Origin of the sequence: Streptomyces sp. NBC_00083, assembly GCF_026343295.1 — a bacterium.
GTDB lineage: Bacteria > Actinomycetota > Actinomycetes > Streptomycetales > Streptomycetaceae > Streptomyces.
The window spans coordinates 790686-904096 of record NZ_JAPELY010000002.1 but is presented as its reverse complement, the minus strand read 5'-3'; the positions used below and the strand labels follow the sequence as shown (position 1 = coordinate 904096).

At 72.2% G+C, this 113411-nt stretch carries 103 protein-coding genes and 1 pseudogene (2 of these 104 cut by a window edge); 63 read left to right on the top strand and 41 right to left on the bottom strand.

Annotated elements, in window-relative coordinates; all coding sequences use genetic code 11:
* The 7 genes in view from OOJ98_RS20520 to OOJ98_RS20490 are tightly spaced (at most 58 nt apart) and all read left to right on the top strand, a layout consistent with a single transcriptional unit that may run on beyond the window.
* Positions 1–1401, top strand: the end of a protein-coding gene (locus OOJ98_RS20520; protein ID WP_267056388.1) for a hypothetical protein. 1515 nt of this gene lie to the left of the window's left edge; 1401 of the gene's 2916 nt are visible here — the last part of the coding sequence; its start codon lies beyond the left edge, outside the window; it ends in the stop codon at positions 1399–1401.
* Complete coding sequence (locus OOJ98_RS20515; RefSeq protein ID WP_267056387.1) at positions 1385–2278, top strand: pentapeptide repeat-containing protein; 894 nt, start codon at positions 1385–1387, stop codon at positions 2276–2278. Before OOJ98_RS20520 ends, OOJ98_RS20515 begins: the two co-directional genes overlap by 17 nt.
* 58 nt (positions 2279–2336) lie before the next feature.
* Positions 2337–2666, top strand: coding sequence for a hypothetical protein (locus tag OOJ98_RS20510; protein ID WP_267056386.1), 330 nt, complete (start codon positions 2337–2339; stop codon positions 2664–2666).
* A gap of 13 nt (positions 2667–2679) precedes the next feature.
* Complete coding sequence (gene eccD, locus OOJ98_RS20505; protein WP_267056385.1) at positions 2680–4044, top strand: type VII secretion integral membrane protein EccD; 1365 nt, start codon at positions 2680–2682, stop codon at positions 4042–4044.
* A gap of 20 nt (positions 4045–4064) precedes the next feature.
* Complete coding sequence (locus tag OOJ98_RS20500) at positions 4065–5501, top strand: hypothetical protein (protein ID WP_267056384.1); 1437 nt, start codon at positions 4065–4067, stop codon at positions 5499–5501.
* Complete coding sequence (gene eccCa, locus OOJ98_RS20495) at positions 5498–9505, top strand: type VII secretion protein EccCa (protein ID WP_267056383.1); 4008 nt, start codon at positions 5498–5500, stop codon at positions 9503–9505. The genes OOJ98_RS20500 and eccCa overlap by 4 nt, the downstream gene beginning before the upstream one ends.
* Positions 9502–10986, top strand: coding sequence for a DUF6177 family protein (locus OOJ98_RS20490; RefSeq protein WP_267056382.1), 1485 nt, complete (start codon positions 9502–9504; stop codon positions 10984–10986). The genes eccCa and OOJ98_RS20490 overlap by 4 nt, the downstream gene beginning before the upstream one ends.
* Positions 10987–11100: 114 nt before the next feature.
* On the opposite strand, the gene OOJ98_RS20485 is transcribed toward OOJ98_RS20490, so the two are convergent.
* From OOJ98_RS20485 to OOJ98_RS20475, 3 genes are all read right to left on the bottom strand, one after another.
* Complete coding sequence (locus tag OOJ98_RS20485; protein ID WP_267056381.1) at positions 11101–12426, bottom strand: hypothetical protein; 1326 nt, start codon at positions 12424–12426, stop codon at positions 11101–11103.
* A gap of 573 nt (positions 12427–12999) precedes the next feature.
* Entirely contained in the window at positions 13000–13998 is a 999-nt protein-coding gene (locus OOJ98_RS20480) for a PP2C family protein-serine/threonine phosphatase (RefSeq protein WP_267057042.1), read from the bottom strand.
* A gap of 190 nt (positions 13999–14188) precedes the next feature.
* Positions 14189–15283 (bottom strand): Ku protein, encoded by a 1095-nt coding sequence (locus OOJ98_RS20475; protein ID WP_267056380.1) that lies wholly within the window; start codon positions 15281–15283, stop codon positions 14189–14191.
* 59 nt (positions 15284–15342) lie between these two features.
* On the opposite strand from OOJ98_RS20475, the gene ligD reads away from it, so the two are divergent.
* Positions 15343–16227, top strand: coding sequence for a non-homologous end-joining DNA ligase (gene ligD, locus OOJ98_RS20470; protein WP_267056379.1), 885 nt, complete (start codon positions 15343–15345; stop codon positions 16225–16227).
* Entirely contained in the window at positions 16224–17123 is a 900-nt protein-coding gene (locus OOJ98_RS20465; protein WP_267056378.1) for an ATP-dependent DNA ligase, read from the top strand. Before ligD ends, OOJ98_RS20465 begins: the two co-directional genes overlap by 4 nt.
* A gap of 23 nt (positions 17124–17146) precedes the next feature.
* Here the strand turns inward: OOJ98_RS20465 and OOJ98_RS20460 are convergent, their stop codons facing one another.
* Complete coding sequence (locus OOJ98_RS20460; protein WP_267056377.1) at positions 17147–17944, bottom strand: nuclease-related domain-containing protein; 798 nt, start codon at positions 17942–17944, stop codon at positions 17147–17149.
* 148 nt (positions 17945–18092) lie between these two features.
* On the opposite strand from OOJ98_RS20460, the gene OOJ98_RS20455 reads away from it, so the two are divergent.
* From OOJ98_RS20455 to OOJ98_RS20425, 7 genes and pseudogenes are all read left to right on the top strand, one after another.
* Entirely contained in the window at positions 18093–18392 is a 300-nt protein-coding gene (locus tag OOJ98_RS20455) for a zinc-ribbon domain-containing protein (protein WP_267056376.1), read from the top strand.
* Between the two features lie 146 nt (positions 18393–18538).
* Positions 18539–19189, top strand: a complete 651-nt coding sequence (locus tag OOJ98_RS20450) for a class F sortase (RefSeq protein ID WP_267056375.1) — start codon at positions 18539–18541, stop codon at positions 19187–19189.
* A gap of 90 nt (positions 19190–19279) precedes the next feature.
* Positions 19280–20065 (top strand): hypothetical protein, encoded by a 786-nt coding sequence (locus tag OOJ98_RS20445; RefSeq protein ID WP_267056374.1) that lies wholly within the window; start codon positions 19280–19282, stop codon positions 20063–20065.
* Positions 20066–20094: 29 nt separating this feature from the next.
* Positions 20095–21384 (top strand): HAMP domain-containing sensor histidine kinase, encoded by a 1290-nt coding sequence (locus tag OOJ98_RS20440; RefSeq protein ID WP_267056373.1) that lies wholly within the window; start codon positions 20095–20097, stop codon positions 21382–21384.
* Positions 21385–21649: 265 nt separating this feature from the next.
* Positions 21650–21880 (top strand): annotated as a pseudogene (locus tag OOJ98_RS20435) (SH3 domain-containing protein); the annotation flags it as partial.
* 247 nt (positions 21881–22127) lie between these two features.
* A complete protein-coding gene (locus OOJ98_RS20430; protein ID WP_267056371.1) occupies positions 22128–23519 on the top strand; it encodes an FtsW/RodA/SpoVE family cell cycle protein in 1392 nt (463 codons plus the stop codon).
* Positions 23516–24973, top strand: coding sequence for a penicillin-binding transpeptidase domain-containing protein (locus OOJ98_RS20425; protein WP_267056370.1), 1458 nt, complete (start codon positions 23516–23518; stop codon positions 24971–24973). The genes OOJ98_RS20430 and OOJ98_RS20425 overlap by 4 nt, the downstream gene beginning before the upstream one ends.
* A 63-nt stretch (positions 24974–25036) precedes the next feature.
* Here OOJ98_RS20425 and OOJ98_RS20420 read toward each other — a convergent pair whose 3' ends face one another.
* Entirely contained in the window at positions 25037–26143 is a 1107-nt protein-coding gene (locus tag OOJ98_RS20420; RefSeq protein WP_267056369.1) for a ferritin-like domain-containing protein, read from the bottom strand.
* Between the two features lie 189 nt (positions 26144–26332).
* Here OOJ98_RS20420 and OOJ98_RS20415 point away from each other — a divergent pair, with 189 nt between their 5' ends.
* The 4 genes from OOJ98_RS20415 to OOJ98_RS20400 all read left to right on the top strand — a co-directional run bounded on the left by OOJ98_RS20415 (position 26333) and on the right by OOJ98_RS20400 (position 29634).
* The gene (locus tag OOJ98_RS20415; protein WP_267056368.1) at positions 26333–27262 is read left to right on the top strand and encodes a diiron oxygenase; all 930 of its coding nucleotides are present in this window, start codon (positions 26333–26335) and stop codon (positions 27260–27262) included.
* Between the two features lie 61 nt (positions 27263–27323).
* Positions 27324–28046, top strand: coding sequence for a TetR/AcrR family transcriptional regulator (locus tag OOJ98_RS20410; protein WP_267056367.1), 723 nt, complete (start codon positions 27324–27326; stop codon positions 28044–28046).
* 10 nt (positions 28047–28056) lie between these two features.
* The gene (locus OOJ98_RS20405) at positions 28057–28356 is read left to right on the top strand and encodes a hypothetical protein (RefSeq protein ID WP_267056366.1); all 300 of its coding nucleotides are present in this window, start codon (positions 28057–28059) and stop codon (positions 28354–28356) included.
* 105 nt (positions 28357–28461) lie between these two features.
* Positions 28462–29634 (top strand): C40 family peptidase, encoded by a 1173-nt coding sequence (locus OOJ98_RS20400; protein ID WP_267056365.1) that lies wholly within the window; start codon positions 28462–28464, stop codon positions 29632–29634.
* 26 nt (positions 29635–29660) lie between these two features.
* Here OOJ98_RS20400 and OOJ98_RS20395 read toward each other — a convergent pair whose 3' ends face one another.
* From OOJ98_RS20395 to OOJ98_RS20375, 5 genes are all read right to left on the bottom strand, one after another.
* The gene (locus tag OOJ98_RS20395) at positions 29661–30920 is read right to left on the bottom strand and encodes a styrene monooxygenase/indole monooxygenase family protein (protein WP_267056364.1); all 1260 of its coding nucleotides are present in this window, start codon (positions 30918–30920) and stop codon (positions 29661–29663) included.
* Positions 30921–31000: 80 nt separating this feature from the next.
* Positions 31001–31621 (bottom strand): ATP/GTP-binding protein, encoded by a 621-nt coding sequence (locus tag OOJ98_RS20390; protein ID WP_267056363.1) that lies wholly within the window; start codon positions 31619–31621, stop codon positions 31001–31003.
* Positions 31599–32009 carry a DUF742 domain-containing protein gene (locus OOJ98_RS20385; RefSeq protein ID WP_267056362.1) on the bottom strand — a complete coding sequence of 137 codons (411 nt, stop codon included), beginning with the start codon at positions 32007–32009 and terminating at the stop codon, positions 31599–31601. The genes OOJ98_RS20390 and OOJ98_RS20385 overlap by 23 nt, the downstream gene beginning before the upstream one ends.
* Positions 32006–32521, bottom strand: coding sequence for a roadblock/LC7 domain-containing protein (locus tag OOJ98_RS20380; RefSeq protein WP_267056361.1), 516 nt, complete (start codon positions 32519–32521; stop codon positions 32006–32008). Before OOJ98_RS20380 ends, OOJ98_RS20385 begins: the two co-directional genes overlap by 4 nt.
* On the bottom strand, positions 32518–35142 hold the full coding sequence (locus OOJ98_RS20375) for a nitrate- and nitrite sensing domain-containing protein (protein ID WP_323177916.1): 2625 nt from the start codon (positions 35140–35142) through the stop codon (positions 32518–32520). The genes OOJ98_RS20380 and OOJ98_RS20375 overlap by 4 nt, the downstream gene beginning before the upstream one ends.
* Before the next feature lie 393 nt (positions 35143–35535).
* Here OOJ98_RS20375 and OOJ98_RS20370 point away from each other — a divergent pair, with 393 nt between their 5' ends.
* Positions 35536–36321: a hypothetical protein gene (locus OOJ98_RS20370; protein ID WP_267056359.1), complete on the top strand. Its 786-nt coding sequence runs from the start codon at positions 35536–35538 to the stop codon at positions 36319–36321.
* 517 nt (positions 36322–36838) lie between these two features.
* Here OOJ98_RS20370 and OOJ98_RS20365 read toward each other — a convergent pair.
* On the bottom strand, positions 36839–37294 hold the full coding sequence (locus OOJ98_RS20365; RefSeq protein WP_267056358.1) for a MarR family winged helix-turn-helix transcriptional regulator: 456 nt from the start codon (positions 37292–37294) through the stop codon (positions 36839–36841).
* Positions 37295–37577: 283 nt separating this feature from the next.
* Between OOJ98_RS20365 and OOJ98_RS20360 the strand changes: the two genes are divergently transcribed.
* Both OOJ98_RS20360 and OOJ98_RS20355 read left to right on the top strand, forming a co-directional pair.
* Positions 37578–38417 carry a lysozyme gene (locus OOJ98_RS20360; RefSeq protein WP_267056357.1) on the top strand — a complete coding sequence of 280 codons (840 nt, stop codon included), beginning with the start codon at positions 37578–37580 and terminating at the stop codon, positions 38415–38417.
* A 157-nt stretch (positions 38418–38574) separates the two neighbouring features.
* The gene (locus OOJ98_RS20355; RefSeq protein WP_267056356.1) at positions 38575–39375 is read left to right on the top strand and encodes a serine protease; all 801 of its coding nucleotides are present in this window, start codon (positions 38575–38577) and stop codon (positions 39373–39375) included.
* 22 nt (positions 39376–39397) lie between these two features.
* Here OOJ98_RS20355 and lon read toward each other — a convergent pair whose 3' ends face one another.
* The gene (gene lon, locus OOJ98_RS20350; protein ID WP_267056355.1) at positions 39398–41812 is read right to left on the bottom strand and encodes an endopeptidase La; all 2415 of its coding nucleotides are present in this window, start codon (positions 41810–41812) and stop codon (positions 39398–39400) included.
* A gap of 225 nt (positions 41813–42037) precedes the next feature.
* Here lon and OOJ98_RS20345 point away from each other — a divergent pair, with 225 nt between their 5' ends.
* Positions 42038–42709, top strand: a complete 672-nt coding sequence (locus tag OOJ98_RS20345; protein WP_267056354.1) for a GNAT family N-acetyltransferase — start codon at positions 42038–42040, stop codon at positions 42707–42709.
* Positions 42710–42785: 76 nt separating this feature from the next.
* Complete coding sequence (locus tag OOJ98_RS20340; RefSeq protein ID WP_267056353.1) at positions 42786–43832, top strand: DUF3626 domain-containing protein; 1047 nt, start codon at positions 42786–42788, stop codon at positions 43830–43832.
* A 3-nt stretch (positions 43833–43835) separates the two neighbouring features.
* Here OOJ98_RS20340 and OOJ98_RS20335 read toward each other — a convergent pair whose 3' ends face one another.
* Positions 43836–44672 carry a rhomboid-like protein gene (locus tag OOJ98_RS20335; RefSeq protein ID WP_267056352.1) on the bottom strand — a complete coding sequence of 279 codons (837 nt, stop codon included), beginning with the start codon at positions 44670–44672 and terminating at the stop codon, positions 43836–43838.
* A 417-nt stretch (positions 44673–45089) separates the two neighbouring features.
* On the opposite strand from OOJ98_RS20335, the gene OOJ98_RS20330 reads away from it, so the two are divergent.
* The 4 genes from OOJ98_RS20330 to OOJ98_RS20315 all read left to right on the top strand — a co-directional run bounded on the left by OOJ98_RS20330 (position 45090) and on the right by OOJ98_RS20315 (position 51860).
* Positions 45090–45758 (top strand): spermidine synthase, encoded by a 669-nt coding sequence (locus OOJ98_RS20330; protein WP_267056351.1) that lies wholly within the window; start codon positions 45090–45092, stop codon positions 45756–45758.
* A gap of 90 nt (positions 45759–45848) precedes the next feature.
* A complete protein-coding gene (locus OOJ98_RS20325; protein ID WP_267056350.1) occupies positions 45849–46586 on the top strand; it encodes a response regulator transcription factor in 738 nt (245 codons plus the stop codon).
* Positions 46583–47773 carry a HAMP domain-containing sensor histidine kinase gene (locus OOJ98_RS20320; RefSeq protein ID WP_267056349.1) on the top strand — a complete coding sequence of 397 codons (1191 nt, stop codon included), beginning with the start codon at positions 46583–46585 and terminating at the stop codon, positions 47771–47773. The genes OOJ98_RS20325 and OOJ98_RS20320 overlap by 4 nt, the downstream gene beginning before the upstream one ends.
* Before the next feature lie 280 nt (positions 47774–48053).
* Positions 48054–51860 (top strand): multifunctional oxoglutarate decarboxylase/oxoglutarate dehydrogenase thiamine pyrophosphate-binding subunit/dihydrolipoyllysine-residue succinyltransferase subunit, encoded by a 3807-nt coding sequence (locus OOJ98_RS20315; protein WP_267056348.1) that lies wholly within the window; start codon positions 48054–48056, stop codon positions 51858–51860.
* A 128-nt stretch (positions 51861–51988) separates the two neighbouring features.
* Here the strand turns inward: OOJ98_RS20315 and OOJ98_RS20310 are convergent, their stop codons facing one another.
* The 3 genes from OOJ98_RS20310 to OOJ98_RS20300 form a co-directional block, all read right to left on the bottom strand.
* Complete coding sequence (locus OOJ98_RS20310; RefSeq protein ID WP_267056347.1) at positions 51989–52312, bottom strand: DUF6191 domain-containing protein; 324 nt, start codon at positions 52310–52312, stop codon at positions 51989–51991.
* Between the two features lie 176 nt (positions 52313–52488).
* Entirely contained in the window at positions 52489–52992 is a 504-nt protein-coding gene (locus OOJ98_RS20305) for a hypothetical protein (protein WP_267056346.1), read from the bottom strand.
* 58 nt (positions 52993–53050) lie between these two features.
* A complete protein-coding gene (locus tag OOJ98_RS20300) occupies positions 53051–53551 on the bottom strand; it encodes a hypothetical protein (RefSeq protein WP_267056345.1) in 501 nt (166 codons plus the stop codon).
* A gap of 200 nt (positions 53552–53751) precedes the next feature.
* Here OOJ98_RS20300 and OOJ98_RS20295 point away from each other — a divergent pair, with 200 nt between their 5' ends.
* A complete protein-coding gene (locus OOJ98_RS20295; protein ID WP_030190019.1) occupies positions 53752–53937 on the top strand; it encodes a DUF6104 family protein in 186 nt (61 codons plus the stop codon).
* A gap of 69 nt (positions 53938–54006) precedes the next feature.
* Here the strand turns inward: OOJ98_RS20295 and OOJ98_RS20290 are convergent, their stop codons facing one another.
* Positions 54007–54840: a hypothetical protein gene (locus tag OOJ98_RS20290; RefSeq protein ID WP_267056344.1), complete on the bottom strand. Its 834-nt coding sequence runs from the start codon at positions 54838–54840 to the stop codon at positions 54007–54009.
* 188 nt (positions 54841–55028) lie between these two features.
* On the opposite strand from OOJ98_RS20290, the gene OOJ98_RS20285 reads away from it, so the two are divergent.
* Both OOJ98_RS20285 and OOJ98_RS20280 read left to right on the top strand, forming a co-directional pair.
* Complete coding sequence (locus tag OOJ98_RS20285; protein WP_267056343.1) at positions 55029–55976, top strand: DUF4097 family beta strand repeat-containing protein; 948 nt, start codon at positions 55029–55031, stop codon at positions 55974–55976.
* Position 55977: 1 nt separating this feature from the next.
* On the top strand, positions 55978–56922 hold the full coding sequence (locus OOJ98_RS20280; RefSeq protein ID WP_267056342.1) for a helix-turn-helix transcriptional regulator: 945 nt from the start codon (positions 55978–55980) through the stop codon (positions 56920–56922).
* 625 nt (positions 56923–57547) lie between these two features.
* On the opposite strand, the gene OOJ98_RS20275 is transcribed toward OOJ98_RS20280, so the two are convergent.
* The 4 genes from OOJ98_RS20275 to OOJ98_RS20260 all read right to left on the bottom strand — a co-directional run bounded on the left by OOJ98_RS20275 (position 57548) and on the right by OOJ98_RS20260 (position 60774).
* Positions 57548–58090 carry a Clp protease N-terminal domain-containing protein gene (locus OOJ98_RS20275; protein WP_267056341.1) on the bottom strand — a complete coding sequence of 181 codons (543 nt, stop codon included), beginning with the start codon at positions 58088–58090 and terminating at the stop codon, positions 57548–57550.
* On the bottom strand, positions 58090–58299 hold the full coding sequence (locus OOJ98_RS20270) for an HTH domain-containing protein (RefSeq protein ID WP_100579604.1): 210 nt from the start codon (positions 58297–58299) through the stop codon (positions 58090–58092). Before OOJ98_RS20270 ends, OOJ98_RS20275 begins: the two co-directional genes overlap by 1 nt.
* Positions 58300–58442: 143 nt before the next feature.
* Positions 58443–59408, bottom strand: coding sequence for a zinc-binding dehydrogenase (locus OOJ98_RS20265; RefSeq protein WP_267056340.1), 966 nt, complete (start codon positions 59406–59408; stop codon positions 58443–58445).
* A 148-nt stretch (positions 59409–59556) separates the two neighbouring features.
* Entirely contained in the window at positions 59557–60774 is a 1218-nt protein-coding gene (locus OOJ98_RS20260) for an NADP-dependent malic enzyme (protein ID WP_267056339.1), read from the bottom strand.
* A gap of 615 nt (positions 60775–61389) precedes the next feature.
* On the opposite strand from OOJ98_RS20260, the gene OOJ98_RS20255 reads away from it, so the two are divergent.
* From OOJ98_RS20255 to OOJ98_RS20245, 3 genes are read left to right on the top strand one after another with little or no spacing between them, the layout of a single operon-like run.
* Positions 61390–62346, top strand: a complete 957-nt coding sequence (locus OOJ98_RS20255; RefSeq protein WP_267056338.1) for an ABC transporter substrate-binding protein — start codon at positions 61390–61392, stop codon at positions 62344–62346.
* Between the two features lie 27 nt (positions 62347–62373).
* Positions 62374–63309, top strand: a complete 936-nt coding sequence (locus tag OOJ98_RS20250) for an amino acid ABC transporter permease (protein ID WP_267056337.1) — start codon at positions 62374–62376, stop codon at positions 63307–63309.
* 4 nt (positions 63310–63313) lie between these two features.
* Complete coding sequence (locus tag OOJ98_RS20245) at positions 63314–64081, top strand: amino acid ABC transporter ATP-binding protein (RefSeq protein WP_323177915.1); 768 nt, start codon at positions 63314–63316, stop codon at positions 64079–64081.
* A 58-nt stretch (positions 64082–64139) separates the two neighbouring features.
* Here the strand turns inward: OOJ98_RS20245 and OOJ98_RS20240 are convergent, their stop codons facing one another.
* Positions 64140–64829, bottom strand: coding sequence for a trans-aconitate 2-methyltransferase (locus OOJ98_RS20240; RefSeq protein ID WP_267057040.1), 690 nt, complete (start codon positions 64827–64829; stop codon positions 64140–64142).
* Between the two features lie 277 nt (positions 64830–65106).
* Here OOJ98_RS20240 and OOJ98_RS20235 point away from each other — a divergent pair, with 277 nt between their 5' ends.
* Positions 65107–65721 carry a CGNR zinc finger domain-containing protein gene (locus OOJ98_RS20235; RefSeq protein ID WP_267056336.1) on the top strand — a complete coding sequence of 205 codons (615 nt, stop codon included), beginning with the start codon at positions 65107–65109 and terminating at the stop codon, positions 65719–65721.
* Here the strand turns inward: OOJ98_RS20235 and sodX are convergent.
* On the bottom strand, positions 65640–66065 hold the full coding sequence (gene sodX, locus OOJ98_RS20230; RefSeq protein ID WP_267056335.1) for a nickel-type superoxide dismutase maturation protease: 426 nt from the start codon (positions 66063–66065) through the stop codon (positions 65640–65642). The genes OOJ98_RS20235 and sodX overlap by 82 nt on opposite strands.
* A 175-nt stretch (positions 66066–66240) precedes the next feature.
* On the opposite strand from sodX, the gene sodN reads away from it, so the two are divergent.
* The 3 genes from sodN (at position 66241) to OOJ98_RS20215 (ending at position 67764) form a co-directional block, all read left to right on the top strand.
* Positions 66241–66636 carry a superoxide dismutase, Ni gene (gene sodN / locus OOJ98_RS20225; protein WP_267056334.1) on the top strand — a complete coding sequence of 132 codons (396 nt, stop codon included), beginning with the start codon at positions 66241–66243 and terminating at the stop codon, positions 66634–66636.
* 217 nt (positions 66637–66853) lie between these two features.
* Positions 66854–67306, top strand: coding sequence for an NUDIX domain-containing protein (locus OOJ98_RS20220; protein WP_267057039.1), 453 nt, complete (start codon positions 66854–66856; stop codon positions 67304–67306).
* A 47-nt stretch (positions 67307–67353) separates the two neighbouring features.
* Positions 67354–67764: a VOC family protein gene (locus OOJ98_RS20215; protein WP_267056333.1), complete on the top strand. Its 411-nt coding sequence runs from the start codon at positions 67354–67356 to the stop codon at positions 67762–67764.
* Positions 67765–67935: 171 nt separating this feature from the next.
* On the opposite strand, the gene OOJ98_RS20210 is transcribed toward OOJ98_RS20215, so the two are convergent.
* From OOJ98_RS20210 to OOJ98_RS20190, 5 genes are all read right to left on the bottom strand, one after another.
* Positions 67936–68382: a DUF6304 family protein gene (locus tag OOJ98_RS20210; RefSeq protein WP_267056332.1), complete on the bottom strand. Its 447-nt coding sequence runs from the start codon at positions 68380–68382 to the stop codon at positions 67936–67938.
* A gap of 220 nt (positions 68383–68602) precedes the next feature.
* On the bottom strand, positions 68603–69202 hold the full coding sequence (locus tag OOJ98_RS20205) for a GNAT family N-acetyltransferase (protein WP_267056331.1): 600 nt from the start codon (positions 69200–69202) through the stop codon (positions 68603–68605).
* Between the two features lie 26 nt (positions 69203–69228).
* A complete protein-coding gene (locus OOJ98_RS20200) occupies positions 69229–70452 on the bottom strand; it encodes an MFS transporter (RefSeq protein ID WP_267056330.1) in 1224 nt (407 codons plus the stop codon).
* Positions 70453–70618: 166 nt separating this feature from the next.
* Positions 70619–71650 (bottom strand): polyprenyl synthetase family protein, encoded by a 1032-nt coding sequence (locus OOJ98_RS20195; RefSeq protein WP_267056329.1) that lies wholly within the window; start codon positions 71648–71650, stop codon positions 70619–70621.
* A gap of 78 nt (positions 71651–71728) precedes the next feature.
* Positions 71729–73126, bottom strand: coding sequence for a family 2B encapsulin nanocompartment shell protein (locus OOJ98_RS20190; RefSeq protein WP_267056328.1), 1398 nt, complete (start codon positions 73124–73126; stop codon positions 71729–71731).
* A gap of 246 nt (positions 73127–73372) precedes the next feature.
* Between OOJ98_RS20190 and OOJ98_RS20185 the strand changes: the two genes are divergently transcribed.
* From OOJ98_RS20185 to OOJ98_RS20170, 4 genes are all read left to right on the top strand, one after another.
* Positions 73373–73816, top strand: a complete 444-nt coding sequence (locus OOJ98_RS20185; RefSeq protein WP_267056327.1) for an Rrf2 family transcriptional regulator — start codon at positions 73373–73375, stop codon at positions 73814–73816.
* 102 nt (positions 73817–73918) lie between these two features.
* The gene (locus tag OOJ98_RS20180; RefSeq protein WP_267056326.1) at positions 73919–75148 is read left to right on the top strand and encodes a globin domain-containing protein; all 1230 of its coding nucleotides are present in this window, start codon (positions 73919–73921) and stop codon (positions 75146–75148) included.
* A gap of 131 nt (positions 75149–75279) precedes the next feature.
* A complete protein-coding gene (locus OOJ98_RS20175) occupies positions 75280–75870 on the top strand; it encodes an N-acetylmuramoyl-L-alanine amidase (protein WP_267056325.1) in 591 nt (196 codons plus the stop codon).
* A 22-nt stretch (positions 75871–75892) separates the two neighbouring features.
* Positions 75893–76780, top strand: coding sequence for a 1-aminocyclopropane-1-carboxylate deaminase/D-cysteine desulfhydrase (locus OOJ98_RS20170; RefSeq protein ID WP_267056324.1), 888 nt, complete (start codon positions 75893–75895; stop codon positions 76778–76780).
* A gap of 540 nt (positions 76781–77320) precedes the next feature.
* Here the strand turns inward: OOJ98_RS20170 and OOJ98_RS20165 are convergent.
* Entirely contained in the window at positions 77321–78961 is a 1641-nt protein-coding gene (locus tag OOJ98_RS20165; RefSeq protein WP_267056323.1) for a Na+/H+ antiporter, read from the bottom strand.
* A gap of 55 nt (positions 78962–79016) precedes the next feature.
* Here OOJ98_RS20165 and OOJ98_RS20160 point away from each other — a divergent pair, with 55 nt between their 5' ends.
* From OOJ98_RS20160 to OOJ98_RS20150, 3 genes are all read left to right on the top strand, one after another.
* Entirely contained in the window at positions 79017–79277 is a 261-nt protein-coding gene (locus OOJ98_RS20160; protein WP_267056322.1) for a UBP-type zinc finger domain-containing protein, read from the top strand.
* Positions 79278–79533: 256 nt separating this feature from the next.
* Positions 79534–79947: an anti-sigma regulatory factor gene (locus tag OOJ98_RS20155; RefSeq protein ID WP_067163834.1), complete on the top strand. Its 414-nt coding sequence runs from the start codon at positions 79534–79536 to the stop codon at positions 79945–79947.
* Between the two features lie 14 nt (positions 79948–79961).
* Positions 79962–80894, top strand: a complete 933-nt coding sequence (locus OOJ98_RS20150; protein WP_267056321.1) for an RNA polymerase sigma factor SigF — start codon at positions 79962–79964, stop codon at positions 80892–80894.
* Between the two features lie 24 nt (positions 80895–80918).
* On the opposite strand, the gene OOJ98_RS20145 is transcribed toward OOJ98_RS20150, so the two are convergent.
* Entirely contained in the window at positions 80919–81353 is a 435-nt protein-coding gene (locus OOJ98_RS20145; protein WP_267056320.1) for a hypothetical protein, read from the bottom strand.
* Positions 81354–81448: 95 nt separating this feature from the next.
* On the opposite strand from OOJ98_RS20145, the gene OOJ98_RS20140 reads away from it, so the two are divergent.
* Positions 81449–82414 (top strand): diacylglycerol kinase family protein, encoded by a 966-nt coding sequence (locus OOJ98_RS20140; protein ID WP_267056319.1) that lies wholly within the window; start codon positions 81449–81451, stop codon positions 82412–82414.
* Positions 82415–82735: 321 nt separating this feature from the next.
* Positions 82736–82993 carry a WhiB family transcriptional regulator gene (locus OOJ98_RS20135; protein ID WP_004937597.1) on the top strand — a complete coding sequence of 86 codons (258 nt, stop codon included), beginning with the start codon at positions 82736–82738 and terminating at the stop codon, positions 82991–82993.
* A gap of 218 nt (positions 82994–83211) precedes the next feature.
* On the opposite strand, the gene OOJ98_RS20130 is transcribed toward OOJ98_RS20135, so the two are convergent.
* Both OOJ98_RS20130 and OOJ98_RS20125 read right to left on the bottom strand, forming a co-directional pair.
* On the bottom strand, positions 83212–84678 hold the full coding sequence (locus tag OOJ98_RS20130; RefSeq protein WP_267057038.1) for a sensor histidine kinase: 1467 nt from the start codon (positions 84676–84678) through the stop codon (positions 83212–83214).
* Positions 84679–84981: 303 nt separating this feature from the next.
* The gene (locus tag OOJ98_RS20125; protein ID WP_267056318.1) at positions 84982–85593 is read right to left on the bottom strand and encodes a TetR/AcrR family transcriptional regulator; all 612 of its coding nucleotides are present in this window, start codon (positions 85591–85593) and stop codon (positions 84982–84984) included.
* Between the two features lie 103 nt (positions 85594–85696).
* On the opposite strand from OOJ98_RS20125, the gene OOJ98_RS20120 reads away from it, so the two are divergent.
* Both OOJ98_RS20120 and nagB read left to right on the top strand, forming a co-directional pair.
* Positions 85697–86449 (top strand): SDR family oxidoreductase, encoded by a 753-nt coding sequence (locus OOJ98_RS20120; RefSeq protein ID WP_267056317.1) that lies wholly within the window; start codon positions 85697–85699, stop codon positions 86447–86449.
* An 805-nt stretch (positions 86450–87254) separates the two neighbouring features.
* Positions 87255–88040 carry a glucosamine-6-phosphate deaminase gene (nagB, locus tag OOJ98_RS20115; RefSeq protein WP_267056316.1) on the top strand — a complete coding sequence of 262 codons (786 nt, stop codon included), beginning with the start codon at positions 87255–87257 and terminating at the stop codon, positions 88038–88040.
* 624 nt (positions 88041–88664) lie between these two features.
* Here nagB and OOJ98_RS20110 read toward each other — a convergent pair.
* From OOJ98_RS20110 to OOJ98_RS20070, 9 genes are all read right to left on the bottom strand, one after another.
* Positions 88665–89834, bottom strand: coding sequence for an MFS transporter (locus tag OOJ98_RS20110; RefSeq protein WP_267056315.1), 1170 nt, complete (start codon positions 89832–89834; stop codon positions 88665–88667).
* Between the two features lie 6 nt (positions 89835–89840).
* A complete protein-coding gene (locus tag OOJ98_RS20105) occupies positions 89841–90380 on the bottom strand; it encodes a GNAT family N-acetyltransferase (RefSeq protein WP_267056314.1) in 540 nt (179 codons plus the stop codon).
* On the bottom strand, positions 90377–91546 hold the full coding sequence (locus OOJ98_RS20100; RefSeq protein ID WP_267056313.1) for a type III PLP-dependent enzyme: 1170 nt from the start codon (positions 91544–91546) through the stop codon (positions 90377–90379). Before OOJ98_RS20100 ends, OOJ98_RS20105 begins: the two co-directional genes overlap by 4 nt.
* Positions 91539–92858 carry a DUF6271 family protein gene (locus tag OOJ98_RS20095; RefSeq protein WP_267056312.1) on the bottom strand — a complete coding sequence of 440 codons (1320 nt, stop codon included), beginning with the start codon at positions 92856–92858 and terminating at the stop codon, positions 91539–91541. The genes OOJ98_RS20100 and OOJ98_RS20095 overlap by 8 nt, the downstream gene beginning before the upstream one ends.
* Complete coding sequence (locus tag OOJ98_RS20090) at positions 92840–93910, bottom strand: phytanoyl-CoA dioxygenase family protein (protein ID WP_267056311.1); 1071 nt, start codon at positions 93908–93910, stop codon at positions 92840–92842. The genes OOJ98_RS20095 and OOJ98_RS20090 overlap by 19 nt, the downstream gene beginning before the upstream one ends.
* Before the next feature lie 751 nt (positions 93911–94661).
* Entirely contained in the window at positions 94662–96179 is a 1518-nt protein-coding gene (locus OOJ98_RS20085; protein ID WP_267056310.1) for a glycoside hydrolase family 3 protein, read from the bottom strand.
* An 8-nt stretch (positions 96180–96187) separates the two neighbouring features.
* Complete coding sequence (locus tag OOJ98_RS20080) at positions 96188–97057, bottom strand: carbohydrate ABC transporter permease (RefSeq protein WP_267056309.1); 870 nt, start codon at positions 97055–97057, stop codon at positions 96188–96190.
* Between the two features lie 29 nt (positions 97058–97086).
* A complete protein-coding gene (locus OOJ98_RS20075) occupies positions 97087–98085 on the bottom strand; it encodes a carbohydrate ABC transporter permease (RefSeq protein ID WP_267056308.1) in 999 nt (332 codons plus the stop codon).
* Positions 98086–98160: 75 nt separating this feature from the next.
* Positions 98161–99441 carry an extracellular solute-binding protein gene (locus OOJ98_RS20070; RefSeq protein WP_267056307.1) on the bottom strand — a complete coding sequence of 427 codons (1281 nt, stop codon included), beginning with the start codon at positions 99439–99441 and terminating at the stop codon, positions 98161–98163.
* Between the two features lie 463 nt (positions 99442–99904).
* Between OOJ98_RS20070 and OOJ98_RS20065 the strand changes: the two genes are divergently transcribed.
* The 13 genes from OOJ98_RS20065 to OOJ98_RS20005 all read left to right on the top strand — a co-directional run.
* Positions 99905–100666, top strand: a complete 762-nt coding sequence (locus OOJ98_RS20065) for a GntR family transcriptional regulator (RefSeq protein ID WP_267057037.1) — start codon at positions 99905–99907, stop codon at positions 100664–100666.
* A 315-nt stretch (positions 100667–100981) separates the two neighbouring features.
* Entirely contained in the window at positions 100982–101164 is a 183-nt protein-coding gene (locus OOJ98_RS20060; RefSeq protein ID WP_267056306.1) for a hypothetical protein, read from the top strand.
* A 24-nt stretch (positions 101165–101188) separates the two neighbouring features.
* The gene (locus OOJ98_RS20055) at positions 101189–101449 is read left to right on the top strand and encodes a hypothetical protein (protein ID WP_267056305.1); all 261 of its coding nucleotides are present in this window, start codon (positions 101189–101191) and stop codon (positions 101447–101449) included.
* Between the two features lie 65 nt (positions 101450–101514).
* On the top strand, positions 101515–102534 hold the full coding sequence (locus OOJ98_RS20050) for a glycosyltransferase family 2 protein (RefSeq protein ID WP_267056304.1): 1020 nt from the start codon (positions 101515–101517) through the stop codon (positions 102532–102534).
* A 79-nt stretch (positions 102535–102613) separates the two neighbouring features.
* A complete protein-coding gene (locus tag OOJ98_RS20045) occupies positions 102614–103573 on the top strand; it encodes a UbiA prenyltransferase family protein (RefSeq protein WP_267056303.1) in 960 nt (319 codons plus the stop codon).
* Positions 103570–104526 carry a lysylphosphatidylglycerol synthase domain-containing protein gene (locus tag OOJ98_RS20040; protein ID WP_267056302.1) on the top strand — a complete coding sequence of 319 codons (957 nt, stop codon included), beginning with the start codon at positions 103570–103572 and terminating at the stop codon, positions 104524–104526. Before OOJ98_RS20045 ends, OOJ98_RS20040 begins: the two co-directional genes overlap by 4 nt.
* Positions 104527–104571: 45 nt before the next feature.
* A complete protein-coding gene (locus OOJ98_RS20035) occupies positions 104572–106002 on the top strand; it encodes an aspartate aminotransferase family protein (RefSeq protein ID WP_267056301.1) in 1431 nt (476 codons plus the stop codon).
* Entirely contained in the window at positions 105996–107042 is a 1047-nt protein-coding gene (locus OOJ98_RS20030; RefSeq protein WP_267056300.1) for an NAD(P)-dependent oxidoreductase, read from the top strand. The genes OOJ98_RS20035 and OOJ98_RS20030 overlap by 7 nt, the downstream gene beginning before the upstream one ends.
* 21 nt (positions 107043–107063) lie before the next feature.
* Positions 107064–108134: a glycosyltransferase family 2 protein gene (locus OOJ98_RS20025; protein WP_267056299.1), complete on the top strand. Its 1071-nt coding sequence runs from the start codon at positions 107064–107066 to the stop codon at positions 108132–108134.
* On the top strand, positions 108127–109281 hold the full coding sequence (locus tag OOJ98_RS20020) for an endonuclease/exonuclease/phosphatase family protein (RefSeq protein WP_267056298.1): 1155 nt from the start codon (positions 108127–108129) through the stop codon (positions 109279–109281). Before OOJ98_RS20025 ends, OOJ98_RS20020 begins: the two co-directional genes overlap by 8 nt.
* A gap of 7 nt (positions 109282–109288) precedes the next feature.
* The gene (locus OOJ98_RS20015; RefSeq protein ID WP_267056297.1) at positions 109289–110296 is read left to right on the top strand and encodes an endonuclease/exonuclease/phosphatase family protein; all 1008 of its coding nucleotides are present in this window, start codon (positions 109289–109291) and stop codon (positions 110294–110296) included.
* Complete coding sequence (locus OOJ98_RS20010; RefSeq protein WP_267056296.1) at positions 110296–111276, top strand: aldo/keto reductase; 981 nt, start codon at positions 110296–110298, stop codon at positions 111274–111276. Before OOJ98_RS20015 ends, OOJ98_RS20010 begins: the two co-directional genes overlap by 1 nt.
* On the top strand, positions 111263–113411 hold the 5' portion of the coding sequence (locus tag OOJ98_RS20005; protein WP_267056295.1) for an MMPL family transporter. It continues 65 nt past the right edge of the window; only the first 2149 of its 2214 coding nucleotides appear in the window; the start codon lies at positions 111263–111265; its stop codon lies off the right edge, out of view. The genes OOJ98_RS20010 and OOJ98_RS20005 overlap by 14 nt, the downstream gene beginning before the upstream one ends.

Sequence of the window (113411 nt, the reverse complement as noted above, 5' to 3'; positions counted from 1 at the left end):
CCGGCCCCGCACGGCGACCTCGGCACGGGCGGTCACGGCGACACGGGCACCGGCGGTCACGGCGGCGGTACGCACCCGGGCGAGCCCGGCACGGGCTCCGGCACCGGCGGCGGCGACGACGCCGGTACTCCTCCGGGCAACGGCGGCTCCCACCTTCCGGAGGGGCCGGGCGAGCCGCGGGGCAATCTGCCCGACGGTTCGTGGGAGGGCCCGCAGGGGCTGCACCTCGATCCGCACTCCAACGCGGCGGCCGACCAGTTCATGCACCACGCCGCGACCGCCGAGCCCGGCATCACCGACGCGGTGAAGTCCGCGGCCGACCGGGTGGACCACGGCAAGCTCAACGGCCTCGAATACCGCATGAAGGGCGAGGACTCCCTCAAGCGGAAGATCGCGACCGCGCTGCACGACGACCCGATGCTGCGGCCGGAGGACGCGCTCGCCAACGTCAAGGACTCGCTCCGCTACACCGTCGAGCTGCCGGCCAAGGACTACGCGCACGGCGTGCAGCAGGCCGTCGACGACTTCCGTGGCCGTGGGTTCGAGAACGTCACGTTCAAGAACACGTGGGACAGCGCGGGCTACAAAGGCATCAACTCGACGTGGCGGGACCCCGTTTCGGGTCAGGTCTTCGAGGTGCAGTTCCACACCCCGGAGAGCTTCACGGCCAAGATGGACGGCCACGTCCTGTACGAGCACGAGCGGCTGCCCGGGATCTCGCACGACGAACTCGCCGCCATCCGTGCCGAGCAGAGTGAATTGTTCGGGAAGGTGCCGGTGCCGCACGGGGCCGGGGATCTCCACATCGATCTCGGTCACGAGCCGCACGGTTCGGCATTGCCGGATGCGCCGCACGTCGACCACGGTCAGCACGGTCCCGCGTCCGTCCACGGAAATGGGCCGCCGCCGGAGCTGACGCCCGCCGAGCGCACGGTGCACGACGCGCATCTCCAGGCGCTTGAGCAGAAGTACGCGCACGATTTCGACGTGCTGAAGCAGGACCCCGATCACAAGGGGAAGGTGAAGCCCTCCGAGATGGACGAGGCGCGGATCGCCCTCGACATGCGGGACAGCGGGAAGGTTCCCTCGGACATTCAGCGCCCGCCGGGTGCGAATCAGGGCGATCTGTATTCACCGAGCGCCGGAGAGTTCTACGACATTAAGGGCGTACACTCCGACTGGCCTCCCCTCAATAACGTTCGCGACAAGTCGCTGCCGTTCAAGGGCGCGTACGATCCCGCGAACAATGGGAGCTGGGTGCGCAAACTGGAGGACCAGATCGTGAACAGGAAGCGCGTGGTCATTCTGGACATGCGCAATGCCGATCAGGCCGCCATTGACGATGTCAGGGCAATTGTCGAAGACCATGGGTGGAGTGATCGGGTTGTCTGGTATCCGTGACGAAGGCGGGCAGCGGATCGTCCGGGCCCTGCCGAAGGACGCGGAGGCCGTGGCGGCGCTCCGTGAGTGGGCCGGGCGGCCGGACTCCCTGCTCGGGGTCGACGGGCTCGATCTGACGGCCGCCGATCTGTCGGGCGCCGACCTCGGCAGCGGCATGCTGACCGGAACGGTGCTCAGGGACGCCGTGCTGGTGGGCACCGACCTCTACCGGTGCCATCTGGAAGGCGCGGTGCTCGACGGGGCGGACCTGACCGAGGCCGGCCTCGTCAAGGCCGTCCTCGACGAGGCGTCCCTGCGCGGAGCGAAGCTGGACGGCGCCAACCTGGGCAGCGCCGAGCTGTCCGACACCGATGCCCGGGGTGCCTCGCTGCGCGGCGCCCGGCTCGACGGCGCCGCGCTGCTCGGCACGCTCCTTCAGGGCGCCGACCTCGGCGGGGCCTCCGTCCGGGAGACGTCGTTCAGTGTCGTGGTCGACGAACACACCGTCGTCGAGGGGCTTTCGGGCACGGTGTTCGGGCCGATGACCGTGGAGAGCGCCGGGCAGCGCGGTGAAGTGCGCGGCCGGGAGCTCGAATTGTGGCTGAACGGCCGGGGCGCCGATGTGCGGGTGATCGACCCCGCGGCGCCCCCCGTCACGTACTACGCGAAGATCGGCGACGGCTATCCGCGGAGCAGTCCGCGCGGCATCGTCCGGCGGCGTTTTCTCGACGGAGTGGCGTACGACGAGGCTTTCACGCGCAATCTGCGCTGGGAGCCGACGGAGTATCTCCGGCTCTACGAACTCGGCCACAACGAGATCGACCATGTGGAGATCACCGAGGCCGAGGCGGACGCTTTTGTCGCCGCGGTGACCGCCAAGCTCCGCGAACGACCGTGATCCGTAACGTGATCCATCACGTGATCCGTCATGAGATCCGAAAGGGGACGGGCCGGGCATGACTGCCGCGCAGGACTATGACAGCCAATTGCTGGAGTCGGTTTCGGTACGGCGCCGGCGGCTGCGCGATGCCCTTCTCTTCGGGGGGCAGCGCGGGCGCCGTTCGGTCGACGAACGGCTCGGCAAGCTGTTCGCCGGAATTGTGATCGCGGCGGTGCTGTGCGCGGGGTGCGTGGGCTGGTCGTTCATTTCGCACAAGCTCATCGGCAAGACGCCGTACGGGACTTCGGTTCAGCCGACGTCCCTTCCGTCGACGTCCGGTTCTCCGGCCGCTTCTTCCTCGACTTCCTCCACTTCTTCGCCCGCCGTGAAGTCTTCGGCCCGATGATAGGTTCGCACGCGTGATAGCAACGGGATCGGTGAGCCGTACGGCATTGAGCCGGGTCACTCTGGTAGGTGAACAGCGTCGAGTCGATCTCGTTCTGCCGTCCGAAGAGCCCATCGGGCTGCTGCTGCCGGAAATCATGCGGCTGCTCGGCGACGCTCCCGGTGAGCGGCCGATGCTGCGCCATCTGACGACGTCCGACGGATCGGTCCTCGCCCAGGACGCGACGCTCGCGTCGTCCGGGGTGCCCGACGGTGCGGTGCTGCGTCTCGTGCGGGCCGAGGACGCGCCGTCGGCGCCCGTCGTGCACGACGTCACGGACGAGGCCGCGGACGATCTCGACGTACGGGCCTGGCGCTGGCGGCCCGCCGCGCGCCGGGCCGTCGCCGGGCTCGCCACGGTCGGCTGGGCGCTGGCCGCGGGGGTCCTGGCGCGCGAGGAGTTCGCCCTGTCCGGGGTCGGCGCGGTGCTGCTCGCCGTCGCCGGTGTCGGCGCGCTCGCCGGGGCGGTGCTCGCCCGCGCCGGGCAGCGCGGACCCGCGACCACCCTGATCGTGACGGGCGGCGCGCTCGCCGTGCTCGGCGCGTGGACACTGGCCGACGCGAACGGCTGGCCGGGCGGGGTCCGGCTCGGCGCGGTCGCCGGCGCCCTCACGATGATGCTGCTGCTCCTCGGCCTCTTCTCACCGCTCGGGCGGGGCGGGCTCGTCGGGGCCGGTGCGGTCGCCGGCGGCGGGATCTGCTGGGAGGCCGTGATCGCGTTCCAGTCCGGGGCGGGTTCGGCCGTCGGGCAGGCGCGGGCCGGGGCGATCGTGGTGGTCGTGACGGTCCTTGCGCTCGGGGTGCTGCCCCGACTCGCCCTCATGGCGTCCGGGCTCTCCGGCCTCGACGACCGCCGCTCCAGCGGCGCTTCGGTCAGCCGCTACCAGGTGTCGACGGCGCTCGCCGCAACCCACCGGGGTCTCGCCCTCGCCACCGTCGTGGTCGCCGGATGCGCGGCGGCCGCCGGGATCCTGGCGCTGCGCACACCCACGGTGTGGACGGTGCCGCTCGCCGCGGTCCTCGCGGTGGTGCTCGCCCTGCGCGCGCGGGCCTACCCGCTGGTCGCCGAGGTCGTCGGGTTGTTCGCCGCGGCCGCCGCGGTGGCCGGCCGCCTCGCCTGGGTCTGGTGGGACCACACGGCCGCCTTCGGACCGCTGGCCCTGCTCGTGGTGCTCGCGGTGGCGCCGGTCGCGGTCCTCGTCATCCAGCCCGCCGACCACGTACGGGTGCGGCTGCGGCGCTTCGGCGACGCACTGGAATCGATCGGCGTGATCGCTTTGTTCCCGCTGGTGCTCGGGGTGTTCGAGGTGTACGGGCGTCTGCTCGGCACGTTCGCGTAGGTATGCGTAGAGGTCGGGGTATGGCTGTGGGCGAGGATTGGCAGCGCGATGTGCTGCGCGAGCTGAGCGGGGACGGCCCGGCGCCGGCCGCGCCCCCGCAGACGGATCCGCCCCAGGGGTCCGCCGGGACGACCGCGTACCCGAGCGCGGCCGGGGACGGCTCCCCCGCCGCGCCACCGGCGACCGGGCCGGCTTCGGACGGCCCGGCCGAGGGGACGTTCCGGATACGCCGGTACGAGCCCCGGGGCAGCGGCGACGACGCCGGGAGCTCACCGCACGTACCGGGTGCGGGAGTTGACGCGCCGCACCCTTCCGAACCCCCCGCCGCCCAGGCGCCGTACGCCCCCGGGCCCCCTGCGGCCGAGGCCGCCCCCGACCCCCGGTACCCCGGCGCGGGGTGGGCCGGTGCTCCCGCGGGCGGTGACCTCCAGCCGGTGCCGGGGGCGCGGCAGTCCGGCACCCCCCGCCAGAACCCCCGCCCCGCGACCCTCCCCGAACTCCGCATCCCCGGCGGGCGCGACGCCGCCGTGCCCATGGCCGCGCCCGAGTCCGTGCCCACCGTCGATCCCCGGCTCGCGGTGGCGCTCGGCAAGGCGGTGCACGGTGATTCGGTGGGCAAGCGGGCCGGGCGATCGGTGCGCAGGCTCGGCGCGTCCGCGTCGCAGGACGTGGCCGAGGAGACGCGGATCGGGCGGGAGCTGCAGCAGCCCGTGACGACCGGCCGGGTCATCGCGGTCACCTCGATCAGGGGCGGCGTCGGCAAGACCACCGTGGCCGCGCTGCTCGCCCGGAGCTTCAACCACTACCGGCACGATCCGGTGCTGGCCCTGGAGGCGGACGGCGCGCTCGGCACGCTGCCGGTGCGGCTCGGCGCCGAGTCGGTGCGCTGGTCCTGCGCCGACCTCGCCGGCATCCTCACCCCCGCGATGCAGCTGACCGACGTCACCGGCTACCTCGTGCCGATCACCGACGGCGGCTGGCTGCTGCCCGCGAGCCAGGGCCGCCTCGGCGCGCCGATGAGCATGCGGACCTACCGCGCCGTGACGCTGGCGCTGCGCCGGTACTTCGCGGTGACGGTGGTCGACTGCGAGACGCTGCCCGGCGAGGTGGCCCGTACCGCGATGGACACCGCGCACGCCCGCGTCGTGGTGGCCCCGATGACCGCGGAGGGGGTCGGCGGCACCCGGGTCGTCCTGGACTGGCTCGCCCACCTTCCGCATGCGGCGATCGCCACCACCGTGGTGGCGCTGACCGCCAACTCGCCCGACATGACACTGGACTTGAAGGCCGCCACCGCGCACCTGCGGGAGGCGGGCGTCACCGTGCTCCCGGTCCCCTACGACCGGCATCTGGCCCAGGGAGGCCCCATCCAGACCGCACTGCTCGGCCAGGCCACCCGCCAGGCCGCCGTCGCGCTGGCCGCCGAGGCGATGGAGCGGGCGGTGAGGGCGCGATGACGCTGCACCAGATCCACCGCCCGGCCCGCTCGACCCGGCCGGGCGGCCCCGCCGCGCCCCGTGCCGTGGAGCCGCCGCCCAACCTGCCCGAGGGCAAGACCGGCACGGCGGCGACCGCGCTGCTGCCGATGGCCGGAGTGATGAGCTCCGTGATCATGATGACGGTGATCCGCAACAGCCAGTTCGCGGGGCTCGGCGCCATCGTCCTGGTGGTGGCGCTGCTCGGCGCGGTCGCGCTGTTCCTGTCCCAGCGGGGCAAGGCGCAGCGGACCCGGCGTACCCAGCGCGAGCGCTATCTGGAGTACCTCGAGGAGCAGCGCGAGGAACTGGGCGCGGTGGAGCGGGAGTCGAGGCTCCGCGCCCGGCTGCTCAACCCGCCGCCGCAGGCGCTGTACGACCTGGTGCGCGATCCCGCGCGGCTGTGGGAGCGGCGCCGTGGCGACAACGACTTCCTGCGGGTGCGGGTGGGCACCGGCACCGTACCGACGCAGGACCTGTCGATCGGGCAGAACAGCACGCAGGGCGTTCTGACGCCGCCGGATCCGTTCATGCTGAACGAGGCGCGGGCGCTGGTGGCCCGGTACGCCACGTCGACCGAGTCGCCGCTGACGGTGCCGCTCGACCGGGCCGCCAACGTGAGCGTGGTCGGTGACCGCGAGGGCGTGCTGCGGGTCGCACGGGCGCTGCTCGCGCAGGCGGCGGTGACGCACGCGCCGGACGATCTGGCGATCGCGCTCGCCGTGCCGGGCGACCGGCTGGAGGAGTGGGCATGGGCCAAGTGGCTGCCCCACGTCCTGGACGCCCTGGAGAGCGACGGCCCGGTCGCGGCGCGGCGGATCGCGCCGAGCATGCCGCAGCTGGCCCGTCTGATGCGTACGGAGCTGCGCCGCCGTGCCTCGTACGCGGCGGAGGTGCGCCGGGGTCTGTCGGACCGTGACGCGCTCCTGATGATCGACCGGCTGCTCGTGGTGAGCGACGAGTACGGCCTGCCCGCCGATGAACTGCCGCGCCCGGACGCGGCGGTGGGGCTCACCGACATGGGTGTGACGGTGCTGCACCTCCTGGAGCAGCAGGTGCACGAGCCCGATCAAGTCAGTGTGCGGATCAGTGTGGACGGGGACCGGATCACGGTGGAGGATCTGCGCGATCCCGCCGCGCCGCGGCCCGCCCTGTCGTACGGCCTGTCCGACGAGATGAGCCCGGCCGGAGCGGAGGGCCTCGCGCGGATGCTGGCGCCGTTGCGGCTCTCCGCCGAGTCGGTGGCCGAGGGCACCCCGGTGACGGGGCCCGTGGACTTCCCGGCGCTGCTCGGCATCGGCGACCCCGCCGACCTCGACATCGACCGGCTGTGGGCGCCGCGCGGCGAGCGGGCGTTCCTGCGGGTGCCGATCGGGCTCGACGATCGCCACCAGCCGGTCCTGCTCGACCTGAAGGAATCGTCCGAGCTGGGCATGGGCCCGCACGGGCTGTGCGTGGGCGCGACCGGTTCCGGCAAGTCGGAGCTGCTGCGCACTCTGGTGCTGGCGCTGGTCGCCGGGCATCCGCCGGAGGATCTGGCGCTGGTCCTCGTCGACTACAAGGGCGGCGCCACGTTCGCGCCGTTCGCCGAACTGCCGCACGTGGCCGGCGTGATCACCAACCTGGAGAACCAGGCGGGCCTCGTGGAGCGGGTGCACACCAGCCTCGCCGGCGAGGTCAAGCGGCGCCAGCAGGTCCTGAAGGACGCGGGCAACGTCGCCGACATCGGGCACTACGCCGCGCTGCGCGCCGAGCGGCCCGACCTGGAGCCCCTCCCGCACCTGTTCGTGGTGATCGACGAGTTCGGTGAACTGCTCACCGCGAAGCCCGACTTCATCGACCTGTTCCTGTCGATCGGCCGCATCGGGCGCTCCATCGGCGTCCATCTGCTGCTCTCCAGCCAGCGCATCGAGGGCGGCAAGCTGAAGGGCCTCGACACCTATCTGTCCTACCGGCTCGGCCTGCGGACGTTCTCCGCCGACGAGTCGCGCACCGTCCTGGACACCACGGACGCCTTCCATCTGCCGCCGCTGCCGGGCTTCGGCTATCTGAAGGTCGACACGTCCACGTACGAACGGTTCAAGGCCGGGTACGTCTCCGGCGCCTACCGGGGCCCCGCCGTCCTGGAGCAGCAGGACGACACCCCGCTCGCCTGGCCGTACCCCACCTTCAACTCCCCCGCGCACAGCGACGGTTCGGAGGTGGCGGCCGAGCCGCAGATGCGGGAGCGCGAGACCGGGCCGACCGTCATGTCGGCCATGGTCGACCAGCTGCGGACGGCCGCCCCTCCGGTGCGCCGGATCTGGCTGCCCCCGCTGCCCGCCGCCATCAGCCTCGACGCCGCGGCGGGCCCGCTCCAGGTGTCCGAGCACGGGCTCAGGCTCAGCCACCGGCCCGGTCCGATGCGGGTGCCGCTCGGGCTGCTCGACGATCCCGGCCGGCAGTGGCAGGGGCCCTGGACCCTCGACCTGACGGTGGCGGGCGGGCACGTGGCCGTCATCGGCGGCCCGCAGTCCGGCAAGACGACCCTGCTGCGCACCCTCGCGCTCTCCCTCGCCCTGACCCACACCCCGGCCCAGGTCGCCCTGTACGGGCTCGACCTGGTCGGCGGCGGTCTCGCCGCGCTCGCGGGACTGCCGCACGTCGGCGGGATCGCGGGGCGCGCCGACCACGAGCGGGCCGCGCGCACCGTCGCCGAGGTGCGGGCCATGCTCGCCGCTCGCGAGGAGCTGTTCCGCGACCACGGCATCGACTCCGTGGACCAGCTGCGCGCCCTGCGCGCGCAGGGCCGGCTGCCGGAGCTCGGCTCGACCGACGTGGTGCTGCTCATCGACGGGTACGGGGCGCTGCGCGACGAGTTCGCCGATCTGGACGACGCGGTGGCCGACCTGCTCAAGCGGGGCAGCGGCTACGGCATCCACATCGTGGCGGGCATGCTGCGCTGGAACGACGTGCGGATCGCGACGCAGTCGATGTTCGGCACCCAGCTGGAGCTGCGGCTCAACGACCCCACCGACTCGGCGATCGACCGCAAGCTGTCGCAGACGCTCGCCCTGGACACCCCGGGCCGGGTCCTGACCAACGGCAAGCTGTTCGCGCAGGCCGCGCTGCCGCGCACCGACGCGGTGGCGTCGGCGGCCGACCTCGGACCCGCCCTGGAGGACGCGGCCCGTACCGTACGGGCCACCTGGCACGGCGAACTCGCTTCTCCCGTACGGGTGTTGCCGACCCGCCTGCCCGCGCAGCGGCTCCCCTCGCCGGCCGCCGAGCCGAAGCGGATCCCGATCGCCGTCGACCAGGACGCGCTCAACCCCGTCCTCCTCGACCTGTTCGAGCACGACCAGCATCTGCTGGTCCTCGGCGACAACGAGTGCGGCAAGACCAATCTGCTCAAGCTCATCGCCCAGCAGTTCACGGCGCGCTACAGCGACGAGGAGCTGGTGTTCGCGGTGTTCGACCCGCGGCGCGGGCTGCGCGGCGTGGTGCCCGAGCCGTACCGCGGGGGCTACGCGCACAACGCGAAGATCAGCGCGGGGCTCGCGGCGGGGATCGCCACCGAGCTGGAGAAGCGGCTGCCCGACGAGAGCGTGGATCACGACGCGCTGCCGGAGGGGCCCTCGTTCAGCGGTCCGCGGATCGTGGTCCTCGTCGACGACTACGACATCCTCACCACCGCGGGGCAGCAGCCGCTCGCGCCGTTCCTGCCGTACATCTCCTCCGCGCAGGACATCGGGCTGCACTTCGTGGTGGCCCGCCGCGTCGCGGGGTCCTCGCGGGCGTTGTACGAACCGTTCCTGACCACACTGCGCGAGACGGGCACCACCGCGCTCGTGATGGCGGGCGACCGCACGGAGGGGCAGCTGTTCCCCGGCCTGTACGCGGCCGCGCAGCCCCCGGGCCGCGGCTTCCTGGTGCGCCGCGGCCGGCGCCACCAGCTCGTCCAGACCGCCCTCGCGCACCAGCCGGAAGAAGCAGAGCACTCGTGACCAAGGACGTCATCGCCCTCACCCCGAAGATGCCGGACACCTGGGCGCTGCTCGCCGGCCTGTACGCGGGCGGGCCCGGACTCACCGTCGACACCGGCAACGACGGGGCGGTGGTCCAGCTCTGCACCGCCGACGGGCGACCCCTCGTCTCCCTCGAGGCGCCGCTGCTCATGCAGGTGCCCGGCGAGGCCGAACGCCTCCTGGGCGGTGACGTCGCGCCGCCCGAGCTGCCGTACTGGTGGACGGAGGCGCGGGCCTCCACGGCGGCACCCGAGGCGGAACGGCTCGCGGGGTCGGTCGTGGGGCGGCTCACGACCCTGCTCGGCGGCGCCGCGTGGCCGCCCGGCGCGGCGACCACGGACGTGGTGCCGGTGGCGGCGGAGGGCGAGCTGAGCGCACGGCCCGTCAGCGGCGGCGCGCACCCGACGGTCGACGTGCTCACGGAGTCGACGGCGGTCGTCATGTGCGACCGTCCGCTCATCGCGCTCACCGCGTGGCTCTCGCACATCCTGCGCGCCGCGGTGGAGAGCCGCCGCGCCCTGCAGATCGTGACCCCGCCCGGAGTGCGGCTCAGCCTCCCGCTGCGAACGGCGCTGACCGGGGCACCCAACCGATGGGTGGTGAAGGACCCCGCCTGCGGTTACTACGACGGCCTGTCCGGCGCGGTGCTGCGCTGGCAGGACGGCACGTTCGCACCGGCGCGGGATGCGGCGGGACGGGCGGTGGTGGCGGAGGCGTTCAGCGGGGGGCGGGACGGGGTGGCTCCGGGCGGGGCGGCGCCGAGCGGCTCTGCTTCCGGCGGGGCGGATGCCGGTGGCTCCGGGCGGCAGTTGATCGTGGCGTTCCGTACGCTCCACAACGCGGACGAGAACCTGACGCTCGGCCGCGCCCTGGAAGCTGCCTGGGCCGAGCTGACCGGCTCGGCTCCGGCCGGCTGGGGCACCGCCGAGCCCATCAACCTTCCCTGGTCCACACGGCAGTTGACGGACCTGGCCCGTGAGCGGGCGCCCGAGCCGACGCAGCTCCTCGCCGTCGGCGACCCCGCGCGGCCCGCGCTCGCCGGGCTCCGGGTGACCCGCGTCGAGGGGGGCGTCTCCGCGGACGCCACGCTCACGCTCGGGTACGGGGCGGACGAGACGGTGCCGCTGGACGCGATCCAGGCGCTGGCCACGACGCTGGCCGCATCGCACGGCCTGGCCAACATGTTCGTCTCGCTGCGGCGGGGGCGGCGCGATCTCGCCGTACCGGCGCGGTTGGAGGCGCCGCCGGTGCCGGTGTCGTACACGCTGGGGGCGGAGGGAGTACGTGCGGCGGGGCTCGACCGTGCGCTTCGGCCGCCGCTGGCCTTGCGGCCCGTGCGGGTGGGGGCGGATGCGGCGCCGTCGGTGCACTATGTGCTGGGGGACGGGGAGGATGTCGGGGCGTGGGCGGTCCTCGAACACCTGACGGCCCACCTGGAACCAGCCGCCGCCCGCCCCTGACACCCACGCCGCGCGGCATGGGCCACCTGGGCCACCCTGCTCCCTTGGCCCACGCCGCGCAGCCTCAACTACTCAGTGCCGGAAGCGCCTTCAACCGTCCGTGCCACGGGCGCGTCAGGGAGCGGCGACGTAGACGACCTGGCTCACGGCGTTCTCGAACTGCGGCGCGCCGGTGTAGGTCGCACGCCAGTAACCCGCCCCCGCCTGCGAGGCAGTGGTGGAGAAGGCGTAGCCCTCACCGTTCCAGCCGGCCTCGGGCACGGTGGCAACGGTGGTCCAGCCGCCCTTGCCGGTGGCGGAGTACTGGATGTTCACCGGGATCGTGGCCGGAGTCAGGTTGCCTTCGAACCCCATGGTGCCGTCGATCTCGACGGTCGCGGCATCGGAGCGGGTCGCGCTGAGGGACCGGAAAGCGGCGGGTTGCACGACCATGATGTCGACGCTCGCCTGGGCGTCGGCCAGGAACAGGTCGTCGCTGGACCAGCCGACCGCGATCGAGGAGTTGCTCCAGAGCGGCTGGGTCGCCGGGAAGAGCGCATTGCCACCGGCGTCCGTGGTGCGCTGGACGAAGTCGCCGAAGGAGTTGGAGCCCATCGTCTTGTCGGCCAGCGGCTGCCAGCCGGTGGGCGAGTTCCAGAGCAGGGTCGCGCTGGTCGAGTTCACCGTGCCCTTGAACGGGACCTTCCGCTCGCCCGGGGTCTCGACGATCCTGGTGGCGGTCTTCTTCACCGTGATCGGGAAGGTCTTCGAGGAGGACTGGCTGTAGAAGACGTGGTTCGGGTCGTACTGGAAGGCCGCCTCGATGCGGTTCTGGTACTGGTCGGTGACCGGAAGCGTGGCGGAGAAGCTGCCGTCCGCGGCGGTCGTGACCTCCGCGTACTCCCTGTACGAGTTGACCGCCACGGTCAGCCCGCCCATCGGGGTGACGGCGCCGGAACCCGGCCACTGGCCCATCAGGTGACCGCTGATGGTGACGCTGCGGTGCTGGTAGTCGACCGTGGTGCGGTCGACCTTCGTGTCCTTCATGTTCGTCTGCACGGCGTAGGAGAAATAGCCCACACCTGCGGCGGACAGCGTGTCGCCGCCCTCGTCGGAGGCGGACACGTCGATGCGGTAGCTGCCCAGGTCCGGCAGCTGGATGCGTCCGCGGTTCTTCCACGTGCCCTTCTCGGCGGTGCCGGCGGTCAGCTCGAACGTGGCCACCGTGGCCACGGTCTGCTGGGTTTCCATCGAGTACAGGCTGACCTTGACGTCCTTGACGGCGCTCGGCGCGGTCAAGGACAGGACGATCTTGCCGTTGTTGGTCCAGTCGTTGTGAGCTTCCTGGACGGTGATGCCGGTGACTCCGCTGTCCGCGTGTGCGGCCGTGGTGCCGCCCAGCACGAGACTCCCGGTGGCCAGCACGGATGCGTAGGCCAGCAGGGCACGACGAGATGCCACTGTTCCCCCCCTTGTAACCGCTGTATCGCCGACTGGCGATCAGCAGACGGACGCTATCAGCGCTGCCGCGCCGCCCTCCAGCGGGTTTGTGGCACGTGACGGGGCGCGGGGTCGCGCGGTTCCCCGCGCCCCTCAACTCCTCAGTGGAGGCAGCGACTTCAACCCGTCCGACGGTCGAGGACGAGCGCGCTTTCAGCCTGTCCGGCGTTTGAGGACGAGCGCGCTTCAGCCCGTCCGGCGTTTGAGGACGAGCGCCCTTCAGGCGCGAACGGGGTCTGGGGCGGAGCCCCAGGTCCTGAACCCCAGCCCCCTCTTCCCGCCCCCGGAGGGTTTCGGGAAGGGGCGGGGTGGGGTGACTCCCGGGGCCTGGGGCGGAGCCCCAGGAACCCCGCTTTCGTCTGCGGACCGTGCCCGCGTCTCGCGCAGTTCCCCGCGCCCCTAGTAGGGCACCCGGCGTCGCGCCCGCAGCCCGCACCCACCGCGGCGGAGCCGCGCGAACGGCACAGCCCCGCGCCCCTAAAGACGTAGGGCACCCGGCACCGAGCCACGCGGCCGCGCCCACCGCGGCGGAAGCTATTCGCGGTGGCGGAGGAGGAGCATCGCCGCGTCGTCGTGCAGGGGGCCCTCCGTGTGGAGGATCAGGTCACGGCGCAGGGCCTCCAGCGCGGCCTCGGGGTCCGGATCCTTCAGGAGGAGCGTCCGCGCGCCCAGCGGATAGAACGCCCCCTCCCTGTCCCGCGCCTCCGTCACACCGTCCGTGTAGAGGAGGAGCTGGTCGCCCGGGGCGAAGGCGACCCGGAACGGCAGCGGGCCCTCCTCCTCGCCGAGCCCGAGCCCCAGCGGCAGCGCGTACCGGTCCGGCTCCGGGAAGGACACCTCGCCGTCGGCGCGCACCAACAGGGGTGGCGGATGGCCGTAGTTGAGGAACACCGCCCCGTTCTCGGGGTCGAGCTCCGCGATGATCGCGGTGACGAACTTCTCGCCCTCAAGGGCCCGCCCCGCCGCCCGCTCCACCCGCGCACCGACCCCCTTGAGGTCGGGCTCGTCGTGGGCGGCCTCCCGGAACGCGCCGAGCACCGCCGCCGCAGTCTCCACCGATGCGAGCCCCTTGCCCTGCACGTCGCCGATGATGACCCGTACGCCCTCGGGCGCCGCGACCACCTCGTACAGGTCCCCGCCGATCCGCGCCTCCGCGACGGCCGAGGTGTAGGAGACCGCCGCCCGCAGATGGCCCGCGCTGCGCGGCACCGGACGCAGCAGGACGCGCTGGGCGACCTCCGCGATGGAGCGCATGCCGGCCAGTTCCGCCTCGCGGCGCTGACGCATGACGGACCCGGCGACGCCCACCGCCGTCACCCCGGCCACCGCGGCGAGGGAGGCGAAGCCGCGGCGTTCCTCGAAGAGGCCGCTGTACACGCCGAGCCCGACCCCGGCCGCCAGGGCGATCAGGCCGGCCGCCACCGTACGCGGCCAGCCGCCGACGAGTCCGGCGAAGGCGGGGCCGAGCGAGACCAGCGGCAGCAGTCCGACCGTGGGTCCCGCGATCAGGTTGGCCACGACGACCAGGGCCATCACCGCGTAGGGCAGGACCCGCAGCACCAGGGGCTCGGTGGCGGCGCACGCCCCGGTGCGGGCGTGGCCGTCGACGGTTCTTGGCAGCATGACCACACCCCTTTCACACCCTTGGGCTTCCATTTCGCCATCACGAGCGCGCCGCAACCCCTCCGTTACCGAATCGAGGCCGCGCAGCGAGGCGTGGAGCTCAGGCGCTGGCCCGCTTCTTCGGCGCCGCCTTCTTCGCCGTCGCCTTCTTGGCGGTGGTGGCGGTGGACTTCTTCGCGCCGGTGGACTTGGGGGTGGCCGCGGCGGTCTTCTTCGCGGTGGCCTTGGCCGGAGTCGGCTTCGAACGGGCCTGCTTCGACGGGGCCGCCTTCTTCGCCGCGCCCGCGCCCCGCGCACCCTCCCCCTTCGCGCCGGCGCTCTTCTTCGCCGGCGTCCTGCGGGCCGCCGGCTTGCGCGCGTTCAACTGCGTGACCTCGGCGACCGGCTCGTCCCCGCCCGCTCCGTCGTCCTCCTCGCCGCGGGCCGCCTTCGCGGCCTTGACGCTGCTCTCCAGGGCCGCCATCAGGTCGATGACCTTGCCGCCGGACGCGGAGGGCGCGGCCTGCGCCGGGGCGACCGCGCCGTCGGCCTTCGCGGCGATGAGCTCCTCGACGGCGGTGCGGTAGTCGTCGTGCAGGGTCGACATGTCCACCTCGCCGAGGGTGTCCATGAGGGCGTCGGCGAGGTCGAGTTCGGCTTCGCGGACACTGACGTCCGCCTCGGGCGCGGCATCCTCGGACGCGCGGATCTCGTCCGGCCAGAGCAGCCCGTGCATCGCGATCACGTCGTCGACGACGCGCAGCATGCCGAGCCGCTCGCGCCCGCGCAGCGCGAACTTGGCGATGGCGACCTTCCTGCTCCGCTTGAGGGCCTCGCGCAGCAGGGTGTACGGCTTCGCGGCGGGCACTCCGTTGGCGGAGAGGTAGTACGCGGCGTCCATCTGGAGCGGGTCGATGGAGTCGGCCGGCACGAACGCGACGATCTCGATGGTCTTGGCCGTGGGCAGCGGCAGCGAGGCGAGATCGGCGTCGGTGATCGGGATCATCGAGCCGTCGGCGTCCTCGTACGCCTTGCCGATCTCGTCGCTGCCGAGCTCCTCGCCGTCCAGCTCGCACACCTTGCGGTAGCGGACCCGGCCGCCGTCCGCCGTGTGGATCTGGCGGAACGAGATCGAGTGGTTCTCCGTGGCGTTGACGAGCTTGATCGGGATGCTGACCAGGCCGAACGAGATCGCGCCGTTCCAGATGGATCGCACTGTTTCTCCTCTTCGTCCCCGAGGAGTGCGGTTCGCGTGGTTCGTGGGACTCTCATCGTATGACGCCGATCACCGAGGTGGAGGGGCGGCGGATCGCCCTGTCGAACCTGGAGAAGGTCCTGTATCCGGCGACCGGGACCACCAAGGGCGAGCTGCTGCACTACTGCGCCTCGGTCGCGGACCCGCTCCTGGCCCATTTGCGGGGCCGCCCGGTGTCCTTCCTGCGCTTTCCGGACGGTCCGGGGGGCCAGCGCTTCTTCACCAAGAATCCCCCGCCCGGCACCCCCTCCTGGGTGAATACCGCCGAGGTGCCGCGCTCCGACGACAAGGCGGCCCGGCAGGTCGTGGTGGCGGATCTCGCGACCCTGATGTGGGCGGCCAACCTGGTGGTGGAGTTCCACACCCCGCAGTGGCGGGCGGATGCCCCGGCCCAGGCGGACCGCCTCGTGTTCGACCTCGACCCGGGTGCGCCCGCCGGTGTCGTCGAGTGCTGTGCGGTGGCGCTGTGGCTGCGCGGCCGGCTGGCCGACGACGGGCTGCGGGCGTACGCGAAGACCTCGGGCTCCAAGGGCCTGCACCTGCTGGTGGCCCTGGAGCCGACCCCTTCCGAGCAGGTGTCGGCGTACGCCAAGGTGCTGGCCAAGGAAGCCGAGGCGGCCCTGCCCGAGCTGGTCACGCACAAGATGGCGAAGGCGCTGCGGCCCGGCAAGGTGTTCGTCGACTTCAGTCAGAACGCGGCGGCCAAGACCACCGCGACGCCCTACACGGTGCGCGCCAAGGAGCGTCCGACGGTCTCGGCGCCGGTGGCGTGGGCGGAGGTCGAGTCGTGCGGCGCCCCGGACGACCTGACCTTCCTCATCGACGACGTCGCGGCCCGCGTGGAGCGGGACGGCGATCTGCTGGCGCCGCTGATGGACCCCGGGCGGGCGGGCCGGCTGCCGTGAGCGCGCGTGGGCCGCGTCCGCCGTTCACCGTCGCCCTCGCGGAGGCGGTGGGGAGACTGCCGCGCGGGGCTGGGTGGGCGTACGAGCCGAAGTTCGACGGCCACCGGATGGTGGTGTTCCGTGACGCCGACCGGGTCGTGCTCCAGGCGCGTTCGGGGCGGATCGTGACCGCGGCGTTCCCCGATCTGGCGGACGCCGCACGGGAGTTGGCGCCGGGCACGGTCCTCGACGGCGAGGTCGTGGTGTGGACGGAGGGGCGTACCGACTTCGCGGCGGTCCAGCGCCGGGCCGCCGCGACCGCGGCCAGGGCGCCGCTGCTGGCCCGTCGCCTGCCGGCCTCGTACGCCGCCTTCGACCTGCTCGCCGACGCGGGGAGCGATCTGCGGGCCGAGCCGTACGCGTTCCGGCGCGGCCGGCTCGTGGAGGTGCTGGCGCCGCTCGGCCCTCCGCTCCAGGCGGTGCCGATGACGACGTCGGTGGAGACGGCGCTGACCTGGTACGAGACGCTGCCCGCGAGCGGCATCGAGGGGCTCGTCGCCAAGCGGCTCGACGCCCCTTACCGGTCCGGGCACCGCGCCTGGCGCAAGCTGCGGCACACCGACACGCGTGAGGCCGCGGTGGTCGGCCACACCGGGAGCCCGGCCCGGCCGGCCGCGCTCGTCCTGGTGCTGCCCGGCGACGACGTGCCGGTGGTGTCGAGCCCGCTGCCGGCCGCCCTGCGGGTGGAGGCGGGCCGGGCCCTGGCGCCGCTCGCGGATGAGGGGGTCGGCACGGCGGTCGCGGCCGGGCGGGGCGAGGTGGCGTACCGGGCGGTGGCGGTGGGGCTGCTCGCGGAGGTCGAGTGGGCGACGACACGGCACGCGGGGGCGGTGGTGCTGCGGCTGCGGGAGGCGTGAGCAGGGGCGGGAGCGCTCGGGGCTCAGGCGCGCAGCCACGTCCTGCGGTCGCGTGCCGTCCAGTACAGGGACTCCACGTCGGCGGGTTTCAGGAGACCGCCCCGGCGGGCGAGGTCGGGGATCTCGCTGTCCCTCAGAATGCCGACGCCCCGCGCCCGGCCCGGTTCGATCCGTTCGGCGTCGACCAGGACGAGCAGGGGCTGGACCGCCGCCGTCAGGGCGAGCGCGGCGCGTTCGGCCCGGTGGCGGGCGTCGCGCAGGAGCGGCGCCGGGGCGGCCCGGCCGACCGCGACCAGCGGGTCGGCGATCCGCACCCGGCGGCGGGTGGCGTCGAGGGTGGACACGGCAAGGACTCCGGCGGGCCCCACGAGCAGATGGTCGATGGTGGCGCCGCCGGGCAGCGGCACCGCGTGCAGCACCCGCCAGCCCGCGTCGTCGAGCCGGTCGAGCGCGGCGCCGGCGCGTTCCTGCGCGGCGAGGGCGCGGCGGCGGGGGTCGGCGCGGAAGCGGTGCCCGGTGGCGTACCGCTCCAACTCGGTCAGGAGCGCCTCGCCGGGCCGGTTGGGCGCGAGGTCGTCGTCGGGGTGGAGGGCGAGCCGGGCGAGGTCGGCGACGGTCGGTACGGGCGGCGGCCCGACGATCAGCTCGCCCACGGCATAGGGGCGCAGCGCCGCGAGGACGGCGTCCCGGTGGTCGTCGAGCAGCAGCGAGACGCGGCCGGAGTCCCGCTCGTACCAGGCGGCGGCGCGCCCGTCCGGGAGGCTGACGTACAGTCGCGCCTGTCCGTGCCGGTGCACCGGTGTGACCCGCAGTCCTGCCATGCCCCATCACCCCACCCCGACCATGGGAACAGTCGGGTGGCCGTGAGGCAAGGGGCGGTTTCGCCGGTCCGCGATGGACGCGAGGCGGTCATGGCCACGACACTTACGCGCGAGACGCATCCAATGGATCCGGGAGGGGAACCACTCAATGATCATCTTCGGCACCCGCGGCTATATCTACCAGCTCGCGATGCTCACGCTCGTGTGCGGCAACTGCGGCAATCCGGCGGCGCACGCGCTGCGCAAGGCCGTCACGAAGTTCACGCTCTTCTTCATTCCGCTGTTCCCGATCTCGACGAAGTTCCGCACGCAGTGCACCTTCTGCGGGCTCCAGCAGCAGATCACCAAGGAGCAGGCCGAGGGGCTGCTCGCGCAGCCGGTCGCCCAGCAGTCGTACGGCCAGCCGCAGCCGGGGCAGATGCAGGGCCAGAACCCGTACCAGCAGTAGGACGCCGGGCGGCGGGACCGCGTACGGGGTGAGCGGTGCGGGCTGCGCGTCGGCTCCGGGCCGGGGGCGCGATCGCCCGCGGATCTATGGGCCGCTGTTACCTGTGCGCGGCAATGCCGCAACAGCGGACATTTAGCGTCGTAGCCATGACGACCTCCACCCCGCCCCGCACCGCCAGGATCGCGGCCGCCGCCGTGCTGGCCCTCACCGTCGGCGGCGGGATCATGGCCTGCACACCGGACCCGGTGGCCAAGGCCCCGGACGTCCGGGTGCACAACGCCGCCACCCCGCGGGCCGAGGCGCCCGCCGGCCCGCTGAGGGCCGCCGCGCCGGCCCGGCTCGTCATCCCCTCCGCCGGGGTCGACGCGAGCCCGGTGCTGCGGCTCGGGGTGGACTCCGCGCAGGAGCTGGAGGTGCCGCCGGTGGACCGGGCCGAGCAGGCGGGCTGGTACACCGGAAGCGTCACGCCGGGCGAGAAGGGGGCCTCGGTCCTGGTCGCGCACTACGACACGGCGAAGGGCCCGGCGCTCATGCGGAACGTCAAGGACATGAAGGTGGGGGACGTCATCGAGGTCGGCCGGGCGGACGGCTCGACCGCGGTGTTCCGGATCCGGGAGACCGAACAGGTCGAGAAGAAGGACTTTCCCACGCATAAGGTTTACGGGACGACCGATCGTCCCGAGCTCCGCCTGATCACCTGCGGGGGCCCCATCGAGGACGGTCACCGCTCGGCCAACATCATTTTCTACGCCGACCTGGTCCGGGCCGGGCAGGCCGGTCAGGACCGGGCCGGGTAACCGTCCGGACCGGCCGCGTAACCGGCCGGGGCTAGGGCGGAGCCGCGGCGGAGGGTGAAATAGATTGGGGTCCCGCACGACAGGAGCACCTTGACCCGCCACCGCCGCATCGCACTGCTGGCACCCCTGCTGACCGCAGCGGGTGCCCTGCTGCTGTCCGGCTGCGGCGGGGCGGGGCACCTGAAGAGTTCGGGCGCGACGCCCACGGCCATCGGCCCCATCCATCTGTGGCCGGACCTGCCGGCCGCCTCCGCCACCCCCAACGACTACGGCGAGACCGACACCGAGCAGGTGCCCGGGATCAAGGTGCCCGGGGGCGATGTGCGCCGGCTCAACCCGGTCGCCGTGGTGCAGGCCGAGGTGAAGGCCCACCCCAATGCCTACAGCGGCAGCGACGGCCTCTACGACGAAACGGTTCACCAGCTCGCCGCCTGCAAGCAGAAGCCGGGCAGCTGCCCCGTGCTCAGGCCGTACTACCGCGACCTGACCGGGGACGGGAAGGCCGAGCTGATCCTGGGCATCCGGATGCCCGACCAGGAACTCGCGGTGCGCTGCTACATGCCGGCCCCCGACGGCGGGCTCATCCGCATCATGTCCACCGTCGACCAGATCATCAGCGTCGACCTGGCCGGCCGCGATGTGATCCTGCGGTCGGTGTCGGCGGGCATGCCCGGGTACGAGTACCGCACCGCGTGGTCGTGGGACGACCACCAGCAGGCGATGCTGCCCACCCGGGACGAGATCGTGCGCCACAAGTCCGGCGCGGACACCCCCGGCGGCAAGCATCCCGCGCCGACCGGCGCCGGGCAGCCGTCGCCGAAGAAGAAGCCGCCGGCGGCGAGCCCGTCGGCCACCCCCACGGCGGCGGCACCATGAGACTCCCCCGGATACCCCGGCCCTCCCGCATGCCCCTCCCGGCCTGGACGGCGACCCTCACCTGGAAGTCCGCGGTGTTCATCACCGTGATGTGCTGCGCGCTCGCCTCGCTGCTCGGCGTCCTGGTGCACGTCTCGGTGACCCGGCAGACCGTCGGCGAGGCCCGCGACAAGGCGCTCGACCGGCTCACCGACGTCACCCGGATGTACGAGGCCGGCGAGCAGTTGCCGCCCGGCTCCGGCATCGACCCGCCGGAGCTGCCCGGCTCGCTGCGCGCGCTCGCCCTCTCCGGCCGGCGCGGCACCCTCGTCGACGACGACCACGGCCGCCCCACCATGTGGGCGGCGGGCCCCGCCGACGGCAGGGCGCTCGCCGCCGAGATCGACTACACGCAGAGCGCCCGCACCATCAACGGGCTCGACAAGGCCATCCTCGGCTCGTCGATCCTCGCCATCGGGGCCACCCTCCTCGTGGGTGTCTTCGCGGTCACCCGGATCACCCGGCGCCTCCACCTGACGGCGACGGTGGCCCGCCGGATCGACGCGGGCGACCTCGACGCGCGGGTCAACGACCCTCGCACCAGGGACCCCTCACGCCCGCAGGACGAGGTGGCCACGGTGGCCGGCGCCCTGGACACGATGGCCTCGACGCTCCAGGGCAAGCTCCTCAGCGAGCAGCGCTTCACCGCCGATGTCGCCCATGAGCTGCGCACCCCGCTGACCGGGCTGCACGCCGCCGCCGAGCTGCTCCCCGAGGGCCGACCGGCCGAGCTGGTGCGTGACCGGGTCAGGGCGATGCGCTCGCTCACCGAGGACCTCCTGGAGATCTCCCGTCTCGACGCGGGCGGCGAGCGGGTCGATCTGGATCTGGAACAACTGGCCCCGGTGGTGGAGCGGGTGGTGCGCGCCTCGGTCGCGTCGGGGAGCGCGGAAACCACTCTCACGGTGGTGCGGGACACCTGCGTGGAGACGGACAAGCGCCGCCTCGAACGGGTGGTCGGCAATCTGCTGGCCAACGCGCACAAGCACGGCGCGGCCCCGGTCGAGCTGACGGTGCACGGCCCGGTCATCACCGTGCGGGACCACGGCGGGGGCTATCCGGCGTACCTCCTCGACCACGGCCCCCAGCGCTTCCGCACCGACGCGGGGACCAAGGGGCACGGGCTCGGCCTGACCATCGCGGCGGGGCAGGCGGCGGTGATCGGCGCGAAGCTGAGCTTCGGCAACGCCCCGGACGGCGGAGCGGTGGCCCGGCTCGAACTGCCCGAGGTGGTCGGCCTCGAACGGCCCGACGACGAGGCGGCCGAGCGCCCCGAGTGACGGGCCGCGCGGCGCCTCCCGCGCGGCGACCGCAGCGCAAGCACCTCCCGTGACGAGCCGTCACGCTTTGCGATCTCCAAGGTGCGAATTTAGTGTGAGCCAAGCGAATTGAGGGTCGCTCACCCGCGGCCCCGCCCCTTTCACAGGAGGCACCATGTTCCTGCGCTCCCCCCTCGCCGCCCTCGGCCTGTGTGTCGCCACCGGCGCCGTGGCGGTCCTCGCCACGGCGCAGACCGCCGCCGCCGAGGAGTCCGCACACGGCGACTACAAGGGCCGCGTCACCGCCAAGTCCGGCCTGATCCTGCGCGACCGGCCCACCCGGAGCAGCAGGATCGTCGGCAAGGCGGCGTACGGCTCGATCGTGCACATCTTCTGCAAGACCGGCGGCGACCGGGTCAACGGGAACGACCGCTGGTACCTGCTCACCGACGGCACCTGGGCGTGGGGTTCGGCCTACTACATCGACAACATCGGTCCCGCGCCCCGCTGGTGCTGAACCGTCCGCACGCCCGAGGACGGTCGCACTTGGCGGTCGCGAACTGATCCCGGGCGAGCGGGCCTTCCGCTTCCCCGTCACCGCTCCCCGTCACTCGTACGGGTCAGCCCGGCTCGTCCACGGCATCGGCGCCGCCCCCGCGACCGGCAGGGGCGGCGCCGCGCCCCGCATTCCGCTCGACGCCCTACGACATACGGGCCTTACGACATACGGGGACATAGACGCGCATCTTGCTACGTTGCCTGGCATGACCGCACCGTCGGCGGCGGATGCCAGCCCGCCCGAGCTCCGCCACCCCAAACGGCGGGGCGTCGAACTCTCCCTGCTCGTCGGTGCCGTACTCGTCGTGGTCCTCGGCTATGTCGACGTCGGGCTCGCCAGGAACGGCACGGTGCCGCACGACGCCGCGCGCTACGGGGCCGGGCTCGGCCTGCTCGCGCTCCTCGCCCATCTCGTGGTGCGCTTCCGCGCCCCGTACGCCGATCCGGTGCTGCTGCCGATCGCGGTGCTGCTCAACGGGCTCGGCCTGGTGCTGATCTACCGGCTCGACCTGTCGACGCCCGGCAGCCGGGCCGCCCCCGCCCAGCTGGTCTGGTCGACGCTCGGGGTGGTCCTGTTCCTCACCGTCGTCCTGGCCCTGCGCGACCACCGCGTGCTGCAGCGGTACGCCTACCTGACGATGGCGGCCGCGCTCGCCCTGATGCTCGCGCCGATCCTCTTCCCGCCGGTCAACGGCGCCAAGATCTGGATCAGGGCCGCCGGGTTCTCCTTCCAGCCCGCGGAGTTCGCCAAGATCCTGCTCGCCGTCTTCTTCGCCGCCTACCTCGCGGCCAACCGCAACGCGCTCGCCTACACCGGGCGCAGGATCTGGCGGCTCCAACTGCCCACCGGCCGGGTGCTCGGCCCGATCGTGATGATCTGGCTGCTGAGCGTCGGTGTCCTCGTCCTCGAACGCGACCTCGGCACCTCGCTGCTCTTCTTCGGCATCTTCGTGATCATGCTGTACGTGGCGACCGGGCGGACCGGGTGGATCGCGGTGGGGCTGCTGCTCGCCTCGGCCGGCGCGGCGGCGGTGGCCCTGTTCGAACCCCATGTGCACGCCCGGGTCACCGACTGGCTCGACCCCTACGCCACCATCGACGCGGGCCTCGGCCCGAGCCAGCTCGCCCAGTCCCTGTTCTCCTTCGCCGCCGGCGGCACCCTCGGCTCCGGGCTCGGCCTCGGCCACTCGCTCCTGATCGGCTTCGCCGCGAAGTCCGACTTCATCCTGGCCACGGCCGGGGAGGAGCTGGGCCTGTCCGGGCTGACCGCGATCTTCCTCCTGTACGCGCTGCTCGTGGCCCGCGGCTACCGCGCCGGGCTCAGCCTCATCAGCCCCTTCGGGCGGCTGCTCGCCATCGGGCTCGCCTCGATCCTGGCGCTCCAGGTGTTCGTCATCGCGGGCGGCGTGATGGGTCTCATCCCGCTCACCGGCATGGCCATGCCGTTCCTCGCCCAGGGCGGGTCGTCCGTGGTCACCAACTGGATCATCGTGGCGCTGCTCATCCGGATCAGCGATTCCGCCCGCCGCCCGCTGCCCGCGGTCGAGCCGGGCGTCATCGCGGCGCCGCAGCCGACGATGGAGGAGACCGCCACGTGATCCGCTACATCCGGCGGGCAGCCGCCTTCTGCTTCGTCCTGCTGGTGGCGCTGCTCGTGAACGCGGCCCGGGTGCAGGTCTTCCAGGCCGACGCGCTCGACGCCAACCCCGCCAACCGGCGCATCGCCATTGCCCGTTACCACCAGCCGCGCGGCGCCATCGTGGTCGGCGACGCGAGCGTCACCGGATCGAAGGACACCGGTCAGCAGCTGCGCTTCGAGCGCACGTACAAGGACGGGCCGCTGTACGCGAGCGTCACCGGGTACGCCTCGCAGACGTACGGCACCACGCTTATCGAGAACGCGGAGGACTCCGTCCTCTCGGGCACCTCGCCGCTCCTGTCGGTGTTCCCGCTGTGGAACGACCTGACGCGCAGCCGGCACTCCGGCGGCCGGGCCGTCACCACCATCAAGGCGTCGATGCAGCAGGCCGCGTTCAAGGGCCTGGCCGGCAAGAAGGGCGCGGTGGCGGCGCTCGAACCGGCGACGGGGAAGATCCTCGCGCTGGTCAGCAGCCCCTCCTACGAGCCCGGTGTCCTCTCGGGCACGGGCAGGACGGTGGCGAACGCCTGGTCGCGCCTGACCAGCGACCCCGACCAGCCCATGCTCAACCGGGCGATCCGGCAGACCTATCCACCCGGCTCCGCCTTCAAGATCGTGACGGCGGCCGCCGCGCTCGACGCGGGGGCCGTCACGGACGTCGACGCGCCCACCGACACCCCCGACCCCTATGTGCTGCCCAACACCGCGACCACCCTGCCCAACGAGGCGAGCGGCTGCGGCAACGCCTCGCTCTCGTACGCGGTCAACGTCTCCTGCAACACCGTGATGGCGGGGCTCGGCGTGAAGGTGGGCCTGGCCAAAATGGTGGAGGCCGTGGGGAGGTTCGGCTTCAACGACACCGGGATCCGGATCCCCTCGGGCGTCGCCAAGTCCACCTTCGACACCCGGATGAGCCCCGACCAGCTGGCCCTGTCCTCCATCGGCCAGTTCGACACGACGGCCACCCCGCTCCAGATGGCGATGGTCTCGGCGGCCGTCGCCAACGGCGGGGACCTCAAGTACCCCTATCTGGTGGACCGTACGACGACAGCACGCGGCACGACCGTCTCCACGAACCATCCGCGCACCTATCACCGGGCGATGAACCCGGCGACCGCCCTGCGGCTCCAGCAGATGATGGCGGACGTGGTGCGCACCGGCACCGGTACCAGCGCGGCGATCCCGGGGGCGACGGTCGGCGGCAAGACCGGCACCGCACAGAACGGCATCGGCAACATCGGCAGCCCGTACGCCTGGTTCATCTCCTGGGCCCAGGCGGACGGTTCGCCCCGCCCGGCCGTGGCGGTGGCGGTGGTCGTCGAGGACGCCTCGGCCAAACGGGCCGACATCAGCGGCGGCGGCGACGCGGCCCCGATCGCGAAGGCGGTGATGGAGGCGGCGCTGGCGCCGTGACGCGCCGCGAGCAGGGAGCCGGCCGCCCTGCCGCCTCGGCGACGCGACCGGCTCCGGAGCGGCTCAGGACGCCGCGCCCTCCTCGATCGCCTCCGCCACCTCCGCCACCCTCGCCGACTCCTCCTCCTCGAAGCGGTCGCGGTCGAGCTGTTCGGCGATCTCCTCGTCCTGGGCCATCAGGAGGTCGAGGTTTGAGTCGCCGAGGTCGAAGACGCCCATGTCGAGGTAGGCCTTCTGGAGGCGTTCGCCCCACAGGCCGATGTCCTTCACGCAGGGGACGATGCGGCTGAAGAGGAGCTTCCTGAACAGGTGAAGGAACTCGCTCTCCTCGCTGAGCTGCTCGGCCTCCTTCTTCGGGATGCCGAAGTTCTCCAGCACCTCCACCCCGCGCAGCCGGTCGCGCATCAAGTAGCAGCCCTCGATGACGAATTCCTCGCGCTCCTTCAGCTCCGCGTCGGAGAGCTGCTTGTAGTAGTCGCGCAGCGCCATCCGGCCGAAGGCCACGTGCCGGGCCTCGTCCTGCATGACGTACGCCAGGATCTGCTTGGGCAGCGGCTTGTCCGTGGTGTCGCGGATCATGCCGAAGGCCGCGAGCGCGAGGCCCTCGATGAGGACCTGCATGCCGAGGTAGGGCATGTCCCAGCGGGAGTCGCGCAGGGTGTCGCCGAGCAGCGCCTGGAGGTTGTCGTTGACCGGGTAGAGCATGCCGAGCTTCTCGTGCAGGAAGCGGCCGTAGATCTCGGCGTGCCGGGCCTCGTCCATCGTCTGGGTCGCCGAGTAGAACTTGGCGTCCAGGTCGGGCACCGACTCCACGATGCGGGCGGCGCACACCATCGCGCCCTGCTCTCCGTGGAGGAACTGGCTGAACTGCCAGGAGGTGTAGTGCAGGCGCAGCTCGCCCTTGTCGCGGTCGGTCATCTTGGCCCAGTGCGGAGTGCCGTACAGGGTCATCGCCTCGTCGGGGGTGCCGAGCGGGTCGTGGGGGTCGACCTCCAGGGACCAGTCGATCCGCTTGGCGCCGTCCCACTGCTTGTCCTTGCCCTTCTGGTAGAGGGCGAGCAGCCGTTCGCGCCCGTCGTCGTACTCCCAGCTGAAGCGGGCGGCGCCGGTGGCCGGCACCTGCCAGAGGGGTTCCTGCGGGCCGTTCACATAGAGGTCGTGCGTCGACACGTGCGGCTCCTTCGCTCGCGGACGGCGTCGTCCAGCGGCTCAACTTCTGCACAACGTTGTGCATTTGGCAGGTTCACACGGTGGTAGACGCGGGGTCAACAAGTCGTGCGCAAGGGATTGACGAGCTTGCTGACAAGGAGTCTCATAAGGGGTGACTCCAGGTAACCCAGCCATGAGGTGCCCCTCGCCATGACAACCGTGACCGAACGCGAAGTGCTCCGCGACGCACTCGGCCTGCTCAGGGACCGCGAGCAGGTAGCCGAGCGGTTGCTCGAATCGTCCGCCAAGCACTCCTTCGACCCCGACAAGGAGCTGGACTGGGACGCACCCCTCGAGGACGGCAAGTGGTTCTGGCCGCCGGAGCTGCTCTCCCTGTACGACACCCCGCTGTGGCGGAAGATGTCCGAGGACCAGCGCATGGAGCTGGCCCGCCACGAGGCCGCCTCCCTCGCCTCGCTCGGCATCTGGTTCGAGATCATCCTGATGCAGCTGCTGGTGCGGCACATCTACGACAAGTCGCTCACCAGCAACCACGTCCGGTACGCGCTCACCGAGATCGCCGACGAGTGCCGCCACTCGATGATGTTCGCCCGCATGATCAAGAAGGGCGGGGCGCCGGCGTACCGGGTGCCGAGGATGTACCACAACCTCGCCCGCGTCCTGAAGACCGTCTCCACCACCCCGGGCTCCTTCGCCGCCACCCTGCTCGGCGAGGAGATCCTCGACTGGATGCAGCGGCTGACCTTCCCGGACGAGCGCATCCAGACCATCGTGCGCGGCGTGACCCGCATCCACGTGGTCGAGGAGGCCCGGCATGTCCGGTACGCCCGCGAGGAGTTGCGGCGCCAGATGGTCTCCGCGCCGCGCTGGGAGCGGGAGTTGACCCGGGTCAGCTGCGGCGAGGCGGCCCGCGTCTTCGCCACCTGCTTCGTCAACCCGCAGGTGTACGAGAACGTCGGCCTGGACCGCCGGGAGGCCGTGGCCCAGGTGAAGGCGAGCGGCCACCGGCGCGAGGTCATGCAGAGCGGCGCGGGCCGCCTCACCGAGTTCCTCGACGACATCGGCGTCCTCAACGGGGTCAGCCGGCGGCTGTGGAAGAGCTCGGGTCTGCTGGCCTGAGCCCGTGGCCGGGCTCCGGACTCCTGGCGTAAAGCCCGATCCGGGGGATTACGCTGCCCGTATGACCTCAGCCGCGACCCCCGCCTACCGCAGGCTCAGCGTCGAGGAGCGCCGCACCCAGCTCCTCGGCGCCGCCCTGTCGCTCTTCGCGCACCGGGCGCCGGAGGACGTCTCGCTCGACGACGTGGCCGAGGCGGCCGGGGTGTCGCGGCCCCTGGTCTACCGCTACTTCCCGGGCGGCAAGCAGCAGTTGTACGAGGCGGCGCTCCGCTCGGCCGCCGACGAGCTGGAGTTGTGCTTCGCCGAGGCGCAGAGCGGCCCGCTCACGCAGCGGCTCACCCGGGCGCTCGACCGCTACCTCGCCTTCGTCGACCAGCACGACGCCGGGTTCTCCGCGCTGCTCCAGGGCGGCAGCATGGCCGAGACGTCCCGCACCACGGCCATCGTCGACGAGGTGCGGCGGGCCGCGGCCGAGCAGATCCTCGTCCACCTGGAGGTCACGGATCCGGGCCCGCGGCTGCGGATGATGGTGCGCACCTGGATCGCCGCGGTCGAGGCCGCGTCACTGATCTGGCTCGACGAGGACAAGCGGCCCCCGCTGCCCGAGCTGCGCGACTGGCTCGTGGACCATCTGGTGGCGCTGCTCACCGTCACCGCCGCCACCGACGAGCAGACCGCAGGAGCGGTGCGCGCCGCGCTCGCCCACGAGCGGGCCGAGGGCGCGGCGGGTGTGCTGGCCCGCCGGGTGATACCCGTCGTGAGCGGCGCGGCCCACCTGCTGTGAGACTTGGGGGGTGCGAAGCGAGAACACCCTCTTTGTGGGCGGCCCCCTCGACGGGCGCGTCCTGCCGGTACTGACCGGCCCGACCGGCAAGCCCCCGCAGTGGTACGAGGTGCCCGTGCCCGATGCGGAAGGCGGCCCGGCGACGGTGCACGCCTACCGTCTGGAGCCGGCCTCCCACACCAAGCGGCTCGGTCTGCCGCGCGGCTGGAAGTACACCTACGTCCCCGAGGGCCGCGAGCCGCGCCGCTGGCCGTGGACGAAGAAGGGCCCCGGCGCAAGCCCCCGCACCGGGCTGCCGCCGCACGAGTGAGCCGAATACCCCGTTCACCCTCCTCGCGGAGATTGTCCGGTCACGGCGTGCCACGATCCGATCCGGAGAGGCCGGAGTGACCGGCCCGGGACCGGAGGTGAGGACATGTCAGCTCGCGTGCGCCCGGTGTGCGCGGCGGCCGTCGCCGTGGCCCTGGCGGCGACGGCGGTGGCCCCGCTCGCGGTGGCCGCGCCCCGGCCGCCCGGCGAATCCGCGGCCGCGCTCCCCGACGGGCCGCCCGGGAGTTCGGCCCCGGCCCTTCTGAACCGGCTCCAGACGCTGTACCGGCAGACGGAGGAGGCGACCGAGGCGTACAAGACCACCGACGTCGAACTGAAGCGCCGCGAGGCCGAGGACAAGCGGTTCGCCGCCTCCCTGGCCACGGCACGGACCGCGCTCGCGCAGAGCCGCAGCGCCGCGGGCCGGCTCGCCCGGGAGCAGTACCAGGGGCGCAGCGATCTCTCCACCTACCTGCGGGTGTTGCTCGCCGACGATCCGCAGAGCGCCCTCGACCAGGGGCACGTCCTGGCCCGCGCGGCCGGCGAACGCCAGGCCACCGTGGACCGGCTCACCCGGAGCGAGCGGCAGGCCGCCGACCTGGCGCGGGCCTCGCGCCGGGCCCTCGACGAACAGCAGGCGCTCGCCAAGCGGCAGCAGCAGGAGAAGGAGGACGTGGAGCGGCGCCTCAAAGAGGTGGAGAAGCTCCTCGCCGACCTCTCCCCCGACCAGCTCGCCGAACTCGGCCGCCTGGAACAGCAGGGCACCGACCGGGCCCAGCAGAGCCTGCTGGCGTCGGGCGCCCTCAGCAGCACCCGGGCCCCCTCGTCGGAGGGCGACCGGGCGCTCACGTACGCGGTCGACCAGATCGGCAAGCCGTACGTGTGGGGCGCGGAGGGCCCGGAGTCCTACGACTGCTCGGGACTCACCTCGCAGGCGTGGTCGCACGCCGGCCGCTCCATCCCGCGCACCAGCCAGGAGCAGTGGGCGGAGCTGCCGCACATCGCGCTGACCTCGCTGCGCCCCGGCGACCTGGTGGTGTACTTCCCCACGGCCACCCATGTGGCGATGTACCTGGGCGACGGCCTGGTGGTGCAGGCGCCCCGCCCCGGCGCCCGCGTGAAGGTCTCCCCCATCGCCGCCAACCCGCTCCTCGGCGCGGTCCGCCCGGACCCGGCGGCGGCTTCCCTGACCCCGCTCGCGTACCACCCCCCGAAGCTCCCGGAGGGAGCGGCACAGGGGGTGGACACGGGGTACTCGTCCGAGGGCGAACCCGAATGACCGGCTGAACCGGCCGGCGCCGGGCCTCAGGCCTGGGCGCCGGTCACCTCGGCGAGATAGGCGTTCGTCTTCTCGGGGTCGAAGAAGAAGTTCTCGAAGTCGGCCGGGTCGTCGAAGCCGTTGGCGAACCGGTCGGCGACGGGCTGGAGCCCGCCGGCCGCGCCGATCAGGTTCAGGACGTGCTCCGGCGGCGCGCCGAGCATGGCGTTGGTCCACTTCGTCACGTGCTGGGCGGTGTCCCAGTACCGCTCGAAGGTGGCCCGCATCCACGCCTCGTCGAACTCGGCCTCCCCGTGCTCGACGATCGAGGCGAGGTACGAAGCGGCGCACTTGGAAGCCGAGTTGGAGCCCTGGCCGGTGATCGGGTCGTTCGCGACGACGACGTCGGCGACGCCGAGCACGAGCCCGCCGCCGGGCAGCCGGCCGACGGGGTTGCGCACGGTCGGCGCGTAACGGCCGGCCAGCGTGCCGCCCGCGTCGGTCAGCTCGACCTTGGTGGCACGGGCGTACTCCCAGGGCAGGAAGCGCTCCATCAGCTCCAGGGTGAGCGCCAGGTGCTCGGCCGGGTCCTGGACGCCGTTGAACACGTCGAGGGGGCCGCCGGGGACGCCTTCCCAGAACAGGATGTCCGCGCGGCCCGACACCGTGAGGGTCGGCATGACGAACAGTTCGCCCACGCCCGGCACCAGGTTGCAGCGCACCGCCTCGAAGTCGGGGTGCTCCGGGCGCGGCCCGAGGCCGTGCACGTAGGAGACGGCGAGCGCGCGCTGCGGCTCGGTGTACGGGGAGCGGGACGCGTCGCGGCCGAACATCGAGACCAGCTCGCCCTTGCCCGCCGAGACCAGGACCAGGTCGTAGGTGCGGGCGAAGAAGTCGAGGTCGGAGACGGCCGCGCCGTGGATGACGAGCTGTCCGCCGCGCTGCGCGAAGGTCTCCATCCAGCCCGCCATCTTGACCCGCTGGTCGACGGATTGCGCGAAGCCGTCGAGCTTGCCCACCCAGTCGACGGCCCGGGGGCCGATCTCCGGGGCGAGCTCGGGCGGCGCCGCCACCGAGACGCCGACGCCCTCGATCCTGGGCGCCTGGGACTCCCAGAAGTTCAGCGCCAGGTCGCGCTCGTGCTGCAGCGCGGTGTGGAACATGCACTGCGTGGACATGACCCGACCGGACCGGATCTCGTCCGCGGTGCGGTTCGACATCAGGGTGACCTCGTACCCCTGCGCCTGGAGTCCGAGGGCGAGCTGGAGCCCGGACTGGCCGGCTCCGACGATGAGTATTCTCCGCATGCGGGACCGTTCTCCGTTATCTGCGTAGCGAACGTGGGGGGCGGGGCCTGTACGGGGCGGGAGCCCCTGGGGGGTGCGGGCTATTCGGGGCACGCGTCGAGCGCGTGGCCGACCAGGCCGAGCAGCGACTCGATCACCGAGACCCGGTCGCGCGCGTCCATGATCACCACCGGGATGTGCGGCGCCACGGTGAGCGCCTCGCGCACGTCCTCGGGCTCGAACGACTCGGTTCCCTCGAAGTGGTTGACGGCCACGATGTACGGGAGCCCGCAGCTCTCGAAGTAGTCGAGCGCGGGGAAGCAGTCCGTCAGGCGCCGGGTGTCGGCGAGCACGACCGCGCCGATCGCGCCGCGCACGATGTCGTCCCACATGAACCAGAACCGCTGCTGTCCGGGCGTGCCGAACACGTACAGGACGAGGTCGTCGTCGAGGGTGATGCGGCCGAAGTCCATGGCGACCGTGGTGGTCAGCTTCTCCGGGGTCGCCGTGAGGTCGTCGGTGTCCTCGCTCGCCCGGGTCATCACCGCCTCGGTCTGGAGCGGGGTGATCTCGGAGACGGACGAGACGAAGGTGGTCTTGCCCACCCCGAAGCCGCCCGCGACCACGACCTTCGTGGCGATGGGGGCCCGGCTGCGGTCCTGCTGCCAGGGGAGCAACTCCTCTTCGGGGACGAGGAGTTCAGAGGCGGCGGCGGAGTCCACTCAGCACCCTTTCGAGCAGTGCGCGGTCGGGCTGGCCCGGGGCGTGCCCGGTGCCGTAGACGCGTATCTTTCCCTGGTCTGCCAGGTCGCTGAGGAGCACCCTGACCACGCCGAGCGGCATCTTGAGGAGCGCGGAGATCTCGGCGACGGTACGCATCGCGCGGCAGATCTCCACGATGGCGAGCATCTCCGGCATGACCCGGCGCGAGCTGCCGCCCAGTTCCTTGCGCTCCGGGGGCGCCTCGATGGCCGCGACGAACGTCTCGACGAGCAGCACGTGGCCGAACCGGGTGCGGCCGCCGGTCAGCGAGTACGGGCGGACACGGGCGGGCTTCAGGCCCGCGCCGCGTATCGGGAGCCGCGCGGATTTCTCGGCGGGCGGGGTCACTGGGCGGCCTCCATCGACTGGCGCAGCTGACTGCGGACTTCGGGGGTCAGGACATGTCCGGCACGGCCCACGAAGAGCGCCATGTGGTAGGCGACGACGCTCATGTCGCAGTCCGGGGTGGCGTGCACGCCGAGCAGCGAGCCGTCGCTGATGGACATGACGAAGACGCTGCCCTCCTCCATCGCGACCATCGTCTGCTTCACGCCGCCGCCGTCCATGAGCCGGGCGGCCCCCACGGTGAGGCTGCCGATGCCGGAGACGATGGTGGCGAGGTCGGCGCTGGAGCCGCGCGGGCCCTGTCGGGCGACGGCGATCTGGCGCTGCTCGGGGTCGGACGAGAGCAGCAGCAGGCCGTCCGACGAGACGACGGCGACGGAGATGAGCCCTGGCACCTCCTCGACCAGGTTGCCCAGCAGCCACTGCAGATTGCGGGCCTCGGTGCTCGCCCCGATCGTGCCGGTGCCGGGTGTGGCGCTGCCCGCCCCGCCGGGGCCGGTGCCGGTCGCACTCATCCGCGTACCTCCTCGACTGTCTCCCCCGTGTCCGTGTCTGCCTGCTGTTCCGTGGTGTCGAGCTCCGCCGCCACATCGCGGCGGCCCTCGTTGGCGCCCTGCTGGAAACCTCCGAGCCGGCGCCGCAGCGCCTCGGCGGCGTCATTGCCGCCCTTGCGCTCGCGCGGCTGGGCGGGGCCGGCCTTGACGACCTGCGGGGTCCGCTTGGGCAGCCCCTTGTCGGTGAGCCGCTGCGCGGGCTCGGCTCCGGGCCGCGGCTCCGGCTCCGGTTCATGCCGTTCGGGCTCCGGCTCGGGCCGCTCCGGCTCGGGCGCGGCGGCGCGGGGCTCGGGGAGCCGCATCTCGAAGGTCGGCTCGTCGAGGGGGGCGTGGGCCGGCTCGGGCGCGGCGGGTTCTTCCGGCCCGGCGGGCTCGGGCTCGGCGGAGGCCGGCTCGACGGAGCCGACGGGCTCGGCGCGTCCGGCCGGCTGCGCGGGCTCGGCCGGGTCCGCCGCGGGTGCTTCGGCGGGCCGCGCCATCTCGCCCGAGCGCTCCGTACGCTCCGGGAGCACATTGGAGTTGGCCTCGGCGAGGGCGCCCGGCAGGGTGAAGCGCGGGGCGCCGCCCGGCGTCGACACGAGATGGGGCAGGGTCTCCGGCGGGGCGGCGGGCATGATCGCGCCGGGCAGCACCACGACCGCCGCGACGCCGCCCTGCTTCTGCTCGCGCAGTTCGATCCGCACGCCGTGCCGGTGCGCGAGCAGCGCCGAGACGTGCAGGCCGAGACCGCCCGCCTCGGTGCCGGGCTCGCCGGGCTCGTACGACTCCGGGTCGGCGAGCCGGCGGTTGAGTTCGGCGCGCCGTTCGGGCGGCACCCCGATGCCCGCGTCCTGGATGGAGAGCATGATGTCGCCGCCCTCCAGCTGCCAGCCGGAGAGCTGCACCTGGGAGTCGGGCGGCGAGAACGACGTGGCGTTCTCCAGGAGCTCGGCGACCAGGTGGCTCAGGTCGTCCGCGGCGTACCCGGCGACCTGCGCGTACGGCGGCAGGGCCTGGATGGCGACCCGCTCGTACCGCTCGATCTCGCTGACCGCGGCCCGCATGACGTCCACGAGCGGGACCGGGCCCGGATGGTTGTGGTGGTGCTCGATGCCGGCCAGGACCAGGAGGTTCTCGCCGTGGCGGCGGATCACGGTCGCCAGGTGGTCGAGCTTGAAGAGGACCGCGAGCTGGTCGGGGTCCTCCTCGTGCTCCTCCAGGCCCTCGATCACGGTGAGCTGACGCTCGATCAGGCCGAGGCTGCGCAGGCCCAGATTGACGAAGGCGTGCTTGACCGTGCCCCGCGCCTTGTCGAGCTCGGCCGTCAACTCCCGTACGCGACCGAGCAGTTCACCCTTGTCGGCGGCGAGCCGTGACTGGCGGCCGCGCTGTTTGGCGAGGTCCTCGTCGAGGCCTTCGGCGCGCGTGTGCTGCTCCACGAGCCGGCCGTGCAGCTCGTTGAGGCAGCGTACGACCGCGGCGAACTCGTCGTTGCGGCCGGTGAAGCGCACCGGCTCCTCGCTCTCCGGCGCCGCCGCGAGGCGGGCCGAGCCGCGGCGCAGGACGGAGAGCGGGCGGGTGAGGCTGCGGGCAGTGGCGGCACTGACGCCGATGGTGAGCAGCACCAGCGCGCCGATCAGGCCGATCCGCAGCTCCAGGGCGCTCACATCGTCGTCCCGCAGCTGCTCGAACCGCTTGACCTGTGCGGTGGCGAGGGCGGCCTCGGCGCCGCGCATCCGGTCGATCCGGGCGGAGAGCGCGGCGTTCACCGCGTTCGGGTCGGACTTGCGGTCGGCGGCGCTGAGCTGGGGCTGGTCGGTGAGGCGGGTGAGGTAGCTGTCGGCGGTGTCGACGTCGGGGCCGGTGACGGTGGTGGCGACCTTGTCGCGCGCGTCGGCGCCCGCGGCCTGGTCGAAGTCGGCGAGCGCGGACTGCTCGCGCACATGGGCCTGCTGGGCGGCGGCGCTCAGCGCGTCCCGCACCCGGCCCGCGTCGCCGTCGCTCTTCTCCTTCTGCACGTACTTGCCGGCGACCGGGTCGAACACCCTCGTCGTCGGCCCGCTCGGCATCGAGAGCGCGCCGAGTAGCAGCCCCCGGGTGGCCGAGGCCTGCTCGGCGGCCCGGCCGAGCGCGCCGGGCGCCCGTACGGCCTGGGCCGCGCGCGGGGGCGTGCGGTCGGCGAGCTCGTCGGCGACGGCGAGCAGCGTGGCGATGACGTCGGAGTACGCCTTCTGCGCGTCGAGGGCCGTGCCCTTGCCGGTGAGGGCGGTGCGGCGCAGGGCCGGCACGGTGGCGAGGTCGCGGGCGAGGGTCGGCGGCGCGGTGGTGCGGAGCTCGTCGATCTGCCGGTCGACGCGTGCCGCGGGCTCCTTGAGCACCCCGTCCTGGCCGCTCGGCCGGCCGGCCGCGACGTACTGCGTGACGGCGTCGCGCTCGTCGCCCAGCGCGTGGGCGAGGCTGACCGCCTGCTGGTTCAGCTGGGCGAGGGTGGCCAGGTGCTGCGAATCGGTGAGGTCCGCGGAGGCCGCGAAGAGGGTGGGCGCGCCGGCTCCGAGCACGGCGAGGGAGACAACGGCGACGGAGACGACCAGACGACTCCGCACCCGTACGGTGCGTTGTGCGCGTGTGCCGTCGTTGCCCCGAGGCCGCTTGTTCTGCACCGGTGCTCTCAACCTTCACTCGTGTTTGCCAGTCCACCAAGGAAGCCAAGGTGACGACTGGTCATGACGAGTAGTCACTGCTCGGCCACCTGAACGAGTGAACATCACTTCGGAGTTGACCATCAACTCTTCCGGAGCGCCCCGGCACGCCCCCGTGAGACGCGGGTTGGAAGTTCCGCGCGGCCTTTGGCAGGATGCCCGCCCACAGCTGGGCGGAGTGAGGTATTCCCCCGAGATTGTGCGGTTCGCCCCCAGGTACAGGCCAATTGACGGGGTGTCCGGCGGCGCGGGCGCGCTCATGGAGGTGCCGTGAATACGTCGTGCAGACTGGCCGACATGCGCATCCAGCTCACCACCCTTCCCGGAGACCCCGCCCGCCCCAACGAGGACTGGGCCGGCACCGCGTTGCCCGCGTCGGGCCTGGGCGGCGTGCTCGTCGTCCTCGACGGGGTGACGCCCTTGCCCGGTAATGGCGACTGCGTGCACGACGTGCCCTGGTTCACCGCGCGGCTCGGCGGCGCTTTGACCGAACTGTCGGCTTCCCGCCGGGATCTGACGCTGCCCGACATCCTGGCCGAGTCCATACGGCGCACCGCCGACGCCCACCGTGACACCTGTGACCTTTCTCACCCTCGCACGCCTCAGGCAACCGTGGTGCTCGCCCGGTGGGACTCGGCCGAACTGGAGTACCTCGTCCTGTCGGACTCGGCGCTGCTCGTCGAGGCGGCCGACGGGACGGTGCGGGCGATCCTGGACGACCGGCTCGACCGGGTGCCGCGGGCGTCCCTGGCGACCGAGGAACTGGCGGACGCGCTGGTACGCAACAAGGAGGGCGGCTTCTTCACCGCGGCGGCGGACCCCTCGGTGGCGGCCCGCGCGGTGACCGGCCGCGAGCCGCTCGCCGGGGTGCGGGCGGTGCTCGCCCTCACGGACGGCGCGACCCGCTGGGTCGACACGTTCCGCGAGGGGTCGTGGGCGGACTGCGTGGCCCTGGTCCGCAAGGCGGGGCCGGAGGGGCTGGTCGAGCGGGTGCGGGAGCTCGAGGTGGCCGACGGTGAGCGGAACTTCCTGCGGCGGGGCAAGCGCCACGACGACGCGACGGCCCTCCTGGCCGAGCTGTAGCCCGCCGACCCCGGGCGCCCTACAGGGGCGCGGGGCTGCGGCCTTTGCGCGGCTCCGCCGCGGGGGCGGGTGCCCTACACGTCTTCAGGGGCGGGGCTGTGCCCTTTGCGCGGCTCCGCCGCGGTGGGCGCGGCCGCGTGGCTCGGTACCGGGTGCCCTACGTCTTTAGGGGCGCGGGGAACTGCGCGGGTGCCCCAGCACGGTCCGCAGACGAAGGCCGGGGTTGCTGGGGCTCCGCCCCAGACCCCGGGGGATGCCCCACCCCGCCCCTTCCCGAAACCCTCCGGGGGCTAGGAAACGGGCTGGGGTTCAGACCCCTGGGGCTCCGCCCCAGACCCCGTTCGCGCCTGAAGGGCGCTCGTCCTCAAACGCCGGACAGGCTGGCTATGCCGGGAACGGGCACCCTGCCTAGGGGGGAGGATGCCGCGGCCAAGCACCGTGCCAAGGGGGGATGCCGGCGCCAGGCACCCTGCCAAGGGGAGCCCATCCAGGGGCGCGGGGAACTGTGCGGGACGGGTCAGTTGTCTGCTGCGGCGGCGTTCAGCTGGTGGAGGAGGCGGGCCAGCTCGGAGATCTCCGTACGGTTCCAGCCGGCCAGTTTGCGAACGTACCGCTCGCGCCGAGCATCCCGCACCCGCCCGAACCGCGCCGTCCCCTCCGCCGTGATGCGGACCAGCGACGCGCGGCCGTCCGCCGGGTCGGGCTCCCGGGCGACCAGGCCCAGGTCCTCCAGGGCATGGAGCTGACGGCTCATCGTCGCCTTGCCCACCCCGAAGTACCCCGCGAGCTCCGTCGCCCGCTGCGGCCCCGCCTCGTCGAGCCGTACGAGCAGCCCATACGCCGCCGGTTCGAGGTCGGGGTGGACCTCACGCGCCATTTCGCCGGACGAGGCCCTGGCCCGCCGCAGGAAGACGGCCAGCTCGCGTTCGAGCGCGAGGAACTCCTGATCCGGACCGTGCACGTCGGCTCCCATGCCTTAGGTGTGTCGTGACGGCACAGTATTTCCCAGCGAGCTGTGGGGCCCGCATCGCGCCTGGCGCCGAGCCCGGCCACGGCTGAAAGTTTCTGCCGGGCCACGCCGTTGTCGCAGCGTGTCGTGGCCGCCAAAGGTCTGAACCAACGGCATAACCTGAAGCCTCTTTCGCGCCAACGGTCTACGTGCGTAGCGTCATTCGTGACATGTCCACAGCGATACGTCGCCATGTCGACCCGAGCCGTCACGTCCCAGCCCCCACCGAGCCTTTCGGAGGCACGCAATGCCCGTGCACAGATCCGGAACGGCCCGCCGCGGACCCCTCACCGCGGCCGGGATCCTCCTCTCCTCCCTCGCCCTCGTCCTCGGAAGCACCGGGACCTCCGGCGCCGCCGACACCCCCTCGCGCGACATCCCGCCGCGCGGCTCCGCGACCCTCGGCATGGGCGTCGCCGCCCACGACGGGGTGGGCGGCCTGCCCCGCGACACCCGCGCCGTACAGACCGAGGGCGTCGACACCAGCAGCCACAACGGGAACGTCGCCTGGCCCACGCTGTGGAACACCGGCGTGAAGTGGGCCTACGTCAAGTCCACCGAGGGCACGTACTACAACAACCCCTACTTCCCGCAGCAGTACAACGGCTCGTACGACGCCGGCATGATCCGCGGCGCCTACCACTTCGCCACCCCGGACACCACGGGCGGCGCCGCCCAGGCCGACTACTTCGTGGACCACGGCGGCGGCTGGTCGCGCGACGGCCGGACCCTGCCGGGCGCGCTCGACATCGAATGGAACCCGTACGGCGCCGCCTGCTACGGCAAGTCGGCGGCCGGGATGGTCGGCTGGATCCGCGACTTCGTCAACGAGTACCGGACCCGCACCGGCCGTGAGCCGGTGATCTACACCGCCACCAGCTGGTGGAGCCAGTGCACCGGGAACTCCGCCGCCTTCGGCTCCACCGACCCGCTCTGGATCGCCCGCTACAACACCGACCCCGGCGCCCTGCCGGCCGGCTGGGACTACTACACGATGTGGCAGTACACCTCGTCCGGCCCGACCGTCGGCGACCACTCCCGCTTCAACGGGGCGTACGACCGGCTGCAGGCACTGGCCAACGGCTGACGCGTTCACCCGCACGGACGGGGCCCCCGGCGCTGCGTCGCCGGGGGCCCTTCCGTCGCTCCGGGCCGCCCCGCCCGGCGCGCTCCGCCTCCTCGAACGGGGCACGAGCCGTACAGGTGACCGCATTCCGCGCGCCCCATGCGTCAGGATGGAGGCCATGCGCAGCTTGGGAAGGGTGAGGCGGGCGGTGGCTCCGGCCGCCGCGGTCGCGGTCGTGCTGTTCGGCGGCGCGGGGTGCGGGGGCTCCGCGGCCTCGTCCCCGCAGGCCGAGAGCGCGCCGTCGGGCGCGCCCCGCGCGCAGACGAGCGCCGCGCCCGCGCCGAGCACACCGGCGGTCGGGGTGCTGGTCAGCGGGGGCGAGCACTACTGCACGGCGAGCGTGGTGAGCAGCCCGCGCGGCAATGTCATCGCCACGGCGGCGCACTGCGCGGCCGCCCACCCCGCCGACGAGGTGGAGTTCGCGCCGGGCTTCTCGGGGGCGGACGGGGGCACGTATCCGTACGGGAAGTGGAAGGTGCGCGCCGTCCAGATCGACGACCGGTGGACCGCGGACCAGGACGACGCGGTGGACTACGCCTTCCTCACCGTGGAGCCGGACGCGCAGGGCCGCAGCGTGCAGAGCGTGGTCGGCTCCTCGACGCCGGACTGGGGCGCGGGGCCCGACCAGCGGGTGACGGTCGTGGGCTATCCGATCGAGGACCACAACCCCGAGAACCGGCCCGTCATCTGCACCACCGACACCCGGCGCGACACCGATGTGCCCGCGATGATGCGGATGCGGTGCGGGGGGTTCTGGGACGGTACGAGCGGCAGTCCCTGGCTGACCGGATATCAGGGAGCCGACCGGATGGGCCGGATCATCGGGGTGCTGAGCGGCGGTGACACGGACGCGGAGTCGACGGCGGTCCTGTTCGACGCGGGCGCCCGCTCGCTGTACGAGCGGGCCACCCGCGCCTGATCTCCCGGGGCCTGCCGGGTGCTCAGGCGGCCGCGGCCACCGCGACCTCCGCCGGGGCGAGCGCGATCTCCAGGACCTGGCGGACATCGGTCACGGGGTGGACCTCCAGCTTGTCCAGGACCTCCGCCGGGACGTCGTCCAGGTCGGCCTCGTTGCGCTTGGGGATCACGACGGTGGTGATCCCGGCGCGGTGTGCGGCGAGCAGCTTCTGCTTGAGGCCGCCGATCGGCAGCACGCGGCCGGTGAGCGACACCTCGCCGGTCATCGCGACGTCGGTGCGGACCTGCCGTCCGGACAGGAGCGAGGACAGCGCGGTGACCAGGGTGATGCCGGCGCTCGGGCCGTCCTTGGGGACCGCGCCCGCCGGGAAGTGGACGTGTACGCCCCGGTCCTTCAAGTCGCCCACGGGAAGCTCCAGTTCGGCTCCGTGGGAGCGGAGGAAGCTCAGCGCGATCTGCGCGGACTCCTTCATCACGTCGCCGAGCTGACCGGTCAGGGTCAGGCCCGCCGCGCCCGTCTCCGGGTCGGCGAGGGAGGCCTCCACGAACAGGACGTCGCCGCCGGCGCCGGTGACGGCGAGGCCGGTGGCCACGCCGGGCACCGCGGTGCGGCGCTCCGCCGGGTCCTGTGCGGACTCCGGCACGTGGTGCGGGCGTCCGATCAGGGCCCGCAGGTCGTCGGGGGCGATGGTGAACGGCAGCTCCCGCTGGCCGAGTTCGTGCTCGGCGGCCACCTTGCGCAGCAGCCGGGCGATGGAGCGCTCCAGGTTCCGTACGCCCGCCTCCCGGGTGTACTCGCCGGCGAGCTTGCGCAGCGAGGCGTCTTCGAGGACGACCTCGCCGGTGTCGAGCCCGGCCCGCTCCAGCTGGCGCGGCAGCAGGTGGTCGCGGGCGATGACGACCTTCTCGTCCTCGGTGTAGCCGTCGAGCCTGACCAGCTCCATGCGGTCGAGCAGCGCCTCGGGGATGGCTTCGAGGACGTTGGCGGTGGCGAGGAACACCACGTCGCTGAGGTCGAGTTCGACCTCCAGGTAGTGGTCGCGGAAGGTGTGGTTCTGCGCCGGGTCGAGGACTTCGAGCAGGGCGGCCGCCGGGTCGCCCCGGAAGTCGGAGCCCACCTTGTCGATCTCGTCGAGCAGCACGACCGGGTTCATCGACCCGGCCTCCTTGATGGCCCGGACGATCCGGCCGGGCAGGGCGCCGACGTAGGTCCGGCGGTGTCCGCGGATCTCCGCCTCGTCGCGTACGCCGCCGAGCGCGACGCGCACGAACTTGCGGCCCATGGCGTGCGCCACGGATTCGCCGAGCGAGGTCTTGCCCACGCCGGGCGGGCCGACGAGGGCGAGCACGGCGCCGCCGCGGCGGCCGCCGACGATCCCGAGCCCGCGGTCGGCGCGCCGCTTGCGCACCGCGAGGTACTCGGTGATGCGCTCCTTCACGTCCTTGAGGCCGGCGTGTTCGGCGTCAAGCACCGCCCGCGCGCCCCGGATGTCGTACACGTCGTCCGTGGTCTCGTTCCACGGCAGTTCGAGGACGGTGTCGAGCCAGGTGCGGATCCAGGAGCCCTCGGGCGACTGGTCGCTGGCGCGCTCCAGCTTGTCGACCTCCTTGAGCGCGGCCTCGCGGACCTTCTCGGGCAGGTCGGCGGCCTCGACGCGGGCGCGGTAGTCGTCGCTCTCGTCCTCCTCGCCACCCTCGCCGTTGAGTTCGCGCAGTTCCTTGCGGACGGCGTCGAGCTGACGGCGCAGCAGGAACTCGCGCTGCTGCTTGTCGACGCCTTCCTGGACGTCCTTGGCGATGGATTCGGCGACGTCCTGCTCGGCGAGGTGCTCGCGGAGCTGTTCGGTGGCGAGCCTGAGGCGGGCGACCGGGTCGCTCGTCTCCAGGAGCTCGGCCTTCTGGGCGGTGGTGAGGAACGGCGAGTAGCCGGAGTTGTCGGCGAGCGCGGAGACGCCCTCGATCTGCTGGACGCGGTCGACGACCTGCCAGGCACCGCGGCGCTTCAGCCAGTCGGTGGCGAGCGCCTTGTACTCCGTGACCAGCTCGGTCACCTGGCCGGGCAGCGGGTCCGGAAGGGTCTCCTCGACCCGGGTGCCCTCCACCCACAGGGCCGCGCCGGGGCCTGTGGTGCCGGCCCCGATGCGCACGCGGTGGCGGCCCCGGATGAGGGCGCCGGGGTCGCCGTCGGAAAGCCGTCCCACCTGCTCGACGGTCCCGAGCACACCGGTCGCGGCGTAGGTCCCGTCGATGCGCGGCACGAGCAGCACCTGCGGCTTCCCGGCATCGGACCGGGTTGCCGCCTGAGCGGCCTCGACGGCGGCCCGCACCTCGGCATCGGACAGGTCGAGCGGCACCACCATGCCGGGCAGCACGACCTCGTCGTCGAGCGGCAGCACGGGCAGGTTGGTCGAGGTGTACGCCGTGGACTCGGTAGCCATGATCTCCCCTTCGGCAGTCAAGTTGAGCTATGCCGACTCAATGCATGTGAGTCGAGGAATGTTCCCCGGGCGGCGTTCGCTCTGAGCGATCACCGCGAGACCTCCTGCCACCGGGCACGCGCGGCGGGCCGCACACCCGCCGGGGGTTGCGCAGTGCGGGCAAGTCGGTAAGGTTCACTTAACGAGTTCACCTATTACCTGCTACGACCACCCCAGGGGGCTGCAATGACGTTGACGACGGCGGCGATACCGGACCGGGCTTCGATCGGGACGCTCGTGCGGGCCTGGATCGACGGCTGGGTGGTGTCGCGGGGGACGTCGGATCCCATGGAGCGGGCCTGGGGGTGGACCATCGACGCCGGGCAGGCTCAGCACGTGTCGCGGCATGTGCTGCCCGAGCCCGTCGAGGCGGACGTGCGGGCCCTGGCGTCCGCCACGCGTGCGCCGGGGACATGGCTGAAGTTGTTCGCCGACGACGACACCGTACGGCCGTGGGTCGGTGCGGGCTGGCGGCTCGACAAGCCGGGGTTTTTGATGTCCGTTCCGCTCGCCGCCGAGCGGCCCGGGGTGCCGGACGGCTACACGCTCACCTCGTGGACCCGGGGCGGCGTCACACGGGCCCTGGTCCGCACCGACGAGGGACACTTCGCGGCCCGGGGCCAGATCGCGCCGACCGGCCCGACCGCCGTGGCCGACCAGATCGAGACGGCTCCGGACCACCAGCGCCGGGGCCTGGGCAGCCTGGTCATGCGCACCCTGCAGAACACCGCCCACGCCGCGGGCGCCACCACCGGCATCCTGGTGGGCACCTCCGAGGGCCGCTCGCTCTACACGAGCCTCGGCTGGCGGACCCACTCCCCCATGGCGAGCCTCCACTTCGCCCCGGACAAGGACTGACCGGGCGGGAGCGAGGGGCGCGCAGGGCGGAAAACCCCGGGCGGGCGCGGAGCCGTCTCCTCTACATTCGGGCGCCATGAGCCTCACCCCCGCCCAGGCCGGCGCGCTCGGCCATGTCCGCGCCGCCGCTCAGGAGGCGCGCGTGCTGGCCGAAAAGCGCCTGTGTGCCGTGCGTCCGGGCACCCGGGTGGACGACGTCACCGCGTACGTCATGGACAGCGCCCGCATCACGCTCAACTTCCACCCGGACCGGCTGCGCCCCCGCGACGGCCGCACCGTGGCCGAGGCGCTCGCCGCGGACGGCGTGTACCGCAGCCAGTACGAGACGGGGCTGTCCAACGGCGGCCGGACCGCGTTCCCCGGCGGCGCGCGGGACGAGTGGGAGCGGGGCCTGTTCGGCGGCGCGTACCACCGGGCCGGCGTACGCCCCGAGGAGCGGCCGAAGTACGGCGCGCTCGACCTGGCCGGCCACACCGACGGCGCCGCGCCGCGCTTCGGCTCCTGCCACGTGCGGCTGCGTCCCGAGGTCAACGCACGGGCCACCTTCTGTCACGGGGACAGCCATCTGGGACCCGCGGACGTGGGGACCTCCGACGCCTTCGCGTCGGTGCTCGCGGCCCTCGCGGAGGACGGCACACCGGTGGCCGGCCCGGATGCCGACGCGCCCCCGGCCGCCGGCCCCGCAGCGGCTGCCCGAGGACACGGGCGCGTCCTCGACGGCTATGTCGAGGCCCAGGTGCACGGGCCCGTCGTGCTGGCGCGGGACGCGGAGGCGCTGGTGCTCGACCCGTCGTTCCGCGGCACCGGGACGGCCCGGCTGCTCGCCGCGACCGGGGTGCCGGTCGAGTGGCACCCCGGGTTCGTGCTCGCGCCGCACGAGGTGGACGCCGCGTTCCGCGGGCCCGTCATGGTGCCGCTGGCCGAGTGGATCTGCCGGACCCGCTCCCCGCACGGCCTCCTCGACGCACGGGTGCTCGGACACGCGGCCGCGTCGGCCGTGCGGGAGCCGCGGGAGTGGGCGCGGTGGGGCACGCCGGACGAGATGCTCCAGTACGTCAAGCAGCTGTGGCACGTGCTCGCGTGGTCGGGGCGGCCGGAGACCCGGCCCGAGCCCGGCGCGTAGCCCTCAGCCCGTCGGCGCCGGCCGGCCGGCCCGGCGTACCGCGGGCCAGCAGGCGATGCCCACCAGCAGCGCGATGGGATGGCCCCAGGCGGCCAGCGGGTCCGAGATGTCGAGCAGGTCCTGGGTGAGGAGCACCCCCACCACGGCGAGGGACGTCCAGCGCAGGAACGGGACGAGCAGACCCGCGAGGGCCCCCACCGTGGCCATCAGGCCGAAGCTGATGCCGTAGTCGAGGCGGTGCAGCGAGGTCTCGGGGAGGTGGCCGGCCAGCACCGAGAGGGCGACCGGGATCTCGGTGGCGAGCGTCGCCACGACATGGCCGAGCAGGAAGACGCCCGCGGTGCGCCAGCCTCCTATGCGGTGTTCGAGGGCAGCGAGGACGAAGACGAAGGCGACCGCGTACGGCGATACGACCCCGCCCGCTATCCACAGCGCGCTCGCGAAGATCGCGAGGACGGGCCGCGTCGACAGGTGCGCCACATCGGTGCTGGACCCCTGGAGCAGGGCGTCCACGGTGTCCGGGTTGCCGTACTGGGCGTAGAGCGAGGTCGCGAGGAGCAGCAGGGCGTAGCCGAAGGCGAACGGGGTCGTGGCGGGCGAGGGCAGCAGCCGGCCGATCCGGGCCAGGGCGCCGCGCGCGCCGGGCGGCGTGGACGGCGCACTCGCGACGGCGTCCGCCGGCTCGGTCCGCGGCCACTGTGCGGGTATCGCGCCGAGGGCCGTGGCGCCCGCCGGTCCCGCCGGGGCGGGAGTGGCCGCGCCCGGGACGGCGGCCTGCGGCGCGTCGGCCGACGGCGCGTTCCCCGGCGTGCCGGGCTGCCGGATGTCGAGCGGGTGCACCGGGAGAGGCCCCTTCCCAGGAACGCGGCGGGCGCGCCCCGAATCTAGCCACGCCCGCGTTCCCGGCCGTGCCGCGTACTCGCTTGCGTCTGCTCGCCTACGTCTGCGTCTGCTTGCCGGTGTCCGCCGACCGCTCGGCCACGTCTTATCGGCCCTGCCCCTTCAACGCACACCTTCCGCGAACGACTCCGGCCGCGTCTATGACGTGCGCCACACGGGACAACCTCGGGCACGTCCTGTGCGTCCGGGGTGTCCGGCACGTACCCGGTCCTCCGGCCGGCGAACCGTGGCGCGGCCGCTCCGGCGCGCGCCGGTGCCGTGACCGCCCGTCCGCGTGCGCGACCGCCCCCGCGAACACCCCGGTCACGCCGGGCAATTCACGTGCGCGACGGCGGCCCACGCGGCATTCTCGCGGGCATGGACGACATCGCCACCCTCGACCGGCGCCAGGGACCGCACGGGGAGGTCGTGCTGCGGCAGCGCGGAGCCCATTTCGAGATCATCGCCAACGGGTGCTTCCTGATGGACACTTCGGACGGCCGCTCGGAGCGCCTCCTCGTCGATGCGGCGTACGACACACTTCTGCCAGCCGCCGCCCGCCCCTCGCTTCTCATCGGCGGCCTCGGTGTGGGCTTCTCCCTCGCACATGCGGCGCGGGACCCCCGCTGGGGCCAAATCGCCGTCGTCGAGCGGGAAGACGCCATCATCGACTGGCACCGCGCGGGTCCACTCCGCGCCATTTCGGAGCGGGCCCTGTCCGATTCACGTACCCGGATCATCCACGCCGATCTGGTGGAATACGTACGTACCGCCCAGGACCGCTTCGACGCGCTCTGCCTCGACATCGACAACGGGCCCGACTGGACCGTCACCGAGGGCAACGACACCCTCTACTCGCCGGCCGGACTCGCCCACTGCGCAAGGCGGTTGAGCCCCGGCGGGGTGCTCGCCGTATGGTCCGCCCAGCCGTCCCCCGCCTTTGACCAGGCTCTCCGGAATGCCGGATTCACCGGGGTACGCACCAAAGAGGTGCGAGTTGCCCGGGGCGTCCCTGACGTGGTCCATCTCGGCGTTCGCCCTGCGTAGCCGAGATACGGAAAGTGCCTCTAGTCTCTGACCGACACAGGGGATCACCCCACGGATCCCCGGGCGAGCACAGTCAGGGCGGGGCAACCGATGGAGCAGACTCACACCGGCAACAACGGCGTCGCGGCGACCCCCGGCGCCCAGCGCAGGGTGCTGGTCGTCGAGGACGACACGACGATCGTGGACGCCATCGCGGCCCGGCTGCGGGCCGAGGGCTTCCAGGTGCAAACGGCGCTGGACGGCCCCGCCGCCGTCGACACGGCCGAGGCATGGCAGCCGGACCTCATGGTCCTCGACATCATGCTGCCGGGCTTCGACGGCCTGGAGGTGTGCCGCCGGGTCCAGGCCCGCCGGCCCGTGCCGGTCCTCATGCTGACGGCCCGCGACGACGAGACGGACATGCTGGTCGGGCTCGGCGTCGGCGCGGACGACTACATGACCAAGCCGTTCTCGATGCGCGAGCTCGCGGCGCGGGTGCACGTCCTGCTGCGCCGGGTGGAGCGGGCCGCGCTCGCCGCCACCACGCCGCGCACCGGCATACTCCGCCTCGGCGAACTGGAGATCGACCACGCGCAGCGCCGGGTACGGGTGCGCGGCGAGGACGTCCACCTGACGCCGACCGAGTTCGACCTGCTGAGCTGCCTGGCGAACACCCCGCGCGCCGTGCTCTCCCGCGAGCAGCTGCTCGCCGAGGTGTGGGACTGGGCCGACGCGTCCGGCACCCGCACCGTGGACAGCCACATCAAGGCGCTGCGCCGGAAGATCGGCGCGGAGCGGATCCGTACGGTCCATGGCGTGGGTTACGCGCTGGAGACCCCGGCGCCATGAGCCGGGCGGGAGACCGGGCCCGGCAGCTGCGCGGCAGCGGCGAGCGGCCCGGGTGGGACGAGCCGGGCAGGCGCGGCAGATGGGCCAGGGCGAGGCGGGGCCTGAAGGGCCGGATCGCGGCCGGGCTGCGGTCGGTGTCGATATCGATCAAGACGAAGCTCGGCTCCCTCGTCGTGGTCTCCGTCTTCATCACGACCGGGCTGCTCATGGTGGCCCTGCAGACCCGCACCGAGCTCCGCTTCATCACCGTCTTCTCGGTGATAGCGACCCTGCTGATCACCCAGTTCGTCGCGCACGGGCTCACCGCCCCGCTGGACGAGATGAACACCGTCGCCCGCGCCATCTCGCACGGCGACTACACGCGCCGGGTGCGCGGCGCCGACCGCCGCGACGAGCTCGGCGACCTGGCGGGCACCATCAACCGGATGGCCGACGACCTGGAGGCCGTGGACCGGCACCGCAAGGAACTCGTGGCGAATGTCTCGCACGAGCTGCGCACGCCCATCGCGGCGCTGCGCGCGGTCCTGGAGAACGTGGTCGACGGCGTCTCGGCGGCCGATCCCGAGACGATGCGCACGGCCCTGAAGCAGACCGAGCGCCTGGGGCGCCTCGTCGAGACCCTCCTGGACCTCTCCCGCCTGGACAACGGCGTGGTGACACTGCGCGCCCACCGCTTCGAGGTGTGGCCGTATCTGTCGGGCGTCCTCAAGGAAGCCAACCTGGCGGCCGCCCAGCGCAAGCTGTCCTCCGGCTCGGGCAACCACCAGCGCACCGACGTCCATCTGCACCTGGACGTGTCGCCCCCGGAGCTCACCGCGCACGCGGACGCGGAACGGCTCCACCAGGTCGTGGCGAATCTCATCGACAACGCCGTGAAGCACTCCCCGCCGCACGGCCGGGTGACCGTACGGGCCCGGCGCGGCGCCCACCCCGGCTCGCTCGATCTGGAGGTCCTCGACGAGGGGCCCGGGATACCGCAGTCGGAGTGGCACCGGGTGTTCGAACGGTTCAACCGCGGCACCGCGCCCTCGCCGCACGGTCCGGGCAGCGACGGCGGCACGGGGCTCGGTCTCGCCATCGCGCGCTGGGCGGTGGACCTCCACGGTGGCCGGATCGGCGTGGCCGAATCCGCGCGCGGCTGCCGGATCCAGGTCACCCTTCCGGGGACCCCCCGTCCGCAAAATTGACGTAAAGTTCGAACCGGAAGCGGTCCTTCTGCGTGGTGTTCTGCGGAAGCGGTCCTTCCAGGGCGCGGTCCAGGGGGCCGCGGCCGCGCTGTCGTGTACCCGCAGGACCCGGAGAGAAGCGGAACCACGCTTGTTTCCCGCCATTTCGCGCCCCGAAACACGGCTTCCGGTGTGACTTACGCGACTGTGGCCTGCCCCGTCTGCGCGTCCCGGCCGGCAAGGCGTAGCCTTTATTTCCGCTGTCCATCACCTTGTGAAGCGGAAGAGGGCGGTTACCGCCGTGTCGTCTCAGTCCCCCAGTAATTCGAGCGTCTCGACCGACCAAGACGGGCAGGGCAAGAACCCTGCGGCCGGCTTTGGTGCCAATGAGTGGCTTGTCGACGAGATCTATCAGCAGTACCTCCAGGACCCCAATTCGGTCGACCGTGCCTGGTGGGACTTCTTCGCCGACTACAAGCCGGGCGCCGCCGGCACGGCGGACAACCCTGTTCAGGGTGCTCCCACCACGACCGCGCCCGCCGCGGCCGCCCCGGCTCCCGCGGCACCGGCCACCCCGGCCGCCGCACCGGCGCCGGCCAAGGCCGCTCCGGCCGCCTTCCCGGCTCCGGCCCAGGCGAAGCCCGCGGCGGCCGCCGCGCCCGCTGCGCCTGCCAAGCCCGCCGCCGCACCGGCCGCCGCCAAGCCGGCTGCCAAGGCGGCCGACGCCACGGAGGCCCCGGCAGGGCCGGAGTACGTGACGCTGCGCGGTCCCGCCGCCGCGGTCGCCAAGAACATGAACGCCTCGCTGGAGATGCCGACGGCCACGTCCGTCCGCGCCGTCCCGGTGAAGCTGCTGTTCGACAACCGCATCGTCATCAACAACCACCTCAAGCGCGCCCGGGGCGGGAAGGTCTCCTTCACCCACCTCATCGGGTACGCGATGGTGCAGGCGATCAAGGCCATGCCGTCGATGAACTACGCGTTCGTCGAGAAGGACGGCAAGCCGACCCTGGTCAAGCCGGAGCACGTCAACTTCGGTCTCGCCATCGACCTGGTGAAGCCCAACGGCGACCGCCAGCTCGTCGTCGCCGGCATCAAGAAGGCCGAGACGCTCAACTTCTTCGAGTTCTGGCAGGCGTACGAGGACATCGTCCGCCGCGCCCGGAACAACAAGCTGACGATGGACGACTTCACCGGCGTCACCGTCTCGCTGACCAACCCCGGCGGCCTCGGCACCGTGCACTCCGTGCCGCGTCTGATGCCCGGACAGTCGGTCATCATGGGCGTCGGCTCGATGGACTACCCGGCCGAGTTCCAGGGCACCTCGCAGGACACCCTGAACAAGCTGGGCATCTCGAAGGTGATGACCCTCACCTCGACCTACGACCACCGGGTCATCCAGGGTGCCGCTTCGGGCGAGTTCCTGCGCGTCGTCGCCAACCTGCTCCTCGGTGACAACGGGTTCTTCGACGACATCTTCGAGGCGCTGCGCATCCCCTACGAGCCGGTCCGCTGGCTCAAGGACATCGACGCCTCGCACGACGACGACGTCACGAAGGCCGCCCGCGTCTTCGAGCTGATCCACTCCTACCGGGTCCGCGGCCACGTCATGGCCGACACCGACCCGCTGGAGTACCGCCAGCGCAAGCACCCCGACCTGGACATCACCGAGCACGGCCTCACCCTGTGGGACCTGGAGCGCGAGTTCGCGGTCGGCGGCTTCGCCGGCAAGACCCTGATGAAGCTGCGCGACGTCCTCGGCGTCCTGCGCGACTCGTACTGCCGCACCACCGGCATCGAGTTCATGCACATCCAGGACCCCAAGCAGCGCAAGTGGATCCAGGACCGCGTCGAGCGCTCGCACTCCAAGCCGGAGCGCGAGGAGCAGCTGCGCATCCTGCGCCGTCTGAACGCCGCCGAGGCGTTCGAGACGTTCCTGCAGACCAAGTACGTCGGCCAGAAGCGCTTCTCGCTCGAAGGCGGCGAGTCGGTCATTCCGCTGCTCGACGCCGTCATCGACAGCGCCGCCGAGTCGCGCCTGGACGAGGTCGTCATCGGCATGGCCCACCGCGGCCGTCTGAACGTCCTCGCCAACATCGTCGGCAAGTCGTACGCGCAGATCTTCCGCGAGTTCGAGGGCAACCTCGACCCGAAGTCGATGCACGGCTCCGGCGACGTGAAGTACCACCTGGGCGCCTCCGGCACCTTCACCGGTCTGGACGGCGAGCAGATCAAGGTCTCGCTCGTCGCGAACCCCTCGCACCTGGAGGCGGTCGACCCGGTCCTGGAGGGTGTCGCCCGCGCCAAGCAGGACGTCATCAACAAGGGCGGCACGGACTTCACGGTCCTGCCGGTCGCCCTGCACGGTGACGCGGCCTTCGCCGGCCAGGGTGTCGTCGCCGAGACCCTGAACATGTCGCAGCTGCGCGGCTACCGCACCGGCGGCACGGTCCACATCGTCATCAACAACCAGGTCGGCTTCACCGCCGCCCCGGAGTCGTCGCGCTCGTCCATGTACGCCACCGACGTGGCCCGCATGATCGAGGCGCCGATCATCCACGTGAACGGCGACGACCCGGAGGCCGTGGTCCGCGTCGCGCGGCTCGCCTTCGAGTTCCGCCAGACGTTCAACAAGGACGTCGTGATCGACCTCATCTGCTACCGCCGCCGCGGTCACAACGAGGGCGACAACCCGCAGTTCACCAACCCGCAGATGTACAACCTGATCGACAAGAAGCGCTCGGTGCGCAAGCTCTACACCGAGTCGCTCATCGGTCGCGGCGACATCACCCTGGAGGAGGCCGAGCAGGCCCTGCAGGACTTCCAGGGCCAGCTGGAGAAGGTGTTCGCGGAGGTCCGCGAGGCCACCTCGGCGCCGGGCGAGATCCAGTCGTCGGACGCCCAGGCGCAGTTCCCGGTCACGGTCTCCACGGCGGTCTCCCAGGAGATCGTCAAGCGCATCGCCGAGTCGCAGGTGAACATCCCCGAGCGGATCACCGTCCACCCGCGTCTGATGCCGCAGATGCAGCGTCGCGCCGCCTCCGTCGAGGACGGCACGATCGACTGGGGCACGGGCGAGACCCTGGCCATCGGTTCGCTGCTCATGGAGGGCGTCCCGGTCCGGCTCTCCGGCCAGGACACCCGCCGCGGCACCTTCGGCCAGCGCCACGCGGTCCTGGTCGACCAGGTCACCGGCGAGGACTACACCCCGCTGATGTACCTGTCGGACGAGCAGGCGCGCTACAACGTCTACGACTCGCTGCTCTCCGAGTACGCGGCGATGGGCTTCGAGTACGGCTACTCGCTGGCCCGTCCCGAGTCCCTGGTGATGTGGGAGGCGCAGTTCGGCGACTTCGTCAACGGCGCCCAGACGGTCGTCGACGAGTTCATCTCGTCGGCCGAGCAGAAGTGGGGCCAGACCTCCGGCGTCACGCTGCTGCTGCCGCACGGCTACGAGGGCCAGGGCCCGGACCACTCGTCCGCCCGCCCGGAGCGCTTCCTCCAGATGTGCGCGCAGAACAACATGACGGTCGCGATGCCGACGCTGCCGTCGAACTACTTCCACCTGCTGCGCTGGCAGGTCCACAACCCGCACCACAAGCCGCTCATCGTCTTCACCCCGAAGTCGATGCTGCGTCTGAAGGCGGCGGCGTCGAAGGCCGAGGAGTTCACCAGCGGTGGCTTCCGCCCGGTGATCGGCGACGAGCACGTGGACGCGAGCGCGGTCCGCAAGGTCGTCTTCTGCGCGGGCAAGGTCTACTACGACCTGGCCGCCGAGCGCGAGAAGCGCGGCGCGAACGACACGGCGATCATCCGCATCGAGCGCCTGTACCCGCTGCCGGGTGCCGAGCTCCAGGCGGAGATCGCCAAGTTCCCGAACGCCGAGAAGTACCTGTGGGCCCAGGAGGAGCCGGCGAACCAGGGTGCCTGGCCGTTCATCGCGCTCAACCTGATCGACCACCTGGACCTGGCCGTCGGCGCGGACGTGCCGCACGGCGAGCGCCTGCGCCGCATCTCGCGCCCGCACGGCTCGTCCCCGGCGGTGGGCTCGAAGAAGCGCCACGAGCAGGAGCAGGAGCAGCTGGTGAACGAGGTCTTCGAGGCCTAGCACCGGCAGGCTGTACGCAGCGGAAGGGCCCGGCACCCCGATTCCAGGGGGTGCCGGGCCCTTCGGCGTGGGCGGCGTAGGTGACGCGGGCGGGTGTGGCGGGCGGGGGGCGACGGGCGGGGGTGACCTCAGCCCGGCCCGTCGTCACCGCGGGGGCCGTCGGCTGCCCCGGGGGCGTCGGTCTCGCCGTCATCGCCGCGATGCCCGGACCGGGCGTGCCCGTCCTCGGCATCTCCGTCCTCGGCATCTCCGTCCTCGGCGTGTCCGTCCTCGGCGTGTCCGGCGGCTCCGCCCTGCGGCACCCGTATGAGGACGCTGCCGCTGGCGAGGTCTATGGGGCCGCGGCCCGGATCGGAGTCGCCGACCTCGTCGAGCGTGATCTCCTGGCGGCGGCGCTCCTCTTCCGTGTGCCGCCGCCCTGGCGCGAAAAGCTCGTCGAGCCCACCGAACATCCGAAGCCACCTCCGTCAGCCGTCCCGTACTCACACAACGCCGTGCGACGCCCGTCAGATCCCGATCATGGCCGCCGATTCCGTCGGCCGCGCCCCGGGACGACCCCGCGGGAACGACCGGAGACGCTGACCTCGCGGTACCCCGGCCCCGGCCGGCGAACCGGGTCGTCGGACCCTCACATCGTCGGCACGGCGAGCGCGGTCGCCAGCTCGGGGTGCTGCCGCCGGAGCTCGTCGACGAGCCGGCGCAGCGGCGATGCGGCGCTCACATTGGTGACCGCGGCCCTGATCGGCAGCAGGACGCTGCCGCCGGAGCGGAGCGTCAGGCGGATGCCGCGCATCTCCATCTGCTTGGCCGCACCGAGGGGCCGGATCGTCACCGTCTGCTTCACCATGTCGGCCGCCGCGATGTCCGTGACCGCCACCGAGCCGGCCGGCGGGAGCCCCGTCTTGCGGCCGCCCCGCGGCGTCCGCCACGCGATGGTGTCGGCGTCGATCCGCACCCACCCCTGGGAGGGCAGCAGAAGAAATCGCACGATCAGGGCAATCGCTGCGACGCCGATGACGGCCTGCAAAATGGTGGACGACAAGCTCACGCCAATGGCGAACAGGATGCAGCCGAAGAATATCGACGCGTTCACCGCTTGGCGCATCGTGAATATCTGGACCTTCACAACCAACTCCGGAACATAAGAGTGAGCCGCCCGCCCCCTGCGGACGGACGGCGGAGCAATGTCGTTACTGCTGGACGGCGACGGCGAGCCCCTGGGCCAACTCCGGCCGCCGGCGGCGCAGTTCGTCGAGGAGGCGCCGGAACGGTGTCCCGGCGGACAGCCTCAGGGCGAGGCCGCGAATGGGCAGGACGACGTTCTCGCCGTCCGTCAACTCCAGGCACACCGCCCGCATTTCCACCTGCCGCTTGGTCCACAGCACGCGTGAGGTGGGGTGTTGCACGATCACCTCGGCCGCGACGATGTCACGCAGGGCCACCGAACCGGACGGCGAAACCTCCTGCTTCAGCAGCGACTTGTGCGTCCGCCACTCCAGCACATCGCCGTCGAACCGCACCCACGCCTTCGAGGGCAGCAGCAGACAGCGCTGCACCACGAAGAGCGCGGCGATCCCGAGGAAGCCGCACATCACCAAGTCACCGGTCGATCCGGTTTCCTTGGCATCCGCGTACCAATAGAGGCCGAGCAGGGCGAAAATGACGACGGCGCCGATGCTGTATCGCACCATTTGCCGCATGGTAAATATCTGAATCTTCACAAAACTTCCCACCCCTGAGCACAAAACAGACCGGGAAACTATCAGCGAAGCGTCCAAGGACAGTCCATGCGGAAATAAAGCACGCGTAAAGAACGAGCGGCGCCCGCCCGGTGACGGCCGCCCGATACCCTGAGGGCCGAACATCCGGTACGTCGTCCCAGGAGCAAGTTGTGTACTTCACCGACCGCGGCATCGAGGAGCTGGAGAAGCGGCGCGGCGAGGAGGAGGTCACCTTCGAGTGGCTCGCCGAGCAGCTGCGCACCTTCGTCGACCTGAACCCGGACTTCGAGGTCCCGGTCGAGCGGCTCGCCACGTGGCTGGCCCGGCTCGACGACGAGGACGAGGACGAGGAGTAGACGAGAGGGAGGGCACCCCGGGGAACTCGGGGCGTCCGGGATGCGGCTGACGCGTATGACGCAGACGCGTCAGCCGCAGACGTGCCAGCCGTGCGCGGGGTCCCGCATCCGGTCGTACGCGAGCCCCAGCGCGCCGTGGGCGACGAGGATCGCGCCCGCCGCCGTCCATCCGCCACTGCGCCGGGTGAGGCCCCAGGCCGCGAGCGGCAGCCCCGCGGCGAGCTGGGCGCCGCCCAGGAGCCGCGCCCTGGGGCCGCGCACCCATGGGCCGGCCGGGCCGCCCTCGACCGCGTCGAGCTCGGCGCGCACGGCGTCGCGCCAGCCGGACCACGCGACCGTCTCCGCGCCCTGCGCCTCGGCCACCGAGCGCAGCCGGTCCGTCCGTTCGCCCGGGGTCAGACCGGCGGGCAGGGCGACGCCGGTACGGGCCAGGACCGCGAGCAGTCCGAGGAGGCGGGCCCGCGCGTCGGCGGCCGGATCGGGACGGGTCAGCCCGTCGAGCACCTCCACATCGCCCACGGGGTCGAGGCCCAGCCGGGCGGCGAAGGTGCGCATCGCCTCGCCCTCGCCCACCGGCGTGCCGTCGGCGAGCCAGACGTAGCCGACCGTACGGCGGAAGCCCGAGGCCAGGGTGTAGCCCGCCCGGGAGTCGTCCCACCACAGCGCCAGCGCGGGGCGGCCCGCGCCGACGGTGAGGGCACCGGCCCAGCCGGCGAGCACTTGGTCGACCGGGTCGTCGCCGGGCAGCCAGGGTGTGGCCGAGGGGACGAGCACGCTCCAGCCCTCACCGGCCGGCGCCAGGAGCATCGGCTCGCGCAGCAGATGGGCGACCGGGCGGACCACCGCGGGTTCGGCGCGGCACAGGAGCAGCGCTCCGGGGGTGGCGACAGGGGCGACGGGCACGCCCCCACGCTAGGTCACACAGCGGGTCATTTCGCCCCAGGAACACCCGGGCGGGCGTGACTCGCGGTCGCCGCTCGCGGGGCGCGGGCGCGCCTTGACTTTCCGAATCCGCGATATATCGTGTCTACCAAGAGACGCGATATGTTGCGTCTGGTCGTATCCGTGCGCAGCGCCCAGGAGGTCGGCACATGCCCGAGTCCACGTGGACCGTCCGAGAGTCGCAGAAGCTCACTTTCGACGAGCCGCTGACCAAGCTCCATGTCCGCGTCGTCAACGGAACGGTGAACGTCGTGGGGACCGAGGAGAGTTCCTCGCGTCTGGAGATCACCGCGGTCGAGGGGCCACCCTTGATCGTGACGCGCGAGGGGTCGACCCTCACCGTCGCCTACGAGGACCTGCAGTGGCGCGGCTTCCTGAAGTGGCTCGACCGCAAGGGCTGGAACCGCAGCGCGGTGGTCTCGCTCGCCGTACCGGCGGGCGCGGACGTCGAGGTGGGCACGGTCGGCGCGGGCGCCGTGGTCTCCGGGATCCGGGGGCGTACGGAGGTACGGGGTGTCACCGGTGACGCGACCCTCGTCAAGCTCGCCGGGACGGTCCGCGCCGAGAGCGTGTCCGGGCACGTGGAGGCGCAGGCGGTCACGGGCGACCTCCACTTCAAGTCGGTGTCCGGCAACCTGACCGTCATCGAGGGGGCGGGGGCCGCGGTGTCGGCCGAGTCCGTCAGCGGCGACATGGTGCTCGACCTCGACACCGGCACGAAGGCCACCGACATCCGTCTGACCTCGGTGTCGGGCGAGATCGCCATCCGGCTGCCGCACCCGGCCGACGCGCACGTCGAGGCCAACACGGCGAGCGGGGCGGTCTCCAGCGCCTTCGAGGACCTGCGGGTCGGCGGGCAGTGGGGCACGAAGAAGATCACCGGCACGCTGGGGGCGGGGACGGGGACGCTCAAGGCCACGACGGTCTCCGGCTCGATCGCGCTGCTGCGCAGGCCGGCGGAGGAGGAGGGGCCGTTCGAACCCCCCTACGAGCCCGAGCCGCCGGCCGACGCCGCCTCCCCCACCTCCGACCAGCCCGGCCCCACCGGCCCCATCGGCCCGACCGGCCCCGTCGGCCCGACCAAGAAGGTGCTCTGACATGGCCCCCGTCTTCGCCCACGGCCGTCTCCGCCTCTACCTCCTCAAGCTGCTCGACGAGGCACCGCGCCACGGCTACGAGGTGATCCGCCTGCTCGAAGAGCGCTTCCAGGGGCTGTACGCGCCGAGCGCCGGCACGGTCTACCCGCGGCTCGCCAAGCTGGAGGCCGAGGGTCTGGTCACGCACACCACCGAGGGCGGCCGCAAGGTCTACTCGATCACCGACGCGGGCCGTGCGGAGTTGGCGGGCCGGGGCGGTGAACTCGCCGATCTGGAGCTGGAGATCCGCGAGTCCGTCTCCGAACTCGCCGCCGAGATCCGCGACGACGTACGCGGTGCGGCGGGCAGCCTGCGCGACGACATGCGCCGGGCGGCCCAGGAGGCCCGTACCGGCCAGGGTCCGGCCGGCGCCGGCCGGGGCGACGGTTCGTGGGCGGACGCGGAGGGGTGGCAGCAGGCGAAGGAGGAGTTCAAGCGCGCGAAGCAGGAGTGGAAGGAGCAGGCGCGCCGGGCGAAGGACGAGTCCAGGCGGGCCCGCGACGAGGCCCAGCAGGCGCGCCGCCAGGCCAAGGAGGCGCAGGAGAAGGCGCGCGAGGACATGCAGCGGATCGCCCGCGACGTTCAGCGCCAGGTGCAGGAGCACTTCGCGCGGGGCGACTGGCCGACGGGGGTACGGGAGGGGCTCGCCGAGATCACCAAGGAGTTCGGCCGGTTCGGCTTCGGCCAGGCGCCTGCGGCTTCGGCTTCGGCTTCGGCTGAGCCGGAGTGGGCGCGGGAGGGGTCGTCCGGTGACCCGGCGCGGGATCTGGACCGTCTGCTCGACCGGTTCCGGGACGACATCCGGGACGCGGCCCGGGACCACGGGGTGTCCGAGCCCCAACTGGCGCAGGCCCGCGCCCACTTGGCCAGGGCCGCAACCGAAATCACCACGGCCCTCCGCCCCTGACGCCGCGACGTCGTCCGACCCCGGTTCCCCGCGCCCCCCGGGCGGCTTGCCCTAGGCAGGGTGCTTGGCCGCGGCCCCCTCACGGCGCAGTTCCCCGCACCCCCGGGCGGCTTGCCCTAGGCAGGGTGCTTGGCCGCGGCCCCCTCACCGCGCAGTTCCCCGCGCCCCCGGGTGGCTTGCCCTAGGCAGGGTGCTTGGTCGCGGCCTCTTCAGCCCGTCCGGCGTTTGAGGACGAGCGCCCTTCAGGCGCGAACGGGGTCTGGGGCAGAGTCCCAGGAGTTGGACCTCAGCCCGTTTCGTAACCCCCGGAGGGTTTTGGGAAGGGGCGGGGTGGGGCCATCACGGGGTTTGGGGCGGAGCCCCAGTCACCCCCGGCCTTCGGGTGCGGACCGTGCTGGGGCACCCGCGCAGTTCCCCGCGCCCCTAAAGACGTAGGGCACCCGGCACCAAGCCCGCACCCTCGCCCGCCGCAGCGGAGCCGCGCAAACGGCACAGCCCCGCGCCCCTGGTAGGGCACCCGGCGCCGACCGGACGCGCCCGGTAGGGCACCCGGCGTCGCAGCCCGCACCCTCGCCCACCGCAGCGGAGCCGCGCGAAAGGCGTAGGTCCGCGCGCTGGGCCGGGGTCAGGGGGCCAGGGCTTGTTCGACCTCTCCGTACGTGCCGCCGAGCCCCGCAAGAACCTCCCCCACCAACCCCGGCAACACCACCAGCGCGAGCAACACATGCTCGTCGCCGATCGACTTCCGCTTTCGCGCCACAGCCAGCCGGAGCGACTTCTCCAGGACCTTCTTCGACCCCTTCGTGAAGGCCGGCCTCCCCGAGGGCCACGCCTTGCCCGGCTCCGCGCCGGAGAGCGCGCCGGGCCCGTGCACCTCCTCGACCCGCGTGACGATCTCCTCGACGGCGATGCCCAGCCCCGCCAGCGCGTCCTCGTCCGCCTTGGACATGCCGCCCCGGCGCCGCGCGGCGGCCAGCGCCTCGGTGATCTCGGCGCGCCGGGAGGTGAGGCCGAGGGAGGCGAGCGCGGCCCCCGCCCGGGTGTCCTCCCGGTCGAGGAGGGCGAGCAGCAGGTGCTCCTCGGTCACCACCGGGGACCCCGCGCGGGACGCGTGCTCGACGGCACCAGCCACCACCCCCCGCGCATCCGCCGTGAATCGCTCGAACATCAAGTCCTCCCGTGCTTCTTGTGGACGGCCTGGCGGCTGACCCCCAGTTCGGCGGCGATCTCCTGCCATGACCAGCCCTGGTTGCGGGCGCTTCGTACCTGTACGGATTCGAGCTGTTCCAGGAGCCGTCGCAGCGCGGCGACGGCTCGCAGTCCGACCCTCGGGTCGCGGTCGCCGGCTCGTGCGGCGAGATCGGTGGCCTCGGTCATGCCTGTCAACGTACATTGACACGCGGCCCCCGTCAACCAAAGTTGACATCCGGCTCGGAAAAAGGGCCGCGGCCCCGCGCACGCACGCGCGGACCCACGGCCCCGAAGCCCGGCCGGACCGGCCGGCCCTCCCCCGGCCCGCCTCACCCCACCGTGAGCACGACCTTTCCGAACAGGTCGCCCGACGCCACCTTCTCGAAGCCCTCACGCGCCCGGTCCAGCGGAAGGACCTCGTCGATGACGGGACGTACCCCCGTGGCCGAGCAGAACGCCAGCAGGTCCTCCAGCTCGTCCTTCGTGCCCATCGTGGAGCCCACGACCTTCAGTTCGAGGAAGAAGATGCGGGTCAGCTCGGCGTGGGCGGGACGGTCGCCGCTGGTGGCGCCGGAGATGACCAGGGTGCCGCCGGGCCGCAGCGACTTGACCGAGTGGGACCAGGTCGCAGCGCCCACCGTCTCGATCACCGCGTCGACGCGCTGCGGCAGCCGCGCACCGGATTCGTACGCCTCGACCGCGCCCAGCTCCACGGCCCGCTTGCGCTTGGCCTCGTCGCGGCTGGTCGCGAAGACCCGCAGGCCCGCCGCCTTGCCGAGCACGATCGCGGCGGTGGCGACCCCGCCGCCCGCGCCCTGCACGAGCACCGAATCCCCGGGCCGCACACCGGCGTTGGTGAAGAGCATCCGGTACGCCGTGAGCCACGCCGTCGGCAGGCACGCGGCCTCCGCGAAGCTCATCCCCTTCGGCTTGGGCAGCACGTTCCAGGTGGGCACGGCGACCTGCTCGGCGAAGGTGCCCTGGTACTTCTCGGTGAGGATCGAGCGGCCCTCGGTGGGGCCGACCCCGTGGCCGCTCTGGCCGATCACCGAGTGCAGGACGACCTCGTTGCCGTCCCGGTCGATCCCGGCCGCGTCGCAGCCCAGGATCATCGGCAGCTTGTCCTCGCCGAGTCCGACGCCGCGCAGCGACCAGACGTCGTGGTGGTTGAGGGAGGCGGCCCGTACGTCGATCAGGCTCCAGCCGGGGCGTACCTCGGGGGCCGGCCGCTCCCCCAACTCAAGGCCGCTGAGCGGCTGGTCACGGTCGATGCGGGCGGCGTAGGCGGCGAACATGGCCCCGACCCTAGGGTGCGGGGCCCGGCTGCCGGAACCTCCCACGGCTGTGACGCCCCGCACGCCGCACGGCGGCCACGAAAAAGCCGTGCCGGGCTCCCCCGGAGGAGGGCCCGGCACGGCTTGTGCGCAGAGCTACCGCGCGGTGTTACCGGCGCGCCACGCCCTCGGCGCGGGCGGCGGCCGCCACCGCGGCGGTGACGGCGGGGGCGACCCGCTCGTCGAACGGCGACGGGATGACGTAGTCGGCGGCGAGCTGGTCGCCCACGACGTCGGCCAGCGCGTTGGCCGCGGCGATCTTCATGCCCTCGGTGATCCGGGAGGCCCGGACCTGGAGGGCGCCCGCGAAGATGCCGGGGAACGCGAGCACGTTGTTGATCTGGTTCGGGTAGTCCGAGCGGCCGGTGGCCACGACCGACGCGTACTTGTGCGCGATGTCGGGGTGCACCTCGGGGTTCGGGTTGGCCATCGCGAAGACGAAGGCACCCGGCGCCATCGAGGCGACCGCGGGCTCGGGGACCGTACCGCCGGAGACGCCGATGAAGACGTCCGCGCCGGCCAGCGCGCTCTCCAGCGAGCCGGTCAGGCCCGCCTTGTTGGTGAGCTCGGCGAGCTCCCGCTTGACGTCCGTCAGGTCCGTACGGTCGCTGCTGACGATGCCCTTGCGGTCCGTGACCGCCACGTCGCCGAGGCCCGCTTCGAGCAGGAACTTGGCGATGGCGACACCGGCCGCGCCGGCCCCGGAGATCACGGCGCGCAGGTCGCCGAGGGTGCGTCCGGTGAGCTTCGCGGCGTTGCGCAGGGCGGCCAGGGTGACGACGGCCGTGCCGTGCTGGTCGTCGTGGAAGACCGGGATGTCCAGGGCTTCCTGCAGGCGCCGCTCGATCTCGAAGCAGCGGGGGGCCGAGATGTCCTCCAGGTTCACCCCGCCGAAGGAGGGGGCGAGGCGGACGACGGTCTCGATGATCTCGTCCGTGTCGGTGGTCGCGAGCGCGATCGGCACCGCGTCGACGCCGCCGAACTGCTTGAAGAGGATCGCCTTGCCCTCCATGACCGGGAGGGAGGCCTCGGGACCGATGTCACCGAGTCCGAGCACCGCGGTGCCGTCCGTCACGACGGCGACCACCTGCGACTTCCAGGTGTAGTCGTGGACCAGCTCCGGGTTCTCCGCGATCGCGCTGCACACCTTGGCGACGCCCGGCGTGTAGGCGAGGGACAGGTCGTCCTTGTCCCGGATCGGCACGGTGGCCTGCACGGCCATCTTGCCGCCACGGTGGAGCGCGAAGGCAGGGTCGAAGGATTCGACGGAATCTCCGTAGCCCTCCGTGCTGCTGTCGCTGCGAGGATTGACGATCTCCGCTGCCATGGTGTTGTACCCCTTAAGTCTTCATCAGTTGAGGGTGGCCACTCCTTGTTGAGGAGGGGTGGGCGGACCCGCGTACGTTCCCCGCTGAGGGCGGTTGGCCCACCCCGCGGGGAGGAGGTACGTACGCGCGGGCGCGCCGCACACGCGCCCTGAGCCCCGGATGAGGGGTGTAAGGATCCTTCTTACCGGACAGAGACGTCCGCCGACGAGTCCATATTGACCCAGCGCCGACGCCGCGTCGCAAGCGGCCTCCGTACCGTGACACGACTCTTCACGTGTTGTCACGACAAGTCGGTTACGCGGCATGGAACAGGTCCGTGCCGCCGCATGAACCGGAGATTCTGCGGTCCGCGCGGGCACTGCCCGCACATGGTCCGGCGCCCGGAGCCGGGATGTGGCGGCCTGGACGGTTTCGGGGGGTGACCCGTTATCCGATTTTGACATGGCTGCGACCCTGATTTCCGCGGTCCGAATGGCAAGATGCGACTTCACACGCGGTTCACACCGCGGTCGCGACACCCGAGGATGCGTGCACGACCACCGCCAGGACCTGTGCGTTCTCGCTGTACGCACTCCATGGCCACTCCACTCACCACCTGCCGGAGGAACCCGACCATGACCGCAAGCACCACCCGCCGCACGACCGCCTCCACGTCCCGGATTGCCGCGGTCGGCGCGATCGCGGTCGCGGGCGCCCTCCTGGTGACCGGCTGCGGTGACCAGACGAAGAAGGGCTCGGCGCCCGAGTCCTCGGGCTCCAGCACCGCCCCGCTGTTCTCCAAGCTCCCCGCCAACATCCAGAAGGCCGGCGTCATCAAGGTCGGTACGGACGCCACGTACGCGCCCATGGAGTTCAAGCAGGGCGAGAACATCGTCGGCATCGACCCCGACATCGCCGCGGCCCTCGGCAAGCAGCTCGGGGTGAAGTTCGAGTTCACCAGCGGCACCTTCGACACCCTGCTCGGCGCGCTGCCCACCGGCCGCTACGACGCGGTCATGTCCTCGGTGAGCGACACCAAGGCCCGCCAGGAAGGCCTTGACAAGGACGGCAAGAAGACCGGTACGGGAGTCGACTTCGTCGACTACTACACCGCGAGCACCGGCATCCTGGTCAAGAAGGGCAACCCGCAGGGCATCAAGTCCACCGACGACCTCTGCGGCAAGACCATCGCCGTGCAGCGCGGCACCACCTACGAGCAGGCCGCCAAGGACCTCGCCGCCAAGTGCGAGAAGGACGGCAAGGGCAAGCTGAGCTTCGAGCCCTTCTCCACCGACGCCGAGGCGCAGACCCGCGTCAAGGCCGGCGGCGCCGTGGCCGACCTCAACGACTCCCCGGTCGCCGCGTACATCGCGAAGACCGCGGGCGGCGGCGCCGACTTCGAGTCGGTCGCCAACCCCTCGGACGCGGGCCCGTTCGGCATCGCGGTGGACAAGAAGAACACCCAGCTGCGCGACGCCCTGTCGCAGGCTCTTGACGCGATCATCAAGGACGGCTCGTACAAGGCGGCCATCGACAAGTGGGGCGGCGCGCAGGGCGCCGTCACCAAGGCAGCCATCAACGGCGGCTCCTGACCCGCGCACCACTGAAGGGCAGTCGCTGTGACTGACAAGCTCGACAAGACCCCCTCCGGCCCGGCCGACGCCGCGCCGGAGCAGGTCCCGCCGGATGTCATCCGTGCCATCCCGGTCCGCCACTACGGCCGCTGGGTCAGCGCCGTACTCGTCGTCGCCGTGCTCGGCGCGCTCGCGTACGCGTTCGCCCAGGGCAATGTGCGCTGGGCCACCGTCACCGACAAGCTGTTCGACTCCAGCATCCTGACCGGCCTGTGGCACACCGTGCTGATCAGCGTCGTCTCGATGGCGGTGGGTCTGGCCCTCGGTGTGCTGTTCGCCGTGATGCGGCTCTCGAAGAACCCGGTGACCAGCTCGGTCGCCTGGCTGTACATCTGGTTCTTCCGCGGCACCCCGGTCTACGTACAGCTCCTCATCTGGTTCAACCTGGCGCTGATCTTCCCGATCCTGAACCTCGGGTTCTACAAGGACTACATGACCGCGGTCATGACTCCGTTCCTCGCCGCCCTGCTCGGCCTCGGTCTCAACGAGGGCGCGTACATGGCGGAGATCGTCCGGGCCGGCATCCAGTCGGTGGACGAGGGACAGACCGAGGCCTCGCACGCGCTCGGCATGACGCAGATGCAGACCATGCGCCGCGTGGTGCTCCCCCAGTCGATGCGGGTGATCATCCCGCCGACGGGCAACGAGTTCATCAACATGCTGAAGACGTCGTCGCTAGTCGTCGCCGTCCAGTACCAGGACCTGCTGCGCAGCGCCCAGGACGTCGCCGCGACCTCGTTCGCGGTGATGGAGATGCTCTTCGTGGCGTCGATCTGGTACCTGGCCCTGACCAGCGTGTTCAGTGTCGGCCAGTACTACCTGGAGCGCCGATTCGCCCGCGGTTCGCTGCGCGCCCTGCCGCCCACGCCGCTGGAGCGCATCAAGTCGAACCTGCTCTCCCTCTCCCACTGGCGGCGGTGACCCCATGACTGCACAACCGATGGTCAAGGCGGAGGGCGTCCACAAGTCGTTCGGCCCCGCCCACATCCTCAAGGGCATCGACCTGGAGGTGGCCGAGGGCGAGGTGTTCTGCCTGATCGGCCCGTCCGGCTCCGGCAAGTCCACCTTCCTGCGGTGCATCAACCACCTGGAGCAGATCAACGCCGGGCGGCTCTACGTCGACGGCGAGCTGGTCGGCTACCGGCAGAAGGGCGACAAGCTCTACGAGCTGAAGGACAGTGAAGTCGCCCTGAAGCGCCGGGACATCGGCATGGTCTTCCAGCGCTTCAACCTGTTCCCGCACATGACCGCCGTCGAGAACGTCATGGAGGCGCCGGTCCAGGTCAAGCGCGAGTCGAAGTCGGTGGCCCGCGAGCGGGCGCTGAAGCTGCTCGACCGGGTGGGCCTCGCCGACAAGGCGGGCAACTACCCCTCGCAGCTCTCCGGCGGCCAGCAGCAGCGCGTGGCGATCGCCCGTGCGCTGGCGATGCAGCCGAAGCTGATGCTCTTCGACGAGCCGACCTCCGCGCTCGACCCCGAGCTGGTGGGCGATGTCCTGGACGTCATGCGGGGCCTGGCCGAGGACGGCATGACGATGATCGTGGTCACCCACGAGATGGGCTTCGCGCGCGAGGTCGGCGACTCGCTGGTGTTCATGGACGACGGTGTGGTGGTCGAGGCGGGCCACCCGCGCGACGTCCTGACCAACCCGCAGCACGACCGGACGAAGTCGTTCCTGTCGAAGGTGCTGTAACCGGCCGATGGACGAGGGGGGTTGCGGGCCGAGGCTCGCAACCCCCCTTTTCGCTGCCCTACTTGAGGGCGAGGAGCAGCGTGTCGGAGGGCGAGGCCCAGACGGGGCGGGCCTCGGCGAATCCGGCCGCGCGCAGGGTGGCGGCGTGCCAGGACGCGGAGGGCATGTCGCCGTCGGCGTGCTCGCCGTAGATCTCGTACCGCTGGGCGGTGGGTCCCGCGAGCACCGGGTCCGCGGCGGCCAGCGCCCACCACTGCGCCCAGTCGAGGGCGCCCCCGGCCTTGGCGTGGTCCATCCGGGCGTGGCGGTGGGCGCGTTCGGCGGCGTTGATGCGGGGCGTGGCCGGGTCGATCATGTGGTCGGCGTTCATGAACACACCGCCGTCGCGGACGAGCCCGCCGATCTGCCCGTAGAGCACGGCCAGCGGCTCGCTGTGCAGCCAGTGCAGGGCGGTCGCGGTCAGGACGGCGTCATAGGTCTCGTACGGGAGCGACTCGGCCCACTTCGGGTCCTTGAGGTCGGCGGTGACGAACGTGGCCCGGCCGTCCCCGGCGAAGGTGCCCTCGGCGATGGCGAGGAGCGCGGGGTCCAGGTCGACGCCGGTGCTGACCGCGTCGGGGAACCTCGCGAGGAGGCGGTCCGTGATGCTGCCCGTGCCGCACGCCAGGTCGAGCACGCGCGGCGCGGGGCCGACGCAGGCCTCGACCATGTCGAGCATGACCCGGAAGCGTTCCTCGCGGTCCGGCATGTACCACTCCTGCTGCCGGTCCCAGCTGTCCTGCCAGCCCCGCCAGGAATCGGGGGCACCGGCCTCCGCCTCGGACCCGGTATCCGTCCCGACGCCGACGCCGACTCCGGTCCCGGTCGTCCCGGTCCCGGTCCCCGGCCCCGCACCCGTCTCCGCGTTCGTACTCGTTTCCGACACCGGAAGCCCTCCTTGGGAGCCACTGTGTAATACCCTCGAAGGGTACCCAGCCGTTACCTGAATCGCTCCCGACCCTAGACCGCCGCCGTAAGGACTACAAGTGGAACTGGCCTATTACTCGGACTACGCCGTACGCCTGGTCAACACCGAGGAGCCGGCCCGCAACAAGGACGCGCTGACATCGGTCGACGCGGTCCGGGAGCTGTTCGGCGGCAACCAGTCGGCGGCCCGCAGGGCGACCGACGCGGATGTGACGCGCTTCCGATCGGTGCGGGCCCGGCTGCGGGCGGTCTTCGAGGCGGCGGACCGCGGCGAGGAGGTTCAGGCGGTGGACCTGCTCAACTCGCTGCTCCTCGAATTCCCCGTCAGCCCGCAGGTGTCGGGACACGAGCACCGCGACGCGGACGACCGCCCGCTGTGGCACATGCACCTGGCCGACCACCCGTCGAACGCGACGGCCGGCTACGCGGCGATCGCCTCCATGGGCCTGGCGTTCCACCTGACGGAGTTCGGGGTCGACCGGCTGGGCCTGTGTCAGGCAGCGCCGTGCCGCAACGCCTATCTCGACACCTCGACCAACCGGTCGCGGCGCTACTGCTCGGACCGCTGCGCGACCCGCGCCAACGTCGCCGCCTACCGCGCCCGCAAGCGCCAGGAGACCGAGCGGTCGGACAGCACGAGCCTGACCGCCGAGACGGCCCAGGACGCCAGGTAGCCCGCCGTGCGCCGGCGCCCGGCCGTCATCGGCCGAAAGCGCCCGCGCACCCGGCCGAGCACCAGCTCGACCGGGACGGCGCCGAAGGCCCTGCTGTCCACGACCTCGTCGTCGGTGTTGTCGCCGAGCACCCACCAGCCGCTCTCGCGCAGCTCCATCAGCCGCTTGACGATGAGCAGATCCTGCTGCAGGGGGTGGCGCAGCACCGCCACGTCACCGGCCCGCAGCTCGGCTCCGTAATGCACGAGCAGCTGATCCCCGTGCAACAGCGTGGGGACCATCGAGGTCCCCAGGACCTCAGCGATCCCCAACGGCACCCTCGGCTCCCGCCCCTCGTCCGTCATCCGTCACCCACCTCCAGGCCACCGGCACCCCGCCGCCACACCCACGGTACGTTCCGCCACGAGTCCCGGGGTGACCCTGGACTTTTGACCTAAGCCCATGGGGGCACCCGCGAAATACCGTCTCTCACCGAGTAATGTCCCACCTGAGAAGACGATCACGAGGAAGGACAGCTCAATGCTTTCCCGCCTGTTTGCCCCCAAGGTGAAGGTCAGCGCGCACTGCGACCTGCCCTGCGGTGTGTACGACCCTGCCCAGGCCCGCATCGAGGCGGAGTCGGTCAAGGCCGTACAGGAGAAGTTCCAGGCCAACGAGGACCCGCACTTCCGTGCGCGTGCCGTGGTCATCAAGGAACAGCGTGCGGAGCTCGCGAAGCACCACGTCTCCGTGCTGTGGAGCGACTACTTCAAGCCCCCGCACTTCGAGAAGTACCCCCAGCTCCACCAGCTGGTCAACGACACCCTCAAGGCCCTCTCCACCGCGAAGGCCTCGACGGACCCGAAGACCGGCGAGAAGGCGCTCGAACTCATCGCCGAGATCGACCGCATCTTCTGGGAGACGAAGAAGGCCTGACCTCAGGTCACCCTTCGGAGCTGCGACGTCCTCTTCCCGGGCGCTCGCGGTGTCTCCAGGTCCGCACCCGGCCCGCAGGCCGCCGTACTCGGCGTCCATGACGGAGCGGGTGCGGACTTTTTTCGCCCTCGCGGCGCCGAGCCGTCCGACGAAGGGAACCACCGTGCCCCCGGGGACCGGCCACCGGCCACCAGCACCCGACCCCGCGCTCGGCGCGATGACGGTGCTGGTCGCCGCGGTCATCGTGCACGACACCGCCACCGACCGCGTGGTCCTGCTCCAGCGCGGCGAGCACGCCAAGTTCGGCCGGGGCCTGTGGGACCTGCCCGTCGGCAAGAGCGAACCGGGTGAGCCCATCACCGCGACGGCGGTCCGCGAGCTCCACGAAGAGACCGGTCTGACGGTGCGGCCAGAGGACCTGCACGTGGCGCACATCGTCCACGGCGCCTGGGGAGTCGAGGCCCCCAACGGCTACGTCACGGTCGTCTTCAGCGCCCGCACGTGGACCGGCGAACCCGAGAACCGCGAACCCGGCAAGCACGCCCAGGTCCGCTGGACGGACGTGAACGCCCTCCCCGACGCCTTCGTCCCCACCACCTCGAACGCCCTGCGGCACTACCTCGCGGGCCGCAGGCCGGGGGTTTCGCTGCGCGGGTGGCGTCACGCGTGATCGCGGGCACATCCGCGGAGGCGCCGCTTCCGGGTTAGGTTCGGGGTATGGAACCTCTGGATCCTCCGTACCCCCGGCTTCTCGTCGACCACTACGAGCCGGCGTTCCGGTTCTACGAGGCCGTGCTGCCCGAGCTCACCGGCTGCACCCTGGCGCGCGGCACCTCCGCCTCGGGCTACGCCAGTTGGGACGCGCCGGACGGGCGCACCGCGCTTGCCCTGTTCGCGCGGGCCGCGATGATCGCCGCGCTCGGCGAGGACGCGGTGCCGGGCGGCGGCGCCTCCCTCGTCATCCATACGGCGACGCGCGACGCCCTCGACGCGGCGGTCTCGCTCTGCGTCGAGGCCGGCGCCACCGTGGCCGCCCCCGCCCGCGAACTGCCCGCCTGGGGACCCGGGTTGCAGGCCGCGCACCTCCACGACCCGGACGGGAACCTGCTGGAGCTCCAGACCTACTGAGCGGGGCTCTCACGCGAGGCCCCGCCGCACCCAGCGCCACCCTCGGACGCCAGGGCCCGCGAGGCCCCGCCCGGAACGCGGAGCGGCCGCCCTGCGCCGGGGAGTCCTGGGACTCCCCGATGCGCGGCGGCCGCGTGGTGAGCGGGCGGAGGGACGAAGGGACGGGGCGGGCTAGATCGCGTCCAGGGGAGACCTCTGGAGGCTTGAGCCGGACGGGAGTTGGCGCCGGATGTCGTCGAGCACGGAGCCGAAGTCGAGCTCCGCCCGGCCGCTGGCGTACACCGCTCCCCCGAAGTGCAGCGCGACCCCGAGGTCGGGCTCCGGCGGTTTGAGGGAGAGCAGACAGCTCAGCGTGGCCTCCTGAACGGCGCCGTCGTCCGAGGAGACGGGCACGGGCATGTCCCATTCGAGTACGAAGTCACGGAGGTTCCCGCCGTCGAGCGCGAAGGTCCCGCTCTCCGTCGGTATCCCCGGCACGGGGCCGAGCGAGTCGAAGCTCGCTCCGGCGAAGTCGACCCCCCTGATCCGGGTCCGCAGTTGCGTCCCGTCCGTGGTGATCGTCAGCGCTTCTGATCCTAGGCGGTCGCGATACCAACCCGCCCATGACTGTGGTGTCATGCGCGGAGATTAGCGGCGTACGCTGCCGTTCGTCACAGGGGGTGACCGAAATGAGTGGTACCGCTTCCTTGTGCCCTTCGAGACGAGCACCCCGTTCTCGCATGATCGCGACCGACTTCGACCGGCGCCGGGTCAGGGCCATTTCATGCCGGGCCGGGTGAATCCGGCGCACCCGTCACCGTCGAGGTCCCGTACCGCCGCGATCGCGGCCTCGCGTCCCTCAGGCCTTCGGCTCGCGCCACATCGGGAAGACCTGGGGGCCGTCCGGCAGCCGCACCGGCTCGCCGAGCGGCGCGAACCCGAGGCGCCGGTAGAGCGCGGGGCTGCGCTCGCTGCTGGCCTCCAGGTACGCGGGCAGGCCCTCCCGGTCGCACCGCTCCAGGACGGCCGTGATCAGCTCGGTGCCGAGGCCGCGGCCCTGCCGGTCCGGAAGCACGCCGACCATCATCAGGTACGCGTGGGCACGGCCGTGCGGGTGGTGGGCGCCCATGAAGTGGGCCATCAGCTCGACCCGTTCGTTGTCGGGGTCGACGTAGGCCCGCAGCTGCGCCGGGCCGTCGTCGCCACCCCCCGGCTGCTGCGGCTCGGCCGGGACGTCGAGCCACAGCGCGACCGCGGATCCGTCCTCGGCGAGGTCCACGTGCCCCTCGTCGAGGGAGATCTGGAAGAACGCCGCCATCAGGCGCGGGTGCGCCGCGGGGCGCCGCGCCGGGTCGGGCAGCACCCAGCAGCTCACCGGGTCGTCGCGGAACGCCTCGTCCAGGATCCCCACCGCCGCCTCCGCATCGCGCTGTGCCGCCCGCCTGATCCGTAGGCTCATGCGCGCCGCTCCCGTCTCGTGGACCGTCAACCGACCTTCACCATCGCAGAGTCGACGCGCTCCGCCCAGCGGACCGCGGGCCCGAGCGCGAGGCCGGCGCCGAGGAACAGGGCGCCGAGCAGCAGCCAGCCGGGCGTGCCCCAGTCGACGATCAGCGCGGTGAGCAGCAGCGGGCCGAGCATCCGGGCCAGCGGCACGCCCATTCCGAAGAACCCCTGGTACTGGCCCTGTTGCTCGGCGGGCGCGAGATCGAAGCCGATCTGCCAGGCGCCGGCCGACTGCATCATCTCGCCCGCCACCTGGAGCGCGCCGGCGACGAGCAGGACGGCCACGGCGGTCCAGACGGGCGCGTCGAGGGCGCTCAGCGCGAACACCGCGCAGGAGGCCAGCATCAGGGCCCCGCCGCGGGCCACGGTCCGTACGGCGCTCGGCAGATCGCGTACGGCGGACGCGGTACGGACCTGGAAGAGCATCACCGCGCCGGTGTTGAGCACGAGCAGCGCGGACACCAGCCAGCCCGGTGCGTCGGTGCGGGTGACGGTCCACAGCGGGACGGCGAGGCTGATCAGCGGCATCCGCAGCAGGAGCAGCGTGTTGAGGAAGGTGACCAGGGCGTACGGCCGGTCGCGCAGCACCGTGAAGCGGGGGCCGCGGCCCGGGGACGCGGGGGTGGGTGCCACCTCGGGGAGCCGGAGCAGCACGAGCGCGCAGAGCAGGAAGGCGGCCGCGTCCATCGCGAAGACGGAGAGGTACGCGGTGCGGGTGCCGTAGTGCAGCGCGACCCCGCCGATCGCGGCGCCGACGGCGAGCCCGGCGTTGAGCGTGGACTGGAGGTGCGCGAGGAGGCGGGTGCGGTCCCGGCGGGCGACGAGCGCGGCCAGCAGCGCCTGGCGGGCGGCGGCGAGGCCGGTCTGCGCGGTGGCGTAGCAGCACGCGGCGAGCACGAAGGGCAGGAAGCCGCGGACGAAGAGGAAGGCGCCGACCGAGACGCCGGTGGCGGCGGCGAGCAGAACGGCCACGGTGCGCGGGCCGCGCCGGTCGGCGAGCTGCCCCAGCGGCACCCCGGCGAGCGCCCCCACGGCCCAGGCGAGCGTGAGTCCGAGACCTATCCGGGTGGGAGGCAGGCCGACGACGCGGCTGAAGTACAGCGCAGAGGTGACGAGGAAGGCGCCGTCCCCGAGCGCGTTGACGAGCTGGGCGACGGCGAGGGCACGGGCGGGACCGGCGGGCGGCAGGAGACGGGAGGGCATGGACTCATCCAACCCGCTCAAGTGGCCTGGCCCGAGGTCCACTTGTGAGCCGGTTCCCTGGGCCAATCGCCCGTTTCCCGGATCCCGGAGCACACCACCGGCCACCGCGCGGTCACCCGGCGCGGCCCCGTCACCCGCTGCCGCCCGGTCACCCCGCGCCGCGCGGTCACCCGGTGCGTCGGGTCACGCATTCGGCCAGGGCGAGGAGTTCACCCGCCGCGGCAGGATCGGGCACGGCGCGTGCGAGGTGGTCGACCGCGCGGGCCATGCGGTCGGCGGCGTGGAGCTGGGCCCAGTCGCGGCCGCCCGCCCGTTCCACGGCGTCGGCGGCCTCGCGGACCGCGTCGGGCTCCATCGGGCCCGCGTACAGGGCGGCGAGTTCGGCCGCCGCCGGGGTGCCCGTGCCGAGCGCGGCGACGACGGGCAGCGACTTCTTGTGCGCGGCGAGGTCGGCGCCGGCGGGCTTCTCCGTGTGCCCGGGGTCGCCCCAGATGCCGATGAGGTCGTCGATGAGCTGGAAGGCGAGCCCGGCCTCGCGCCCGAACGCGTCCATGGCGGCGACTTCCTCCTCGCCGGCCCCGGCGTACAGGGCGCCGAGTGCGCAGGCGCAGCCGAGCAGGGCGCCGGTCCTCGCCGTCGCCGTCGCGAGGCAGTCGTCGAGCGAGACGTCCTGCGGGGCCCGGTGCTCGACGGCGCGGTCGGCCTGCCGGCCCGCGCACAGCTCGATGACACACGCGGCGAGCCGGGCCGAGGCCGCGCCGGCCGCGGGGTGGCCGTCGTCGGCGATCACCCGCAGTGCGTGAGCGAGCAGCGCGTCGCCCACGAGGATGGCGTCGGGGGCACCGAACACGGCGCGGACGGTGGGGCGGTGGTGCCGTGGGACGTCCTCGTCGACGACGTCGTCGCGGAGCAGGGTGACGTGGTGGACCAGTTCCACGGCTGCGGCCGGCCGGACCGCCGCTTCGGGCCGGCCCCCGAGCGCGTGCGCGGCGGCGAACACGAGGGCCGGGCGGATCGCCCTGGCCTCGGGGGCGCCGGCCGGGGAGCCGTCGGCGCTCTCCCAGCCGAAGTGGTACCGGGCGACCCGGCGCAGGGAGCCGGGCAGCGATTCGACGGTGGCGCGCAGGTGGGGCGTGACGACGGCACGGGTCCGCGCCAGCAGCTCGACGGCCTCACGGCCCTCCATGGCATCCGGCATGGCCAACTAGGGTGACCTTTCTCGGGGTTGACACGGACACCGGGCGCACCGCGTGAGGCGCGCGCCCGGACCGTGGGCTCACCGCCAGCGGCTGACCTCGACGTTCTCCAGGACGCCGAGCGCGTCGGGCACCAGGATGGCGGCCGAGTAGTAGGCCGTGACCAGGTACGAGATGATCGCCTGCTCGTCGATGCCCATGAAGCGGACCGAGAGGCTCGGCTCGATCTCGTCCGGGATCCCCGACTGCTGGAGCCCGATGACGCCCTGCTCGGCCTCGCCGGTACGCATGCAGATGATCGAGGTGGTACGGGCCTCGCTCACCGGGATCTTGTTGCACGGGAAGATCGGCACGCCGCGCCAGGCCGACACATGGGTGCCCGCGACCTCCACGGTCTCGGGGACCAGGCCGCGCTTGTTGCACTCGCGTCCGAAGGCGGCGATCGCGCGGGGGTGGGCGAGGAAGAGCTTGTTGCCGCGGCGGCGCGAGAGCAGTTCGTCCATGTCGTCGGGGCTCGGCACCCCGTCGTGCGGCTGGAGCCGCTGGCCGTAGTCGCAGTTGGCCAGGAGGCCGAACTCCCGGTTGTTGACGAGCTCGTGCTCCTGGCGCTCGCGCAGCGCCTCGACGGTGAGCCTGAGCTGGTGCTCGGTCTGGTTCATCGGCTGGTTGTAGAGGTCCGCCACCCGGCTGTGGACCTTCAACACCGTTTGCGCGACGGAGAGTTCGTACTCGCGGGGCGAGCCCTCGTAGTCGACGTAGGTGTGCGGGATGACGGCTTCGCCGACGTGGCCCGCGGAGAGGTCGATCGCCGCCTCGCCGTAGGTGTTGGTGCGCTGATGCGGCAGTGCGGAGACCGCCGTGAGGTGCGCGTGCAGCGACTCGGAGCGCTCGGCGAGGTTGAGCACGTCGGCCCGGCTCAGGACCAGGACGGTGCACGCGGTGGTGGCCCGGACCGTCCACTCCCAGGTGGCGTCCGACGAGACCAGGGCCTGCTCGCCGAAGTACGCCCCGTCGGCGAGGAAGCCGAGTTCGGTCTCGTCGCCGTACTGGCCGGTGCCGGTCTTCTCGACGCGGCCGTGCGCCAGCAGGAAGACCCGGTCCGTGACGTCGCCCGCGGTGGCGATGATCTCGCCCGCCCCGTACTCGCGCTGTTCGCAGCGGTTGGCGAGCTCGCCGAGCGCCGCCTCGTCCTCGAAGTCCCGCAGCGCGGGCAGCTCGCCCAGCTCGGCGGGGATGACCGCGACCCGCTCGCCGGTCTGGACGAAGGTGATCCGCCCGTCTCCCACGGAGTAGCTGAGCCGTCGGTTGACCCGGTACGTACCGCCCTGCACCTGGACCCACGGCAGCATCCGCAGCAGCCAACGGGAGGTGATCTCCTGCATCTGGGGGGCGGACTTGGTGGTGGTCGCCAAGTTCCGCGCGGCGGCTGTGCCGAGACTCTGCTGTGCGCGGTTCTCGGGACCTGCCTCGACCGACATGTGACTCCTTCTGGGCGCTCTCACGATCATCAAGCTGCGCCGATAACACTTCCATCACGGAGAGTCGGCGCGCCATTACTCAAATGAGTGGGATTGGAGCACCGGCCGGCCGGGCAGCCACCGCGCAGCGTTCGAACAGCCCCCGCGCGCCCCGGCGACCGCGCGGTCCGGCCATACCGGCCGACCACCACCCCTTGGCCCGGTCTTTTATTTGCACGGCCCATGCCAGTTACCTACGGTGCTTCCATGCGGCTGACGAGATTCACCGACCTCGCCCTGCGGGTGCTGATGCGCCTCGCGGTCGTCGAGAACGCCGACGGCCAGGCCCCGCCCACCACGCGCGAGGTCGCCGACGCGATGCGCATCGCGTACACGCACACCGCGAAGGTCGTCGCCCGGCTCCAGCACCTCGGCCTCGTGGAGGCGCGGCGCGGCCGGGGCGGCGGACTCACCCTCACCGCGGCGGGCCGGCTCGCCTCCGTGGGCGGGCTCGTGCGCGAACTCGAAGGGCCGGGCGACGTGGTGGACTGCGAGGGCGCGACGCCGTGCCCGCTCGCCGCGGCGTGCCGGCTGCGGCGCGCGCTGCACCGCGCCCAGGAGGCGTTCTACGAGTCCCTCGACGAGATCACCGTGGAGGACCTGATCGCCGCGCCGACCGGCCCGCTCCTGCTCGGCATCACCGGCCGCTGACCCCGCCGGCACCCCCGTCCGACCCCGCCGCGGCGTCCCGCGCCCCCCTCCCTTAGAGTCAAATTAGAGTCTTGGATACCAATTAAAACGAGGAGTCCGCCGATGCTGTCCGAGAAGTCGACCGCGGCCGTACGCGCCACCCTGCCCGCCGTCGGAGCGGCCATCGGCACCATCACCGAGCGGTTCTACGAGCGCCTCTTCGAGGCCCACCCGGCACTGCTGCGCGATCTGTTCAACCGGGGCAACCAGGCCGCCGGTCTCCAGAAGCAGGCGCTCGCCGGCTCCATAGCCGCGTTCGCGACGCACCTGGTCGACCACCCTGACGAGCGCCCGGACGCGATGCTCGGCCGCATCGCCCACAAGCACGCCTCGCTCGGCGTCACGGCGGAGCAGTACGAGGTCGTCCACGAGCACCTGTTCGCGGCGATCGCCGAGGTGCTCGGCCGTGCGGCCGCCCCCGGCCCGAACGGGGACGAGAGCCCGGGGAGGTTGACCCCCGAGACGGCCGGGGCCTGGGACGAGGTGTACTGGCTGATGGCGAACGCCCTCATCGCCATCGAGGCCCGCCTCCACGCGGAGCAGGGCGTGCTCGCGGGTGACGTCTGGCGCGCGTGGACGGTCGTCGGCCGCACCGAGGAGACCGCCGACTGCGCCACCTTCCGGCTGCGCCCCGCCGACGGCGCGCCCGCCCCCGCCTTCCGGCCCGGCCAGTACGTCTCCGTCCAGGTCGAACTGCCCGACGGGGCACGGCAGATACGCCAGTACAGCCTGACCTCGGCGCCCGGCAGCGAGCTGCGTTCCTTCACCGTGAAGCGCGTCACGGGCGCGCCCGACGGTGAGGTTTCCGGCCACCTCCACGCGCACCTGCGCGAGGGCGACTCGCTGCGCGTCTCGGCCCCGTACGGCGATCTGGTGCTCGACGCGTGCGACGCCCCGCTGCTGCTCGCCTCCGCGGGGATCGGCTGCACGCCGATGGTGGCGATGCTGGAGCAGCTCGCGGCCACCGGACACCGCTCGCCGGTGACCGTGGTGCACGGCGACCGCTCCCCCGCCGCGCATCCGCTGCGCGCCGACCACGCGGCGCTCACCGCCAAACTCCACGACGCGGCCGCCCACTTCTGGTACGAGGACCCCGAGCCCGGCCACCCCGCCAGCCGCACGGGCCGGGTGGACCTGGCGTCGGTGCCGGTCCCGTCCGGCACCCGCGCCTACCTCTGCGGCCCGCTCCCGTTCATGCGCGCCGTCCGCACCCAGCTGCTCGCCAAGGGCGTGGCCGCCGCCGACATCCACTACGAGGTCTTCGGCCCCGACCTGTGGCTCGCCCAGGACTGACGCGCCGCTCGGCCGCGCGCGGCAGGGCTGTCCGGATCGGCTCGCTCACCAATCCGAACAGATCGCCCCATAGCGGGAGCTGGGGTACAAGCGGTACGAGATGTTCCGCACCGCTCTGGAAGGAGGCGGCCATGGCCCCACCCATGTCCGCAGACCAGTTCCTCGCCGCCCTGCGCGCCGAGGGCCTCACCGTCGTCGAGGTCGGCCAGTGGCGCAGCCACAACCGGGCCGGCCACGGCGGCTGGGGGCCCGTCAACGGCGTCGTGATCCACCACACCGCCACCAGCGGCGCCGACGCCACGGTGCGCCTCTGCTACGACGGGTACGAGTCGCTGCCCGGCCCCCTCTGCCACGGCGTGATCACCAAGGACGGCCGGGTGCACCTCGTCGGCAACGGCCGCGCCAACCACGCGGGGGCGGGCGACGCGGACGTGCTGCGCGCCGTGATCGCCGAGAAGAGGCTGCCGCCGCCGCAGCGCAACGACACCGACGGCAACACGCACTTCTACGGCTTCGAGTGCGAGAACCTCGGCGACGGCAAGGACCCGTGGCCCCAGGCCCAGCTCGACGCCATCGAGAAGGCCGCGGCCGCCGTGTGCCGCCACTACGGCTGGACCGAGCGCTCCGTGATCGGCCACAAGGAGTGGCAGGTCGGCAAGGTCGATCCGCGCGGCTTCACCATGGACTGGCTGCGCGAACGCGTGCACGAGCGACTGAAGTGACGTTCGACGCGACAATGGCCGGATGAACCACGAAACGCTCGCCCCCCGCCTGCCCTCCCCCCTGGAGGAGGCGGCGGACGAGCGTTTCGCGCGGCACGGGGTACGGCTCCTCCTCAAGCGGGACGACCTGATCCATCCGGACCTCGTCGGCAACAAGTGGCGCAAGCTGGTGCCGAACCTGCGGGCCGCGGCCGGCCGGCCCGTGCTCACCTTCGGCGGCGCCTACTCCAACCACCTGCGCGCGACCGCCGCGGCGGGGCGCATCCTCGGCTTCCCCACGATCGGCGTCGTACGCGGCGACGAGCTCGCCGGGCGGCCGCTCAACCCCTCCCTCGCGCAGTGCGCGGCGGACGGCATGCGGCTCCACTTCGTCGACCGGTCGACCTACCGGCGCAAGTCCTCGCCGGACGTGCTCGCGGGCCTCCTCGACCTGCTCGGCCAGGACGCGTACGTCGTGCCCGAGGGCGGCAGCAACTCCCTCGCGGTACGCGGCTGTACGGCGCTCGGCGAGGAGCTGCGCGGAGTCACGGACGTGGTCGGGGTGGCCTGCGGCACGGGCGGCACCCTGGCCGGCCTGGCCGCCGGCCTCGCCCCCGGCCAGCGGGCGCTCGGGGTGCCGGTCCTCAAGGGCTCCTTCCTGACCTCGGAGGTCCGCGCCCTCCAGGAGACGGCCTTCGGCGGCCCCCGGGGCACCTGGACCCTGGACGACCGCTTCCACTTCGGGGGGTACGCACGCGTCCCGCCCGAGCTCGACGCGTTCGCGCGGGACTTCGAGGGGCGGCACGGGGTGGGGGTGGAGCGGGTCTATGTGGCGAAGCTCCTGTACGCGCTGGTGCAGCTGGCAGCGGAGGGCGCCTTCGACCCCGGCTCCACCGTAACGGCCATCCTGACCGGCACGCCGGGGCCCTAGGAGCGGTGCCCGTGGCAGGGTGCCTGGCATCGGCATCCCCAGCCCGTCCGGCGTTTGAGGACGAGCGCCCTCAAGGCGCGAACGGGGTCTGGGGCGAAGCCCCAGGCAACCCCGCTTTCGGGTGCGGACCGTGCCCGCGTCCCGCGCAGTTCCCCGCGCCCCTAGCGGCACGGGTGCCGGGCAACACGCACATCCCCAGCCCGTCCGGCGATTGAGGACGAGCGCCCTCAAGGCGCGAACCGGGGTCCGGGGCGGAGCCCCAGGCAACCCCGCCTACGCCTGCGGACCGTGCCCGCGTCCCGCGCAGTTCCCCGCGCCCCTAGCTACCCCACGCCGGGCGGCGCGAACATCCCCAGCCCGTCCGGCGATTGAGGACGAGCGCCTTCCGGGCGCGACACGGGTCTGGGGGTGGAGCCCCAGCAACCCCGCCTACGTCTGCGGACCGTGCCCGCGTCCCGCGCAGTTCCCCGCGCCCCTAGCTACGCCATGCCGGGCAGCGTGCACATCCCCAGCCCGTCCGGCGATTGAGGACGAGCGCCCTCAAGGCGCGAACGGGGTCTGGGGCGGAGCCCCAGGGGGTGGGTCAGGTTCGCCCTCGCGGTAGGCCGCGGCTTCTTCCAGGTCCAGCCTGCGCAGCAACGTCCGCATCATCTCGTCATCGATCCGCCGCGCGTCCCGCAGGGACACGAACACCTCCCGCTCCGCCTCGATCATCGCGCGCGACAACCGCCGGTACGTGTCGTCCGCCGACTCCCCCGTCTCCTCGTTGACCGCCCCCAACCGCTCCCACACCGCGTTGCGCCGCCGCTCGAGCACCGTCCGCAGCCGCGCGGCGAGCGGCGGCGGCAGGGCGTTGCGCTCGTCGGTGAGCAACTCGTCGAGCCGGTCCTCGGCCGCCCGCGAGGCCTCGCTCTGGGCCTGCGCCTCGGCGAGCGTCTCGGCCTGGGTGTCCCGCCCGGGAAGCTTGAGCAGCCGGATCAGCGGCGGCAGGGTCAGCCCCTGCACGACCAGCGTGCCGATCACCGTCGTGAAGGTCAGGAAGAGCACCAGGTTGCGCGCGGGGAACGCCGAGCCGTCCTCCATCGTCAGCGGGATGGAGAAGGCGATGGCGAGCGAGACCACGCCGCGCATCCCGGCCCACCCCACGATCACCGGCGCCGTCCAGTCGACGTCGGGCTCCCGCCCCCGCACCTTCGCGGACAGCCGGCGCGGCAGGAAGGTGGCCGGAAAGACCCAGACGAACCGGACCGCCACCACCAGGGCGAACACCCCCACCGCGTACCACACCGCCTCGCCGACCCCGTACTCCCCAAGTCCCCTGAGCACGACCGGCATTTGCAGTCCGATCAGCGCGAACACCGCCGATTCGAGGAGGAAGGCGACCATCTTCCAGACGGCCTCCTCCTGGAGCCGGGTGGCGAAGTCGACCTGCCAGGAGCGGTGGCCGAGGTAGAGCGCGACGACCACGACGGCGAGCACCCCCGACGCCCCGACCTGCTCGGCCGCCGCGTAGGCGATGAAGGGGATGAGCAGCGACAGGGTGTTCTGGAGCAGCGCCTCGTGCAGATGGCGGCGCAGCCAGTGGATCGGCAGCATGAGGACGAGTCCGACGCCGATGCCGCCGATGGAGGCGAGCGCGAACTCCTTGAGCCCGCCGCCCCAGGTCGCCCCCGCCCCGACGGCCGACGCGAGCGCCACCTTGTACGCGGTGATCGCGGTCGCGTCGTTCACCAGGGACTCGCCCTGGAGGATCGTGGTGATGCGGCCGGGCAGCCGCAGCCGGCGCGCGATGGCGGTGGCCGCGACCGCGTCGGGCGGCGCGATGACCGCGCCGAGCACCAGCGCCGCGGTGATCGGCAGATCGGGCACGAGCAGGTACGCGAGGTAGCCGACCACCACCGTCGCGAACAGCGTGTAACCGACGGAGAGCAGCGCGACCGGCCGGAGGTTGGCGCGCAGATCGAGGTAGGAACTCTCCAGGGCCGCCGTGTGCAGCAGCGGGGGCAGCACGAGCGGCAGCACGATGTGCGGGTCGAGGGTGTACGCCGGGACGCCGGGCACGTACGCCCCGATCAGCCCCACCGCCACCAGGAGCAGCGGCGCCGGCACCGGTGTCCTGCGGGCCCCTCCCGCCACCGCCGCGCTCGCCGCGATCAGCGCCACCAGCGGCAATGCATCCATCAGACAGTCCGTCCCCACTCACCCGCGCCGGGCGCTCCGTCGTAACCTGGCCATCATGAGCGAGTGTCCGCACGTTGCAGAACTGCCGCGCCCCGAGGCGTCCCCGCTGAACGACACCTGCCCGGAGTGTCTGAAGGAGGGTACGCACCCCGTACAGCTGCGCCTGTGCCTGGTCTGCGGTCATGTCGGCTGCTGCGACTCGTCGCCCAACCAGCACGCCACGGGCCACTTCAAGGAGACCGGTCACGCGGTGATGCGCACCTTCGAGCCGGGTGAGAGCTGGCGCTGGTGTTTCGTCGACGGACTGCTGGTGTGACGGCGGGGGTTCGACGCCCCGGTGCCTGGGTACGTCAACCCGGTCCCGGTTCACAGCAATTGGGCACTGCAAACCTCTAGCCACTGTCCGTACTCATGGGCTTACCATGAGTGACAGTCGCCGGGAGAGCTTCCGGCGACAGGGCACCATGGATCGCGATAGCGTCGCCAGTCCAGGTACGGACCCCGTACCCACGGCCCCGGGACTTCTCCCCTCCCCGGGCCCCGACAGAGCTTGTGCCACCTTGGAGGTGAGGGTGTCCCAGATCGCAGGCGAGCCCGGGAATCAGGACTTCGTGGAAGTCCGGCTGCCGGCCGCGGGTGCCTACCTGTCAGTGCTGCGTACGGCCACGGCCGGCCTCGCGGCACGTTTGGACTTCACCCTCGACGAGATCGAGGATCTGCGCATCGCGGTCGACGAGGCCTGCGCGATCCTGCTCCAGCAGGCCGTACCGGGCTCGGTGCTGAGCTGCGTGTTCCGCCTCGTCGACGATTCACTGGAGGTCACGGTCTCGGCCCCGACCACCGACGGCCGGGCCCCGGAGCGCGACACCTTCGCCTGGACGGTGCTCTCCGCACTCGCCGGCAAGGTCGACTCGTCCGTGGCCGACGACCGTACGGTCTCCATCAGCCTGTACAAACAGCGCGGCGCGGGACCCGGACCGGCGTGAGCGGGGAGGGCCCGGTGCGGGACGACGAGCGCATTCCCGGCGTGCCGCACTCCGCGGACATCCCGGAGCAGCAGGCCCGGCCGCACCCGGTGGACAGCCCTGTGGACGGCCCAGATGGCCTTTTGTACGCGGCGGAGCAGGCAGAGCGGGCGGCCTTTATGAGCGAGCACACCGAGCACAGGCACCACGATCCACACGATCGCAGCGGGGCGCGGGCGATGTTCATCGAGCTGCGCAAGCTGCCCGAGGGCTCGCCGGAGAAGGCCGAGCTGCGCAACCGGCTGGTACGGATGCACCTGCCGCTGGTCGAGCACCTGGCGCGGCGCTTCCGCAACCGGGGCGAGCCGCTCGACGATCTGACGCAGGTCGCCACGATCGGTCTGATCAAGTCGGTGGACCGCTTCGACCCCGAGCGGGGCGTGGAGTTCTCGACGTACGCGACGCCGACGGTCGTCGGTGAGATCAAGCGGCACTTCCGCGACAAGGGCTGGGCGGTGCGGGTGCCGCGCCGGCTCCAGGAGCTGCGGCTCGCGCTGACGACGGCGACCGCGGAGCTCTCGCAGCAGCACGGCCGTTCGCCGACGGTGCACGAACTGGCCGAGCGGCTCGGCATCTCCGAGGAGGAGGTCCTGGAGGGACTGGAGTCGGCGAACGCCTACTCCACGCTCTCGCTCGACGTGCCGGACACGGACGACGAGTCGCCGGCGGTGGCGGACACCCTTGGCGCCGAGGACGAGGCGCTCGAAGGCGTCGAGTACCGCGAGTCGCTCAAGCCGCTCCTCGAAGACCTGCCGCCGCGCGAGAAGCGGATCCTGCTGCTGCGCTTCTTCGGCAACATGACGCAGTCGCAGATCGCGCAGGAGGTCGGCATCTCGCAGATGCACGTCTCGCGGCTGCTGGCCCGCACGTTGGCGCAGCTGCGGGAGCGGCTGCTCGTGGAGGAGTAGGCGGACCGTGCGGCCGGTGCGCGGCTACGCGTCGCTCACCGGTCCGCGGATGCCGAGCGCCTCGGTGGTGGCCGGGTTGACCAGGAGCACCAGGGCGGTGACGGCCACCGCGGCGAGGACGATGCCCGCCGGGATCCACGGGGCGCCGTCCGAGCGGAGGAACATCCAGGCGACGGGCAGCGCCATGATGTGGGTGATCATCGAGGGGCCCCGGCTCCAGCGGCGGCGCAGCAGCAGGCCGCGGGCGGCGATCAGCGGGATCAGGCCGAGGACCACGAGGGTCACGCCGCCGGTCTCGGCCTGGGCGGGCCGGTCCGGTTTGCCGGTGAGGCCCATCACGAGCATGAAGAGGCCACCGGCGACCAGGGCGAGCCCTTCGAGCGCGGAGAGCGCGGCCGCGGCGGTCAGCCGGCCGGGGCGCGGTCCTGCGGGGGCTTCGGGGGTCTGCTCAGTACTCACCCGGCCAGGGTAGCCCGCACGACGGGGCCCGCCCCGGGGCGGGCGGTCCCGGCCCAGGTGCGCCCCGGTACCCCCCGGTAGGTAGTCTGGCGCCCATGCGTGCACTTCTCGTGGTCAACCCGGCGGCTACCACCACCAGTGCGCGCACGCGTGACGTCCTGCTCCACGCCCTGGCCAGCGAGATGAAGCTGGAGGCGGTGACCACCGAGTACCGGGGGCACGCCAAGGACCTCGGGCGGCGGGCCGCCGAGAGCAGTGACATCGATCTCGTGGTGGCGCTCGGCGGTGACGGTACGGTCAACGAGGTCGTGAACGGCCTGCTGCACAACGGCCCCAGCCCCGAACTCCCGGAATTCGCGGTGGTCCCCGGCGGCTCGACCAATGTGTTCGCGCGCGCGCTCGGCCTCCCCAATGACGCTGTGGAGTCGACCGGTGTCATTCTGGACGCGCTCCGCGAGAAGCGGAGCCGGACGGTGAGCCTCGGTCTCGCCTCCGGGGTGCCGGGCAGCATCGACGAGGGCGTTCCCGAACGCTGGTTCACTTTCTGTGCCGGGTTCGGATTCGACGCGGGCGTGGTGGGCCGGGTCGAACAGCAGCGGGAGCGCGGAAAGCGCTCGACGCACGCCCTCTATTTGCGCCAGGTGGCGCGTCAGTTCTTCGGCGAGTCCCACCGCAGACACGGCCAGATCACGCTGGAGCGGCCGGACGGAGAGACGGTCGAGGACCTCGTCCTGTCGATAGTCTGCAACACCTCCCCCTACACCTACCTGGGCAATCGTCCGCTGTACGCGTCTCCGGACGCCTCCTTCGACGCGGCCCTGGACGTCCTGGCGCTGACCCGGATGACCACTCCGTCGGCGACGCGATACGCGACCCAGCTGCTCACTTCCACGCCGGATCGCGGTCCGCACGGCAAGCACGCCGTATCACTGCACGACTTGACGGACTTCACCTTGCATTCCAAGGCCCCGCTCCCGTTCCAGATGGACGGTGACCACCTGGGCCTGCGTACTAGCGTCGCGTTCACAGGCGTACGCCGTGCACTGCGTGTGATTGTGTGAGTGGAAGGGCCCAAAGTCCTTTCACTCGAACGTTTAGGCTGGCATCCACCCCATGGAAGTACGACTGTGACCCAGTCGACACCGAGGAATCCAAAAAAACTTTCCTGAAGGGGTTGTATCCGCCGCCGAGGTTTGCGAATCTCTACATGGCGATCGGGACGGCCCGCAACACCGGCCTCCACTGAAAGCCAGAACCCCTCCTCAAAACCAGGACCACCACCAGTCCAACTGGAAGATGGCCCTTCCCTTGTTGAGGGATTCGTGAAAGCGTTCACATTCACAAGCACCCCCCTGCACGTAACACCAAGAGAGGTAGCAGCCATGGACTGGCGTCACAACGCCGTTTGTCGTGAGGAAGACCCCGAGCTGTTCTTCCCCATCGGCAACACCGGTCCTGCGCTGCTGCAGATCGAGGAAGCCAAGGCCGTCTGCCGCCGCTGCCCCGTCATGGAGCAGTGCCTGCAGTGGGCGCTCGAGTCCGGCCAGGACTCCGGCGTCTGGGGTGGCCTCAGCGAGGACGAGCGCCGCGCGATGAAGCGCCGTGCCGCTCGCAACCGGGCGCGCAACGCGACCGCCTGAGCCCCCACTTACTGCCTTAGCCCGGCGCGGCGCGTACAGAGCGTACGCACTCACCGCCCCCCGAGCCGCAGCGCGCAGAGTTAAACAAACCCACAGCATTCGAGCCCCGAACCGTGTTGCACGGTTCGGGGCTCGCTGCTGTGCATGCCGACGCGGGGCGAGGCGGGTCCGGTCGGCCGTGAAGGAAGCCGCGTACGCCGGTGAAACTCGGGTACGCGTTACTTCTCGGGGCCCACCGGGATGTCGAGCACGACCTTCGTGCCGCGCTCGGGCGCCGGCACCATGTCGAAGCTTCCGCCCAACTCGCCCTCGACCAGGGTCCGTACGATCTGGAGGCCCAGGTTTCCCGTGCGCTTCGCGTCGAATCCCTCGGGCAGCCCCCGGCCGTCGTCCCGCACGGTGATCAGCAGCCGGGGATCCTCGCGGGTGCCGCCGCGCAGGGCCGCGACCTCGACCGAGCCCTGGTCCCCGGGGACGAAGGCGTGCTCCAGGGCGTTCTGGAGCACCTCGGTCAGGACCATGGAGAGCGGGGTGGCGACCTCGGCGTCGAGTATCCCGAAGCGGCCGGTGCGACGGCAGTCGATCTTGCCGGGGGAGATCTCGGCGACCATGGCGAGCACCCGGTCGGCGATCTCGTCGAATTGGACGCGCTCGTCCAGATTCTGGGACAGCGTCTCGTGCACGATCGCGATCGAACCGACGCGCCTGACCGCCTCGTTGAGCGCCTCGCGGCCCTGGTCGGAGTCCATCCGGCGGGACTGGAGGCGCAACAGGGCCGCCACCGTCTGGAGGTTGTTCTTCACCCGGTGGTGGATCTCCCGGATGGTGGCGTCCTTGGTGATCAACTCCCGCTCGCGGCGGCGCAGTTCGGTCACGTCGCGCAGCAGGACGAGCGAGCCGATGCGCGTCCCCTTCGGCTTGAGCGGGATGGCGCGCAGCTGGATGACTCCGTCGTTGCCCTCGACCTCGGCCTCGCGGGGCGCGTAGCCGCTGGCGAGCTTGGCGATTGACTCGTCCACCGGGCCGCGCGACGGCGCGAGGTCGGCGGTGAGCTGGCCCAGGTGCTGGCCGACGAGGTCGGAGGCGAGGCCGAGCCGGTGGTAGGCGGAGAGCGCGTTGGGCGAGGCGTACTGGACGATGCCGTCCGCGTCGAGCCTGATCAGACCGTCACCGGCGCGCGGCGAGGCGTCCATGTCGACCTGCTGGCCGGGGAACGGGAAGGACCCGGCGGCGATCATCTGCGCGAGGTCGGACGCGGACTGGAGATAGGTCAGTTCGAGCCGCGAGGGTGTACGGACAGTGAGCAGGTTGGTGTTCCGCGCGATGACGCCGAGGACCCGCCCTTCCCGGCGCACCGGGATCGACTCGACGCGTACCGGGACCTCCTCGCGCCACTCCGGGTCTCCCTCGCGCACGATGCGGCCCTCGTCGAGCGCGGCATCGAGCAGCGGGCGCCGGCCGCGCGGGACGAGGTGGCCGACCATGTCGTCCTGGTAGGAGGTGGGGCCGGTGTTGGGCCGCATCTGCGCGACCGACACGTAGCGGGTGCCGTCCAGGGTGGGCACCCACAGGACGAGGTCGGCGAAGGAGAGGTCGGAGAGCAGCTGCCACTCCGAGACCAGCAGATGGAGCCACTCGAGGTCGGACTCACTCAGAGCGGTGTGCTGGCGTACGAGGTCGTTCATGGAGGGCACGGTGCGAGCGTACCCGCGTCCACCGGCGGAAATGACTGCGGGCCGCGGCGCCGGGACGGGACCCTCGACCCGTCCGGGCACCGCAGCCCGGTTGCCGGCCGACGGGTGTGCGGTCCCCCCGGCCTTCAAAGAGAGGTCACGGCGCGGTCAGGGCAGAGAGCGCCGGGGCCTCGGTTCCGCCCGCCTGTGCGGGGTGGGCGGAAGTCTGTTGTGCTCATTGTGGACTAGACCATTCTGCCATGTCCATCCATGTGCACGACGCAATATTCCGTGCCCACACCCGGGACGCAACCCTCAGCGGGACGGCGTCGGCTCCTCGGGCCAGACCGCCATGGCCGTCTCGGCGACTGCTTCGAGATCGACACGGGTGGCCCCGTCGCGGGCCTGTTGGGACATGCCCTGGAAGACCGTGGCGACGAACCTGGCGAGCGCGGCGGCGTCGGTGGAGCCGGGCAGGCGGTGCGCCGCCGTGTCGGCGGCGATCCGGCTCTCGATCGCGTCGAGGCCGGCGGTGCGCTGATCGCGCAGGGCGGCGCTGACGGCTTCGGTGGTGCAGTTGGCTGCGGCGCCGATCACCAAGCAGCCATAGGGGTGCGCCGGGTCGGTGAACTCGGCGGCGGCCTCGCGCAGCAGGCGGGCGACGGCCTCGCGCGCGGTCGGCTCCTCGGTGAGCGCTCGCGTCGCGAAGGCCCCGTGGGTCGCCTGATATCCGCGGACCACCTCCTCGAAGAGGGTCTGCTTGTCGCCGAAGGCCGCGTACAGGCTGGGCGCGCCGATGCCCATGACCCGGGTCAGGTCGGCGACGGACGTCACCTCGTAACCCCTCCGCCAGAACTCCATCGTGGCCTGCTCAAGAGCCGTGTCCCGGTCGAACGAGCGAGGCCGCCCGCGCTGCTTCGTCGCCATGCCGCCCATCCTACCCCACTTCTGTAGCGCTCACTAAAGAATGTGTTACGTTTCTTTCCGTAGCGACCGCTACATAATGCATCGGGGTGGAAGGGGCGCGGCCATGGGCTCGCTCGACGGAAAGACGGCGCTGGTCACGGGCGCAAGCAGGGGCATCGGCCGGGGCATCGCCGAGCGGCTCGGCCGGGACGGGGCGCGGGTGGGCGTGCACTACGCCACGAACGAGGTGGCGGCGAAGGAGACGGTCGCGGCCATCGAGGCGGCGGGCGGCTCGGCGTTCGCCATCGGGCAGGAACTGGGGGTCCCGGGGGACGCGGCGGGGCTGTGGGAGGCCTTCGACCGGCAGGCCGACGGGGTCGACATCCTGGTCAACAACGCGGGCATCGGGTGGCCGGTGCCGTTCGGGGAGGTCTCCGAGGAGACGTACGACCGGTTCTTCGCGGTCAACACCAAGGCGCCGTTCTTCGTGACGCAGCAGGGTCTGAGCCGGCTGCGCGAGGGCGGCCGCGTCGTCAACGTCTCCAGCGGGCTCGCGCGCGCGGCGATGATGCCGCAGACCCTTACGTACTCCATGACCAAGGGCGCGCTCGACGTGCTCACCCGGAACCTGTCCAAGCTCCTCGGGCCGCGCGGAATCACGGTCAACTCGGTGGCGCCCGGGGTCGTCGACACGGACATCAACGCGGACTGGCTGCGCGCCGACGACCGGGCACGGGCGGCGACGGCCGCGATGTCCCCCCTGGGCCGGGTCGGCGAGCCGTCCGACATCGCGGACGTGGTGGCGTTCCTCGCCTCGGACGACGCGCGCTGGATCACGGGGCAGTGGCTCGACACGACGGGCGGAGCGATCGCCTAGGGCGGCGGGCGGCGAGGTCGATCCGTGCGGGGCGACCTTCCGGCACCGGGGGCTTCCGGCACCGGGGGTGGTCCCGATACCGGGGGCCCCTCCGGTGCCGGGGGTGGTCCCGATGCCGGGGGCCTCTCGGTGCCGGGGGCTTCCGATGCCGGGGCCTCTACGACCGGGGGCCCTTCGATGCCAGGGCCTCTACGACCGGGGCCCCTCCGGTGCCGGGGCCTCTGCGCGGCGGTAGGCCTTCCGTAGCGGGGGGCCTTCCGTGGTGGATGCCCGGCTGGCACCAGGTGGCCTTCCCGCGCGGGGCGTCCTTTCGATGCCGGGGCCTCTCCGTGGCGGTAGGCCTTCCGTAGCGGACTGGGCTGCTGGAGCCTAGGGGTTCCCGGGCGGGACCGCCTTCCGGCGCCGGGCGCTTCCCGTGCCCGGCGCCATCCCGACGCTGGGGGCCTCTCCGGTGCCGGGGGCCTCGCCGTGCCGGGGCCTCGCCGTGGCGGGGGCCTTCCGTTGTGGGGCCTTCCTTGGTTGGTGGTCTGCTGGCTCCGGGGGGTTTCGGGGGGTGGCCGCGGGTGCCGGGGGGGGGCTCCCGTGCAGAGTGCTTTCCCCTGCGCGGGAGCTCCCCGTGCCCGGAAGAGCGAGGGGCGGGGTCCTCTGGTGTGTCTCCTAATGGGTGTCTCCGTATGCGTTCCCGTAACCCGGGCGGTTGACCATGGGAGGGGGCCGGGACGGCCCGGCGAGCGGGGCGTCACTCTGCTAGATTGGTCTATACCACGTCCGTTGTAGTTTCACGTCTCCAGATCGGCAGGCCCTCGTGGAAGTTGTCATCGTCCCGGACGCCAAGGCAGGCGGCGAGCTCATCGCGGAGTCGATCGCCGCCCTCTGGCGTCGCAAGCCCGACGCGCTGCTCGGCGTGGCCACCGGATCGACCCCGATCCCGATCTACGACGCGCTGACCGCCAAGGTCTCCGCCGGTGACGTGGATGTCTCGCAGGCCCGTGTCTGCCAGCTCGACGAGTACGTCGGACTGCCCGCCGGGCACCCCGAGTCCTACCGGGCCACGGTGATCCGCCAGGTGGTCGAGCCGCTCGGGCTCGGCGCCGACTCCTTCATCGGTCCCGACGGCTCCGCCGAGGACGTCCAGGCGGCGTGCGAGGCGTACGACCTCGCGCTCGCCTCCGCGGGCGGGGTCGACCTCCAGATCCTGGGCATCGGCACCGACGGGCACATCGGGTTCAACGAGCCCTGCTCCTCCATCGCCTCCCGCACCCGGATCAAGACGCTGACCGAGCAGACCCGGGTCGACAACGCGCGCTTCTTCGACGACGACATCGACCAGGTGCCGCACCACGTGATCACGCAGGGCATCGGCACGATCCTGGAGGCCCGGCACCTGGTGCTGCTCGCGACGGGTGAGGGCAAGGCGGAGGCGGTGGCCCAGACCGTGGAGGGGCCGGTGGCCGCGGTGGTGCCGGCGTCGGCGCTTCAGCTGCACCGGCACGCGACGGTCGTCGTGGACGAGGCGGCGGCGTCGAAGCTGAAGCTTGCGCCCTACTTCCGGCACACGTTCGCCAACAAGCCGGTGTGGCAGGGGCTTTAGCGCGCGGCGGGTGTGAGGGTGTGGGGGTGCGCTCTGCGCAGTTCCCCGCGCCCCTTGCGGTGCCGGGTTGTGCGTCGGGCGCGTGCGTTCGGCTGCGGGTGGGGGTGACGGGTGGGGTGCTCGCTCAGCTCCCCGCCGCCCCAGCACACCGCGCTGCGCGCGGGGGTCGTCGGTCAGGTGCGGGGCGTCGCTGGTTGCTCGCGCAGTTCCCCGCGCCCCCAAAGCGCCCTGCCCGCACGGGCTCGTCCATGACCTGCGGGCCACAAGACCGCGCTCCGCGCGGAGGCTGTCCGTCGGCCTCAGGCCGTCCCTGGCTGATCGCGCAGTTCCCCGCGCCCCTTCAGGGCGCTGCCACCCGGCCCCATGGTGCGCATCTGCACAACATCGCCCGCCCCCAGCCCCGCCAGGGGCGCGGGGAACTGCGCGAGCAACCCACCACGGCCCACAGGCAACACCGGACCCATAGGGGCGCGGGGAACTGCGCGCACCCCGACCGCTGCGGGCCGGGGCGCGACGGCGCTGCCCCGGCCGGGCAGCCACCCGCCGCAGGCCGGGGTGCAACCCCATGACGAGCCACCCGCCGCAGGCCGGAACGCCAACCCCGCCGAGCCGCCCGCCGAAGGGCTACGCCTCTGTCAGCGCCGGGAAGCGGATCTGGGTCGCGCACAGGGAGACCACCAGGGCCGATGCCGCCACCGCCCCCATCCCCCACGCCAGACTCGACCCGTTCGCGATGAACCCGATCACCGCCGGCCCCGCCAGCAACCCCGTCGTGCCCAGCGCCGCGACCAGCGCCAGCGCGTCCGGGCCCTGGCGGGCGGCGGCCACGTACACGCAGGGTGTCACCGCCGCGATGCCGAGCCCCACGCAGGCGAACCCGATCAGCGCCGGCACCACTCCCCCGGCGAGCAGGGCGAGCGCGAGACCCGTTCCGGCCAGCGCGCTGCCCGCCCGCACGATGCGGTCGTCGCCCCACTTCGTGCGCCACCCGTCCGCGAAGATCCGGGCGAGCACCATCATCACCGAGACGACCGCGATGCCCAGCGGGGCCAGCTCCGCCGCCGCGCCCGCGGTGTCCTTCAGGTAGAGCGCCGACCAGTCGTTCATGGCGCCCTCGGTCACCGTGCCGAACGCCATCGCCAGGCCCATCCAGATCGTCACCCGGGTGGGGAGCGTGAGGCCGCGCCGCTTCGGTGCGGCGGGCTCGTCCTGCCGGTCGGGCTCGGGAGCCTCCGACAGCAGGCCTCCGCGCGCGCCGAGCACCAGCAGCACGACCAGCACCGTCGCCGTGGCGAAATGCGCCGGCAGGGCCGAGGACAGCGAGGTCACGCCGGACGCGAGCAGCGCCGCGAACAGCGACCCCGCGCTGAACGTGGCGTGCATGCGGGCCATCGTCGTCCGCCGGTACTTCACCTCAAGGGCCGCCGCCTGCGCGTTCATCGCGACGTTCAGACAGCCCACCGCGACCCCGTCGCAGAAGACGATGAGCAGCGTGACCGGGTAGTCCGGCGTGACCGAGAGCGCGAGGAGGACCGCGCCGAGGCCCAGCGCGGAGAGGATCGCCAGGCGCCGGGAGCCCAGCCGTCTGGTCAGGATCGCCACCAGCGGGAAGGAGACCGCCGCGCCGGCCCCGCAGACCATGAGGAGCAGCCCCAGCTCCGCCTCGGACAGGTCGAGCCTCGTCTTCAGCGCGGGGATCCGCGAGACCCATGTGGCGTACTGGAAGCCGAGACAACAGAACAGGGCCGCGATCGCCACTTGGGATCTGCGGTACGCGTCGAAGGCGCCGGACATACGGATTTAGCCTACTTCCATGGACATGTACACCGCGTTCGCGCCGTAGCTCGACGGCAGTTCGACCTCGGGATGGGGGCGGTAGCCCAGCGGCGCCCAGACGACGTGGGCTCCTCTGACGGCCACCATGGAGATGCTCCGGAACCCCAACTCCCGGGCCGTGGTGAGGAGATGGGTCAGCAGGTGGGGACCGAGGCCCCGGCCGCGCAGGTGCTCGGCGATCACCAGGTCGTGCGCGTGCAGATTGCGGGAGGCCGCCGAAGCGGGTGCCGCCTCGGCACTGCTGAGGTCCGGGCTGGTGAACGCCGGGTACGGCAGCGCGAGGAGGTAGCCGCCGACGCGCCCCTCGTGCTCGATCACGAAGCACGTGCCGTGCGCGTGGCGGGACGTGAGGGCCGCCCGGCCCTCGGACAGGCCGTCCTCGGTGTACGCGGCCGCTTCGAGGGCCACGATCGCGTCCCAGTCGTCCTCGGCCAGCGGGCGGATGACGACGTCCGCCGCGAGCGGGGCCCGGGGCGGCGGCGCGGTCACCGGGTGGGATGTCACTGCGAACCTCCGATGCAGGTGTACGGCAGCGGGTCGAAGCCGTTGAAACCCTGGGTGGTGTAGCCGACGGCGTAGGCGCCGCAGGAGTGGATCCAGACGGGGTCGCCGGACGAGGCCGCCGCGGGGACCCGCACCAGGCCGGCCTCGTGGTCGAACGCGTCGTCGCTGTCGCAGGTGGGTCCGGCCACGACCGCCGGAACATGGTCGCCCCCGGCGTGGCCGGGGAACTCCAGGGGGTACTGCAACGCGTCCATCTCGTACAGGCCGTTGAACTTGCCGCAGGTCAGGTAGAGCCAGTGCCGGTGCTCGTCGGCCCCGCTCCGGGTGGTGAGCCGGGCCACCCGGGCCCGGATGGCGCCGTGGTCGGCGACGAGGTGACGCCCGGGTTCCATGAGGAACTCCACGGGCGACGGCGACTCGGCGGCGAGCCGCTCCATGCCCTCCCGCAGCACGGCGAAGATCTTGTCCATCGGCGGATCGAGGGGCCGGCCCGCCTTGTCGAGGCAGCCGAGGGCGGGCAGGCCGCCGCCGAGGTTGATCCGGTCGAGGAGGATGCCGCGGCCGGCGAGGACCACGACCAGGTCGGTCAGGTCGTCGAGCGCGTCGCGCCAGGCCTCCGCCGTCATCTGCTGCGAGCCGACGTGCACGGAGAGACCGGACGGGACGAGTCCCGCGTCGCGGGCCACCTCCAGGACGCGGACCGCGTCGTCGGCCGAGCACCCGAACTTCTGGCTCAGGCCCCACAGCGCGCCCTCGCCGCTGGTGGCGAGGCGGCAGAACACCCGCGATCCGGGTGCGTGCCGGGCGATCGCGGCGACGTCCTCGACGCTGTCGGTCGCGAAGTCGCGCACCCCCATGCGGTACGCGTCGGCGATGTTCTCGTCGGACTTGATGGTGTTGCCGTAGTGGATCCGGTCGAGCGGCACCCCCGTCCTGAGGGCCTGCTCGATCTCGTTGGGTCCGGCCGCGTCGAAGCCCGCGCCCTGCCGGGCGAGGCAGGCGAGCACCTCGTCCACGGGGCACGCCTTCATGGCGAAGCGGACGGCGACGCCGGGCAGTTCGCGCAGGAGCGCCGCGTACTGGCCCTCGATGCCGTCGAGGTCGAAGAAGATCCGGTCGTCGGTCGCGGCCGCGAGGGCCGTCCGGATGGCCGTGCTCTCACGCATCGTCGACACCCCGGACCGGACGTTCGGACCTGCTGGCCGCCACCAGCGGCCCCCAGGCCTCGATGAGCAGCGCGAAGTCCTCGGTGTCGGCCTGCGCCTCGTCGAGCAGACGCTCACGCATCGGCAGCAGGTGGTCGGCGAACTCCGCGTATCTGCCGCCCAGTCGGCGATAGCAGCGGTCGACGACGTCGAGCCTGCGGACGTTCTCGGAGCGGTCCGTGTACGCGCTCTTCGCGACGAGGTCGGCGATCGTGGCGACGCGTATGTGGTGGTGCTCGTCGAGCAGCGCCCCGCGGGCCTCCTCCATCGCCGTGTAGACGGGGTAGAGGTAGAGCATCGACAGGAGGAACTTGGTGAACCGCAGCTGGTAGGCGGTGAATCCGGGGCCGGTCCGCCGCTCGGGGGTGTAGTAGTTCACGATGTTCCGGTTGTGCACCACGCCGGGCAGCGTCGCGTCGCGCACCAGGTGCAGCAGGAAGTAGTCGCTGCCTATGGTGTTGGTGGCGGGCGGCAGCGGCACCCGTTCGTAGACCTCGTGGTCGAGGCCGATGTTGCACATGTCGATGCGCCAGATGTCGGGGGTGCCCAGCGTCGACTCGTCGTGCGTGAAGGGATCGGTGCCGGCCCCGACGAACGAGTCGTCGACCAGCTCGCGGCGCTCCTCGGGCGAGGTGCCCGCCTCGGCCCACAGGCCGACCACCTCGTAGTAGATCTCCGGCTCGAGGTCGCGTATCTCCCCGATGTCGACGGACAGTTCGCCGACGAAGGAGCTGCCGACCATCGCGACCGGCTTGTAGACGTCGGCCGGGTCGAGCCGGGTCCGGGTGACGCCGGGCAGGGCGTCGACGGCGCGCTTCCCGAGCGAGAGCAGCTCGTGGTGGAGGGGGTGGACGGGTTCGCCGTCGAGGATCTGGTAACTGCTGTCGGAGTCCCTGCGGTGCACCGAGTCGCAGCCCAGGGCGCTCGCGATCAGGAAGGCGCGGTTGGTGCAGGCTCCGTACGACACGTCGGCGGGCAGCATGAGGTCGAGCACCAGGTCGGGTTTGGTGAGGCCGGCGCGCTCGATGACCCGCTGGAGGAAGTCGCGCTGCCGCGCCTCGTCGAGGTGATGCACGACGACCCCGGCGGGCGATGCCAACTCCCGTACGGTACGCGCGTGTTCGGCTCTGCTCGCCTCGTCGGAGGAGTCCAGGACGAGCAGGTGCACCTCGACATCGAAGTGGGTGACGGCGTGGGCCGCCTCCTCGTGGACCGCGGCGATCGTGGCCGCGCAGGCCCGGTTGGTGGGCAGCGTCAGGCAGATGCGTCGCACGCGGGCTCCTCGGTCGGGGTCTGGGGCCCGGCGGTCGCCCACGATTCGAGGCCGAGCAGCTTGGCGCCGAGGTCGGTGAGGGTGGCGGTCGGGTAACGGAGGGACTCGTGCCGCCGGGCGTCGCCGACGAGCGTCTTGTTCCAGTCCGGGGTGCTGAGGCTGCGCCAGGACTCCACGCGCGACTTGCGCACCTCCTGGTCCGATTCGAGTGCGGGCATCATCGAGAGGTACTGGACGGCTCGGACACCGTTGTCGGAGGTGTTGCGGGCGACGCCGTGCGCGAGCAGCCCGTTCCAGATCAGCAGGTCACCGGCCTTGAGCTCGGGCCGTACGACGGGGAACTCGGCGCGGTCGGTGCCCGGCCTGATCGGGTCGCGGTCGGCGGGCTGTGCGACCTTCCACTCGTCGAACCGGCGGAACAGCTCGGGCGAGCACTGGAACCCGCCGTGGTCGTCCTGGGTGTCGTTGAGCGCGATGATGCCCTGGACGCGCTGCGGCAGCACACCGAGCGTGGTGTCGACGTCCCAGTGCAGCTCGATGTCGAAGCCGGTGTCGGTGGGCTCGATGTGCGCGCGGTCGCGGTCCTTGACGTTGGGCGGGTTCAGGTTGAGCCGGTCGAGGGTGACCCACAGCTCCTCGCAGTCCCACACGTCGGCGAACGCGTCGTACACCCGCTGCGTCTGGCGGCTGTCCCACAGGAGCTGGTGGTGGTAGGCCTCGACGAACCCGTAGACGTGCAGGTGCTGTTCGAGCTCGGTGGCGAACTCGCGGTCCTCGGAGTACCAGGTCTCGGGGCGCTCGGGGTCGAGGCCCTGGAAGTCCCAGGTGAAGTCGAGGAGGCGCCGGGCGGCGGCGGCCGGTATCGCCTCCTTCACGACGACGTAGCCGTACGTCTGCCAGAACGCGAAGTCCTCCTCGGACAGCACGCGCAGCGGGCGCTCCTTCTCGATGTCGCGCAGCGGGGTGCGGGCGAGGTAGGTCTCGCCGCCGTCGGAGCTGAAGTAGGGACGGCCGGATGCGGCTCGGTAGAGGTATCGGTCGGGTGCCGTCATGCGATCACTCCAGGGGTCGGATGGTCGGTGGCTGAGGATCCCCGGCGCGGGGATACGGGCTCGGGCGCCGGCTCGGGCGTGGGCGCGGGCGTCCTGAGTACGGGATCGGCGGGATGCGGCGGCCGGGCGGTCTCGGCCGACGGCCGGATGACGACACGGTCGGCGGCGGAGCGCTGGGCGGGGTGCGTGCGCCGGGGGTGCGGGGTGCCCCGGGCGCGGTCCTCGCCCCGGCCGGCGAGCCATCGGCCGATCGGGCATTGCGAGGGCAAATCAACCTGGGCAAAAGGGAGTTGGCGGGCTCGGCGCATCGTCGCGCCGGCCGGTCATCCGGCGGAAGGGGGTGGCCTCCACGACGGCAGGGCCGGGGTTGCCACCTCCTCGCGCTCGGTGCCGCTCATGGGTCGAGGGCACCCACACCGATCTTGCCTACCTCCAAGGTGGACTAGACCAACTTCTGGTGTCAAGCCCGAAGTTGGGGCGGTGCGGAGCCCAAAACGGACCGGTTCACGCACCGGACATACGGCAGATACGTACTGTCAAGTAGACCGCGTCAAAACCGAGTTGGCGGCCCTCCTGCGGGCCATCCGGAGGGCCGCACTCCGGTAGCCCGGCACAATTCGGCCCTTGCGTACATCGAAAGTCGGCCCGTTCGTACATCTCCTCCACCGGGCTTCCGCCATACCCGCACATGCAAACGTGGCGGGGTGACGGTCCGCCGACCGTCACCCCGCCACGTGATCCCTGGGAGGGGTCAGACCCCCGCGATGGCCTCCGCCGCCGCCCTGCCGCACACGCGCGCCGCGCCGTGCGTGGCGATGTGCAGCGCGCCGCGCGGAGCCGCCCGCGGCACTCCCATCTCGACCACGACCGTGTCCGGACGGGCCGCGAGGAGCGCGTCGAGGGCCGCCGCCATCCACGGGTGGCGGTGCTCGTCGCGGACGACCGCGACGATCCGGCGCTCGCCGGCCGCCGCCAGCACGTCGGCGGCGGCGCCGTCCGCGCCGTAGGTGCCGCTCTCGGTGCCCGGCAGCAGGGCGCCGAGCTCGGCGCCGATGCTCCACGGCGTCTCGCTGCTCACCGCGATGTTCATGACGGGCGTGAAGGTCGCCACGTACGGGGCGCCCTCCAGCGGACGCCACCCCGGCCCCGCCGTGACGCGGGCGGCGCGGCGCGCGGCCACCAGGCCGATGTCGCTGTCGGTACCGGGCGCGGTCCCCTCCTGCACCGCCGCGCCCGGTCCCGTCCCGGCCCCCCTGGCCCGCTGGGCCCACGCCGCCAGCGCACGGACCCGTGCGGCGGCGTCGGCCAGGCGCTCCTCGGCGAGTTCGCCGTCCCGTACCGCCTGGACCAGCGCGTCACGCAGCCGCAGTACGGTGCCCTCGTCACACAGGCCGCCGCCGACGCACAGCGCGTCGGCGCCCGCCGCGATGGCGAGGACGGAGCCCCGCTCGATGCCGACCGTCCCGGCGATGGCCTGCATCTCCACCGCGTCCGAGACGATCAGCCCGTCGTAGCCGAGCTCCTCGCGCAGCAATCCGGTGAGGATGCGCGGGCTGAGCGTGGCGGGACGGGCGGGGTCGAGCGCGGGAAGAAGGATATGCGCACTCATGACCGACTTGGAACCCGCGGCGATCGCGGCGCGGAAAGGCACCAGCTCACGCTTGTGCAGCGTGTCGAGGTCCACGTCGATGCGGGGCATCGCGTGGTGCGAGTCGACGTTGGTGTCGCCGTGGCCGGGGAAGTGCTTGGTGCAGGCGGCGACGCCCGCGGACTGGAGGCCCTCGATGTAGGCGGCGGTGTGCCGGGCCACGAGGGCGGTGTCCGCCCCGAAGGCCCGTACGCCGATGATCGGGTTGTCCGGGTTGGAGTTCACGTCGGCCGACGGCGCCCAGTTGAGGTTGACGCCGCACTCGGCGAGCCGGCGGCCCAGCTCGCGGGCGACCCCGCGGGTCAGCTCCAGGTCGTCGACGGCGCCGAGCGCCAGGTTGCCGGGGAAGGACGAGCCGGTGCGCACCTCTATACGGGTGACGTCACCGCCCTCCTCGTCGATCGCCACCAGGACGTCGTCCCGCTCGGCCCTCAACTGGGCCGTCAGGGCCGCCACTTGGGGCGCGGTGACGATGTTGCGGCCGAACAGGCCGACGGAGGCGAGGCCTTCGCCGATCCTGCGGAGCAGCCAGTCCGGCGCGGTGGTGCCGACGAACCCGGGCTGGAGCACGGCGAGGGCGTCGCGGGTCAGTGTGTCGGAACCCGTGGTCATAGTCGTCATGGGCGGGGTTATCCCTTCACTGCGCCGGCCGTCAGACCCGCGGCCATCTTGCGCTGGACGAGGAGGAAGAGAATCACGATGGGCACGGCCATCATGGTCGATCCGGCCATCATCGGGGCGTACTCGGTGCCGTGCTGTGTGGTGAAGCTCGACAGCCACACGGTGGCCGTCTGGTGATTCTGACTCATCAGCATGAGGGCGTAGAGGTACTCGTTCCAGGCCTGGATGAATCCATAGACCGAGGTGGCCACCATGCCGGGGGCGAGCAGCGGAAAGACCACACGGATGAAGGCGCCGGTGCGGGTGCAGCCGTCGACCATGGCCGCCTCCTCCAGCTCCTTGGGGACGTTGACGATGAAACCGCGCAGCGTCCACACCGTGAAGGGCAGGATGAAGGTCAGGTACGTGATGATCAGGCCCGTGAGCTTGTCGTACTGACCGAGGTCGTTGAGGAGCAGGAAGACCGGGATGATCATCGCGACGAGCGGCACCATCTGGACCGCGAGGATGCCGACGATGACGATCTTGCGGCCGCGGAAGGCGAACCGGGAGATGGCGAGCGCGGCGAGCAGGCCGACCGCGATGCCGATGACGACCACGACGACCGAGACGGTCAGGGACCGGCCGATCGAACCCCAGAAGTCGCCGATCTGGAGCGCCCGCTTGAAGTTGGCGAGCGTCACGTGCGTCGGGAACAGGTGCGGGTTGGGGTCGATCGCGTCCTTGGCCGGCTTGAACGCGGTGTTGAGCATCCAGTAGACCGGGAAGCCCGCGGTGACGAAGACGAGCAGGCCGAGCAGGTTCCAGCCCAGCTTGTTCTTCTTGCCGGGAGACTTCTTGCGCGTGGCGGCGGGCGCCACGGCGGTCGAGGCAGCCATCGCCACGCCGTCCTTTCCGATCGTGGCGCTCACTCGACGTCCCCGATCTTGAGCATCTGCCGCATGTAGACCGCGATCACACCGAGCAGCAGGAGCACGGTGAGCAGGGCGATCGCGGAGCCCTGGGAGTAGTCGTTGACGACGAAGGCCTTGTCGTAGGAGTACGTGGTGAGGAGCTGGTACTCCGGCTCGGGGTGGCCGCCGCGCATCACGAAGACCTGCGGGAAGACGCCCATGTCCCAGATCACCGAGAGCGTCGCGAGCATCACGATGATGGGCTTGAGGATCGGCAGGGTGACGTGCCGGAACACGCCCCAGGAGCCGGCGCCGTCGAGCCGGGCGGCCTCTTCGAGCTCCTTGGGGACCTGGGTGAGTCCGGCGCTGAGCGTGATGACCACGAACGGCACCGCGCCCCAGACCACGAGCACCATGATCACGGCGAGACCCTGGGTGCTGCTGATGAACCAGTTGTGGCCGGTGAAGTCGACGCCGGGCAACTGGCTGATCAGCCAGTTCAGCACGCCGTAGTCGCTGTCGAACATCCACTTGAAGATGGTGATCGCCACGACGATGGGCATGCCCCAACTCGCCACGAGGGCCACGTTGATGAGCGTCTTGACCCAGCCCGAGACCCGCTGGAGCAGCAGGGCTATGAGCATGCCGATGACCATGGTCAGGACGACGGCGGAGGCGGCGAAGAGGATGGTGCGCACGACGACGCGCCAGAACTCCGCGTCACCGAGGACGTTGGAGAAGTTGTCGAAGCCGACCGACTCGGCGGCCTGGAAGCCCCACAGCTGCGGCTGCCCGAACTTCTCGAAGGACAGGGTGACGAGGCGTACCAGCGGATAGCCGAGGACGAGGGCGAGGATGACGAGGCAGGGTGCGAGCAGCGCCCACGGCACCGCCGCTCCCCCGCCCGTGCCACGCTTGTTGTCCGGCTTTCCCGGCCGGCCGGAGCCGGCGCCCGGTTGTGGGTCGCGCCGCGCCGGCGGCACCTTGGCGGTGGTTGTCTCTGCGGCACTCATCGCGCGCTCCTGGGAATCCCTCTCTGGAACTGGTCAGGCAGGGCCCCGTCGTGGTGACGGGGCCCTGCCCAGAGGTCACTTGGTGTTGATGACCTTGTCGATCGCGGCGTCCGCGTCCTTCGCGGCGGCCTCGACCGTCTTCTTGCCGGTGCCGATGGCCTGGAGCATGTCCTGGAGGGTCTTGGCCTTCTCGACCTGGCCCCAGCCCGGCGCCATCGGGACGAACCAGCTGGACTCGGCCGCGGTGGCCGGCACGGCCGTCTTCGGGTCCGCCTTCAGCGGCGCGAGGTCCGTCTTGTTGTTGGGCAGGTTGCCCTTGGCGACCAGGCCCTTCTGGCCCTGGGTGCCGGTGAACGCGTTGATCCACTCGGCGGCGAGGCCCTGCGCCTTGGACTTGACCGGAACCGCGAGGTCCGAGCCGCCGAGGAAGACGGGCATGGCCTTGCCGGACGGGGCCGGCATCACGAAGCTCTCGATCTTGTCGGCGAGCTTGCCCACCTTGTCGTTCTCCGGCAGGGCGGCGTTGGCGCCCTCCCAGGCCGGGCTGAAGACGAGGAAGGACTTGCCCTGGCCGTAGACGATCGGGCGGTCCGCCTCGTCCTTGGTCTTGTCGCCCTTCATGTACTTGTCGACGACGTTCTTGAACTCGGTGAGGCCCTTGATGGACTCCGGCGAGGACAGGTTGGCCTTGAACTTGTCGCCGTCCTGCTTGGCGATGGAGCCGCCGGCGTCGTAGACGAAGGACATGGCCGCGTACCAGTCACGGGTGGGCTGGTACCAGGCGCTGAACTTGTCGCCCTGCTTGGCCTGCACCTTGTCCAGGTCGGCGGTCAGCTCGGCGTACGTCTTGGGCGTCGCGGTGATGCCCGCGTCCGTGGCGATGTCCTTGCGCCAGGTCGCGGTGCGGCCGCCGGCGTAGTAGGGGACGCCGTAGGTCTTGCCGTTGTACGTGACGGAGGCCTTGAGCCCGTCGAGCCAGGCGGCGGAGTTGTCGAACTTCGACGGGTCGACCTCGGCGAAGGCGCCCTTGACCGAGTAGGCGAGCATCTCGGTGTTGCCCATCTCGACCACGTCCGGCGCCTTGTCGGTCGCGAGGACGGCGTCGAGCTTGGCGTTCTTGTCCGGCCAGCCGTAGTACTCGTGGTTGATCTTCAGGCCGGGGTGCTTGGCGATGATCGCGTCGTCCGCGGCCTTCACCAGCTCGGGCCAGTTCTTCTGGGCGTCGACCGTCAACCAGACGGTCAGCTCCTTGGCGTCGCCCCCCGCGGCGCCGTCCTTGCTGTCACTGCCGCCGCATGCCGCGGCACCGATCATGATGCCCGCGACGCCGATCGCCGCGATGAGCTTGCGCTTCACGCCACTCTCCTCAGGGATGACTGAAACCCCCCGCCCACCGCGATGCCACATACGCGAAGTACTACCCGTGGGACTGGGATCTGGTCTTTAATGGTTTAGACCAGTACCGGGAGCTTGGCCTAGACCTTTAGGGGTGTCAAGGGTCGATAAGAACGCTGAGACCGTCCGTTATCGGACCGACACCTCACCGTTCTTCACCGCCCGCGCGTCGGCTCCCGCATGGCCGGTTGAGGCCCGCCGGGGCGCCCCGAGGACCCTCCTGGGCTTTAATGGTTTAGACCAACTCGCATACTCCCCCGCACGTCCGCCGCGCGGCGGTGTATAAGAAGGGCTTGTCGATCGCGTTACCGGACCGACACCCTGACGGAGGGCGACGACCCGTGACCGGTCCGTGCCACCATGTGAGCCGCGACAGACGGAGGAGCCGGTGACGGCAGCAGCGCAGCACTCGGGAAGGCAGTCCATGGCCGCCGACGGGAGCGGCACGACGGAGGCGGGCGCCGGGGTCCGCACCGCCCGCGTGCCGAAGTACTACCGCCTCAAGCGCCACTTGCTGGAGATGACGGAGACCCTTCCGCCCGGCACCCCGGTGCCCCCCGAGCGGACGCTGGCCGCCGAGTTCGACACCTCCCGCACCACCGTGCGCCAGGCCCTTCAGGAGCTGGTCGTCGAGGGCCGCCTGGAGCGCATCCAGGGCAAGGGCACCTTCGTCGCCAAGCCGAAGGTCTCCCAGCCGCTCCAACTCTCCTCGTACACCGAGGACATGAGGGCCCAGGGACTGGAACCCACCTCGCAGCTCCTGGACATCGGCTACGTCACCGCCGACGACACCCTCGCGGGGCTGCTCGACATCACCGCCGGCGGCCGGGTGCTGCGCATCGAGCGGCTGCGTCTGGCGAGCGGCGAGCCGATGGCCATCGAGACCACCCACCTCTCCGCCAAGCGCTTCCCCGCGCTGCGCCGCTCCCTGGTGAAGTACACCTCCCTCTACACCGCGCTCGCCGAGGTGTACGGGGTGCACCTGGCGGAGGCCGAGGAGACCATCGAGACGTCGCTGGCCACCCCGCGCGAGGCCGGGCTGCTCGGCACCGACGTGGGCCTGCCGATGCTGATGCTGTCGCGGCACTCCCTCGACGGCCAGGGCGAGCCGGTGGAGTGGGTGCGCTCGGTCTACCGGGGCGACCGGTACAAGTTCGTCGCCCGCCTCAAGCGCCCCACCGACTGACCCGCCCCCGCGCCACCGCGCAGAACCGGCCACGCCCCGCTCACGGGGCGTGGCCGTCGTGCGTCCGGGGACGCTCCTGTCCAACTCCAGCCGGACTCAGGCACCTTGTGCCTGGCAGCTTGGTGCCCGCCCGGACGAACCCCCTGCTGAGCCCGGTGCGCGGGGCGCCGGGCAGGGCCGGCGGCGTGGCACCGTCCTGCCGCGCGGTTGTGGCCACCCTTTTTCCGGTGACACCCGGGCTCGCGTCGGCCAATCTTGAACTCGCCAAAGGAAATACCGCTCCTGACAAAACACTTGACAGAAAAGGTGGATCTCATGCGTGCCAGGTTCCGTTCGGTCGCGGCTCTTCTCCTTCCCGTCGCCGCCGCGGTCGCATTCGCACTGACCGCGCAGGGCCATTCCGCCGCGCCGGACCACGCGGTCGCCGATTCCGCCGTCGCCACGGCCGCCACCCCCGTTCCGACCAGTGACCCGGGTGACGGATTCTCCTGGGGCTGACCCATCTACCTCGTCGGCGTCTCGATGACCGCCCGAACCGGGGACCGTGCCGAACCCCCGACGCGGACCCAGGTGATCGAGACCCTCCAGCGCGTCGACGAGACCTGTGTCCATGCGGGGCCCGCCCGTGCGCTGGTCATCGGGCAGTCGATCCGGCTCGCCCTCTACCTGCACGGCCTCGACGAGACCGAGGCCGTGGCCCGCGCCCTCGACCTCTGCGGCCGACTGCGCGCCGCGTCGCCGGAGTTCGCCCGCTTCCACATCACGGACTTCAGGCTCCTCTGACCGCCATCCTTTTCGGCCGTCGCATTCCCGGCCTCCCCCTTCAGCTCTGCAGAAACGGAATCGTCATGCCCAGGGCCCGCCCGAGCGTGTCCGTCATCATCCCCAATTTCAATTACGAGAAGACGTTGCGGGCCTGTCTCGAATCGGTGTTCGCGCAGACCTGTGCACCGCTCGACGTCATTGTCGTGGACGACGCGAGCACCGACCGTTCCCGGGACATCGCCCGTGAATTCCCGTGCGTACTCATCGCGAGTCCGCACAACAGGGGCGTGTCCGCGGCGCGGAACCTCGGCGCCGCCGCCGCCCGTGGCGAGATCCTGTTCTTCCTCGACTCCGACACCGCGCTCGCCCCGGACGCCGTGGCCAACGCCGTCGACGAGCTCGTGGCCGACCCCGGCCTCGGCTGCGTCCACGGCGTGCTCGACCCGGAGCCGCTCTTCGACGACGGGCCCGTGGAGCGCTACCACGCGCTGCACGCCCACTTCTGGCGGCGCCGCGGCGCCGGTGAGGTACGGACCGCGTTCTTCGCGCTCGGCGCCATCTGGAAGCACGTCTTCGAGGAGACCGGCCCGTTCGACGAGAACCTCCGCGACTCCGAGGACGTCGAGTACAGCGGGCGGCTCGTCGAGCGCCACCGCATCCGCATGTCACCGGCGGTGACCGGACGGCACGACGACGTCGACCGGCTGCTGCCGATGCTGCGCGAGCAGTACCGGCGCTCCCAGCTCCTGGTCGCGGCCGTCGGCCAGATGCGGGCGGGCGGCCTCAGCGCCAACCGGCCGCTGGGTGTGCTCGCCGCCGCCCTCGCCCCGCCCGCACTGCTGCTCGGCCTCCTGTCGCCGTGGCTGCTGCTCGTGCCCGCCCTGTGCGTCCTCGTCTTCGCCTGCGCCGACCCGGGGCTCAGCCGCTTCGTGCTGGGCGCCAAGGGGCCCGGATTCCTCCTGTGGTTCACCGGGATCCACTTCGTGCTGCACCTCGCGCTGGTGCTCGGCGCGGCCCGCGGTGTCGTGCGCTGGCTCACCGAACCCGACTTCGGCCCGACCGTCCGCCGCCGCGCCCCGGTGCCCGCCGCCGGCCGGAGGTGACCCACCGGGGGCCCGCCCGCCCCCGCACATCCCCACCCGGTGTCCCCCGCCACCGCCCGTCCGCAACTGGAGCCTGTCCATGGCCACTTACGGCCCCACGCTCGCCCAGCAGCCGGCCCGCACCCAGCAGGCCCGGCCCCCCGGCCTCCTCCGTGACCTCACCTCCCTCGTCCGCCCCGGCCAGTGGTCCAAGAACCTGGTGGTGGTGCCGTTGGGACTGCTCGGCGCCCAGCGCCCGGCCGGCCAGCTCATCGGCGGCGCGGCCGCGGCCGTCGTCGCCTTCACCCTGGCCTCCGCGCTCGTCTACCTGGTCAACGACATCAGCGACCGCGAGCGGGACCGCAGCCACCCGCACAAGCGCACCCGGCCCATCGCCGCCGGCCGGGTGGGCGTGGCCACCGCCGTCCTGTTCGCCGCCGCGCTCGTCGTCCTGCTCGGGGCGGCCGTCACCTGCTGCGCGCTGCTCGGCGTCACCCCGGCCGTCGCCTGGTGGCCGGTCCTCGCCTACCTCGGCCTCAACGCGGCGTACAGCAGGGGACTCAAGCACGTGCCGCTGCTCGACGTCTTCATCGTCGCGCTCGGCTTCGTCCTCAGACTCGTCCAGGGCGCGCTCGCCGCGTCGTCGCCGGTGCCGGACTGGCTGGCGCTGTGCGTCTTCTCGCTCTGCCTGATGCTGATCCTCGGCAAGCGGCGCCACGAGATGACCGTGGGCGGTGTCCTGCACCGGCCCGCGCTGCGCGGCTACACCATCGGCTTCCTCGACCAGCTCCTCGTGTTCGCGGCCGTGCTGACCGCGATCAGCTACGTGCTCCAGGTGCAGGGCAGTGCCGTGTTCGGCTCCCACGGCACCGCCGTCGCGATGCTCACCGCCCCGTTCGCCCTGTTCGGTCTGGCCCGCTACCTCCAGCTGATCATGGTCGACTCCGGCGGCGGCAATCCGTCCCGGGCCCTTTTCCGGGACCGGGTGACCGTGTCCAACGCGCTGGTGTGGTCCTGCCTGGTCGGCGGCTCCGTGCTGGTCGTCCACACCGCGTCATGACGGCCGCCGACCTCGCACCGGCCGCCCCGCGCCCCCTGCTGCGCCGGGCCGTGCCCGTCCTGTTCCCGCTCGCCGTCGCCGCCGGCATCGGCTTCGCCCTGCACGACCGGATCGGCGACCTGGCCGGCCTGGTGGTGCGGCCGGGAGCCGTGCCCTACCTGCTCGGCGCGCTCGCCGCCAACGCGGGCGCCGTGCTCCTGTCCATGGTCACCTGGCGCACCCTGCTGGGCGACCTCGGCCCGAAGGTGCCCGGCGCGGCCGCCACCCGGATCTTCTTCACCTCCTTCCTCAGCAAATACCTGCCGGGGGCGGTGTGGGGCGTCCTCGCCCAGGTGCGGATGGGCCGCGCGGTGGGGGTGCCCGGTCCCGTGATGGTCGCCGTGTTCCTGCTCAACCTGATGGCGGCGGTCCTCACCGGCCTCACCATCGGCCCGGTCGCGGCGCCCTGGACGCTGGGCGGCGACGCCTGGTGGCTGCTGCTCCCGGTCGCCGTCACGGTGGCCTGCGCCGTGCGGCCCGGCCTCATCAACTCCCTGGCCGCGCTCGGCGCCAGGCTCACCCGCCGGCCCGCGCCGACCGCCACCGCGAGCGACGGCGGGATGCGCCGGGCGATGGCCTCGGCCGCCGCGTCCTGGGCGGTGTCCGGGCTCCACCTGTGGGCGCTCGCCGTGATGCTGGGCGCGCCCGCCGCCAAGGCCCTGCCGGTGTGCGTGGGCGGCTTCGCCCTCGCCACCGCCGCCGCGAGCCTGGTGGTCGTCCTGCCGGACGGCTGGGGCGCCCGCGAGGCCGTCCTGATGCTCGCGCTCTCCGCGGTGCTGCCCTGGCAGGCCGCCGCCGCCGCGGCCGTCGCCAGCCGGGTGGTCTGCACCCTGAGCGAGGTCCTGGTCGGCGGGGCCGCGCTCCTGGTGACCCGGGTCTCCGGCAGACCCGCCGCCGCCACCGCCACCGCGTAACCCGCCCTCCCCGTACCCCAGTCGAGCCCCTACCGAGGGATCCCCATGCCACAGCTGTACTCCGTCGACGACTGCGAGTCGCTGACGACCAAGCAGGTCCACGGCCTCTACAAGGACCACGTCAACCGCAGCCAGGTCTCGCTCATGACCTCCTTCGGCTTCGGCCAGGAGCTCGTCGAGCGCGCCGAGGGCGCCTACATCCTCCAGCGCGACGGACGCCGCATCCTGGACTTCACCGGCGGGGTCGGGGTGCTCAACCACGGCCACAACCACCCCCGCATCCTGGCCGCCCGCCAACGCTTCCAGGCGGAGCACCGGATGGAGGTCCACAAGACCTACTTCTCGCCCTACATCGCGGCGCTCGGCCACAACCTGGCGGAGCTCCTGCCCGCCGACCTGTCCATGTCGTTCTTCCCCAACTCCGGTGCGGAGGCGGTCGAGGGCGCGGTGAAGCTGGCGTACAAGTACCACGGCGGGCGGCGCTCGCGGGTGCTGCGGGCCGACATCAGCTTCCACGGCAAGCTGCTCGGCTCGGGCAGTCTGACCGGGCAGAACCAGTCGACGTTCCAGTTCCCCGGCATCCCCGGCGTCGGCGTCTTCCCCTACGGCGACCTGGCCGCCGTCGAGCGCGAGGTCGCCAAGTCCCGTACCGCCAAGGGCGATTCGGACGTCTACTGCATCCTGATCGAGCCGCTGAGCGCCTCCACCATGAACGTCTGCTCGGAGGAGTTCCTGCGCGGGCTGCGGGAGCTGTGCACCCGCGAGGACATCGTGCTGCTCTTCGACGAGATCTACACGGGCTGGGGCAAGACCGGCAGCCTCTTCTACTTCATGCGGTACGAGGGCCTGGTCCCCGACATCCTCACCACCTCCAAGTCGTTCGGCGGCGGGAAGTCCTCCATCTCGGCGTTCATCGCCCGCGAGCCGGTCTTCCGCAAGGCGTACGACAACCTCACCGACGCGCTGCTCCAGTCGACCAGCACCACCTACTACGGGTTCGGCGAGGAGGCGATCACCGCCATCGAGGCGGTCAACATCGCGGTGGAGGACGACTATCCGGCCCGCGCACGCGCCATCGAGCGCATCCTCGGCCCCGGTCTCGAACGGATCGCGAAGGAGCACCCGGACGTGGTGTCCGAGGTGCGCGGCGCGGGCGCGCTGCACGGGGTGTTCCTGCACAAGGGCCCCAAGGTGCTGGAGCTGGTGACCAAGCTGGTGCCGGGCGCGATGACCAAGGACCCGCGCTTCCGCACCAAGCTCATCACCTCGTCGGTGGTCAACGCGCTCTACCGCGACCACGGCATCTACGCCTACTACACGCTCAACGGCGACAACCCGCTGATGGCGGCCCCCTCGCTGATCACCGAGGACCACGAGGTCGAGTACTTCCTCGACTCCCTCGACGCCACCCTCGCGCAGGGCCTGCCGCGTCTGCTCACCCGTTTCGTCAAGGAGAAGGTGTCGTCGCTGTGGTAGCCAGGACAGTCGTGACCGGCGGTGCCGGAATGCTCGGTTCGACCCTCGTGGAGCGGCTGCTCGCCGACGGGCACGAGGTGCACTGCGTGGACCTGAGGGCGCCGCGCACCCGCCACGAACGCCTCACCCACACCGTCTCGGACGTCCGCGACGCGGTGGCGATGAAGCGGGCCACGGACGGGGCGGACGTGGTCGTGCACTGCGCGGCGGCGCTGCCCAGCTATCCGGCCGACCAGATCCGCTCGGTGATCGTCGGGGGCACGGAGTCGGTGCTGGGCGCGGCCGAGGCCAACGCGGTGCCGCGCTTCGTACACATATCCTCGACCGCCGTGTACGGGCTGCCCAAGGTGGTGCCCACGCCCGAGGAGTACCCGCGCGAGCCCGTCGACACCTACAGCGCCGCCAAGGCGGAGGCCGAGGAGGTCGCCGAGCGGTTCCGGGGCCGCGAGATGTGCCTGCCGATCCTGCGGCCCAAGACGTTCCTCGGGCCCGGCCGCATGGGCCTGTTCGCGATGCTCTTCGAATGGGCCGAGGAGGGGCGTCACTTCCCGGTCCTCGGCAAGGGCGACGTCCGCATCCAGATGTTCGACGTGGACGACCTCGTGGACGCGGTCGTCACCGCGATGGAGGCGCCGGCCGAGCGCGCGGACGGCACGTTCAACCTGGGGGCCACCGAGTTCGGCACGATCCGCGAGGACTTCCAGGCCGTCCTGGACGCCGCCGGACACGGCAGGCGGGTCCGCTCCCTGCCGGCCAGACCGGCGCTCGCCGCGCTCAGCGCCCTCCAGCGCACCGGCCTCTCGCCGGTCTACGGCCGCCTGCTGCACAAGCTGCTCGACGACTCGTACGTGAGCACCGACCGGGCCCGCGAGCAGCTCGGTTTCCGGCCGCGCCACTCCAACCAGGACGCGATCCTGCGGACCTACGCCTGGTGGCGCGAGCACCGGCGCACCGCGAGCCCCGCCGCCAAGGGGCAGGGCGTCACCAGTGTCGAACCGTGGCGGCAGGGAGCCCTCTCCCTCGCCAAGGTGCTGTTCTAAGCGATCCGAGGAGTAAACACCGTGCCCAGCGACCAGCAGCCCTTGGTCTCCGTGATCATCCCGAACTACAACTACGGCCGCTCGATCGGCCTGTGCGTGGAGGCCGCGCAGAACCAGACCTACCCCCACACCGAGATCATCGTCATCGACGACTGCAGCACCGACGACTCCGCCGCGACCGCCGCCGCACTCGGCGCCCGCGTGGTGAGCACCGGTACCAACAGCGGGGTCGCGGTGGCCCGCAACCTCGGGGCCGAGCTGGCCCGGGGCGAGGTCCTCGTCTTCCTCGACTCCGACGTCGCGATGCACCCCGACGCCGTCGAGCGCTCGGTGGCCCTGCTCGCCGGCGGCGCCGACGGCGTCAGGTACGGCGCGGTCTGCGGGACGTACGAGCCCGAGCCGCTGATCCGGGACAGCCTGATCGAGGAGTACCGCTCGCTCCAGCAGTACTACCTGCTGCTGAAGTCCGAGGGTGTCATCGACACCGTGCACACCGCGATCCTGGCGATGCCGCGCGCGGTCTTCGACGAGGTCGGCCCGTTCAACCCGCTGCTGCGCCACACCGAGGACCAGGACTACGGCAGGCGGATCTCCGAGCGGTACAAGGTGCTCAGCTCGGTGGAGGTGCGCGGGCGCCACGACCACGACGACACGGTGCGGATCGTCCTGGACAAGGTGTTCAGCCGGGCCCGCCTCGCGGTGCCGCTGATCCTGAGCCGGCGCGCCCTCCAGGGCGGCTTCGTGACGGGCCCGCGCGCCGGCGCCAGCCTCGCGGCCCCCCTGTCGGTGGCGGCCCTGGCCGCGCCCCTGCTGTGGGGCCCGGTGTGGTTCCTGCTCCCGGCGCTCCTGTTCGTCCTGTCGGTCCTCGGCGACCTCGACATGTACCGGGTGGTGCGCAGACACCGGGGCCGGCTGTTCCTGGGGTACTTCGTGGCCGTGAACTTCCTGGTGAACCTGACCGTGTTCGCGGCGATCGGGGTGGCCGGCGTGCAGTGGCTGTGCTCGTCCCGCTTCCGGCACCTGTACGACCCGCAGCCCCGTCCCTCGGGGAGCGTGGCGCTCGGTCCCGCGGTCGGGGCGCCCGGTGTCTGACCTGCGGACCGCGCCCGCCGACGCCCCGGAGGGCGCCCCGGCTCCTGAGCCGCGTCGGGCCGGGGCCGCCCGGCGGCGGGCGGGGCGCCCGGTGCGCTGGGCGGCGTTCGGCTGGCTCGGGTGCCTCGCCGTGGAGTGGCTCGTCGACGGCCGGTACTGGTTCGGCGAACTGGCCGGTGCGGTACCGCCGTTCACCTTCGTCGTGCTCCCGCTGCTGCTTGCGGCGCTGGTCCCGCTGACGCGCGGCGCCGACCGGTGGCGTACGGGAGGGGCGGTCGTCCTCACGCTCGTCCTGGGCGCCGGCCAGTCGGGGATCAACTTCGGCGCGCTGTGGTCGCGGGACCACGAGGCGGGCCGGGACGCGATCCGCGTCGTCGCCTGGAACACCAACTCGTGGAACCAGCTCCTGGGCACCCAGGACCACTTCTACGCGTTCCTCAAGGCGAAGCAGGCCGATGTCTATCTGCTGCACGAGTACCAGCACCTGACGCCGGACCGGAAGGGCCGCGAACCCGTCGACGATCTGGCGCGGCTGCGCGCGGAGTTCCCCGGGTACGAGATCATCACCGACGGCGAGCTGGTCACGCTCTCCCGCTTCCCCGTCGTCGCCCGGCCCGCGGTCGGTCCGGCCCGCGCGGTCGCGCCGGACGCCGACTGGAACACCCGCTACCGCCAGGACAAGGTGCTCCGCACCGACCTGCTGGTCAAGGGCCGGACGGTGTCGTTCTACAACCTGCACATGCCGGTCTGGAACAGCATGACGGACGGCCCGCTCTCGGGGGCCTTCTACTCCCACATGCGGGAGAACTTCGGCGCCCGGCAGGACCAGTACGCGGGGCTCGAACAGGACGTGGCCGACAACCCCAACCCGGTGGTCGTCGCCGGGGACTTCAACACCACCGCGGCCATGTCCGAGCTCGACGGGCTGCGCTCGCGGCTCGACGACGCGATGGGCGCGAGCGACGACCTCTACCCGACGAGCTGGGAGGAGGGCGGCTGGAAGCCGTTCTGGCGCACCGACTGGGCGTTCACCGGCCAGGGCGCGACGGCCGACACGTACCGCTTCGACTCCCCCGAGAAGCTGTCCGACCACGCGGTGCAGGACCTGTGGGTGAGCGTGGCGCAGGCGCCCGCCGGGAAGGGGTGAGCCGGCCGTGACCCCCGCGACCCCCGTCACGCTGTGCGCCCTCGTCTGGGGCGTCTTCCTCGGCGCGCACCTCGCCCTGAACGGCCGCTGGTGGCCGTGGCTCGCGGTGTCGCTGCTCCCGCCCCCGCTCTTCGCGGCCGTGCCGCTCGCGCTGCTCGCGGCGTCGGCGGCGACGGGCAGCGGGTCCGGTGCGCTGCTCGCGGGCGCCTGTCTGCTCGCGGGCTGGTCACAGAACGGCGTCAACCACCGTGCGCTGGGGCGGGGTTCGGTTCCGGGCGACGCGGACGGCGGCATCCGGGTGGTGTCGTGGAACACCCAGCACTGGGCCCAGGGCCGCGAACCCGACCGGTTCTACGCCTTCCTGCACACCCTGCCCGCCGACGTCTACCTGCTCCAGGAGTATCTGAACGGGTTCGAGGGCGGCGAGGTGTGGGACATCGACGACGAGGAGCGGCTGCGCCGCGAGTTCCCCGGTCACCACCTGGCCGTCGACAACAACTCGGTGACGCTGTCCCGGTTCCCGCTCGCCGCTCCCCCGGTGCCGGTCGGCGCCTGCTCGCTCCGGGTCGACGTGCGCACCCCGGGCGGTGTCCTGTCGACGTACAACGTGCACATCCCGGTCCAGCTCACCGTCATGAACCCGCTCGGGCCGGCGTTCTTCCGCGACATGCGGCGGCGCCATCGGGCCCGGCGGCGCGAGTACGACGCGCTGGTCGCCGATCTGCTCGCCAACCCCCATCCGTTCCTGGTCTCCGGGGACTTCAACACCAGCGCGGCCATCGGCGACATCCGCCGGATGCCGAGGGCCGCGCGCGACGCCGTCGGCGCCAACCACTCGCTTTTTCCCGCGAGTTGGCACGCACGATGGAGGTTGCGGCTGTGGCGCATCGACTGGGTCTTCACCAGCGCCACGGTCCGCGCCGTGCGGTACGCGTTCCGCGACCCGGGCGGTCTCTCCGACCACTTGGCGCAGGACGTCACCATCACCACCACTTACGAGGAGTTGAACCACTGATGCAGTACCGACAGCTGGGCGGCAAGGACGGCCTGCGGGTGAGCACCCTGTGCCTGGGCACGCTCCCCTTCGGCACCCGGATCGACGAGGCGACCGCGTTCGCCGTCCTCGACCGGTTCTACGAGGCGGGCGGCACCTTCATCGACACCGCCAACACGTACGCCTTCTGGGAGCCGGGCGCGACCGGCGCGGAGAGCGAGCTGGTCATCGGGAAGTGGCTGAGCAGCCGGGGCGTGCGGGACGAGATGGTGATCGCGACCAAGGTCGGCGCCCTGCCCGAGCCGCTGGACGCGCCGTGGCCGGAGGCCGCCGAGGGTCTGTCCGCGCCGGTCCTGCGCCGTCAGGTGGAGGCCAGTCTGCGCCATCTCGGCACGGACCGGATCGACCTCTACTACGCGCACATCGACGACCGGAAGACCCCCGTCGAGGAGACGGTGGGCGCCTTCGCCGAACTCGTCGACGCCGGGAAGGTCTCCCTGTCGGGGTGCAGCAACTTCGCGGCCTGGCGCGTGGAGGAGTCGCGCGGCGCGGCCGAGCGCGCGGGACACCCGGCGTACGCGGCGGTGCAGCAGCGCTACACCTACCTCCAGCCGCGCCCCGGCGCCGAGTTCGGGGTGAACCCGCACGCCTCCGAGGAGCTCGTCGACTACCTGGCGACCCGTCCCGACCTGACCTTCGTCGCGTACACCACCCAGCTGACGGGCGCGTACAACAACCCGGCGAAGGAGATCCCGGAGCAGTACCGGCACGCCGGTTCGACGGCGCGGCTCGCGGTGCTCGGCGAGGTCGCCAAGGAGCTCGGGGTGGCCCCCGGCCAGGTCGTGCTCGCCTGGGCGCTCGGCGGTGAGCTGCCGGTCCTGCCGGTGATCGGGGCGAGCGGGGTCGGCCAGCTCGACGAGTCCCTGGACGCGGTGGACCTGGTCCTGGACGCCGAGGTCAGGGCCCGGCTCGACGCGGCGGGCCTCGATGCGACGAGCTGATCGGTACGCCGCCGCACGGCGCGTCGAGCGGTACGCCGCCCGCCGGGGGATCGAGCGGTACGCCGCCTCGCTCGCCCGCCGGTCCGCCGGCCACCGCGGGTCCGTGTGCCTGCTGTGGCTCGCGGTGCTCCTGGTGGGCGGGGCCGTCGTGGCGGGGGGCGGCCTCGGCCGCCTGGACCAGAGTTTCACGGCCTCGGGCCAGGCCGGCTCCCGGGCCAACACGGCGATCACCGAGCGGTACGGATCGGGCGCGGGCGTCGCCCCTCTGGTGGCCGTCGTCAGCTGGCCTGGCGGGACGGACGGCCGGTCGCCCGGCGCGGCGGCCCGCCTCGCCTCCGGCCTGAGCGCGGCGACCGCGCCCGGCACCCGCGTCCTGTCGTACGCCGACACCCGTGACGCGGCGTTCCTCTCGCGCGACGGGCGCACCACCTATGCGCTGGTGTACCCGCGCTCGGGCAAGCCGGACCTTGCGGGGCTCGCGGTGGTCCGGGAGGCCACCGAGCGGCTGCGGACGGGGCTGCGCGCGGCGCTGCCCGACGCCCGGGTCGACGTCACGGGCGTCCTCCCGCTCCAGGACGACAGCGCCGCCACGGGGCCGGGCGCCGGCCTCCAACTGATGCGGCTCTCCTGCGTGTTGGCGGCTCTCGCGCTGCTGTGGCGGGCGTTCCGGATGCCGCTCGCGCTCGTTCCGGTCCTGGTGACGGCGGTGTCGTCGGTCGCGGCCCTGCTCGTGGTGGTCGCGCTCGCGGGGGTCGTGGAGCTGAGCTTCGTCGTGGTGTATCTGATCCCGGTGGCGGCCCTGGCGCTCTCGCTGCGGCGCTCGTGGCTCCTGGTGTCGGCGTGGCGGGCGGAGCTCGCGCGGGGTGGCGACGCCCAGAGCGCCCCGCGCCGGGCGGGAGCCGTCCTGGCCGGCCCGGCGACGACCGGGGCTCTCGCGGGAGGCGCGGCCCTGCTCTCGCTCGCCCTCTTCCCCGTTCCGTTCCTGCGCTCGATCGGCCTCGCGGGCGCGGTGGTGTGCGCGACGGCGACGCTCGCGTCCCTCACGCTCGGCCCCGCGCTGCTGGCGTGGCTGCCGGCCGGGCGGCTCGCGAGGGAGCGGGAGTTCGCGGCCCGGCACGTGCGCACTCGGCTGCGGCCCGGAGCGCGCGGGTCGGCGGGCGGGTCCCCGCACCCGCGTCTGCGCCGCCTGTCGGCCGTCGGGCTGCTCCTCGCCCTCGGCCTGCTCACGGGCGCGGCCGGGTTCCTGACGACGGGCAATCCGCACGCCGAGGCGCTGGTGCGGAGCGGGCCCGCCCGGGACGGGCTCGACCGGCTGACGGCCGCCGGTATCCCCAGCGGTGTGCTCAACCCTCTTGAGGTGCTGGGCCCTTCGGGCGGTGACCCCGCCCGGGTGGCCTCGTCGGCCGCCCGGGTCCCGGGTGTGCTGACGGCGGCCGCGCCGCAGGACGCCGCCTGGCGTCGCACCGGGTCCGCCCTGGTCGCGGTGGTCCCGGCCGGGGAGCCGATGTCGGCCTCGGGCCGCCGGACCATGACGGACGTACGGGCGGCGGCCGCGGCCGCGGGAGCGGTGACCGGCGGCTCGGGGGTGCCCGAACTCGATCTGGTGCGGGGCGTGTACCGCGCCGTCCCGGCCGCGCTGGTGGTCATGGCGCTGCTCGTGTTCGCCGTGACCGCGCGGCTGCGGTCCGCCCGGACGGCCCTGGGCGCGGTGCTGCGCGGGCTCGTCGCGCCGGTCGCGGTGAGCGGGCTCCTGGTGCTGGTCTGGCAGTACGGTCTGGGCGCCCGGCTCTGTGGCGGGGCGGGCGCGACGGGGGCGGTGACCGGGTGGGTGCCGCTGGTGGCGGGCGCGTTCGCCTTCCTCGTCACGGTCGACCGCGCCGCGGCGCCCGGCCCCGCGGACCGCTCCCGGCCCGGCACGGGCCTTCTGGTCGCGCTGCCCCTTCTGGCCATCGGGCTCGGCACGCAAGTGGAACTCGCCCTGCTGGCCACGGGAGTCGGCGGCGCCGCGCTCCTGCCGTCCGCGCTGCTCCGGGGCCCACTCCTGGGGTCCGGAAGGGCACGGCGGAACGGCCCGGAAAAGAACACAGAACCCACCACAAGTGCCCTTCCGGCCACACAGGCGCCATTCTATTGGT

Bases quoted from the DNA above. Each gene is read 5' to 3' on its own strand.
- OOJ98_RS20510 (WP_267056386.1), top strand. From the start codon at position 2,337: ATGACTGCCGCGCAGGACTATGACAGCCAATTGCTGGAGTCGGTTTCG.
- OOJ98_RS20500 (WP_267056384.1), top strand. From the start codon at position 4,065: ATGGCTGTGGGCGAGGATTGGCAGCGCGATGTGCTGCGCGAGCTGAGC.
- eccCa (WP_267056383.1), top strand. From the start codon at position 5,498: ATGACGCTGCACCAGATCCACCGCCCGGCCCGCTCGACCCGGCCGGGC.
- OOJ98_RS20480 (WP_267057042.1), bottom strand. From the start codon at position 13,998: ATGGCCCTGGTCGTCGTGGCCAACCTGATCGCGGGACCCACGGTCGGA.
- ligD (WP_267056379.1), top strand. From the start codon at position 15,343: ATGACGCCGATCACCGAGGTGGAGGGGCGGCGGATCGCCCTGTCGAAC.
- OOJ98_RS20460 (WP_267056377.1), bottom strand. From the start codon at position 17,944: ATGGCAGGACTGCGGGTCACACCGGTGCACCGGCACGGACAGGCGCGA.
- OOJ98_RS20455 (WP_267056376.1), top strand. From the start codon at position 18,093: ATGATCATCTTCGGCACCCGCGGCTATATCTACCAGCTCGCGATGCTC.
- OOJ98_RS20450 (WP_267056375.1), top strand. From the start codon at position 18,539: ATGACGACCTCCACCCCGCCCCGCACCGCCAGGATCGCGGCCGCCGCC.
- OOJ98_RS20440 (WP_267056373.1), top strand. From the start codon at position 20,095: ATGCCCCTCCCGGCCTGGACGGCGACCCTCACCTGGAAGTCCGCGGTG.
- OOJ98_RS20430 (WP_267056371.1), top strand. From the start codon at position 22,128: ATGACCGCACCGTCGGCGGCGGATGCCAGCCCGCCCGAGCTCCGCCAC.
- OOJ98_RS20415 (WP_267056368.1), top strand. From the start codon at position 26,333: ATGACAACCGTGACCGAACGCGAAGTGCTCCGCGACGCACTCGGCCTG.
- OOJ98_RS20410 (WP_267056367.1), top strand. From the start codon at position 27,324: ATGACCTCAGCCGCGACCCCCGCCTACCGCAGGCTCAGCGTCGAGGAG.
- OOJ98_RS20400 (WP_267056365.1), top strand. From the start codon at position 28,462: ATGTCAGCTCGCGTGCGCCCGGTGTGCGCGGCGGCCGTCGCCGTGGCC.
- OOJ98_RS20395 (WP_267056364.1), bottom strand. From the start codon at position 30,920: ATGCGGAGAATACTCATCGTCGGAGCCGGCCAGTCCGGGCTCCAGCTC.
- OOJ98_RS20380 (WP_267056361.1), bottom strand. From the start codon at position 32,521: ATGAGTGCGACCGGCACCGGCCCCGGCGGGGCGGGCAGCGCCACACCC.
- OOJ98_RS20370 (WP_267056359.1), top strand. From the start codon at position 35,536: ATGCGCATCCAGCTCACCACCCTTCCCGGAGACCCCGCCCGCCCCAAC.
- OOJ98_RS20365 (WP_267056358.1), bottom strand. From the start codon at position 37,294: ATGGGAGCCGACGTGCACGGTCCGGATCAGGAGTTCCTCGCGCTCGAA.
- OOJ98_RS20360 (WP_267056357.1), top strand. From the start codon at position 37,578: ATGCCCGTGCACAGATCCGGAACGGCCCGCCGCGGACCCCTCACCGCG.
- OOJ98_RS20355 (WP_267056356.1), top strand. From the start codon at position 38,575: ATGCGCAGCTTGGGAAGGGTGAGGCGGGCGGTGGCTCCGGCCGCCGCG.
- lon (WP_267056355.1), bottom strand. From the start codon at position 41,812: ATGGCTACCGAGTCCACGGCGTACACCTCGACCAACCTGCCCGTGCTG.
- OOJ98_RS20345 (WP_267056354.1), top strand. From the start codon at position 42,038: ATGACGTTGACGACGGCGGCGATACCGGACCGGGCTTCGATCGGGACG.
- OOJ98_RS20340 (WP_267056353.1), top strand. From the start codon at position 42,786: ATGAGCCTCACCCCCGCCCAGGCCGGCGCGCTCGGCCATGTCCGCGCC.
- OOJ98_RS20330 (WP_267056351.1), top strand. From the start codon at position 45,090: ATGGACGACATCGCCACCCTCGACCGGCGCCAGGGACCGCACGGGGAG.
- OOJ98_RS20325 (WP_267056350.1), top strand. From the start codon at position 45,849: ATGGAGCAGACTCACACCGGCAACAACGGCGTCGCGGCGACCCCCGGC.
- OOJ98_RS20320 (WP_267056349.1), top strand. From the start codon at position 46,583: ATGAGCCGGGCGGGAGACCGGGCCCGGCAGCTGCGCGGCAGCGGCGAG.
- OOJ98_RS20310 (WP_267056347.1), bottom strand. From the start codon at position 52,312: ATGTTCGGTGGGCTCGACGAGCTTTTCGCGCCAGGGCGGCGGCACACG.
- OOJ98_RS20300 (WP_267056345.1), bottom strand. From the start codon at position 53,551: ATGGTGCGATACAGCATCGGCGCCGTCGTCATTTTCGCCCTGCTCGGC.
- OOJ98_RS20285 (WP_267056343.1), top strand. From the start codon at position 55,029: ATGCCCGAGTCCACGTGGACCGTCCGAGAGTCGCAGAAGCTCACTTTC.
- OOJ98_RS20280 (WP_267056342.1), top strand. From the start codon at position 55,978: ATGGCCCCCGTCTTCGCCCACGGCCGTCTCCGCCTCTACCTCCTCAAG.
- OOJ98_RS20275 (WP_267056341.1), bottom strand. From the start codon at position 58,090: ATGTTCGAGCGATTCACGGCGGATGCGCGGGGGGTGGTGGCTGGTGCC.
- OOJ98_RS20270 (WP_100579604.1), bottom strand. From the start codon at position 58,299: ATGACCGAGGCCACCGATCTCGCCGCACGAGCCGGCGACCGCGACCCG.
- OOJ98_RS20265 (WP_267056340.1), bottom strand. From the start codon at position 59,408: ATGTTCGCCGCCTACGCCGCCCGCATCGACCGTGACCAGCCGCTCAGC.
- OOJ98_RS20260 (WP_267056339.1), bottom strand. From the start codon at position 60,774: ATGGCAGCGGAGATCGTCAATCCTCGCAGCGACAGCAGCACGGAGGGC.
- OOJ98_RS20255 (WP_267056338.1), top strand. From the start codon at position 61,390: ATGACCGCAAGCACCACCCGCCGCACGACCGCCTCCACGTCCCGGATT.
- OOJ98_RS20245 (WP_323177915.1), top strand. From the start codon at position 63,314: ATGACTGCACAACCGATGGTCAAGGCGGAGGGCGTCCACAAGTCGTTC.
- OOJ98_RS20240 (WP_267057040.1), bottom strand. From the start codon at position 64,829: ATGCCGGACCGCGAGGAACGCTTCCGGGTCATGCTCGACATGGTCGAG.
- sodX (WP_267056335.1), bottom strand. From the start codon at position 66,065: ATGACGGACGAGGGGCGGGAGCCGAGGGTGCCGTTGGGGATCGCTGAG.
- sodN (WP_267056334.1), top strand. From the start codon at position 66,241: ATGCTTTCCCGCCTGTTTGCCCCCAAGGTGAAGGTCAGCGCGCACTGC.
- OOJ98_RS20220 (WP_267057039.1), top strand. From the start codon at position 66,854: ATGACGGTGCTGGTCGCCGCGGTCATCGTGCACGACACCGCCACCGAC.
- OOJ98_RS20215 (WP_267056333.1), top strand. From the start codon at position 67,354: ATGGAACCTCTGGATCCTCCGTACCCCCGGCTTCTCGTCGACCACTAC.
- OOJ98_RS20210 (WP_267056332.1), bottom strand. From the start codon at position 68,382: ATGACACCACAGTCATGGGCGGGTTGGTATCGCGACCGCCTAGGATCA.
- OOJ98_RS20205 (WP_267056331.1), bottom strand. From the start codon at position 69,202: ATGAGCCTACGGATCAGGCGGGCGGCACAGCGCGATGCGGAGGCGGCG.
- OOJ98_RS20200 (WP_267056330.1), bottom strand. From the start codon at position 70,452: ATGCCCTCCCGTCTCCTGCCGCCCGCCGGTCCCGCCCGTGCCCTCGCC.
- OOJ98_RS20195 (WP_267056329.1), bottom strand. From the start codon at position 71,650: ATGCCGGATGCCATGGAGGGCCGTGAGGCCGTCGAGCTGCTGGCGCGG.
- OOJ98_RS20190 (WP_267056328.1), bottom strand. From the start codon at position 73,126: ATGTCGGTCGAGGCAGGTCCCGAGAACCGCGCACAGCAGAGTCTCGGC.
- OOJ98_RS20185 (WP_267056327.1), top strand. From the start codon at position 73,373: ATGCGGCTGACGAGATTCACCGACCTCGCCCTGCGGGTGCTGATGCGC.
- OOJ98_RS20180 (WP_267056326.1), top strand. From the start codon at position 73,919: ATGCTGTCCGAGAAGTCGACCGCGGCCGTACGCGCCACCCTGCCCGCC.
- OOJ98_RS20175 (WP_267056325.1), top strand. From the start codon at position 75,280: ATGGCCCCACCCATGTCCGCAGACCAGTTCCTCGCCGCCCTGCGCGCC.
- OOJ98_RS20170 (WP_267056324.1), top strand. From the start codon at position 75,893: ATGAACCACGAAACGCTCGCCCCCCGCCTGCCCTCCCCCCTGGAGGAG.
- OOJ98_RS20165 (WP_267056323.1), bottom strand. From the start codon at position 78,961: ATGGATGCATTGCCGCTGGTGGCGCTGATCGCGGCGAGCGCGGCGGTG.
- OOJ98_RS20160 (WP_267056322.1), top strand. From the start codon at position 79,017: ATGAGCGAGTGTCCGCACGTTGCAGAACTGCCGCGCCCCGAGGCGTCC.
- OOJ98_RS20140 (WP_267056319.1), top strand. From the start codon at position 81,449: ATGCGTGCACTTCTCGTGGTCAACCCGGCGGCTACCACCACCAGTGCG.
- OOJ98_RS20135 (WP_004937597.1), top strand. From the start codon at position 82,736: ATGGACTGGCGTCACAACGCCGTTTGTCGTGAGGAAGACCCCGAGCTG.
- OOJ98_RS20130 (WP_267057038.1), bottom strand. From the start codon at position 84,678: ATGAACGACCTCGTACGCCAGCACACCGCTCTGAGTGAGTCCGACCTC.
- OOJ98_RS20125 (WP_267056318.1), bottom strand. From the start codon at position 85,593: ATGGCGACGAAGCAGCGCGGGCGGCCTCGCTCGTTCGACCGGGACACG.
- OOJ98_RS20120 (WP_267056317.1), top strand. From the start codon at position 85,697: ATGGGCTCGCTCGACGGAAAGACGGCGCTGGTCACGGGCGCAAGCAGG.
- OOJ98_RS20110 (WP_267056315.1), bottom strand. From the start codon at position 89,834: ATGTCCGGCGCCTTCGACGCGTACCGCAGATCCCAAGTGGCGATCGCG.
- OOJ98_RS20100 (WP_267056313.1), bottom strand. From the start codon at position 91,546: ATGCGTGAGAGCACGGCCATCCGGACGGCCCTCGCGGCCGCGACCGAC.
- OOJ98_RS20090 (WP_267056311.1), bottom strand. From the start codon at position 93,910: ATGACGGCACCCGACCGATACCTCTACCGAGCCGCATCCGGCCGTCCC.
- OOJ98_RS20085 (WP_267056310.1), bottom strand. From the start codon at position 96,179: ATGACGACTATGACCACGGGTTCCGACACACTGACCCGCGACGCCCTC.
- OOJ98_RS20080 (WP_267056309.1), bottom strand. From the start codon at position 97,057: ATGGCTGCCTCGACCGCCGTGGCGCCCGCCGCCACGCGCAAGAAGTCT.
- OOJ98_RS20075 (WP_267056308.1), bottom strand. From the start codon at position 98,085: ATGAGTGCCGCAGAGACAACCACCGCCAAGGTGCCGCCGGCGCGGCGC.
- OOJ98_RS20065 (WP_267057037.1), top strand. From the start codon at position 99,905: ATGGCCGCCGACGGGAGCGGCACGACGGAGGCGGGCGCCGGGGTCCGC.
- OOJ98_RS20060 (WP_267056306.1), top strand. From the start codon at position 100,982: ATGCGTGCCAGGTTCCGTTCGGTCGCGGCTCTTCTCCTTCCCGTCGCC.
- OOJ98_RS20055 (WP_267056305.1), top strand. From the start codon at position 101,189: ATGACCGCCCGAACCGGGGACCGTGCCGAACCCCCGACGCGGACCCAG.
- OOJ98_RS20050 (WP_267056304.1), top strand. From the start codon at position 101,515: ATGCCCAGGGCCCGCCCGAGCGTGTCCGTCATCATCCCCAATTTCAAT.
- OOJ98_RS20045 (WP_267056303.1), top strand. From the start codon at position 102,614: ATGGCCACTTACGGCCCCACGCTCGCCCAGCAGCCGGCCCGCACCCAG.
- OOJ98_RS20040 (WP_267056302.1), top strand. From the start codon at position 103,570: ATGACGGCCGCCGACCTCGCACCGGCCGCCCCGCGCCCCCTGCTGCGC.
- OOJ98_RS20035 (WP_267056301.1), top strand. From the start codon at position 104,572: ATGCCACAGCTGTACTCCGTCGACGACTGCGAGTCGCTGACGACCAAG.
- OOJ98_RS20010 (WP_267056296.1), top strand. From the start codon at position 110,296: ATGCAGTACCGACAGCTGGGCGGCAAGGACGGCCTGCGGGTGAGCACC.